The organism is Schumannella luteola (genome assembly GCF_013408685.1).
Lineage (GTDB): Bacteria > Actinomycetota > Actinomycetes > Actinomycetales > Microbacteriaceae > Schumannella > Schumannella luteola.
The window spans coordinates 2,668,695-2,783,325 of the sequence record NZ_JACBZY010000001.1 but is presented as its reverse complement, the minus strand read 5'-3'; the positions used below and the strand labels follow the sequence as shown (position 1 = coordinate 2,783,325).

The 114,631-nt window shown below is 71.2% G+C and carries 99 protein-coding genes, 3 tRNA genes, 1 other RNA gene and 1 pseudogene (2 of these 104 only partly in view); 32 read left to right on the top strand and 72 right to left on the bottom strand.

From position 1 onward, the window contains the following. Positions 1-601, bottom strand: partial view of a carboxylesterase/lipase family protein gene (locus tag BJ979_RS12590; protein WP_218853490.1) — the 5' end (the start) only. The gene continues 962 nt to the left of window position 1, outside the view; only the first 601 of its 1,563 coding nucleotides appear in the window; it begins with the start codon at positions 599-601; its stop codon lies off the left edge, out of view. A 73-nt stretch (positions 602-674) separates the two neighbouring features. After that, on the bottom strand, positions 675-2,750 hold the full coding sequence (locus BJ979_RS12585; RefSeq protein WP_179568340.1) for a DNA gyrase/topoisomerase IV subunit B: 2,076 nt from the start codon (positions 2,748-2,750) through the stop codon (positions 675-677). Between the two features lie 240 nt (positions 2,751-2,990). On the opposite strand from BJ979_RS12585, the gene BJ979_RS12580 reads away from it, so the two are divergent. Next, a complete protein-coding gene (locus BJ979_RS12580) occupies positions 2,991-3,200 on the top strand; it encodes a DUF7455 domain-containing protein (RefSeq protein ID WP_141163528.1) in 210 nt (69 codons plus the stop codon). 156 nt (positions 3,201-3,356) lie between these two features. Beyond that, positions 3,357-4,358: a sugar-transfer associated ATP-grasp domain-containing protein gene (locus BJ979_RS12575; RefSeq protein ID WP_343046695.1), complete on the top strand. Its 1,002-nt coding sequence runs from the start codon at positions 3,357-3,359 to the stop codon at positions 4,356-4,358. A gap of 7 nt (positions 4,359-4,365) precedes the next feature. On the opposite strand, the gene BJ979_RS12570 is transcribed toward BJ979_RS12575, so the two are convergent. The 5 genes and pseudogenes from BJ979_RS12570 to BJ979_RS12550 all read right to left on the bottom strand — a co-directional run bounded on the left by BJ979_RS12570 (position 4,366) and on the right by BJ979_RS12550 (position 10,307). Next, a complete protein-coding gene (locus tag BJ979_RS12570; protein ID WP_179568338.1) occupies positions 4,366-5,118 on the bottom strand; it encodes a hypothetical protein in 753 nt (250 codons plus the stop codon). Beyond that, positions 5,115-6,485 carry a MurT ligase domain-containing protein gene (locus BJ979_RS12565; RefSeq protein ID WP_179568336.1) on the bottom strand — a complete coding sequence of 457 codons (1,371 nt, stop codon included), beginning with the start codon at positions 6,483-6,485 and terminating at the stop codon, positions 5,115-5,117. Before BJ979_RS12565 ends, BJ979_RS12570 begins: the two co-directional genes overlap by 4 nt. A 13-nt stretch (positions 6,486-6,498) precedes the next feature. After that, positions 6,499-7,836 (bottom strand): annotated as a pseudogene (locus tag BJ979_RS12560) (RNA polymerase sigma factor); the annotation flags it as partial. A gap of 175 nt (positions 7,837-8,011) precedes the next feature. Further along, entirely contained in the window at positions 8,012-9,328 is a 1,317-nt protein-coding gene (locus BJ979_RS12555) for an MFS transporter (protein ID WP_179568332.1), read from the bottom strand. Between the two features lie 67 nt (positions 9,329-9,395). Beyond that, the gene (locus tag BJ979_RS12550) at positions 9,396-10,307 is read right to left on the bottom strand and encodes a proteasome assembly chaperone family protein (RefSeq protein ID WP_179568330.1); all 912 of its coding nucleotides are present in this window, start codon (positions 10,305-10,307) and stop codon (positions 9,396-9,398) included. 102 nt (positions 10,308-10,409) lie between these two features. On the opposite strand from BJ979_RS12550, the gene BJ979_RS12545 reads away from it, so the two are divergent. The 3 genes from BJ979_RS12545 (at position 10,410) to sucB (ending at position 15,020) form a co-directional block, all read left to right on the top strand. Further along, the gene (locus BJ979_RS12545; protein WP_179568328.1) at positions 10,410-11,882 is read left to right on the top strand and encodes a leucyl aminopeptidase; all 1,473 of its coding nucleotides are present in this window, start codon (positions 10,410-10,412) and stop codon (positions 11,880-11,882) included. 147 nt (positions 11,883-12,029) lie between these two features. Further along, positions 12,030-13,403 carry a dihydrolipoyl dehydrogenase gene (lpdA, locus tag BJ979_RS12540; protein ID WP_179568326.1) on the top strand — a complete coding sequence of 458 codons (1,374 nt, stop codon included), beginning with the start codon at positions 12,030-12,032 and terminating at the stop codon, positions 13,401-13,403. 60 nt (positions 13,404-13,463) lie between these two features. Beyond that, on the top strand, positions 13,464-15,020 hold the full coding sequence (gene sucB, locus BJ979_RS12535; RefSeq protein WP_179568324.1) for a 2-oxoglutarate dehydrogenase, E2 component, dihydrolipoamide succinyltransferase: 1,557 nt from the start codon (positions 13,464-13,466) through the stop codon (positions 15,018-15,020). Position 15,021: 1 nt separating this feature from the next. On the opposite strand, the gene BJ979_RS12530 is transcribed toward sucB, so the two are convergent. Further along, positions 15,022-16,770, bottom strand: coding sequence for a protein kinase domain-containing protein (locus tag BJ979_RS12530; RefSeq protein WP_179568322.1), 1,749 nt, complete (start codon positions 16,768-16,770; stop codon positions 15,022-15,024). 176 nt (positions 16,771-16,946) lie between these two features. On the opposite strand from BJ979_RS12530, the gene lipB reads away from it, so the two are divergent. The 4 genes from lipB (at position 16,947) to glnA (ending at position 21,028) form a co-directional block, all read left to right on the top strand. After that, positions 16,947-17,669, top strand: a complete 723-nt coding sequence (gene lipB, locus BJ979_RS12525) for a lipoyl(octanoyl) transferase LipB (RefSeq protein WP_179568320.1) — start codon at positions 16,947-16,949, stop codon at positions 17,667-17,669. Beyond that, a complete protein-coding gene (lipA, locus tag BJ979_RS12520) occupies positions 17,666-18,658 on the top strand; it encodes a lipoyl synthase (RefSeq protein WP_179568318.1) in 993 nt (330 codons plus the stop codon). Before lipB ends, lipA begins: the two co-directional genes overlap by 4 nt. A gap of 80 nt (positions 18,659-18,738) precedes the next feature. Then, positions 18,739-19,446, top strand: coding sequence for a DUF4191 domain-containing protein (locus tag BJ979_RS12515; protein ID WP_179568316.1), 708 nt, complete (start codon positions 18,739-18,741; stop codon positions 19,444-19,446). Between the two features lie 157 nt (positions 19,447-19,603). Further along, on the top strand, positions 19,604-21,028 hold the full coding sequence (gene glnA / locus BJ979_RS12510; RefSeq protein WP_179570313.1) for a type I glutamate--ammonia ligase: 1,425 nt from the start codon (positions 19,604-19,606) through the stop codon (positions 21,026-21,028). A gap of 89 nt (positions 21,029-21,117) precedes the next feature. Here the strand turns inward: glnA and BJ979_RS12505 are convergent, their stop codons facing one another. The 7 genes from BJ979_RS12505 to BJ979_RS12475 all read right to left on the bottom strand — a co-directional run bounded on the left by BJ979_RS12505 (position 21,118) and on the right by BJ979_RS12475 (position 32,071). Beyond that, entirely contained in the window at positions 21,118-21,768 is a 651-nt protein-coding gene (locus BJ979_RS12505; protein WP_179568314.1) for a DUF1345 domain-containing protein, read from the bottom strand. A 188-nt stretch (positions 21,769-21,956) separates the two neighbouring features. After that, entirely contained in the window at positions 21,957-22,376 is a 420-nt protein-coding gene (locus tag BJ979_RS12500) for a nitroreductase family deazaflavin-dependent oxidoreductase (protein ID WP_179568312.1), read from the bottom strand. A 200-nt stretch (positions 22,377-22,576) separates the two neighbouring features. Continuing rightward, a complete protein-coding gene (locus tag BJ979_RS12495) occupies positions 22,577-24,028 on the bottom strand; it encodes a UDP-glucose dehydrogenase family protein (protein WP_179568310.1) in 1,452 nt (483 codons plus the stop codon). A 104-nt stretch (positions 24,029-24,132) separates the two neighbouring features. After that, positions 24,133-25,587, bottom strand: coding sequence for a glycosyl hydrolase (locus BJ979_RS12490; RefSeq protein WP_218853489.1), 1,455 nt, complete (start codon positions 25,585-25,587; stop codon positions 24,133-24,135). Further along, on the bottom strand, positions 25,580-27,229 hold the full coding sequence (locus BJ979_RS12485) for a glycosyltransferase family 2 protein (RefSeq protein ID WP_179568308.1): 1,650 nt from the start codon (positions 27,227-27,229) through the stop codon (positions 25,580-25,582). The genes BJ979_RS12490 and BJ979_RS12485 overlap by 8 nt, the downstream gene beginning before the upstream one ends. 494 nt (positions 27,230-27,723) lie before the next feature. Continuing rightward, positions 27,724-30,675 carry a bifunctional [glutamine synthetase] adenylyltransferase/[glutamine synthetase]-adenylyl-L-tyrosine phosphorylase gene (locus BJ979_RS12480; RefSeq protein ID WP_179568306.1) on the bottom strand — a complete coding sequence of 984 codons (2,952 nt, stop codon included), beginning with the start codon at positions 30,673-30,675 and terminating at the stop codon, positions 27,724-27,726. 58 nt (positions 30,676-30,733) lie between these two features. Continuing rightward, positions 30,734-32,071 carry a glutamine synthetase family protein gene (locus BJ979_RS12475; RefSeq protein WP_179568304.1) on the bottom strand — a complete coding sequence of 446 codons (1,338 nt, stop codon included), beginning with the start codon at positions 32,069-32,071 and terminating at the stop codon, positions 30,734-30,736. A 35-nt stretch (positions 32,072-32,106) separates the two neighbouring features. On the opposite strand from BJ979_RS12475, the gene BJ979_RS12470 reads away from it, so the two are divergent. From BJ979_RS12470 to BJ979_RS12455, 4 genes are all read left to right on the top strand, one after another. Next, positions 32,107-33,840, top strand: coding sequence for an NAD+ synthase (locus BJ979_RS12470; protein ID WP_179568302.1), 1,734 nt, complete (start codon positions 32,107-32,109; stop codon positions 33,838-33,840). Between the two features lie 100 nt (positions 33,841-33,940). Next, a complete protein-coding gene (locus BJ979_RS12465) occupies positions 33,941-34,627 on the top strand; it encodes a lysoplasmalogenase family protein (protein WP_179568300.1) in 687 nt (228 codons plus the stop codon). A gap of 36 nt (positions 34,628-34,663) precedes the next feature. Beyond that, complete coding sequence (gene panB, locus BJ979_RS12460; protein WP_179568298.1) at positions 34,664-35,479, top strand: 3-methyl-2-oxobutanoate hydroxymethyltransferase; 816 nt, start codon at positions 34,664-34,666, stop codon at positions 35,477-35,479. A 2-nt stretch (positions 35,480-35,481) separates the two neighbouring features. After that, positions 35,482-35,688: a hypothetical protein gene (locus BJ979_RS12455; RefSeq protein ID WP_179568296.1), complete on the top strand. Its 207-nt coding sequence runs from the start codon at positions 35,482-35,484 to the stop codon at positions 35,686-35,688. Between the two features lie 27 nt (positions 35,689-35,715). Here BJ979_RS12455 and BJ979_RS12450 read toward each other — a convergent pair whose 3' ends face one another. Next, positions 35,716-35,889, bottom strand: a complete 174-nt coding sequence (locus tag BJ979_RS12450) for a methionine aminopeptidase (RefSeq protein ID WP_179568294.1) — start codon at positions 35,887-35,889, stop codon at positions 35,716-35,718. 56 nt (positions 35,890-35,945) lie between these two features. Between BJ979_RS12450 and map the strand changes: the two genes are divergently transcribed. Then, positions 35,946-36,812 (top strand): type I methionyl aminopeptidase, encoded by an 867-nt coding sequence (gene map / locus BJ979_RS12445; protein ID WP_179568292.1) that lies wholly within the window; start codon positions 35,946-35,948, stop codon positions 36,810-36,812. Positions 36,813-36,885: 73 nt separating this feature from the next. Further along, positions 36,886-37,692 (top strand): polyphosphate--glucose phosphotransferase, encoded by an 807-nt coding sequence (gene ppgK, locus BJ979_RS12440; RefSeq protein WP_179568290.1) that lies wholly within the window; start codon positions 36,886-36,888, stop codon positions 37,690-37,692. Between the two features lie 46 nt (positions 37,693-37,738). On the opposite strand, the gene rnpB is transcribed toward ppgK, so the two are convergent. The 6 genes from rnpB to BJ979_RS12410 all read right to left on the bottom strand — a co-directional run bounded on the left by rnpB (position 37,739) and on the right by BJ979_RS12410 (position 44,089). After that, positions 37,739-38,117: RNase P RNA component class A (gene rnpB, locus BJ979_RS12435), an RNA gene on the bottom strand. Positions 38,118-38,142: 25 nt separating this feature from the next. Further along, on the bottom strand, positions 38,143-39,378 hold the full coding sequence (locus BJ979_RS12430; protein ID WP_179568288.1) for an NAD(P)/FAD-dependent oxidoreductase: 1,236 nt from the start codon (positions 39,376-39,378) through the stop codon (positions 38,143-38,145). Positions 39,379-39,423: 45 nt separating this feature from the next. After that, positions 39,424-40,158: a zinc ribbon domain-containing protein gene (locus tag BJ979_RS12425; protein ID WP_179568286.1), complete on the bottom strand. Its 735-nt coding sequence runs from the start codon at positions 40,156-40,158 to the stop codon at positions 39,424-39,426. Positions 40,159-40,219: 61 nt separating this feature from the next. Then, the gene (locus tag BJ979_RS12420) at positions 40,220-41,032 is read right to left on the bottom strand and encodes a Nif3-like dinuclear metal center hexameric protein (RefSeq protein WP_179568284.1); all 813 of its coding nucleotides are present in this window, start codon (positions 41,030-41,032) and stop codon (positions 40,220-40,222) included. Positions 41,033-41,041: 9 nt separating this feature from the next. After that, positions 41,042-43,954, bottom strand: coding sequence for a cytosine permease (locus BJ979_RS12415; RefSeq protein ID WP_179568282.1), 2,913 nt, complete (start codon positions 43,952-43,954; stop codon positions 41,042-41,044). A 59-nt stretch (positions 43,955-44,013) separates the two neighbouring features. Next, positions 44,014-44,089: transfer RNA gene (locus BJ979_RS12410), tRNA-Val, on the bottom strand. Between the two features lie 114 nt (positions 44,090-44,203). Here BJ979_RS12410 and BJ979_RS12405 point away from each other — a divergent pair. Then, positions 44,204-44,911, top strand: coding sequence for a DUF1345 domain-containing protein (locus tag BJ979_RS12405; RefSeq protein ID WP_179568280.1), 708 nt, complete (start codon positions 44,204-44,206; stop codon positions 44,909-44,911). Positions 44,912-44,938: 27 nt separating this feature from the next. Here the strand turns inward: BJ979_RS12405 and BJ979_RS12400 are convergent, their stop codons facing one another. Next, entirely contained in the window at positions 44,939-45,415 is a 477-nt protein-coding gene (locus tag BJ979_RS12400) for a peroxiredoxin (protein ID WP_179568278.1), read from the bottom strand. A gap of 270 nt (positions 45,416-45,685) precedes the next feature. On the opposite strand from BJ979_RS12400, the gene aceE reads away from it, so the two are divergent. The 3 genes from aceE to BJ979_RS12385 all read left to right on the top strand — a co-directional run bounded on the left by aceE (position 45,686) and on the right by BJ979_RS12385 (position 50,734). After that, entirely contained in the window at positions 45,686-48,412 is a 2,727-nt protein-coding gene (aceE, locus tag BJ979_RS12395) for a pyruvate dehydrogenase (acetyl-transferring), homodimeric type (protein ID WP_179568276.1), read from the top strand. A 116-nt stretch (positions 48,413-48,528) separates the two neighbouring features. Beyond that, positions 48,529-49,599, top strand: coding sequence for a PucR family transcriptional regulator (locus tag BJ979_RS12390; RefSeq protein ID WP_246286776.1), 1,071 nt, complete (start codon positions 48,529-48,531; stop codon positions 49,597-49,599). Between the two features lie 133 nt (positions 49,600-49,732). Beyond that, positions 49,733-50,734, top strand: a complete 1,002-nt coding sequence (locus BJ979_RS12385; protein ID WP_179568275.1) for a chitinase — start codon at positions 49,733-49,735, stop codon at positions 50,732-50,734. Positions 50,735-50,797: 63 nt separating this feature from the next. On the opposite strand, the gene BJ979_RS12380 is transcribed toward BJ979_RS12385, so the two are convergent. Next, positions 50,798-51,691 carry an alpha/beta fold hydrolase gene (locus tag BJ979_RS12380; protein WP_179568273.1) on the bottom strand — a complete coding sequence of 298 codons (894 nt, stop codon included), beginning with the start codon at positions 51,689-51,691 and terminating at the stop codon, positions 50,798-50,800. A 102-nt stretch (positions 51,692-51,793) separates the two neighbouring features. Here BJ979_RS12380 and BJ979_RS12375 point away from each other — a divergent pair, with 102 nt between their 5' ends. The 4 genes from BJ979_RS12375 to BJ979_RS12360 all read left to right on the top strand — a co-directional run bounded on the left by BJ979_RS12375 (position 51,794) and on the right by BJ979_RS12360 (position 55,339). Further along, on the top strand, positions 51,794-52,717 hold the full coding sequence (locus BJ979_RS12375; protein ID WP_179568271.1) for an ACP S-malonyltransferase: 924 nt from the start codon (positions 51,794-51,796) through the stop codon (positions 52,715-52,717). Then, a complete protein-coding gene (locus BJ979_RS12370; RefSeq protein ID WP_179568269.1) occupies positions 52,714-53,712 on the top strand; it encodes a beta-ketoacyl-ACP synthase III in 999 nt (332 codons plus the stop codon). The genes BJ979_RS12375 and BJ979_RS12370 overlap by 4 nt, the downstream gene beginning before the upstream one ends. A 40-nt stretch (positions 53,713-53,752) precedes the next feature. After that, complete coding sequence (locus tag BJ979_RS12365; protein WP_141145614.1) at positions 53,753-54,001, top strand: acyl carrier protein; 249 nt, start codon at positions 53,753-53,755, stop codon at positions 53,999-54,001. 102 nt (positions 54,002-54,103) lie between these two features. Beyond that, a complete protein-coding gene (locus BJ979_RS12360) occupies positions 54,104-55,339 on the top strand; it encodes a beta-ketoacyl-[acyl-carrier-protein] synthase family protein (protein ID WP_179568267.1) in 1,236 nt (411 codons plus the stop codon). Positions 55,340-55,570: 231 nt separating this feature from the next. Here BJ979_RS12360 and BJ979_RS12355 read toward each other — a convergent pair whose 3' ends face one another. Then, on the bottom strand, positions 55,571-56,050 hold the full coding sequence (locus tag BJ979_RS12355; protein ID WP_343046694.1) for a DUF3145 domain-containing protein: 480 nt from the start codon (positions 56,048-56,050) through the stop codon (positions 55,571-55,573). Positions 56,051-56,408: 358 nt separating this feature from the next. Here BJ979_RS12355 and BJ979_RS12350 point away from each other — a divergent pair, with 358 nt between their 5' ends. Next, positions 56,409-57,035 (top strand): Ig-like domain-containing protein, encoded by a 627-nt coding sequence (locus tag BJ979_RS12350; RefSeq protein ID WP_179568263.1) that lies wholly within the window; start codon positions 56,409-56,411, stop codon positions 57,033-57,035. A 73-nt stretch (positions 57,036-57,108) separates the two neighbouring features. Here the strand turns inward: BJ979_RS12350 and BJ979_RS12345 are convergent, their stop codons facing one another. The 5 genes from BJ979_RS12345 to BJ979_RS12325 all read right to left on the bottom strand — a co-directional run bounded on the left by BJ979_RS12345 (position 57,109) and on the right by BJ979_RS12325 (position 63,567). Further along, on the bottom strand, positions 57,109-58,767 hold the full coding sequence (locus BJ979_RS12345; RefSeq protein ID WP_179568260.1) for a bifunctional 3'-5' exonuclease/DNA polymerase: 1,659 nt from the start codon (positions 58,765-58,767) through the stop codon (positions 57,109-57,111). Positions 58,768-58,872: 105 nt separating this feature from the next. After that, a complete protein-coding gene (locus tag BJ979_RS12340) occupies positions 58,873-59,289 on the bottom strand; it encodes a DUF779 domain-containing protein (RefSeq protein WP_179568258.1) in 417 nt (138 codons plus the stop codon). Between the two features lie 210 nt (positions 59,290-59,499). Further along, positions 59,500-61,023, bottom strand: a complete 1,524-nt coding sequence (gene exaC / locus BJ979_RS12335; RefSeq protein WP_179568256.1) for an acetaldehyde dehydrogenase ExaC — start codon at positions 61,021-61,023, stop codon at positions 59,500-59,502. A 140-nt stretch (positions 61,024-61,163) separates the two neighbouring features. Beyond that, a complete protein-coding gene (locus tag BJ979_RS12330; RefSeq protein ID WP_179568254.1) occupies positions 61,164-62,450 on the bottom strand; it encodes a GAF domain-containing protein in 1,287 nt (428 codons plus the stop codon). An 82-nt stretch (positions 62,451-62,532) separates the two neighbouring features. Next, positions 62,533-63,567, bottom strand: a complete 1,035-nt coding sequence (locus BJ979_RS12325) for an LLM class flavin-dependent oxidoreductase (protein WP_179568252.1) — start codon at positions 63,565-63,567, stop codon at positions 62,533-62,535. 162 nt (positions 63,568-63,729) lie between these two features. Here BJ979_RS12325 and BJ979_RS12320 point away from each other — a divergent pair, with 162 nt between their 5' ends. Beyond that, positions 63,730-65,175 carry a P-loop ATPase, Sll1717 family gene (locus BJ979_RS12320; RefSeq protein ID WP_179568250.1) on the top strand — a complete coding sequence of 482 codons (1,446 nt, stop codon included), beginning with the start codon at positions 63,730-63,732 and terminating at the stop codon, positions 65,173-65,175. A gap of 28 nt (positions 65,176-65,203) precedes the next feature. Here BJ979_RS12320 and BJ979_RS12315 read toward each other — a convergent pair whose 3' ends face one another. The 7 genes from BJ979_RS12315 to BJ979_RS12285 form a co-directional block, all read right to left on the bottom strand. Then, positions 65,204-66,037, bottom strand: coding sequence for a DUF1684 domain-containing protein (locus BJ979_RS12315; protein WP_179568248.1), 834 nt, complete (start codon positions 66,035-66,037; stop codon positions 65,204-65,206). A 146-nt stretch (positions 66,038-66,183) separates the two neighbouring features. Beyond that, positions 66,184-66,867, bottom strand: a complete 684-nt coding sequence (locus BJ979_RS12310) for a hypothetical protein (protein WP_179568246.1) — start codon at positions 66,865-66,867, stop codon at positions 66,184-66,186. Positions 66,868-66,871: 4 nt separating this feature from the next. Continuing rightward, on the bottom strand, positions 66,872-67,693 hold the full coding sequence (locus BJ979_RS12305; RefSeq protein ID WP_179568244.1) for a putative protein N(5)-glutamine methyltransferase: 822 nt from the start codon (positions 67,691-67,693) through the stop codon (positions 66,872-66,874). After that, on the bottom strand, positions 67,690-68,136 hold the full coding sequence (locus tag BJ979_RS12300; RefSeq protein ID WP_179568242.1) for an ester cyclase: 447 nt from the start codon (positions 68,134-68,136) through the stop codon (positions 67,690-67,692). Before BJ979_RS12300 ends, BJ979_RS12305 begins: the two co-directional genes overlap by 4 nt. A gap of 129 nt (positions 68,137-68,265) precedes the next feature. Further along, positions 68,266-68,340, bottom strand: a tRNA-Ile gene (locus BJ979_RS12295). An 80-nt stretch (positions 68,341-68,420) separates the two neighbouring features. Then, positions 68,421-69,680 carry a glycosyltransferase gene (locus BJ979_RS12290; RefSeq protein ID WP_343046693.1) on the bottom strand — a complete coding sequence of 420 codons (1,260 nt, stop codon included), beginning with the start codon at positions 69,678-69,680 and terminating at the stop codon, positions 68,421-68,423. A 44-nt stretch (positions 69,681-69,724) separates the two neighbouring features. Further along, positions 69,725-70,921 (bottom strand): DMT family transporter, encoded by a 1,197-nt coding sequence (locus BJ979_RS12285; RefSeq protein ID WP_179568240.1) that lies wholly within the window; start codon positions 70,919-70,921, stop codon positions 69,725-69,727. Positions 70,922-70,963: 42 nt separating this feature from the next. Here BJ979_RS12285 and def point away from each other — a divergent pair, with 42 nt between their 5' ends. Further along, positions 70,964-71,530, top strand: coding sequence for a peptide deformylase (gene def, locus BJ979_RS12280; RefSeq protein ID WP_179568238.1), 567 nt, complete (start codon positions 70,964-70,966; stop codon positions 71,528-71,530). A 247-nt stretch (positions 71,531-71,777) separates the two neighbouring features. On the opposite strand, the gene BJ979_RS12275 is transcribed toward def, so the two are convergent. The 14 genes from BJ979_RS12275 to dusB all read right to left on the bottom strand — a co-directional run bounded on the left by BJ979_RS12275 (position 71,778) and on the right by dusB (position 88,646). After that, the gene (locus BJ979_RS12275; protein ID WP_179568236.1) at positions 71,778-72,683 is read right to left on the bottom strand and encodes a sensor histidine kinase; all 906 of its coding nucleotides are present in this window, start codon (positions 72,681-72,683) and stop codon (positions 71,778-71,780) included. Positions 72,684-72,799: 116 nt separating this feature from the next. Further along, positions 72,800-73,129, bottom strand: a complete 330-nt coding sequence (locus BJ979_RS12270) for an SHOCT domain-containing protein (RefSeq protein WP_179568234.1) — start codon at positions 73,127-73,129, stop codon at positions 72,800-72,802. Positions 73,130-73,489: 360 nt separating this feature from the next. Then, positions 73,490-74,155: a response regulator transcription factor gene (locus BJ979_RS12265; protein WP_179568232.1), complete on the bottom strand. Its 666-nt coding sequence runs from the start codon at positions 74,153-74,155 to the stop codon at positions 73,490-73,492. After that, entirely contained in the window at positions 74,152-75,474 is a 1,323-nt protein-coding gene (locus tag BJ979_RS12260) for a sensor histidine kinase (RefSeq protein WP_179568230.1), read from the bottom strand. The genes BJ979_RS12265 and BJ979_RS12260 overlap by 4 nt, the downstream gene beginning before the upstream one ends. 357 nt (positions 75,475-75,831) lie before the next feature. Next, positions 75,832-75,907, bottom strand: a tRNA-Asn gene (locus tag BJ979_RS12255). A 63-nt stretch (positions 75,908-75,970) separates the two neighbouring features. After that, entirely contained in the window at positions 75,971-77,059 is a 1,089-nt protein-coding gene (locus BJ979_RS12250) for a lactonase family protein (protein ID WP_179568228.1), read from the bottom strand. A 67-nt stretch (positions 77,060-77,126) separates the two neighbouring features. Next, a complete protein-coding gene (locus BJ979_RS12245) occupies positions 77,127-77,948 on the bottom strand; it encodes an ATP-binding cassette domain-containing protein (protein WP_343046692.1) in 822 nt (273 codons plus the stop codon). Between the two features lie 222 nt (positions 77,949-78,170). After that, on the bottom strand, positions 78,171-79,841 hold the full coding sequence (locus BJ979_RS12240) for a dipeptide ABC transporter ATP-binding protein (RefSeq protein ID WP_179568226.1): 1,671 nt from the start codon (positions 79,839-79,841) through the stop codon (positions 78,171-78,173). Next, positions 79,838-80,935: an ABC transporter permease gene (locus BJ979_RS12235; RefSeq protein WP_179568224.1), complete on the bottom strand. Its 1,098-nt coding sequence runs from the start codon at positions 80,933-80,935 to the stop codon at positions 79,838-79,840. Before BJ979_RS12235 ends, BJ979_RS12240 begins: the two co-directional genes overlap by 4 nt. Continuing rightward, positions 80,935-82,026: an ABC transporter permease gene (locus tag BJ979_RS12230; RefSeq protein ID WP_179568222.1), complete on the bottom strand. Its 1,092-nt coding sequence runs from the start codon at positions 82,024-82,026 to the stop codon at positions 80,935-80,937. Before BJ979_RS12230 ends, BJ979_RS12235 begins: the two co-directional genes overlap by 1 nt. Before the next feature lie 114 nt (positions 82,027-82,140). Then, complete coding sequence (locus BJ979_RS12225) at positions 82,141-83,784, bottom strand: ABC transporter substrate-binding protein (protein ID WP_179568220.1); 1,644 nt, start codon at positions 83,782-83,784, stop codon at positions 82,141-82,143. Between the two features lie 171 nt (positions 83,785-83,955). Continuing rightward, the gene (gene dnaG / locus BJ979_RS12220) at positions 83,956-85,935 is read right to left on the bottom strand and encodes a DNA primase (protein WP_179568218.1); all 1,980 of its coding nucleotides are present in this window, start codon (positions 85,933-85,935) and stop codon (positions 83,956-83,958) included. Between the two features lie 283 nt (positions 85,936-86,218). Next, positions 86,219-87,499 carry a deoxyguanosinetriphosphate triphosphohydrolase gene (locus tag BJ979_RS12215; RefSeq protein ID WP_343046691.1) on the bottom strand — a complete coding sequence of 427 codons (1,281 nt, stop codon included), beginning with the start codon at positions 87,497-87,499 and terminating at the stop codon, positions 86,219-86,221. Continuing rightward, entirely contained in the window at positions 87,492-88,646 is a 1,155-nt protein-coding gene (gene dusB / locus BJ979_RS12210; RefSeq protein ID WP_343046690.1) for a tRNA dihydrouridine synthase DusB, read from the bottom strand. The genes BJ979_RS12215 and dusB overlap by 8 nt, the downstream gene beginning before the upstream one ends. Before the next feature lie 115 nt (positions 88,647-88,761). Here dusB and BJ979_RS12205 point away from each other — a divergent pair, with 115 nt between their 5' ends. Beyond that, a complete protein-coding gene (locus BJ979_RS12205) occupies positions 88,762-89,334 on the top strand; it encodes an aminoacyl-tRNA deacylase (protein ID WP_179568214.1) in 573 nt (190 codons plus the stop codon). 69 nt (positions 89,335-89,403) lie between these two features. On the opposite strand, the gene BJ979_RS12200 is transcribed toward BJ979_RS12205, so the two are convergent. The 5 genes from BJ979_RS12200 to BJ979_RS12180 all read right to left on the bottom strand — a co-directional run bounded on the left by BJ979_RS12200 (position 89,404) and on the right by BJ979_RS12180 (position 94,237). Then, complete coding sequence (locus BJ979_RS12200) at positions 89,404-89,544, bottom strand: hypothetical protein (protein ID WP_179568212.1); 141 nt, start codon at positions 89,542-89,544, stop codon at positions 89,404-89,406. Next, a complete protein-coding gene (locus tag BJ979_RS12195; RefSeq protein ID WP_179568210.1) occupies positions 89,541-90,242 on the bottom strand; it encodes a DsbA family oxidoreductase in 702 nt (233 codons plus the stop codon). The genes BJ979_RS12200 and BJ979_RS12195 overlap by 4 nt, the downstream gene beginning before the upstream one ends. A 58-nt stretch (positions 90,243-90,300) precedes the next feature. Then, entirely contained in the window at positions 90,301-91,278 is a 978-nt protein-coding gene (locus tag BJ979_RS12190; RefSeq protein ID WP_179568208.1) for a hypothetical protein, read from the bottom strand. A 430-nt stretch (positions 91,279-91,708) separates the two neighbouring features. Beyond that, on the bottom strand, positions 91,709-93,094 hold the full coding sequence (locus BJ979_RS12185) for a glycine--tRNA ligase (RefSeq protein ID WP_179568207.1): 1,386 nt from the start codon (positions 93,092-93,094) through the stop codon (positions 91,709-91,711). Between the two features lie 63 nt (positions 93,095-93,157). Next, positions 93,158-94,237 (bottom strand): aminotransferase class V-fold PLP-dependent enzyme, encoded by a 1,080-nt coding sequence (locus tag BJ979_RS12180; RefSeq protein WP_179568206.1) that lies wholly within the window; start codon positions 94,235-94,237, stop codon positions 93,158-93,160. A 76-nt stretch (positions 94,238-94,313) separates the two neighbouring features. Between BJ979_RS12180 and BJ979_RS12175 the strand changes: the two genes are divergently transcribed. Beyond that, entirely contained in the window at positions 94,314-95,258 is a 945-nt protein-coding gene (locus BJ979_RS12175) for a LysR family transcriptional regulator (RefSeq protein WP_179568205.1), read from the top strand. Between the two features lie 281 nt (positions 95,259-95,539). Here BJ979_RS12175 and BJ979_RS12170 read toward each other — a convergent pair whose 3' ends face one another. From BJ979_RS12170 to BJ979_RS12150, 5 genes are read right to left on the bottom strand one after another with little or no spacing between them, the layout of a single operon-like run. Next, on the bottom strand, positions 95,540-96,796 hold the full coding sequence (locus tag BJ979_RS12170; protein ID WP_179568204.1) for a cysteine desulfurase family protein: 1,257 nt from the start codon (positions 96,794-96,796) through the stop codon (positions 95,540-95,542). A gap of 9 nt (positions 96,797-96,805) precedes the next feature. Continuing rightward, the gene (gene nadC / locus BJ979_RS12165; RefSeq protein ID WP_179568203.1) at positions 96,806-97,654 is read right to left on the bottom strand and encodes a carboxylating nicotinate-nucleotide diphosphorylase; all 849 of its coding nucleotides are present in this window, start codon (positions 97,652-97,654) and stop codon (positions 96,806-96,808) included. Further along, positions 97,651-99,399: an L-aspartate oxidase gene (gene nadB / locus BJ979_RS12160; protein WP_343046689.1), complete on the bottom strand. Its 1,749-nt coding sequence runs from the start codon at positions 99,397-99,399 to the stop codon at positions 97,651-97,653. The genes nadC and nadB overlap by 4 nt, the downstream gene beginning before the upstream one ends. A 1-nt stretch (position 99,400) precedes the next feature. Next, positions 99,401-100,834 carry a quinolinate synthase NadA gene (gene nadA / locus BJ979_RS12155; protein WP_179568201.1) on the bottom strand — a complete coding sequence of 478 codons (1,434 nt, stop codon included), beginning with the start codon at positions 100,832-100,834 and terminating at the stop codon, positions 99,401-99,403. Positions 100,835-100,843: 9 nt separating this feature from the next. Beyond that, positions 100,844-101,521, bottom strand: a complete 678-nt coding sequence (locus BJ979_RS12150) for an NUDIX hydrolase (RefSeq protein ID WP_179568199.1) — start codon at positions 101,519-101,521, stop codon at positions 100,844-100,846. Positions 101,522-101,776: 255 nt separating this feature from the next. On the opposite strand from BJ979_RS12150, the gene BJ979_RS12145 reads away from it, so the two are divergent. Further along, positions 101,777-102,343, top strand: coding sequence for a P-loop NTPase family protein (locus tag BJ979_RS12145; protein WP_179568197.1), 567 nt, complete (start codon positions 101,777-101,779; stop codon positions 102,341-102,343). Between the two features lie 30 nt (positions 102,344-102,373). On the opposite strand, the gene BJ979_RS12140 is transcribed toward BJ979_RS12145, so the two are convergent. The 3 genes from BJ979_RS12140 to recO all read right to left on the bottom strand — a co-directional run bounded on the left by BJ979_RS12140 (position 102,374) and on the right by recO (position 104,653). Further along, complete coding sequence (locus BJ979_RS12140; protein WP_179568195.1) at positions 102,374-102,754, bottom strand: hypothetical protein; 381 nt, start codon at positions 102,752-102,754, stop codon at positions 102,374-102,376. A 122-nt stretch (positions 102,755-102,876) separates the two neighbouring features. Next, positions 102,877-103,698: an isoprenyl transferase gene (locus BJ979_RS12135; protein WP_179568193.1), complete on the bottom strand. Its 822-nt coding sequence runs from the start codon at positions 103,696-103,698 to the stop codon at positions 102,877-102,879. Between the two features lie 184 nt (positions 103,699-103,882). Next, complete coding sequence (recO, locus tag BJ979_RS12130; RefSeq protein ID WP_179568191.1) at positions 103,883-104,653, bottom strand: DNA repair protein RecO; 771 nt, start codon at positions 104,651-104,653, stop codon at positions 103,883-103,885. A gap of 118 nt (positions 104,654-104,771) precedes the next feature. Here recO and BJ979_RS12125 point away from each other — a divergent pair, with 118 nt between their 5' ends. Continuing rightward, the gene (locus tag BJ979_RS12125; protein WP_179568189.1) at positions 104,772-105,236 is read left to right on the top strand and encodes a phage tail protein; all 465 of its coding nucleotides are present in this window, start codon (positions 104,772-104,774) and stop codon (positions 105,234-105,236) included. Between the two features lie 66 nt (positions 105,237-105,302). Here BJ979_RS12125 and BJ979_RS12120 read toward each other — a convergent pair whose 3' ends face one another. After that, positions 105,303-106,037 carry a ribonuclease H family protein gene (locus BJ979_RS12120; RefSeq protein ID WP_179568187.1) on the bottom strand — a complete coding sequence of 245 codons (735 nt, stop codon included), beginning with the start codon at positions 106,035-106,037 and terminating at the stop codon, positions 105,303-105,305. 66 nt (positions 106,038-106,103) lie between these two features. Between BJ979_RS12120 and BJ979_RS12115 the strand changes: the two genes are divergently transcribed. Next, positions 106,104-106,832 carry a trimeric intracellular cation channel family protein gene (locus tag BJ979_RS12115; RefSeq protein WP_179568185.1) on the top strand — a complete coding sequence of 243 codons (729 nt, stop codon included), beginning with the start codon at positions 106,104-106,106 and terminating at the stop codon, positions 106,830-106,832. 224 nt (positions 106,833-107,056) lie between these two features. On the opposite strand, the gene leuA is transcribed toward BJ979_RS12115, so the two are convergent. The 5 genes from leuA to BJ979_RS18185 form a co-directional block, all read right to left on the bottom strand. Then, positions 107,057-108,817, bottom strand: coding sequence for a 2-isopropylmalate synthase (leuA, locus tag BJ979_RS12110; RefSeq protein ID WP_179568183.1), 1,761 nt, complete (start codon positions 108,815-108,817; stop codon positions 107,057-107,059). A gap of 345 nt (positions 108,818-109,162) precedes the next feature. Further along, on the bottom strand, positions 109,163-110,584 hold the full coding sequence (locus BJ979_RS12105; RefSeq protein ID WP_179568181.1) for an ABC transporter permease: 1,422 nt from the start codon (positions 110,582-110,584) through the stop codon (positions 109,163-109,165). Further along, complete coding sequence (locus tag BJ979_RS12100) at positions 110,581-111,342, bottom strand: ABC transporter ATP-binding protein (protein ID WP_179568179.1); 762 nt, start codon at positions 111,340-111,342, stop codon at positions 110,581-110,583. The genes BJ979_RS12105 and BJ979_RS12100 overlap by 4 nt, the downstream gene beginning before the upstream one ends. A 176-nt stretch (positions 111,343-111,518) precedes the next feature. Beyond that, positions 111,519-112,184, bottom strand: a complete 666-nt coding sequence (locus BJ979_RS12095) for a response regulator (protein ID WP_179568177.1) — start codon at positions 112,182-112,184, stop codon at positions 111,519-111,521. Further along, positions 112,181-113,449, bottom strand: coding sequence for a sensor histidine kinase (locus BJ979_RS18185; protein ID WP_179568175.1), 1,269 nt, complete (start codon positions 113,447-113,449; stop codon positions 112,181-112,183). Before BJ979_RS18185 ends, BJ979_RS12095 begins: the two co-directional genes overlap by 4 nt. 134 nt (positions 113,450-113,583) lie before the next feature. Between BJ979_RS18185 and BJ979_RS12085 the strand changes: the two genes are divergently transcribed. Beyond that, entirely contained in the window at positions 113,584-113,973 is a 390-nt protein-coding gene (locus BJ979_RS12085) for a thioredoxin family protein (protein WP_179568173.1), read from the top strand. A gap of 79 nt (positions 113,974-114,052) precedes the next feature. On the opposite strand, the gene BJ979_RS12080 is transcribed toward BJ979_RS12085, so the two are convergent. Together BJ979_RS12080 and BJ979_RS12075 are read right to left on the bottom strand one after the other, a co-directional pair. Beyond that, positions 114,053-114,499, bottom strand: coding sequence for a hypothetical protein (locus BJ979_RS12080; protein ID WP_179568171.1), 447 nt, complete (start codon positions 114,497-114,499; stop codon positions 114,053-114,055). After that, positions 114,493-114,631 carry the 3' portion of an NADP-dependent oxidoreductase gene (locus tag BJ979_RS12075; RefSeq protein WP_179568169.1) on the bottom strand. The gene runs 827 nt beyond the window's last position, so the window shows 139 of its 966 coding nt (coding positions 828-966); the start codon falls outside the window, past its right edge — the gene reads right to left on this strand; the stop codon is at positions 114,493-114,495. The genes BJ979_RS12080 and BJ979_RS12075 overlap by 7 nt, the downstream gene beginning before the upstream one ends.

The window sequence follows — 114,631 nt, the reverse complement described above, 5'->3', positions numbered from 1 at the left end:
CGAACAGCGTCACGTTGTCGGGGTCGCCGCCGAAGGCCGCGATGTTGTCGCGGATCCACTCCAGAGCGGCGACGACGTCGCGCAGGCCCAGGTTCGAGTCGATCGGACGATCAGGTGTGCCGTAGCGGGAGAAGTCGAGCCAGCCGAGCCCGGCGAGTCGGTAGTTGAGGTTCACGAAGACGACGCCCCCGTCGTGCACGAGGCCCTCGCCCTGCTCGGGCATCTCGCGCGAGGAGCCGACCGAGAAGGCGCCGCCGTGCACGAACACCATGACGGGACGCAGCTTCGCGGTCGTCGGCCGGGGTGCGATCACGTTGAGCGTCAGGCAGTCCTCGTCCTGATCGCTCGGCAGCGTCGGGATCGCGACCGGCCCGCGCGGATCCTGTGGGGCGATGGGGCCGAACTCCACCGCCGGGCGGACCCCTGACCAGGGCGCGGGCGGCTCGGGCGCCCGCAGTCGCCGCGGTCCGATCGGCGCGGCGGCGTAGGGGATTCCACGCCACATCCGCAGACCGCGGCGCACGACCCCCTCGACCACGCCGGCGGTCGTCGACACCGTCAGGGTGCCTTCGAGCTGCACGTCGCCTGCCGTTCCGGTCACGCTCCGGATGCTAGGACGCGAGGTGCGCGGTGCGCTGGGAACACGATCCGTGCTCACTCCCCGACTGCCCCGATCAGGCGTCGATGCGGGCCCGGTTGAGGCCCTGCCCGGCGATGATGAAGTCCTTGCGCGGCGCGACGTCGTTGCCCATGAGCAGCTCGAACACGTTCGCGGCCGCCTCAGCGTCGGTGACCTGCACGCGGCGCAGGGTGCGGTGCGAGCGGCTCATCGTCGTCTCGGCCAGCTGATCGGCGTCCATCTCGCCGAGTCCCTTGTAGCGCTGGATCGGCTCCTGGTACCGGCGCCCCGACTTCTTCAGACCGGCGAGCACCGAGTGCAGCTCCTGCTCGGAGTACGTGTAGATCACGTCGTTCGGCTTCGACCCGTTGTTGATCGCTACGACGCGATGCAGCGGCGGCACCGCCGCGTAGACGCGGCCGTCTTCGATCATCGGCCGCATGTAGCGGAAGAACAGCGTCAGCAGCAGGGTGCGGATGTGCGCGCCGTCGACATCCGCGTCGCTCATGATGATGACCTTGCCGTAGCGCGCCTGCTCGAGGTCGAAGGTGCGGCCGGATCCGGCGCCGACGACCTGGATGATCGACGCGCACTCGGCGTTCGAGAGCATGTCGGAGACGGAGGCCTTCTGGGTGTTGAGGATCTTGCCGCGGATGGGCAGCAGCGCCTGGAACTCGCTGTCGCGGGCGAGCTTCGCCGTGCCGAGCGCCGAATCGCCCTCGACGATGAACAACTCGCTCTCGGCGACGTCGTTCGAACGGCAGTCGACGAGCTTGGCCGGCAGCGACGACGACTCGAGCGCGTTCTTGCGGCGCTGCGTCTCCTTGTGCGCGCGGGCCGCGATGCGGCTCTTCATCTCGGCGACGACCTTGTCGAGCACGCTGGCGGCCTGCGCCTTGTCTTCGCGCCTGGTCGAGGCGAAGCGCTCGGCGAGTGCCGAGTTCACGACGTTCGCGACGATCGCGCGCACGGCCGGCGTGCCCAGCACCTCCTTCGTCTGACCCTCGAACTGCGGCTCGGGCAGGCGCACCGTCAGCACGGCGGTGAGACCGGCGAGGATGTCGTCCTTCTCGAGCTTGTCGCTGCCCATCTTCAGCTTGCGGGCGTTGCGCTCGGTCTCGGCGCGGAAGAACTTCATCAGGCCCTGCTCGAAGCCGGTCTGGTGCGAGCCGCCCTTCGGCGTGGCGATGATGTTGACGAAGCTGCGGAACACGGTCTCGTAGCCGGTGCCCCAGCGCAGCGCCAGCTCGACCTCGCACTCGCGGTCGAGCTCGGTCGGCTCCATGTGCCCGTTCGGCTGCAGCACCGGCACGGTCTCCTTGTAGCTGCCGGTTCCGGTGATGCGCCAGACGTCGGTGACGCCCGCATCCGGCGCGAGGAAGTCGACGAACTCGGTGATGCCGCCGTCGAACTGGAACTTCTCCCGCACCGTCTCCTGGCCGCGCTCGTCGACGAGCTCGATCCCGAGACCCGGCACGAGGAAGGCGGTCTGGCGCGCGCGGCCGATCAGGTCGAGCAGCTGGAACTCCGCGTCGCGGCCGAAGATCTGGCGGTCGGCCCAGTAGCGGATGCGGGTGCCGGTCACCCCCTTGGCCGTCTTGCCGATGACGCGCAGCTCGCTGCCCGAGACGAAGGGGGTGAACGGCGCATCCGGAGTCTTCTCGCCGCTGTCGGCGAAGGTGCCGGGCTCGCCACGGCGGAAGGACATGGCGTAGGTCTTGCCGCCGCGGTCGACCTCGACATCGAGGCGCTCCGAGAGCGCGTTGACGACCGAAGCGCCGACGCCGTGCAGGCCGCCCGAGGCCCCGTAGGAGCCGCCGCCGAACTTGCCGCCGGCGTGCAGTTTCGTGAAGACCACTTCGACGCCGGTGAGACCGGTCTTGGGCTCGACATCCACCGGGATGCCGCGCGCCTTGTCGCGCACCTCGACGCTCGCGTCGCCGTGCAGCAGCACCTCGATGCTCGAGCCGTGACCGGCGAGCGCCTCGTCGACCGAGTTGTCGATGATCTCCCACAGGCAGTGCATCAGACCGCGCGAGTCGGTCGAGCCGATGTACATGCCCGGGCGCTTGCGCACCGCCTCGAGGCCCTCGAGAACCGAGAGATGACGGGCGGAGTAGTCGTCGGCCACGGGAGTCCTTCCTGGGGCCGTCGCGTGGGGGTGCGGCGGACCGCAGACCAGGATAGGCGCGGCGCGGGCTCTCCCGCCGTCGCCACACGGCGCAGGGATCGGATGCGGCGACGCGCCCGCACAGACTGCTCCGCCGTGAGCGAAACGAACCGTTCGTGCCGGTGTTCCGAAGCACTCCTGTGGTCGAATGTAGGCATTCGCAACACCAGGTCGCCGACCCGACGCGAGAAGGAGCACCCCATGACGCAGATGACTGACAGCGCCATCGACGCCACCCTCACCGCCCTCGACCGCTGCGACTCCTGCGGAGCCCAGGCGTACATCCGTGTGACGCTCGCCTCGGGTGAGCTGCTCTTCTGCGCCCACCACGGCGCGAAGTTCAAGGAGAAGCTGTCCGGTCAGGCCATCGAGTGGCACGACGAGACGGCGCGTCTCCAGGAGACCCGCTGACACAGACTCGGGGCTGAGAACAGCCCGACCGACGGCGCGCACCGCATCCCGCGGGGCGCGCCGTTCGTCGTCTCCGACCCTCATCGGATGCCGGGAGGCGAGGTCGGGCTTCGTCGATCGCCCGGGCGGTCAGCGCGACGCCGATAGGCTCGCCGGGTGCTGCTGCGCCTCCGCTACCTCCTCAACCGCGCCCGTCGACTCAGCCCCGCGAATCTGCTCGGCTTCGCCGGTCGCATCGCCGCCGGCAGCTCCCGGTCGCGGCTGGGCATCCTCATCGACATGCTCTGGTGCTCGGTGCGCTACGAGACCGCCTTCCAGGACTACGCCGACTGGGACTTCCACCTGCTGACGCGGGCCGAGCGCGCGACCTACATGACGCACCCGAAGTCGAATCACCTCGTCGAGCGCTACAACGCGAAAGAGTTCCGGCACACCTTCCGCGACAAGATCGAGTTCAACACCGCGTTCGCGCCGTTCATCGGGCGCGACTGGCTGGATGTGCGCGTCGCCAGCCCCGAGCAGATCGCCGACTTCGCTGCGCGGCACGGCCGCATCATGGCGAAGGTGCCCGACAGCCTCTCCGGGCTCGGCATCAAGTCCTACCGCGCGGCCGAGATCGAGGACTGGACGGCCTTCCGCGAGAAGCTGCTCGCCGGACGGCAGTTCCTGCTCGAGGAGTTCATCACCCAGCACTCCGACATGGCGGCGCTCTACCCCGACAGCGTCAACTCGCTGCGGGTCATCACCTTCGCCGAGCACGGGAAGGTCAGTGTGCTCGCCTCCGTGCTGAAGGTCGGCAACGGCGGCGACATCGACAACTTCTCGGGCGGCGGCATGTACACGATGCTCGACGAGCACGGCGTCGCGCACCATCCGGCCTTCGACGCCGCCGGCGGCACCTTCGCGGCGCACCCGATCAGCGGCACCTCGATCGTCGGCTTCCGCGTGCCGCTCTTCGCCGAGACGCTGGAACTGCTGGACGACGTCGCCGTGCGCATCCCCGAGATGCCCTACATCGGCTGGGACGTCGCGATCGGCACGACCGCGCCGATGCTGATCGAGGGAAACCCCAACTCGGGCGTCTACCAGCTCAAGCCCTCGCTCTCGGGCGTGCGCACCGGGCTGCTTCCCCGCTACCGCGAGGTCATGCACTTCTGAGACGGAACTACGGGCGCACCGTCTCGAAGGGATGCCAGCGGCGCTCGTCGCGGAAGTCGGCGAGTCGCTGGTCGTAGGCGGCGAGAGCCAGCGACTCGTGGGCGAGCGTCGGCTCGGTGTGCGGGTCGAGCTTCCCGAGCAGCGCCCGGGTGAAGTGCGGGTTGTTGACGAGCACGGGGCCGATCAGCGAGGTGCCGAGCAGCCCGCCGCGACGCACGCCCTCGACGGCCGTGTGCGTGTTGCGGCCGATGCCGCGCTCGGCGGTGAGGAACCCCGGCAGCGAGTCGGCCGCGGTCACCATCGAGAACTGCGACTTGTAGCCGACGAGCGGATGCTCGGAGCCCGCCTCCGGCACGACGCCCATCACCTTGCCGCTGTAGCGGCCGAGCATCGAGAGCGTCGACTCCAGTTCGAGCACGCCGAGACCCGCCTCGTCATAGCCCATCTCGTCGTTGCGGATGCGCGTGCCGAGCACCTCGAGCGCGTTGTGGGTGAAGAGCACGGGGGTGCCGGCGTCGATCAACTCGACGAGGCGCTCGACGTGCGGACGCAGGTGCTGGATCGCGAGCAGCTGCCCGCGCTCGGTCAGCGGGCCCAGATAGAGCAGGTCGACCGGGCCGTCGACGAACGCCGGGCGGTCGGTCAGCCCCGTGCGCACGACGCGGGCGTCGGGCCGGCATTGCGCGAGGTAGTCGATGTTCGCGTTGTCACCGTGCAGATTCGCGATCTCGGGGAACAGCATCTCGATCGTCAGGCTCACGAGGCGCTCCCGCCGAGTCGACTGCGAAGACGGCTCTGCACGGGGGTGCCGGTGATGACGGCGTTGTGCACGCTGTGCAGGTTGGCGACGGCCGCCATCCCCTCGACATCCACGAGGTCGGCGCCCGAGATCTCGTCGGCGACGGTCACGATGCGCGCAGGGTCGACCCCCGCGATCGCCAGCCGCAGCGCCTGGTCGTAACGCCGCACTCCCCCGACGACGACCTGCTCGATCTCGTCGGACGCGAGGTAGTCGTAGTCGGCGTCGTAGGTCCAGGCGGTGTTCTCGACGTCGGTGGTGCGCTCGCTGACCTCGTCGATGTTGAGCACGACCGACTTGCGTCCGGGGAACGCGGCGACGTACTGGAAGGCGCGCGAGCACGCCACGCCCACCAGGCCCTTAGTCAGCTGGCGCACGATCGTGGTGCCGCCGACCTGTTCGGAGGCGAAGCGCGTCGTCGGCGGGGCGATCCGCTCGAAGGCGGCGACGATGCGGTCGCGCGGCACGGCCAGCTGGTCGAGCGTCGCGGCGACGGCGATCTCGTTGTAGACGTTGACGATGTTGTCGTTGATGAGGTGCGCGCGGCGCCCCTCGCCGTCGAGGTCGAGCGTGAGCTGACGGGCCGCCGCGTCCACGTCCCGGGCGCGATAGGCGGCCTCAGGGGCGCGGAAGCCGCAGTTGGGGCAGAACGCCTTGCCGATGTGGTTGAAGCGCCAGTACTCCCAGCTCAGCGGGTGATCGCAGACCGGGCAGATCGCGACATCCACGGCCGCGCCCGAGGGCGTCGTGCCGTCGCCCGGCTGGCGGTCGACCGCGAAGAAGGTGCGACGGTTCTCGTCGCCGCCGATCGAGGCCGCGATGAGATCGTCGGCGTTGAGCACCAGGTGCGTCGACGGCGCGACCGCCGACGAGACCAGCCAGGCGATGTAGGCCGGATGCGCGTTGCGCTTGATGGAATCGCGCGTCAGGTTCGTGCAGGCGAGGACGTCGGGCTTCAGGCCCGGCAGGATCAGCCGAGCCGAGCGCTCATCCATCTCGATGATCGCGACATCGGCGCGCGAGCGGCCCGTCCAGCTCACCGCGTCGATCAGGGTCATCGCGACGCCGGCGGCGAGGTTCGACCCGATCCGGTTGCTCGCGACACGCAGGCCCTCAGCCTCCAGTGCTTCGGCGAGCAGGTTCGACACCGTCGTCTTGCCGTTCGTGCCGGTCACCGCCACGACCCGCGCGGGATGACGCACCGCGCCGATGATGCCCGGGTGGAGCCGCCGCGCGATCCGGCCCGGGACGTGCGTTCCCGCACGTCCCGTCAGCCGGAGAGCCAGCGCCGCGAGCTTCGCCGCCCAGATGGTGAGCAGCGTCCGCACGCTCGCGTGCCCCTTACTCGAGGTAGTCGCGCAGCGACTGCGAGCGCGACGGGTGGCGCAGCTTCGCCATCGTCTTCGACTCGATCTGGCGGATGCGCTCACGGGTGACGCCGAAGGTGTCACCGATCTGGTCGAGCGTCTTCGGCATGCCGTCGCCGAGGCCGAAGCGCATGCGGATCACGCCCGCCTCGCGCTCGCTCAGCGAGTCCAGCAGCGACTCGAGCTGCTTCTGCAGCATCGTGAAGCCCACCGCGTCGGCCGGCACGACCGCCTCGGTGTCCTCGATCAGGTCACCGAACTCGCTGTCGCCGTCCTCGCCGAGCGGGGTGTGCAGCGAGATCGGCTCGCGGCCGTACTTCTGCACCTCGATGACCTTCTCCGGGGTCATGTCGAGCTCGCGGCTCAGCTCCTCGGGCGTGGGCTCGCGGCCCAGGTCCTGCAGCATCTGACGCTGAACGCGGGCCAGCTTGTTGATGACCTCGACCATGTGCACCGGGATGCGGATCGTGCGCGCCTGGTCGGCCATGGCGCGGGTGATCGCCTGACGGATCCACCAGGTGGCGTAGGTCGAGAACTTGAAGCCCTTGGTGTAGTCGAACTTCTCGACCGCGCGGATCAGACCGAGGTTGCCCTCCTGGATCAGGTCCAGGAACTGCATGCCGCGGCCGGTGTAGCGCTTCGCGAGCGAGACCACGAGGCGCAGGTTCGCGCCGAGCAGGTGGCTCTTCGCGCGCTGGCCGTCGCGGGCCACCCAGGTGAGCTCGCGGCCTAGCTGGGAGCGGTGCTCGCTGGCATCCATGTGCGACAGCTTCTCCTCGGCGAAGAGACCCGCCTCGATGCGCATCGCCAGCTCGACCTCTTCGGCCGCGTTGAGCAGAGCGACCTTTCCGATCTGCTTCAGGTAGTCCTTGACCGGGTCGGCGGTGGCGCCGGTGATCGCGGCCGAGTAGATCGGGGCCTCGTCCTCATCGGCGTCCGAGAGGCGCAGGGCGCCCGTCGGCAGCGGCTCGTCGACGGAGGTCGACTTGGTGTCGGCCTTGTCGTCGCCGTCCGAGTCGCCCTCGCTGTCGTCCGAGCTCTCGCTGTCGGCGGAATCGGCCGACTCGTCGCCGTCGGCGGGCTCGCCGTCCTCCTGGTCGTCGACGTCCTCGTCGGCGGCCTTGCTGCCGCGCTTGGCGGCGGGCTTCTTGGCGGCAGGCTTCGCCGCGGCCTTCTTCTTCGGAGCCGCCTTCGTGGTGCTGGCGGCCGCAGCCGCCGACGACACGACGGTCTCGGTCTCGCTCGACTCGACGACGGTCTCCGTGACCTCGGCGGTCGCTGCCTTGCTTCGGGTGGCCATGCGCTCCCCTTCCCGGGCGTTCTGGGCAGTACTAAGACCCTTGTCAAGCCCCCGAGCGACGAAAGCCGCGCGTGAAGGGGGTAGACAGGGTCTCTAGCTACCGATTATCGCACAGTCCTGCGACGATGCGTGACGCCGTCGTCGGATTCCCCGACGGATGCTCTCCGATGGGGATTCGAGAACCGGGTCACTCGGCGGGGCGCCCCGGTCGCCAGCGTCGGAACAGTGCAACCCACAGGGGCGCCACCTCTATTCCCGACTCCGCGTACATGAGGGCCCTCGTGCGGCGGCGGGCGACGATCAGGCCGACGATCCCTCCGGCCACGATGACGCCCGGGATGATCAGCGCGATCCGGAAGCCGTCATAGGCGTACAGCGTGCTCGTGACACCGGCCCCGTGCAGCGCGTCGAGCACGACCCCGACGAGCAGCATGCTGACGAAGCCGCCCGTGAAGCCGCCGACGTTGACGATGCCCGAGGCGGAGCCGAAGGCATGGCTGGGGTTGAAGCTGCGGGCGACATCGAAGCCGATCAGCGACCCCGGCCCGCCGATCGCGACGACGAGGAAGAAGACGACCACGAGCGCCACGGGCGGCACGCCCGGCCACAGGAGCATGAGCGCCCAGACCACCGCGATCACGGAGACGACCGCGAGGATGAGCGAGCTGCGGCGCAGCGGGAATCGCGCGATGAGGTAGCCGATCAGCGGGCCGAAGACGATGCCGCCGACCACGAGCAGCGACATGATCCCCGCGGCGAGGCCGGTCGAGTAGCCGAGGCCCGCGGTCAGCAGCGGATAGCCCCACAGGATCGCGATGACGTTGGTCGGGGTGCCGCCGATGAGGTGCACCCAGAATCCGAGCTGGGTGCCCGGTCGGCGGGCCGCCGTGACGAGCCGGGCGCCGAAGCCACCGGTCGGCAGCGGCCCGGTGAGCGGTTGCGGCTCGCCGCGCTTCACGGCGACCAGCACGATCAGCAGCGCCACGAGCGAGAGCGCGCCGAGCACCGAGAAGGCCGGGGTCCACCCGGCCTGCTGAAGAAGCAGTGCGAAAGGGAAGGCCGAGAGGATCTGCCCGAGCTGGCCGATCGTGCCCACCCATTGCGAGAGCTGGGAGACGACGCGACCGCTGAACCAGAACGGCAGCAGGCGGATCACCGAGATGAAGGTGAGCGCGTCGCCGGCGCCGACGAGCATCCGTGCGACGACGAGCGGAGCGAAGCCCGGAGAGAAGGCCAGCAGCAGCTGCCCGCCGCCCATGAGCGCGGCGCCGATCAGCAGCAGTCCCTTCGAGCCCAGACGGTCGACCAGTGCTCCGACGGGGATCTGCATGGCCGCGTAGACGACCACCTGCACGACGGCGACGGTCGAGATCGCCGAGGCGGAGACGTCGAAGCGGTCGGTGGCCGGCACTCCCGCGACGCCGAACGACGTGCGCTGCGTGACCGAGACGAGGTAGGCGAAGACCGCGCCCCCGAAGACGATCCAGGAGCGCAGCGAGTTCACCCTCGAACGCTACCGGTCGGGTCGGTCGCGACGCCGCATCCGGGGCGCCGTCGGCAGCGCGTCGGGGTCAGTCGTCGTCGGTGCGACGGGAGGCGAGGAAGCGCTCGAGTTCGGCGGCGATGGAGTCGGCCGAGGGCACGGTGCCGTCCTCCGTCACCAGCGGGGACGGCAGCGGGTTGTCCTCCATGTAGCTGTCATGGCGCGTCTCGAGCGTCGCGACGAGCTGCTGCAGCTCCTCGTTGCCGGCGACCTGCTCCTCGACCTTGGTGAGGAAGTCGCGGTTCTCCTCGCGCAGACGATCCGTCGGGAAGATCAGTCCCGTCGCGGCGCTGATGCTCTCGAGCCCGGCGATCGCGGCGGCCGGATACTCGGTGTCGGCGAGGTAATGCGGGATGAGCAGCACGAACCCGGCCGTCGGCAGCTCCGTGTTGTGCAGGTGGTGCTCGAGCACGTGCAGCACGTTCGAGGGCACCTGCGTGCGCGGACGCCAGACCGACATCGACTCGATGAGGTCGGCGCGATTGCCGCTCACCGTCACGCCGATCGGGCGCGTGTGCGGCACCGGCATGGGGATCGCGTGCACCCAGGTCGCGTTCGCGACGGCGTAGCGCTCGACGAGCTGCTGGATCGCGGTGACGAAGCTCTCCCAGCGGAAGTCGGGCTCGTATCCGCTGAGCAGGAGGAAGGGGCGCCCCAGCTCGTCCTCGACGAGGGCCAGCGTGAGGGTCGCGGGCGTGATCTCGGAGATGTGGTCCTGGTCGAAGAAGGCGACCGGGCGACGTGCGCGGTAGTCGAGCAGGATGTCGTTGTCGAAGACGACGACATCCTTCGACTCGAGCGTCTCGCGGAAGAAGCCGGTCAGCTGGCTGACGGCGCTGCCGGAGTCGGCGAAGCCGGTCAGCACGGCGACCAGCGGGAGGCCGCGCGGGACATCGGCGTCATCGAGGCGGACGTCGTAGAGAGCGCGGGGATCCTGCATCCCTCGATTCTACGGAGGCCGTCGGGAGCCCCGCCGGACGCGACGGCCCGCGACGAACGCCCACAGCGAACAGCGCCGCGACGCGCTCGTTAGGCTGACGACATGACCCTCCCGCGCCTCTCCGTCAGCTCCGGATCCCTCGTCGACAGCAGCGCGGAGGTGATCGTGATCGGCGTCCGGGCCGGCGCCGACGGACCCGAGGCGGTCGGTCTCCCGGAGGGCGTCGAGCTCGCGACCGCGACCCTCAAGTCGATCGGCGTGAGCGGCTCGGCCGACGAGCTCGTGCGCATCCCCGCTCCGGCCGGGCTCCCCTCCGCCGTGGCGCTCGCCGGCATCGGACCGGTCGTCGACGCGGATGCGCTGCGCTATGCCGCCGGATCCGCCGCCCGGCAGCTGGCCGGGGTCGAGAGCATCGCCCTCGCGCTCCCCGCGGATTCGCCCGAGGCGACTGCCGCCATCCTCGAGGGCGCCGCCACCGGCGCCTACGTCTTCGCGGCGCAGCGCCAGTCGCCCGTGCGGCAGGCCGTGCAGGAGATCACGGTGCACGGCGCCGAGTCGGCAGACGCGGTGGCGCGGGCCGAAGCACTCGCCGAGGCGGTGCACACGGTGCGCGACCTGGTGACGACTCCCCCGAACGAGCTGTTCCCGGCGAGCTTCGCCGACCGCGCCCGCGAGCTGATCGGCGACCTGCCGATCGAGATCGAGGTCCTCGACGAGGCGGCGCTGGCCGAGGGCGGCTACGGCGGCATCCTCGGCGTCGGCCAGGGGTCGAGCCGCGGTCCGCGACTGGTCGTGCTGCGCTATGCACCGGCCGGAGCCGAACGTCACCTCGCGCTCGTCGGCAAGGGCATCACCTTCGACTCGGGCGGTCTCTCGCTCAAGCCCGCCGGCTCGATGGTCGGCATGAAGTACGACATGACCGGAGCAGCATCGGTGCTCGCGGCGACGATCGCCGCCGCGCGCCTCGCGCTGCCGGTGCGGATCACCACGCGGCTGTGCCTGGCCGAGAACCTGCCCTCGGGCACGGCCATCCGCCCCAACGACGTGCTGACGATCCGCGGTGGCCGCACCGTCGAGGTGCTCAACACCGACGCGGAGGGGCGCCTCGTGCTCGCCGACGGCCTCGTCGCGGCGAGCGAGGACCAGCCCGACGCGATCGTCGACATCGCCACCCTGACCGGCGCCGCCAAGGTCGCGCTGGGCGAGCGCGTCGTCCCGATCATGGGCGATGAGGAGCTGGGTCAGAAGGTCGTCGCCGCCGGCGCCGCGTCCGGTGAGCCCTTCTGGCCGATGCCGCTGCCGAACGAGCTGCGCGCCGCGCTCGAGACCGACGTCGCCGACATCGCGAACGCGCGCATCGGCAACACCGCCGGAGGAATGCTGCTCGCGGGCGTCTTCCTGCGCAGCTTCATCGGCCGTCGCGATGGCGAGGACGGCGCGACGATCCCGTGGGCGCACCTCGACATCGCCGGTGCCGCGAACCACGTCGGGCGCGGCTTCGGCTGGACGACCAAGGGGTCGACCGGCATCGGCGTGCGCACGCTCGTGCGCCTCGCCGAGGACTTCGCGGGCTGAGGTCCGCCGTCGCGGGCGTGCCCGGCATCCGCACGCCCGCGGCGTACTAAGGTTGAACACCGGCAGGGAAGCCCCTGCGAACCAGGTCGCGCAGCCGAGAACACCCCCTTCGGGCGCGGCCGAATCGACGCACGAGGGAGACACTGAGTGTCCGAGCAGAACTTCGACCTTGTCGTGCTGGGAGCCGGAAGCGGTGGATACGCCGCGGCTCTGCGCGCCTCCGAGCTGGGCCAGAGCGTGGCCCTCATCGAGAAGGGCAAGGTCGGCGGCACCTGCCTGCACGTCGGGTGCATCCCGACGAAGGCGCTGCTGCACAGCGCGGAGATCGCCGACAACGCCCGCGAGTCGGCCAGGTTCGGCGTGAAGGCCGAGTTCCAGGGCATCGACATCTCGGCTGTCAAGGAGTACCGCGAGGGCATCATCGCCTCGAAGTGGAAGGGTCTGCAGGGCCTGCTCAAGGCGCGCAAGATCACCACGATCGAGGGCCAGGGCCGCCTCACCTCCCCGACCACCGTGCAGGTCGGCGACCAGACCATCACCGGCAAGAACGTCATCCTCGCCACCGGCTCCTACTCGCGCACGCTGCCCGGTCTCGAGATCGGCGGCCGGGTCATCACCTCCGAGCAGGCCCTCCAGCTCGACTTCGTGCCGAAGAAGGTCGCCGTGCTCGGCGGCGGCGTCATCGGCGTCGAGTTCTCGAGCGTCTGGAAGAGCTGGGGCGCCGACGTCACGATCATCGAGGCGCTCCCCCACCTCGTGCCGAACGAGGACGAGTCGGTCAGCAAGCAGTTCGAGCGCGCGTTCCGCAAGCGCGGCATCGATTTCAAGATCGGCACCCGCTTCCAGAGCGTGACGCAGAACGAGAACGGCGTCGTCGTGACGCTCGAGGACGGCTCGACCGTCGAGGCCGAGCTGCTGCTCGTCGCTGTGGGCCGCGGTCCGGCGACCGCCAGCAACGGCTTCGAGGAGGTCGGCGTGACCATGGACCGCGGCTTCGTCATCACCGACGAGCGCCTGCGCACCAACATCCCCGGCGTCTACGCCGTCGGCGACATCGTCCCCGGCCTGCAGCTCGCGCACCGCGGCTTCCAGCAGGGCATCTTCGTGGCCGAGGAGATCGCGGGCCTCAACCCGATCGTCGTCTCGGACAGCGACATCCCCAAGGTCACCTACTCCGACCCCGAGGTCGCCTCGATCGGTCTCAGCACCGCCAAGGCCGTCGAGAAGTACGGCGAGGAGTCGGTGCAGAGCTACGACTACAACCTCGCCGGCAACGGCAAGAGCCACATCCTCGAGACCTCCGGCTCGATCAAGGTCGTGCGCGTGAAGGACGGCCCCGTGGTCGGCGTGCACATGATCGGCGCCCGCGTCGGCGAGCTCATCGGCGAGGCGCAGCTGGCCGTCAACTGGGAGGCGTACCCCGAGGACGTCGCCCCCTTCATCCACGCTCACCCGACTCAGAACGAGGCTCTGGGTGAGGCGTTCCTGGCGATCGCCGGCAAGCCGCTTCACGCGATCTGACCGTCCGCCGGAACACCGAACTAAACTTGAACTCGAACGTTCACTAAGGAGCATCAACCGATGAGCGAATCCGTCAGCCTGCCGGCACTCGGCGAGAGCGTCACCGAGGGGACGGTGACCCGGTGGCTGAAGCAGGTGGGTGACCGTGTCGAGGTCGACGAGCCCCTGCTCGAGGTCTCGACAGACAAGGTCGACACCGAGATCCCCTCCCCCGTCGCCGGCGTCATCGAGGAGATCCTCGTCGCCGAGGACGAGACCGTGGAGGTCGGCACCGACCTCGTTCGCATCGGCGACGGCTCGGGTGGCGGCGACGCCGCTCCGGCCGAGCAGCCGGCTGCCGAGGCCCCGGCCGAGGCGCCTGCCGCCGAGCAGCCCGCCGCCCCGGTCGAGGCTCCGGCTGAGCAGCCCGCTCCCGCCGAGCAGGCCCCGGCTCCGGCCGAGCAGGCGGCGCCCGTCGCCGAGCAGCCGGTCCCGGCCGCGCCCTCGACCGAGCAGCCTGCCGGCGCCGAGGCGACCGCCCCGGCCGCCGAGCAGCAGGCGGCCCCGGCCGCCGCTCCGGCTCCGGTCGAGCAGCCTGCCGCGGCCGCTCCGGCCGCGCCGGAGCAGCCTGTCGCTCAGCCCGCCGCCCCGGCTGCGGCTCCCCAGCCCGTCGCCGCTCCCGCGGCGCAGGGCGCGGCCGTCGCCGCTCAGGACGGCTCGCGCGCCGGTTACGTCACCCCGATCGTCCGCAAGCTCGCGAACGAGAAGGGCATCGACCTCGAGGGCCTCGCCGGCACCGGCGTCGGCGGACGCATCCGCAAGCAGGACGTGCTCGACGCCGCCGACGCGGTCGCGGCTCCCGCCGCGGAGGCGCCTGCCGCCGTCGCCGCTCCGGCTGCTGCGCCCGTCGTCGAGGTGTCGCCGCTGCGCGGCACCACGGTGCCGATGTCGCGCCTGCGCAAGGTCGTCGCCCAGCGCGCCGTCGTGTCGCTGCAGAGCACGGCGCAGCTCACGACCGTCGTGGAGGTCGACGTCACCAAGGTGGCGCAGCTGCGCGACAAGGTGAAGGCCGAGTTCCTGGAGAAGACCGGAACGAAGCTGTCGTTCCTCCCGTTCTTCACCCTCGCCGCCGCCGAGGCGCTCAAGGCGTTCCCGGTGATCAACGCGACGGTCGACGGCGAGAGCATCGTCTATCCCGACCACGAGAACATCTCGATCGCGGTCGACACCGAGCGCGGTCTGCTGACTCCGGTCGTGCGCGACGCCGGCGAGAAGAACCTCGCCCAGCTCTCGCAGGACATCGCCGACCTCGCCGGTCGCACCCGCGACAACAAGCTGCTGCCGGACGAGATGTCGGGCGGCACCTTCACGGTGACCAACACGGGTTCGCGTGGCGCGCTGTTCGACACCCCGCTGGTGTTCCTGCCGCAGGTCGCCATCCTCGGCACCGGCATCGTGGTCAAGAAGCCGGTCGTCATCAGCCAGGACGGCAGCGACGCGATCGCGATCCGCTCGACCGTGTACCTCGCCCTGTCGTACGACCACCGCATCGTCGACGGCGCGGACGCGGCGCGCTTCCTCACGACGGTCAAGGCCCGCCTCGAGGGCGGCGACTTCGCGGGATCCCTCGGCATCTGAGTCACCCTGCCGCGCTCGAATAGGCGCGGATCCGCCATCCGGCCTCCCCTCTGATGATCAGAAGGGAGGCCGGATCGCTGTCCGGGCTCAGTCTGATGACGACCGCATCGCCGAGCTGCTCGCCGACCTCGGCCGCCGACAGTTCGACACGTGCGCGGTCCGCCGCGGTCGCGGTGCCCGCGTCGAGGCGCTCGAGCAGCGCGCGGTCGTCCGCCGCCGCGGTCGACCCGGCGTCGACGACCCGGGCCAGTCCCGCCTGATCGAGCTCGCGGAGGCTGTCGCGTCGCGTCGCCAGCAGCGTGCGCGCCGCCGCGAGCGGATCGTCGCCGCGGACGGCGTCGAGTTCATCCGCATCCGCCGAATCCTCGACCCGCTCCGAGTCGGCGTCGCTCGTCGGGAGCGGCGCAGCGTCGCCCCTGCTCCTACCGGCGCCGGCGTCGTCGGGCGGGTGCGTGCTCTGCTGCGACTCGCGGCTGCCGGCGCCCTGGTGCACGCCGGCCCGTTCTGTGGACGACGCGGATCCGCGTGTCTCCGCGGCCGACGGTCCCGGGACGAGCAGGAATGCCAGCAACGCGGCCGCGGCGGCGCTCCCCACCGCGGCCAGAGTCTTGCGTCGGCCCGCGCTCTTGCTCGCCACCGCCTGCACGGCTCGTGCCCGCGCGGCCGCGAACGGAGCTCCGTCGAGCAGCGTCAGCATCGCGTCCCGCCACGAGCGGCCGGGATGACGCGGCGACCCGCGCCCGGCGCGACGGGGCGCCGCGGCCTCACCGCGCCGATCGATGTCGCGCCCGTGCTCGACCCCGCGACGCCCCGAGGCTCCCGATGCCGCCGCGCGCTCGGCGCGCTCGGGGCGACGGGCCCGCCGCTGTGAGGACACCGCCGACACCGACGCTGGGATCGCCTCATGCCTCGAGCGCGGCCGCGGCCGCCCGATCGTCGACGTTCGAGCGAGCGCCTGAGCGACGGTGGTCGAGGAGATGTCCGGGGTCGCCGAGTCGGCGAGGCCATCGATGCTCTCTCCGACCGGGAAGCGCACAGGAGAGCCCGGCGAGAACGCGAACAGCTCCTCACTCAGCCGGCCGAGTGGATCGTCGCGGTCGTCGGCCGCGCGCTCGACAGCCTCGAGCGCGCGCCGCCCCGCACCGCCGGTGACACGCTCGGCGAGGGCGCGCGTCAGCGCCGACACGGCATCCCGGTCTCGGCGCACGCCGTCGACGCGCTCCAGATGCGCCGGCGGCAGCTCCGGCTCGAACAGCTCGGCGCCGCCGAAGCCGCTCAGCTGCGGCGCGCCGCTGCCGTCGAAGAGCAGCCGCTGTGCCGACAGCCGACCGTGGGCGACGCCCGCGCGATGCATCCTGGCGACGGTCGTCGCGAGCGGCGCCGCGATCGTGACCAGCTCTCCGGGCGAGAAGCTCGTGCGCTCGCGCAGCAGTCGTGCGAGATCGCCCCGTTCGGCGCGTTCGAGCAGGGCGGCGATGCCGTCGCCTTCATCGCCCACGTCGAGCAGCCGCACGACGTGAGCTCCCCGCGCGCGGTCGAGCGCGCGCAGCTCGCGGTCGGCGTCAGGATCGTGACGGAGCCAGTGCTTGACCACCTGCGGCATCCCGCGTTCGTCGTGCACGACCAGGATGCGCCGCCGCTCGGTGCTGTGCAGCACCCGCAGCACGCGGATGCCGATCACCCGCTCGTCGAGCGCGAGGACGGGAGCCTCTGCCGCTGGTGCCGTGGGGCGGATCGGAGGGGAGGTCATGCGTCGAGCATCGCCGCGCTCGACGACGCTCGGGCCGGCACGGGGAAGATCTCGGGACAGATCGCGGCGGTGTCCGCTGTGGAGGACAGATCACGGGCGACGTCGCCCCGCCGGTCTTGCGACATGCCGCGGCAGCACCCCGGCATCCTCCCCGCACCTCTGCCTAGACTGCCCGTGTGGTCGACTATGTCGTCACGGGGCTAAGCGCCAACTCCGTGTCGTATTCGACGGCCCTCCAGCAGCAGCGTGAGCTTCACGCCGCTGTCGTGGAGCGCCGGGCGCCAGAAACCGTCATCCTGCTCGAGCACCCCTCGGTCTACACCGCCGGGAGACGCACGCAGCCCGAGGATCTTCCCGACGACGGCACTCCCGTCGTCGAGGTCGATCGGGGCGGCCGCATCACCTGGCACGGTCCGGGGCAGCTCGTCGGCTATCCGATCCTGCGGCTGCCCGAGCCGATCGACGTCGTCGCTTACGTGCGCCGGCTCGAGGCGATACTCATCGCCGTGCTCGCCGACCTCGGCGTCACCGCCGGCCGCGTCGACGGTCGCAGCGGAGTGTGGATGCGCGGCACCGACAAGATCGCCGCGATCGGCATCCGCGTGGCCGAGGGGGTGACGATGCACGGCTTCGCGCTCAACTGCAGCAACGGATTCGACGCCTACGAGCACATCGTCGCCTGCGGCCTCAGCGACGCCGGGGTCACGAGCGTCAGCCGCGAACTCGGCCGCACCGTCACGCCGGAGGAGGTCACGCCCCTGGTGCAGAAGCACTTCGGGATCGTGACCGGCTTCGTGGAGGCGACCGCCGCATCCACGACCTCCGCCGCGGCCGCACAGCACGCCGCACCGCACGCGGCACCCAACGCCGCACCGCAGTTCGCTGGAGCAGGCGCATGAGCGCCCCCGTCGAGGGCCGCAAGCTGCTGCGGCTCGAGGTGCGCAACGCGCAGACTCCGATCGAGAAGAAGCCCGAGTGGATCAAGACCCGCGCCCACATGGGCCCGGAGTACACCGAGCTGATCGGCCTCGTGAAGAGCGAAGACCTGCACACTGTGTGCCAGGAGGCCGGCTGCCCGAACATCTACGAGTGCTGGGAAGACCGCGAGGCGACGTTCCTCATCGGCGGCAGCCAGTGCACGCGTCGCTGCGACTTCTGCCAGATCGACACCGGCAAGCCCGCCGACTACGACACCGACGAGCCGCGCCGGGTCGCCGAGTCGGTCGAGCGGATGGGACTGCGCTACGCGACCGTCACCGGCGTCGCCCGTGACGATCTGCCCGACGAGGGCGCGTGGCTGCACGCGGAGACGGTGCGGGCCATCCACCGTCGCAACCCGGGCACCGGCGTCGAGATCCTCGCGACCGACTTCTCGGGGAACCCCGACCACCTCGCCGAGGTGTTCTCGAGCCGGCCCGAGGTCTTCGCGCACAACGTGGAGACGGTGCCGAGGCTGTTCAAGACCATCCGGCCGGCGTTCCGCTACGAGCGCTCGCTCGGTGTCATCACGGCGGCGCGGGATGCGGGACTCATCACGAAGTCGAACCTCATCCTCGGCATGGGCGAGGAGCGTCAGGAGATCTCGCAGGCCCTGCAGGACCTGCACGACGCCGGCACCGACATCATCACGGTGACGCAGTACCTGCGTCCCTCCCCGCGGCACCACCCCGTCAACCGCTGGGTTCGCCCGGAGGAGTTCCTCGAGATCAAGGCCGAGGCGGAGGAGATCGGGTTCCTCGGTGTGCTCGCCGGACCGCTCGTGCGCTCCAGCTACCGCGCCGGACGCCTGTGGGCGCAGTCGATGCTCGCCCGTGGTCGCGAGATCCCCGCCGAGCTGCACCACCTCGCCGAGGCCGCGCAGAAGGGATTCGCGCAGGCGGTGTCCTGACCGGGTCCGTCCCCTGCCGGAGCGCTCCTTCGGGACGCTCTGGCAGGGACCGGCCCCGCACAGGCTCTATCCTCGTAACCATGGCGCGCACCACCACCCCCGCGAAGGAACCCGGCCGCATCCGTCAGATGTGGAACGTGTTCAAGATGACCCGCCGGTACGACCCGCTGGTCGTGTGGTACCTGCTGATCGCCTTCATCGTCCCGGTCGCCGCGGGCATCGTGATCGCGCTGCTGATCTCGCGCGACCAGATCCTCGGTCTCGTGCTGTACATCCTCGCCGGCGTGCTGCTGGGCGTGCTGCTCGCGATGATCGTGCTCGGCCGTCGCGCCGAGAAGGCCGCCTACTCGCAGATCGCCGGGCAGCCCGGCGCCGTCGGCTCGGTCATCAAGAGCGGCCTCCGCCGCGGCTGGACCGGCACCGAGATGCCCGTCAACATCAGCCCGCGCACCCAGGATGCCGTCTACCGCGTCGTCGGACGCGGCGGCATCGTCCTCATCGGCGAGGGCCCCCAGAACCGCACCCAGCGCATGCTCGAAGAAGAGCGCAAGAAGGTGCAGCGCATCGTCCCCAACGTCGAGGTGCACTTCGTCTACGTCGGCCCCGACGCCGACTCCGTTCCCCTCCACCGGCTCGCGTCGAAGCTGACCCGGTTCAAGAGGGCCCTGACCACCGCCGAGATCTCCGCCGTCTCCAACCGCCTGGCGTCGCTCGCGCGCACGCCCGGCGGCATCGGCATCCCCAAGGGCATGGACCCCACGAAGGTCCGCGCACCGCGACCTCGGTGAGTGCCGGCGCTCAACAGCGCCGCTCGTAACATCCCCGAAACAGTCATGTCACTGCAGGGAAACCGTGGATCCCTACCCTCGGGGACAGCGCCCCGGGTCTCGACCCGGCGCGATCCGCATCCACGGCTATTTGGAGCAGCACCCTATGTCCACCCCCCTGTTCAGCGACTCGTCTGAAGTCCTCGCCTTCATCAAGGACACGGACGTCAAGTTCCTCGACATCCGCTTCACCGACCTGCCCGGTGTGCAGCAGCACTTCAACATCCCGGCGTCGACGGTCGACGAGGACTTCTTCGCTGTCGGTCAGCTGTTCGACGGCTCGTCGATCCGCGGCTTCCAGTCGATCCACGAGTCGGACCTGCAGCTGATCCCGGACATCTCGACGGCCTACGTCGACCCCTTCCGCACCGAGCGCACGCTCGTCATCATCTTCGACATCTACAACCCGCGTAACGGCGAGATCTACGGCCGCGACCCGCGCCAGGTCGCCAAGAAGGCGGAGAAGTACCTCGCCTCGACCGGCATCGCCGACACCGCGTTCTTCGCGTCGGAGGCCGAGTTCTACATCTTCGACGACGTGCGCTACGAGGTGAAGCAGAACAAGAGCTTCTACGAGGTCGACTCCTCGGAGGCCGCGTGGAACTCGGGCCGCGTCGAAGAGGGCGGCAACCTCGCCAACAAGACCCCCTACAAGGGCGGCTACTTCCCCGTCTCCCCCGTCGACCAGCACGCCGACCTGCGCGACGACATCGTGCTGAAGCTGCAGGAGGTCGGCCTCGAGGTCGAGCGCTCGCACCACGAGGTGGGCACCGCCGGCCAGGGCGAGATCAACTACAAGTTCGACACCCTCGTGCACGCGGGCGACGACATCCTCAAGTTCAAGTACGTCGTCAAGAACACCGCCGACGAGTGGGGCAAGGTCGCGACCTTCATGCCGAAGCCGCTCATGGGCGACAACGGCTCGGGCATGCACACGCACCAGTCGCTCTGGAGCGAGGGCAAGCCGCTGTTCTACGACGAGCAGGGCTACGGCGGGCTCTCCGACATCGCGCGCTGGTACATCGGCGGCATCCTCAAGCACGCTGCCTCGCTCGCCGCGTTCACGAACCCGACGGTCAACTCGTACCACCGCCTGATCCCGGGCTTCGAGGCCCCGGTCAACCTGGTCTACTCGGCCGGAAACCGCTCGGCGTCGATCCGCATCCCGATCACGGGCACGAACCCCAAGGCCAAGCGCATCGAGTACCGCGCCCCCGACGCCTCGGGCAACCCCTACCTCGCTTTCGCGGCGCAGATGATGGCCGGCCTCGACGGCATCAAGAACAAGATCGAGCCACACGAGCCGGTCGACAAGGACCTCTACGAGCTCCCGCCGGAGGAGGCCAAGGGCATCCCGCAGCTTCCGGGCTCGCTCGACGCGGCGCTCAACGCGCTCGAGGCCGACCACGACTACCTGCTCGAGGGCGGCGTGTTCACCGAGGACCTCATCGGCGCGTGGCTCGACTACAAGCGCGAGAAGGAGCTGCTGCCCTTCGCCCAGCGCCCGCACCCCTTCGAGTACGAGCTGTACTTCGGGGTCTGATCCCGCGATCCGCACGACGGCCGTCCGCCCCTCGGGGTGGGCGGCCGTTGCCGTTTCCGGGCACGCCGCCGCGGCTCAGGGCGCTGCGCTCAGGAGGCGAGGCCGACGATCACGTTGATCGTCGACGCGAGCACGAGCGTGCCGAAGGCGTAGGAGAGCAGTGTGTGACCGAGCACGACACCGCGCAGCTGCGAGGTGCGGAGTGACGTGTCGCTGATCTGGTACGTCATGCCGAGGTCGAACGAGACGTAGGCGAAGTCGATGTAGCGCGGCTTCTCGTCGTCGTTGAAGTCGATGCCGCCGACCGGCGCGGAGTAGTAGATGCGGGCGTAGCGCAGCGTGTAGAGCGTGTGGATGAGCGTCCACGACAGCGCGACGCTCGCGAAGCCGAGGCCCGCCGCGAGCAGCTTGTCGCTGCCCGTGCGAGTCTCGAGGATGAGCAGCACGACCGCGACGACGGAGGCGACGGCGGCGAGCAGCACGAGGATCTCGCCCGGCACGATGCCGGGGTCTTCGCGGGTCGCGTGCGTCTCGGTCGCGTCGGCGTCGAAGCGCAGCACGGCGGTCCAGACCCAGACGACGAAGAGCAGGGCCGCGGCGATCCAGCCGGCCACCGGAGCGTAGGTCCAGTCGGCCGTCAGCCCGACGACCAGGGCCACGGCCACGCCGACCACCGCCATCACGACGAGCCGCACCACGGCGACCGGGATCAGCAGGCGACTCGCGCGCGACGTGGGCATGCCCTCATTGTCGTGCCGTGGTGTCGGAAACTCAGGCAGGGCGGCATCCGTCGACGTGTTCGCGTCACATCCGGGCTCGCCTGCCTGAGTTTCCGACGGCGCGACCGTGGGGTTCGGCAGGCGCGCGGTTGCCGGCGAGGCGCTATCGGACTCGGCGAGCCGAACGGATGTCGGCGCTGCGGACCGGCTCAGTCGGTCTCGTCGTCGGCGCTCGGCTCGGCCGGTGCGACGCGGAGCAGCAGGAAGTCGTGCCGCCGCAGCAAGCGCAGGATCCAGGAGCGTGGCGGGCCGTACGCCCGGAGACCGCTCTCCGCGCCGAGCGGCTCGGTCGAGCGGATGCGCCAGGTGCCCACGCCGCGGACGAGCTCGCAGCTGCCGCCGGCCGCCTGGATGTTGCGGTACCACTGCACGCGTGGCCCGTAGGTGAGCTCGGCTACGAAGTCGGCGCCGGAGCGCGCGACGATGATCGGGGTCTCGTGGATCGTCCCGGACACACGGCCGCGGTGTCGCACGATCGTGAACGGACCGCGACCTCGGCGCGCGGCCGACAGCGTGATCGGGTTGAGGCGCCGACCGAGGAAGCGCAGCCAGCGGTTGCGGATGCCCATGCCCGCGACGCTATGCCCTCCCGCACGAGCGGTCACGCGCGCTGTCGGAGACTCAGGCAGAGACCGCCGCGCGAGGTCGGCACCAGCCCTAGCGGGTGGCGGTCGTGAAGCTCTGCCTGAGTTTCCGACGTGGACCCCGGCCGCACCGACCGCGCCAGCCGCACCGGGCGGCCGGGACGGCGGGCGGGCGGGGCGGCGGGTCAGGCCACGGCGAAGACCGGAGCCGACGACGGGAACGCCAGGCTCGGGGCGTCGCCGACTCCGAGACCGATCACCGTCCAGCCGGCCGCCTCCCAGGCGGCGCGGTCGAGGCAGTTGCGGGCGTCGATCACGGTGCGGTGGTGCACCAGTCCGGCGAGCTCCGCCGGGTCCGCGTCCGAGAACGCGTCCCACTCGGTGAGCACGAGGAGCACGTCCGACGACTGGGCTGCCGCGGCGACGCCGTCGACGAAGCTCAGCGTGGGGAACATCCGTCGGCCCGTCTCCCCCGCCGCGGGGTCGAACACGCCGACCTGCGCGCCGCGCAGGTGCAGCGCGGCGGCGACATTGAGCGCCGGGGAGTCGCGCACGTCGTCGGTCAACGGCTTGAACGCCGCGCCGAGCACCCCGATGCGGCGATTGAGCACCGACCCGCCCGCGGCCTGCAGGGTGAGGTCGATGACCTTCTGCCGCTGCCCCATGTTGATCTCGTCCACCTGCTGCAGCAGACCGACGGCCTGCAGCGCACCGAGCTCGCCCGAGCGGTGCATGAGCGCGCGGATGTCCTTCGGCAGGCAGCCGCCTCCGAAGCCGAGGCCGGCGTCGAGGAAGGCGCGGCCGATGCGCGGGTCGTATCCGATCGCATCCGCGAGCACGCGCACGTCGGCTCCCGCGGCGGTGCAGATCTCGGCGATCGCGTTGATGAACGAGATCTTGGTCGCGAGGAAGGCGTTGGCGCTGACCTTGACCAGCTCGGCGGTCGGCAGGTCGCAGGTGACGAAGGCGGCGCCCTCGGCGATCGGGCGCGCATACAGCTCCCGCAGCAGCGACTCGGTGCGCTCGCTCGCTCCGCCGACCACGACGCGGTCGGGGTGCAGCGTGTCGCCGACCGCCTTGCCCTCGCGCAGGAACTCCGGATTCCACACGAGTTCGACGTCGATCCCCGCGGGCGCGAGTGCGGTGGCGAGCTCGCGCATCCGCTCGGCGGTGCCGACCGGCACCGTCGACTTGCCGACGATGACGCCGTCGTGGGTGAGCGACCGGGCGACTTCGGCCACCGCGGCCTCGACGTAGTCGAGGTTGGCGGCGTGACTGGTGGCCCGCTGCGGCGTGCCGACGCAGACGAAGTGGATGTCGGCAGCGGCGACGGCGTCGGCGGTGTCGGTGGTGAAGCGCAGGCGCCCGCTGTCGAGGTGCCGGGCGATCAGCTCGTCGAGCCCGGGCTCGTAGAACGGCACGACGCCCGCCTGGAACGCGGCGATCTTCGCGGCGTCGGGATCGGCGGCGACCACCTCGAAGCCGAGCTCGGCCATCGCCGCGGCGTGGGTCGCGCCGAGGTAGCCGCTGCCGATCACGCTGATGCGCGGCGCCGGGCCGCGATCATCGGCGGAGTCGGCGGCCGGCTGGGCGGCGTCGGTGCTGGTGACCTCGTTCGTGCTGTCGTCGGTGCTCATCGTGCTGCTCCCCTCGTGCGGATCGTGCTAGTCGGTGTCGGTGTCGATGTCGGTGGTGTCGATGTGGGTGGATTCGGCGTCGTCGCGCTTGCGCTGCATCCCGCTCATCCCCCGCTCGTGAATCGGCCGCCGGGTGCGTGCAGCCCGGCCTGGAAGGCCTCGACCGAGGCGGCGGTCGAATCGACGCGCCAGTCGTTGGTCGCGAGCACGCCGTCGACCTTGCTGCTCACCGTGAGGCTGAACCAGGAGAAGCCGACGATGTCGGTGTTCGCTGGGTCGTTCAGCCCCCGGAAGAACGAGGCGAGCCAGTCGGGCTTGTGCCCTTCGACCTCCGAGGCGCCGACCTCGGCGAGCAGGATGCGCTTGCCCGGCGCCACCTGCCGCAGATGGCTGAGCGTCGCGCCGAAGGTCTGGTCGAAGCCGATCTCCTGGCCCGACTTGAACGGCGGTCGCAGGTAGCCCGACATCCCCACCCAGTCGACGTAGTCGTCGCCGGGGTAGAGCGATCGGAGGTAGTCGACGGTCTTGCGGTCGGCGGCGAGCTTGTCGATGCGGTTCGGCGCCCAGGTCCAGATCGCGAAGCGGTTGGCGCCTTCGCGTTCGAAGATGTCGTGCACGTGCCGCCAGGCCTGAACGTACTGGCCCTGCGTGTTCGTGTTGACGCCCTCGGCCCAGGGGTACCAGTCGCCGTTCATCTCGTGGTCGAAGCGCAGCACGAACGGCAGCCCGGTCGCGACGGCATCCTGCGCGAACTTCGTCACGTAGGCGTCGTGCGTTCCGTCGATGATCGAGGCCAGCGTGTAGTCGGGCTCGTCCTTCTGATCGTTGGCGGATCCGATCGGACGCGATTCCCAGGTGACCAGCGGCAGTGCGCCGTGCTTCCAGGCGCGGGTGACGCCGCTGGCGCGGAAGTCCTCATCCCATCCGGAGAAGAACCCGGCGAGGTTCGGCGTCGCACCGACCTTGGCCGAGGTGGCGTCGTACTCGGCCCAGTTGAAGGGCGACTGCGCCGTGTAGAGGCCGAAGTAGGGCGACGCCGGCTGGATGAGCTGCTCGCGGGTCGGCGTGACGAGCGGCGCGGGCGCGCTCGGTGCCGTCGACCCCGAGTACGGCGCCTTGGCTCCGCCCGAGCCGGCGCCCGCTCCGGATCCGGGACGTCCGGCCCCGGATCCGCCCGTCGACGCCCTGACGTCGGCGAGCTCGGCACGGGCCGACTGCACCTGCCCCTTCAAGGCGGCGATCTGCGCCCGCAGCGCCTCCTCGCGAGACGCAGCCCTGTCGACCTTCCCGTTCGCGGCATCGAGCTTCTTGCGTGTGCTGACCGCGTCGCTCAGCAGCCGGTTCCGTTCGGCGGTGACCCGCTGCACGCCGGTGAGGTCGGCGACGACCCGGTCGATCTTCTGCGTCGGCGAGCCCGGGGAGACCCAGATGACACCGGTCACCAGGGCCAGCGCCGCGACGAGCGCGATCGCGCCGATGACGGCTCCGCGTGCGCTGCGCCGGCTCGAGGCCCACCACTGCGCGGCGGGGGCGAGGGCGTTCGTGATCGCTCTAGACAAGGAAGATCGCCTCCAGGGTGAAGATGCCGGCCGCGACCAGATACGGGATCGCGGCGTAGGGGTTGAGCCGCCGGCGGCGGCGTGCGGTCGCCGGGGCGGACGCGGATGTGCGCGCCGCGGTGGGGGCGACCGTCTCGTCGGGCCGCGCGGCCGGCCGCGTCGCGTCGGCGGCGCTGAGCGGCCGGATCGCCGTGATCGGGCGCAGTGCGGTCGCGGTCCGCGGCGTGGTGAGTGTCGATGTCGGTGCGCCCCGGTGGTCGCGGGCTGCGACCGGTCCGGTCTCCGGCGACGCGGTCACCGGGTGCACGACGCGGTCCACCGGCGCCGGGTCGAGCTTCGCTGCGGCCTCCGCCGCTTCCACGGTCACCGCGCCGCTCGGGGCCGCGTCGTCCGCACCGCCGGAGTACGCCCCGGCGCGCGTCCCCCACCCGCTCGCGTGCGCCATCCGCACGAAGCCGAGCAGGCGCACCGGCATGAGGAACAGCGTCGACACGATGATGAACAGCGGCAGCCGGAAGAAGTCGCTCGGCTTCTCGGCGAGGTGGCGCAGCTGACGGATGCCCATGCTGAGCACCGACGACACGACCATCAGCCCGAGCACCCAGACGAGGCCGGTCGAGAGACCGTACTCGTCGAGGATCGCGCGGTAGAAGTCGTAGCCCTGGCCCGTGATCGACCGGTAGATCCAGCCGAGGATCACGCCGTAGAGCAGGAAGGGCAGGATGATGTCCATCACGAAGAACAGGGCCAGCACCGGAGCGTGACCGAGCATCCACGGCAGCATCCGCAGGGTGTTGTACTGGCTGCCGCGCGCCCACCGCAGCTGCTGCTTGAACAGCTTCTTCAGCTGCAGCGGTGCATCCGTGTAGACGAGGCTCGTGTACTGGTAGACCGTCCGGTAGCCGGCCTTCAAGGTGAGGTTCGTGAGCGTGCGGTCGTCGCTGACCTCGAGGAACACGCCCATGAACTTCTGGGTCATGAAGTCGTGCATGACCTGGTCGAGGATGCGTCGGCGGAACGCGATCGTGCGCCCGGGCAGGCAGCCGACCTGGCCGAGCACGCTCTGCGCCGGCATCGAGTAGAGCGCGCGGCTGTTCTCGAGCCAGTCGGCCCAGCGGGTGATCCAGCTGCGCTGCGGTTCGAGGATGCGCTGGCGTGTGGTGACGCCCCCGACGCGGTCGTCGGCGAAGGGCTTGACGAGCTCGGAGAGCGTGTTCTCGGTCCAGACGGTGTCGGAGTCGACCAGCACGGTGATGTCGCCACGGGAGAGCTCCGTGCCGATCTTGACTGCGTTGCGCTTGCCCGGGATCGGCGTGTGCACCCAGCGCACGAGCGGCGCGAACTCCTCGCAGACCTCGACGAGTCCGGGGTTCTCGGCGCCGTTGATCACGACGATGATCTCGCCGGGCTTCTGCTCGACCATGCGGCCGATGACGTCGCGGAAGAGGTCGAGCGGCTCGTCGACGACGGGGACGACGACGCTCGTCGTGCCGGCGTAGGTGCCCGTGAACGGGCGATAGCGGGCGGAGAGGACGGTCTTGATGAGCCACAGCAGCCAGATGAGCGCCGAGTAGACGGCGAACAGGTAGATGGCCGGGTGGCCTTCGATCAGGTGCCGGAGCTGCAGGATGAAGATGAACACGAGACCCCGCTTTCGCGAGCTGAGGTGGGTGTCCGCGACGTCGAGGACCTGGACGGTGCTGCAGGTGCGCCCATCCTGAGCACCCGGTGGGTGAGGCCGCAAGACCACCCCTGACTCACCCCCGGTTCGCGCCCGACGCGCGCGCGGATGATCGTTCTACCCCGGTGGGGCGAATGGCCGACGCGCGATGGCTTGTCCGCACTTCTGCCGTCGGCACTTCTGCGGAGGGCGGGGAAAGGGCCGGTCAGGGCCGACGTCGATCACGCGATCACGTGTGCGCCCGCACCGGCGGCGGAGGCCGCGGCGGCGCGCCGACCGTCACGCGGGGTACGGCGGGCCCTCGTTCGGGGGACAGCATCGAGTGCGGTCGAAATCGCGAAAGAAAGTTCTGCTCACGCGTGTTCTCGTGACATCTCGGGCGTGTCGCCGGGAACGGGTGACCTCGGGGCGGGCCGCCTCGTCGCGGCCGCCGAGTCGGGGCAGGCGAGCGCGGATCAGCGCTGGGTCGACGAGAGGCGCGGGCCGTAGAACAGCGTCTCGAACACCTGCCGGGCGACGCGGGTCGTGCGCAGGTAGTCCTCCTCGAGCGCGTTCGCTCCGCCGGCCGGGTACGCGAGCAGTCGCGCAACGCCCTCCAGGGCCTGCCGATCGGTCGGCAGCACATCGCCGGTCTTCGCGGTCCACAGGGTGAGCGCCGAGCGGGCGCGCGAGGCGATGAGCCAGGCGTCGCGCAGGCGATCGGCGTCGGGGGCCGCGACGAGTCCCGCGTCGACCGCGGCGGCCAGCGCGTCGAGAGTCGAGGTCGTGCGCAGGGCGGGCACCGCGGCGGCGTGCTGCAGCTGCAGCAGCTGCACGAGCCACTCGACGTCGCTGAGCGAGCCCCGTCCGAGCTTGAGGTGTCGGGCGGGGTCGGCGCCGCGGGGCAGACGCTCCGACTCGACGCGCGCCTTGATGCGCTTCACCTCGCGCACGTCGGCCTCGGGGATCGACGCCGGGTAGCGGATGTCGTCGGCCATGTGCAGGAAGTCGAGCGCGAGGCCGCGATCGCCGGCCGCGGCGTCGGCGCGCAGCAGCGCCTGCGCCTCCCAGGTGAGCGACCAGCGCGCGTAGTACGCGCGGTAGGAGTCGAGCGAGCGCACCAGCGGGCCGTTCTTGCCCTCCGGGCGCAGGCCGGCATCCAGCTCGAGCGGCAGGCGCAGATCCTCGCTGAGCCGGACGAGCTCCTTCACGATCTTCTCGGCCTGCTTCTGCGAGTCCTCGGGCGAGGCGGTCGTCGGCCGGTGCACGTAGAGGATGTCGGCGTCGCTGCCGAAGCCGAGCTCGCCCCCGCCGAAGCGCCCCATCGCGATCACCGCGAACTCGAGGCCCTCGGTGTCGCGGCGGGCGAGGGTGAGGATGCCGTCGATCAGCGCTGCGGTGATGTCGCTGAGACTGCGGCCGAGCTCCTCGACGGTGATCACGCCGACGATGCCGGCGAGGGCGAGCCGGAGAACCTCCCGGCGTCGTGCGGTGCGCAGGGCGAGGGCGGCCGCATCCACGTCGCCGCGGTGGCGGGCGAGGGTGGCGGCGGTCTCCTCGGCGAGCAGCGCGGCGGAACGGGGGCGCAGCTCGCTGTCGTTCTCGAGCCAGGCGGCCGCCTCGGGGAACCGCTCGAAGAGCACGCCGACGAAGCGGGAGCTCGACAGCACATCGGTCAGTCGCCGGGCGCCGCCGGCGGAGTCGCGCAGCATGCGCAGGAACCAGTACGCCTCGCCGAGATCGTCGCTGAGCCGGCGGAACGCGAGCAGCCCGTAGTCGGGATCGGGTCCGTCGGAGAGCCACGACAGCATGACCGGCAGCAGCGTGCGCTGGATCGCGGCGCGGCGCGAGACGCCGGAGGTGAGGGCCGCGATGTGGTGCAACGCGCTGCGCGGGTCGAGGAAGCCGGCCGCCGACAGGCGCGCCTCGGCCTGCTCGCTGGTGAGCTGGAAGTCCTCGTCGGGCAGCCCGGCGACCGCCGAGAGCAGCGGCCGGTAGAACAGCCGCTCGTGCAGACCGCGCACCTCGACCTTGATGCGCTGCCAGGCCTCGACGAGCGCCTCGCCCGAGCCGGCGAGTGCGCTCGATCGCGCGAGGGCGCGCAGCGCGTCGGGGTCGCGCGGCATGAGGTGGGTGCGGCGCATGCGGCTGAGCTGGATGCGGTGCTCGAGCACACGCAGGGTGCGGTAGTCCCGCGAGAACTCGGCGGCCTCGGCCCGGCCGACGTAGCCGCTGCCGGCGAGGGCCTCGAGCGCGTCGAGGGTCGAGCGGCGCCGCACGCTCTCGTCGTGCTGGCCGTGCACGAGCTGCAGCAGCTGGATCGTGAACTCGACGTCGCGCAGTCCGCCCGGCCCGAGCTTGATCTGCACGTCGACCTCGTCGGCGGGGATGTTGTCGGTCACCCGCTCGCGCATCCCCTGCACCGACTCGACGAAGCCGTCACGGCCCGCGCTGGTCCAGACGAGCGGCCAGATGCGCTCGAGGTACTCGTCGCCGAGGTCGGCATCGCCGGCGACCGGGCGTGCCTTGAGCAGCGCCTGGAACTCCCAGTTCTTCGCCCAGCGGTCGTAGTAGGCGCGGTGCGAGTCGAGGGTGCGCACGAGCGCGCCGTCCTTGCCCTCGGGGCGGAGGTTCGCGTCCACCTCCCACAGCGCCGGCTCGACGGCGAGCTCGCTGACGACGCGCTGCGTGTCGATCGCGAGCCGGGTGGCGATCTCGACGGCCCGGTCGTCGCCGATCAGCGGCTCGCCGGCGTCGTCGCGGCGGGCGTCGCCGACGTAGATCACGTCGATGTCGCTGAGGTAGTTGAGCTCGCGCGCGCCGGTCTTGCCCATCGCGATGATCGAGAAGCGCGTCGCTGCGACCTGCTCGGCAGGAAAGCGGCTCGCGCGCCGGGCGATCTCGATCGCGACGTCGAGGGTCGCGCTCGCCAGGTCGGCGAGACCGGCGGCGACCGTGTCGAGAACGGCCACGGCGTCGGCGCTCGACAGATCCCATGAGGCGAGCCGGGTCAGCTCGCGACGGTAGGCGACGCGCAGGCGCACCCACGCCGCCTCATCCGCTCCCCCGTCGACGGCGGCGGCGAGCACAGCGCGCGCGCCGTCGTGGTCGAGCGGCGTGACGAGAGGATGCTCGAGCGCGTCGAGCGCCTCGGGTCGCCGCAGCAGGAAGTCGGCGAGTCCCTCCGAAGCCCCGATGAGGCGCACCAGACGCTCGGCGGCCTCGGGGTCCGCGAGCACGCGGTCGACGTCGGCGACCGAGCGCTCGCGCAGCCGGATCAGGAGCCGCAGCGCCGCATCCGGATCCGCCGCTCCCGCGAACAGCGGCAGCGTCGACTCGGGCACCTCGCCGACGAGCCGCCCCGCCTCGCTGAGCTCGGAGAACCCGAGCCGGGCGAGTTCCGACAGCTTCGGCGCGGGGCGGCTCATGCGACTCGATTCGGCGTGCGGACCCGGCGGGCGGGTCGGGGTTCAGACGGGTCGGCGCTCAGAGGATCTCGAGGTTGCTCGCGAGCTCGTAGGGCGTGACCTGGGCGCGGTACTCGGCGACATCGCGGCGCTTGTTGGCCAGCACGTAGTTGAAGACGTGCTCGCCGAGCGTCTCGGCGACGAGCTCGCTCTCCTCCATGAGGCGCAGTGCGCGGTCGAGGCTCGCGGGCAGCGGGGCGTAGCCGAGCGCGCGACGCTCGCCGTCGCTCATGTTCCAGACGTCGCCGTCGGCCTCCGCCGGCAGTTCGTAGCCCTCCTCGATGCCCTTGAGGCCCGCGGCGAGCAGCAGCGAATAGGCGAGGTAGGGGTTCGCCGCCGAGTCGAGGGCGCGGTACTCGACGCGCGCGCTCTGGCCTTTGCCGGGCTTGTAGATCGGCACCCGCACCAGCGCCGAGCGGTTGTTGTGACCCCAGGTGATGTAGCTGGGCGCCTCGTCACCGCCCCAGAGCCGCTTGTAGGAGTTGATGAACTGATTCGTGATCGCCGTGATCTCGGGCGCGTGCTGCAGCACGCCGGCGACGAACTGACGGCCGATGCGCGAGAGTTGGTACTCCCCCGAGGCGTCGTAGAAGGCGTTGCTGTCGCCCTCGAAGAGCGAGACGTGGGTGTGCATGCCCGAGCCCGGCTGACCGGAGAACGGCTTCGGCATGAAGGTCGCATAGCTCCCCTGCTCGATCGCCACCTCCTTCACCACGGTGCGGAAGGTCATGATGTTGTCGGCGGTGGTGAGCGCGTCGGCGTAGCGCAGATCGATCTCGTTCTGGCCGGGACCGGCCTCGTGATGGCTGAACTCCACCGAGATGCCGAGGTCTTCGAGCATCCGCACGCTGCGGCGGCGGAAGTCGTGCGCGGTGCCGCCGGGCACGTTGTCGAAGTAGCCGGCGCGGTCGACCGGAACGGGCTGGCCGTTCTTCAGCTGCGACGACTTCAGCAGGTAGAACTCGATCTCGGGATGCGTGTAGAACGTGAATCCACGGTCGGCGGCCTTCGCGAGGGTGCGCTTGAGCACGTTGCGCGGGTCGGCCATCGCCGGCTGACCGTCGGGCGTCGTGATATCGCAGAACATGCGGGCGGTCGGGTCGACGTCGCCGCGCCAGGGCAGGATCTGGAACGTGGTCGGATCGGGGATCGCGAGCACGTCGGCCTCGGAGGTGCGGGTCAGACCCTCGATCGCCGAGCCGTCGAAGCCGACGCCCTCGGTGAAGGCGCCCTCGACCTCGGCGGGAGCCAGGGCGACCGACTTGAGGGTGCCCACCACATCGGTGAACCACAGCCTCACGAACTTCACTCCGCGCTCCTCGATGGTGCGGAGAACGAAGTCACGCTGCTTGTCCATGCAGGCCCTTTCTGCTCGGTCATTAGGCTAGCGGCATGCCCCGCCTCCGACTGGCACTCGCTCAGACCGACCCGGTGGTGGGAGACCTCGCCGGCAACGCCGAGCAGCTCCTCGCCGCCGCCCGTGACGCCGCCGCCGCCGGCGCCGACATCCTCGCCGCCGGGGAGATGGCCCTCTCCGGCTACCCGATCGAAGACCTCGCGGCGCAGCCCGGCTTCCTCCGCGCGAGCGGCGAGGCCGTGACGAAACTCGCGGCCCGACTCGACGAGGCCGGTCTCGGCGAGCTCGTGGTCGTGGTCGGTCACCCCGACGGCCCGCACTCGCCGCGGCTCATCGGCACCTCGAACGCGCCGACGGCGATCGCCCAGAACTGCGCCAGCGTGCTGCACCGCGGCCGCGTCGTCGCCCGCTACGCCAAGCACCACCTGCCCAACTACTCGGTGTTCGACGAGTACCGCGTGTTCATCCCCGGCGACGAGCTGCTGGTGCTGCGCATCAAGGGCGTGGATGTCGCGCTCATCGTCTGCGAGGACCTCTGGCGCGACGGCGGTCCGGTCGGCCGTGTGCTCAGCGCCGACGCCGGCCTGCTGCTCGTGGTCAACGCGAGCCCCTTCGAGCGCGACAAGGACGAGGTGCGCCTGCCGCTCGTCACCCGCCGCGCGGTCGAGACCGACACGATCGTCGGATACGTCAACATCGTCGGCGGGCAGGACGACCTCGTCTTCGACGGCGACAGCGTGGTGGTCGACGGCGCCGGGGAGATCCTCGCCCGGGCGCCGCAGTTCCGCGAGCACCTGCTCGTCGTCGACGTCGAGCCCGAGTCCGCGACCGACACGCCCCTGCCGGATGCGGTGCGCCGCGTCGAGATCGACACGGTCTCCCCCGTCGGGCAGCCGGAGCTCGTGCGCGACGTCGCCGAGCTGCCCGACGATCGCGAGCAGATCTGGAACGCCCTCGTGCTGGGGCTGCGCGACTACGTCGAGAAGAACCGCTTCCCGAGCGTCGTGCTCGGGCTCTCCGGAGGCATCGACTCGAGCGTCGTCGCCGCGATCGCCGCCGACGCGATCGGTGCCGACCGGGTCTACGGCATCTCGATGCCCAGCCGTTACAGCTCCGACGGATCGAAAGACGATGCTCGCGAGCTCGCCGAGCGCATCGGGCTGCACTACTCGGTCGAGCCGATCGCCGACCTCGTGACCCCGATCGAGGAGCAGCTGCACCTCACCGGGGTCGCCGCCGAGAACCTGCAGGCGCGCATCCGCGGCATGATCTGGATGGCGGCGTCGAACAGCGACGGCCACCTCGCCCTCACCAACGGCAACAAGACCGAGGTCTCGGTCGGCTACTCGACCATCTACGGGGATGCGGCGGGCGGCTTCGCGCCGATCAAGGACGTTCCGAAGACCCTGGTCTGGGAGCTGGCCCGCTGGCGCAACGCGCACGCGCTCTCCCGCGGCGAGGTGGAGCCCATCCCGGCCGCCTCGATCGAGAAGCCGCCGAGTGCCGAGCTGCGTCCCGACCAGACCGACCAGGACACGCTGCCGCCCTATGAACTGCTCGACGAGATGCTCGAGCGCTACGTGACGCAGCGTCAGGGCCGTGAAGAGCTCGTCGAGGCCGGCTACGACCCCGAGACGGTCGACTTCGTGACGAAGCTCGTCGATCGCTCGGAGTGGAAGCGCCGGCAGGGCGCGATCGGTCCGAAGATCTCGGGCATGGCGTTCGGCCGCGATCGGCGCCTGCCGATCACCTACCGACCGACGCGCTGAGCGGTTCCGCTCCCGCCGCCGTGTCCGGGCAGGCACTGACGCTCGCCCGGACACGCCCCGGGTGGACCGATCGTTCCCTTCGACGCGATATCTTCTCGGGATGACCGACCGGCCGAGCTCGCGCATGGCCGTGCTGTCGTTCCTGCCGTTCACGGTGATCGCTGTCGTCCACCTGATCAGCAAGCTGCCGGATCTCGCGGTGATCGACTCGGCGACCAAGCCGCTGCTCATGCCGATGCTCGCGCTGCCGATCATCGTCATCGGCCGGCGCGGCCGCATCCTGCCGCTCGTGCTCCTGCTGGTCGGCGTGCTCTTCTCCTGGATCGGCGACGTCACGATCGGGAACCTGCCGGTCGGCCTCACGTTCTTCCTGCTCGCCCACGTCGCCTACCTCGGCATGATGTTCGCTGCCTACCGTCACCGGCTCTCCTGGTGGGCGCTCGCCTACCCGGTCTGGTGGGTGGCTCTGCTCGTGCTGCTGTTCCCCTACCTCGGCGGCATGCTCGTGCCGCTCGCGATCTACGGGCTCGCGCTCGGCGGGATGGCCGCCGTCGCGACCCGGGGCTCGGTCGCCCTGGCCCTCGGCGGGGCCTTCTTCGTCGCGTCGGATTCGCTGCTGGCGGCGCGTCTCTTCGTACCCGGTCTGTTCAAGGACGCGCTCTCCGACGCCACGATCATGGCGCTGTACCTCGTCGCGCAGGCGCTGCTCGTCGCCGCCTCGCTGCGACACGAGGCGCGGCACGGAGCCCGCAGCGGCCTCCGCCACCTCGAGGCCGAGACCGTCTGACCGAGCGCTCGGATGCGCGGGTCTAGGCTCGAACGCATGGCAGACGAGGTGGTCAAGCGGGTTCGCACCCGCCATTTCCAGAACGCGAAGCAGCAGGGTCTCAAGATCACCGGGCTGACGAGCTACGACCAGCTCACGGCCGGCATCTTCGACCGCGCCGGCATCGACTTCCTGCTCGTCGGCGACTCGGCCGGCAACAACGTGCTCGGCTACGACACCACGCTCCCGATCACGGTCGACGAGCTGATCCCGCTCGCCCGCTCGGTCTCGAACGCGGTCAAGCGCGCGCTGGTCGTCGCCGATCTGCCCTTCGGCTCCTACGAGACGGGCACCGACGACGCGCTGCACACCGCCTTCCGCTTCATGAAGGAGACCCGCGCGCACGCGGTCAAGCTCGAGGGCGGCGTGCGCAGCGCCGAGCAGATCCGCCGCATCGTCGAGGCCGGCATCCCCGTCATGGGCCACATCGGCTACACCCCGCAGAGCGAGCACGGCCTCGGCGGCCACGTCGTGCAGGGCCGCGGCGCCGGCGTCGAGCAGCTGCTCGCCGACGCGCACGCGGTGCAGGACGCGGGTGCTTTCGCGGTCGTGCTCGAGATGGTGCCCGCCGCCGCGGCGAAGCGCGTCACCGAAGAACTCAGCATCCCGACCATCGGCATCGGCGCCGGCCCCGACACCGACGGCCAGATCCTGGTCTGGACCGACTGGGCCGGCATGACGACGGGCCGCCTGCCGCGATTCGTGAAGCAGTACGCCCAGTTGGCGCAGACCCTCGAGGATGCGGCGCGCGCGTATGCGGCGGATGTCACCGGCGGGGTGTTCCCCGCCGCCGAGCACAGCTTCGAGGACTGACCGTGAACGATCCGGGCCGGATGGCGAAGCGCGTGATCGTCACGCAGAGCCTGTCGCTGGCGATCGCGATCGCCGTGCTCGTCTGGGGCACTCTCAGCGGCAAGACCGCGTTGCTCGTGCTCGGCTTCGTGCTGCTGGTCGCCGCGGCGGCGATGCTGGGCGTCGGAGTGTGGCTGCTGCGCCGATCCCGGCCGGCGCCGCGCGGCTGACGCCGTCACGCCGGCCGGTCGGCGGTCTCAGTCGCCTTCCGCTGCCTCGTCGGCGGCCCACTTCCTGGCGCGCTCCTCGGCGATCTGCGGGGCCCGAGCGGCCTCCTCGCGCGAGGTGAAGGGCCCGTCGCGATCCGACCCGAGCGACTGCGCGCCCTCCTCGACCTCGCCCGTCTTGTGGTTGTACCACCATTCAGTCATGGCGCCAGCGTAGGGGCGGTTCGAGCGCACGGCACCCCGGCTCTAGGCTGACCCTCATGCCTTTCGACGCCTCCGGTCATCTGATCCCCGGGTCCGTCGGCGCCGAGCGTGTCGTTCCGCGCCACATCCCCCGACCGGAATACGTCGGTCGTCCCGGGCCGCGCCGCTCCGATCGCGGCGACGTCTACGACTTCGGCGAGATCGCCCGCATCCGCGAATCGAGTCGCATCGCGGCCCGCGCGGTCGAGGCCGTCGGCGCCGCGATCGCGCCCGGCGTCACGACCGACGAGCTCGACCGGGTCGCGCACGAGTTCCTCGTCGAGCACGACGCGTACCCGTCGACGCTGGGCTACCGGGGCTACCCGAAGTCGAGCTGCACGAGCGTCAACGAGGTCATCTGCCACGGCATCCCCGACGACACCGTGCTGCGCGACGGCGACCTGGTGAACATCGACATCACCGCCTATGTCGACGGCATGCACGGCGACCTCAACTCGACCTTCCTGGTCGGGGATGCGGCCGCCGCGACGGTCGACCTCGTCGAGCGCACCCGCGAGGCGCTGAACCGCGGGATCAAGGCGGTCGCGCCCGGGCGCCAGATCAACGTCATCGGCCGGGCGATCCAGAGCTACGCCGCGCGCTTCGGCTACGGCGTCGTGCGCGACTACACCGGGCACGGCGTCGGCGCGACTTTCCATTCCGGCCTCGTCATCCCGCACTGGGACGACCCGAGCGCGACGACCGTCATGGAGCCGGGGATGGTGTTCACGATCGAGCCGATGCTCACGATCTCGGGCGAGGAGCGCTGGGATCTCTGGGCCGACGACTGGACCGTCGTCACGCGCGATCGCAGCCTCACGGCGCAGTTCGAGCACACGCTCGTCGTGACCGAGCGCGGCGCCGAGGTGCTCACGCTTCCCTGAGCGTGCGACGCCGCGGGAGTCGCCGGGACCTTCCGCGCGACCGACCGCATCCACCCGCCGTTAGGCTGGTCGGGTGAGTTCACGGGCGATCGGCATCGACATCGGCGGCACCGGGATCAAGGGAGCGCTGGTCGATCTCGACAGCGGCGAGCTGCTGAGCGATCGGCTGAAGAAGCCCACCCCCGAAGGCGGTGAGCCGGATGCGATCGTCGCGGTCGTCAAGCAGCTCGTCGACGAGCTGGCGGGCGAGACCCTGAACGGCGACGCCGTGCCGGTGGGCGTCTGCTTCCCCGCCGTCGTGATCGACGGCCACACCATGTCGGCCGCGAACGTGTCGAAGAAGTGGATCGGCCTCGCCGCCGAGGAGCTCTTCGAGAAGGCGCTCGGCCGCGACATCCACTTCGTCAACGACGCGGACGCCGCCGGCGTCGCCGAGCTGCGCTACGGCGCCGCGAAGGGCGAGCGCGGCGTCGTGCTGCTGACCACGCTGGGCACCGGCATCGGCACCGCGCTGATCAACGACGGCGTGCTCGTTCCGAACACCGAGCTCGGCCACCTCGAGATCGACGGCCACGACGCCGAGACCAAGGCCTCCTACGCCGCGAAGGAGCGGCACGAATGGGACTGGGACAAGTGGGCGAAGAAGCTGCAGCGCTACTACGAGACGATCGAGGCGCTCTTCTCCCCTGCCCTGATCATCGTCGGCGGCGGGGTGTCGAAGCACCACGAGGAGTTCCTGCCGCGGCTGGTGCTGCGGGCGAAGATCGTGCCGGCGAAGCTGCGCAACAACGCCGGCATCCTCGGCGCCGCCGCGCTGACGTCGATGGGGCACGTGGCGGGGCACGGCGGAGGGCCGCTGCACAGCACGACGGCGTCCTGACGCGGGCGCCCGAGCGCTCAGTGCTCACGGCGCTCGCGGCGAGCTGAGGAACGGGCCGGCGATACGCCGGGTTCTGTACGGACGAATCCGTGACGGCCATCTATCTCGGGGATGCGTTGCCGCAGCCCTCCAGCGGTCTACCCGACACCTCGGCGAGCAGCTTCAATCGGTGTCTGTCTGACCTTGCTCCGGGCGAGGTTTACCCAGCGAGCCCGATCACTCGGGCCCCTGGTGGTCTCTTACACCACCGTTTCACCCTTACCCCGACCGCTCCGCCCGAAGGCGGTGCGACCGTGGCGGTCTGCTCTCTGTTGCACTTTCTCGCGGGTCACCCCGGGTGGGTGTTGCCCACCGCCCTGCTCTGTGGAGCCCGGACGTTCCTCGGCGCCCTCCGAAGAGGACGACGCGACCGTCTGCCGGCCCGTTCACCTCGAGTCTACCGGCGCGAGATCACCGGGGATCCGCATCCGCGCCGTGGTCCCGACGACCGCGCAGGTCGTGGCTGTGGCTGGCGCCCGAGGACGCCGCTCGGTCGGCGTGCTGGCCGATGCGCGTGGCCTCGCTGAAGTCGTGCTGCGCGGCCGCGGGGCCGAAGCGGCGGATGCCGTAGGCGAGCACGTCGTCGTCCTGCGGCAGTCCGTCGACGAAGTCCGCCAGCACGAGGCCCATCAGCGCCGAGTACTTGAAGCCCTCGCCGACGTCGCCGCAGCCGATCACGATGCCGTCGCCGACCGCATCCAGCACGAAGTCGCCGTCGGGCGTGTCGGTCCACGAGCAGACCTGGGCGTCGAGCGGCTCGGGCACGAGCGCACCGAAGTCGCGGGCGACCCGGGCGCGCAGCAGCTCGGTGCGCTCGGCCGAGGGCGTGCGGTCGGTGTCGTCGTGGGAGTGCGCGCGCAGTGGGCCGTCGAGTCCGATCTTGTAGCCGACGCCGAGGCTGGGCATCGCATAGATGCCGGGCTCCTCGCCGCGCGGACCGTCGAAGAGCACGGGCAGGGCATCGCCATCGACCTCGGGTGCGGTCGGGAAGTGGACGACCTGCTCGAGGTGCGTGTGCAGCGGCGCGGGCAGGTCGAGCGACTCGAGCAGCTGCTTCGCTCCCGGGCCCGCGGCGATGACGATCGCGTCGGCGTCGTCGTGCGTGCCGTCGGCGAAGCGGATGCGAGGGCTGGTCGGGCGACGCTCCACGCTCAGGGCGTATCGCCCGGTCGACAGCCGCCCGCCCGCAGCGCGGAAGCGCGCGAGCTGGGTCTCGAGAACACGATCGGCGACGAGCGTGCCGGCGTCGGGCAGCAGCACGGCGTCGCGGCCGTCGTCGCGGAGGCCGGGGAAGATCCCGGGAACCCGCTCCGCCGCCACGAGCTCGAAGTCGAGGGCCTCTGCTCGCGCCGAGCGCACGAGCTGCGCGGCCGACTCGGGATGCCGCCACAGCATCCCCTGACGACGGAACAGCGGGGCGTCGGCGAAGCCCTGCAGCCGTTCGAGCGCGGCGATTCCGCGGCGCCCGAGCCGCACGCGCCGCGGATCGGGGTCGCCGATCCGCCAGATCCGGCTCGGCCCCGATGACGAGGCGAGCGCGTTGCCGATGCCGTAGCGGTCGACCAGGTGCACGGAGTGCCCGCGCGATGCCAGCTCGGCCGCGGTCGGCAGACCCCAGGCGCCGCCGCCGATGACGACGACCTTCATCGCGTGGCCCTCAGATCCTGTCGTGGCTCGCCGCCGTGGTGAGGCTCAGAGACCGGAGTCGTCGGTGCGCACCAGGATCGCCTGCGACTCCGGGCAGAGAAGCACGTCGTCGGGGGCGGCGGCGCGCACGACGGTCAGGTCGCTCGCGTTGAGCGCCACGCCGGCGGCGACGGACACGCCGCGCTGCAGCAGCGAGGCGCCGATCCCGTAGCGGGCGCGCTGCTTCTCGTAGAGCGCGAGCAGGTCGGCGGGGATGCGCGGAAGCAATCCCCCGCGGGCGGTCTCGGCGGCGACGCCGTCGCTGCTCAGCTTGTCCTGCGCGGCGCTGAGCCGGGACTGCGCATCGGCGGCGCGCTGCTCGAGATCGGCGAGCCCGGCGCGCGTCTTCTCGACCTCGGCGGTGCGCTCCTCGATCGTCTCCATGACGGCGAGCTCGATGTCCTCGAGATCGCTCTTGCGCTTCTGCAGGGCTGCGAGCTCCTGCTCGAGGCCCTGGATGTCCTTCACCGAGGTGCTGGCCTGCAGACGGTCGCCGTCGCGGGCGATGCGCGCATCCACCACCGCGACGTCGGCCTCGGTGCGCTTCAGCTCGGTCTGCGCGTCTTCGAGTGAGCCGTTCTTCTGCGCGAGCTCCTGCCGCAGCACGTCGCGGCCCTCGGCGATCGCGCGCAGCTCCTCCTGCTCGGGCAGCTTCGCGAGCTGGATGCTGACGCGGTGGATGCGCGTGTCGAGCTCCTGCAGTTCGAGCAGCAGGGCCTGGTCGGCGGGTGCGGCCTTCATTCGATGTCTCTCGTCTCGTGGTGGCGGTTCGGGTGCGGCGCGATCGGCGGCGGGGCCGGGATCAGTCGACGCGGAAGGTCCAGGGATCGGTGCTGAGGGCGCTGACCGTGGTCTCGACGCCCGGCAGCTCGCGCCGCAGCTCGGCGGCGGCGGTGTCGAGCCAGAGCGACTCGGCGGCCCAGTGCGCGATGTCGACGAGCGCGGGTCCGCCCGCGACGCCGGCGTTCTCGATGGCCTCGGAGGCGGGATGGTGCCGCAGGTCGCTCGTCAGGTACACGTCGGCGGCGAGCACGGCCGGGTGCGTGAGCAGCGAGTCGCCGGCTCCGGCGCAGAGCGCGACCGTGCGGACCAGGCGCTCGGGATCCCCTGCGACGCGGACGCCGCCGACCGTCGCGGGGATCGCGTCGCCGACCCGCTGAGCGAACCGGCGCAGCGTCTCGGGTGCGTCGAGCTCGCCCACGCGGCCGAGGCCGTATCCGGCGCTCTCGCCGGCGACCAGCGGGGTCGAGCCTCGCAGCCCGATCCGGTCGGCCAGCACCGCCGAGGTGCCGGTCGGCACGACGTCGGCGTTCGTGTGCGCGGCGAGCAGGGCGCATCCCCCGCGCAGCAGGGTGCCGATCACGGCGCCCTTGTAGCGATCCTCCGCCACGCTCGTCACGCCGCGCAGCAGCAGCGGGTGGTGCACGAGCAGCAGCTCGGCGCCGAGATCGACCGCCTCGCGGGCCGTGGCGACGGTCGCGTCGAGGGCGAGGTGGATGCGCGTGATCGGCGCCGTCGGCACCCCGGCGAGCAGGCCCGGCGCATCCCACGACTCCGTGCCCGCGGCGGGCCAGAGCCGCTCGGCGACCGCGGTGACGTCGGCGAGGGTCGGCATCCGCCCAGTCTAGGAGTCGGCGGGCCCCGGCTCGACGACCGAGCGCTCCTGTCGCCGCACCGTGCCAAGGCCCAGCAGGAGGCCGGCGAGCAGCCCGCCGACGAGGGCGGCGAGAACACCGGGTCGAGCCGCGGCGGCGTCAGGGCCCAGCAGGGGCAGCAGCCCGCCCTGCCAGGCGAGACCCGGCAGCGAGGAGTCGACCAGAAGCCAGCCGAGTGCCGTGAGCACGACGAGCAGCGCGATCGCGACGGGTCGCACATCGGGGTAGATGCCGCCGCGCCGCAGCAGCGAGGGGGTGTGCAGGCGTCGCGTGCGCAGCAGCAGGTCGCCGCCGACGAGACCGGCCCAGGCGGCGACCGGCACCGCGAGGGTCACGGCTGCATCGCGCAGCAGCGCGGACGCGTCGACCTTCGCGCCGAGCAGCACCACCGCCACGAGCGCGGCGACCAGCGCGGCCGGGACCGTGACGAGCGGTCGCGGCGCGCGCACCCCAGCCGCCGTGATCGCGAGGCCGCCGGAGTAGGTCGCGACTGCGGCGCCGGCGACACCGCTCAGCGCCACGGCGACCAGCAGGGGGATGGCGGCCGCCGCGGGCAGCAGGCCGGTCAGCGTGGCGATCGGCGTGGTCGTCAGCTCGAGGCCCAGATCACGGTCCGACGCGGCGAGCAGCGCTCCCCATCCGACCAGGATCACGGTCGGGAGGGTCGCGCCGGCCACCGCCGCGGCGCTGTGCGCCGACGCGGCGCCGGTCGAGCGCTGGTAACGGGCGAGGTCGCCGATCGACTGCACCAGCGCGAGTCCGCCCACGGCGACGACCAGGGCGGCGCCTCCGACGACGAGGGACCAGCTGCCGTCGGGCACCGCGAGGGCCGCGGAGAGGTCGAGGCGCGGCAGGGTCAGCGCGACGATCGCGACCACGGCGGTCGCGCCGACGACCGTCGCAGCGGCCTGCACCCCGCTGAGCAGGCCGTATCCGAACACGGCGATCGACCCGGCGAGCAGGATGCCGGCCACCAGCGCGACGACCCGGATCAGGCCGGCGTCGCCCAGCCCGGCCGCCGCGGCGACACCGCCCGCCGCATCCGCCGTCAGCCAGAGGAGGGCGCCGGCCCATCCGACGCGGGTGAGCACGGCGAGCAGAGCGGGCACCGCGTTGCCGACGACGCCGAACACCGCCCGCGAGGTGACGAGGGCGGGCTGACCGCTCCATCGGCCGGCGAGCACCGCGAGCGAGATGGGGAGAGCCGACACCGCGGCGCCGACGATCACGGCGACGACGGCCTGGCGCAGGCTGGCGCCTCCGGCGACGAGTCCGGCTCCGATCCCCAGCAGCAGCACCGAGGCGGTCGGCGCGAACGCCAGCCAGAACAGGCGGGGGGCGCGCCCGGCGCGCTGCTCGGCGGGGGCGGGCTCAGTCGTGCCGAACTCGATGCCGAAGGTGCGCGGAAGGCGGGCCGCGATGGCGACGGCGGTCGTCGCCTCGGCGGCCGCTGCCGGCAGCTCCGGCTCGGCATCGGGTCCTGCGTCGCTCGCGAGCTCGACCTCGGCGTTCCAGCTGGGGACGGGGGCGTCGTCGGGGTGCAGCGCCCGCGCTGCGGTGGCCGCGCTCGTCGGCCCCCAGCTGCCGACGACTCGATCCTCGGGATCGACGGAGCCGTCATCGTCGTCGGAGTAGCCGGAGTCGCTGGTCGCGGCGGCGCTCAGCCGAGGGTCGACCAGCGATCGCCGATCTGGCGTCGGTGACAGGCTGAGCGGCCGATCGGCGTCGGCGAGTTCGGCGAGCCACGCCTCGGGCGGGAGGGTGATCACGCCCGACGGCGGTCCGTCGGGGGCCGCGAAGGCGGAGAGATCGACGGCGTCCTGCACCGGGGCCGGAGCGCTCGGAGCCGCGCCCGACTCGGACTCGGCTGAGGTCGGTTCGGGAGACGCCTCGGGTTCGAGCCGCGGATCCGACTCGTCGGCCGCGGCGGGTTCCCGGGATGGCTCCGTGGCATCCGGCGCAGCCTGCCCCGCTCCGGCGCCAGCGGAGTCGGCGGCGTCAGCGGCGAATCCGGCGGCCCAGGTCGGCGGCTCGACCAACGGCGGCGGTGCGAAGGCCGGCGGGGGCGCCGCCGACCAGTCGCGGGACATCGAGTCGCTGGCGTCGACCGCTCCGGCGACCTCGTCGGATACTGCTGGTTCGAACAGCGCCGCGGACGGGGACGGGGCCTCTCCCGTGAGCGGAGCCGCCGACCCGGACGGCGGCGCGGGTGCCGCGTGCGACGGCACGGCCGCGGCCGGATCGGGCGGTGCGAGATCGCGCAGACGCGCGGCGAGCGTGGTCTCGAGGTCGTCGTCCCCTGCGGCGAATCCGCCGAGCAGACCCGTGCCCGCCGGCTTCTCGGCCGCGGGTGAGGCGGGAGGCAGCGGACCCGTCGCGACCGCCAGCGCCGGTTCGGATGTGGTCGGAGCCGAGAGCAGCTGGTCGAGCAGCTCGGCGGGCGGCAGGGGGAGCTGTGCCGTGGCCGTGAAGGACGCCGCCGGTGCCGGGGCACCCGACCACGGACCGGCATCCACCGCCGTGGAAGCGGGCGCCTCCGTCGGCGAGGAGTCGGGCTGAGCGGCAGCGGCCTGGGCGTCATCGACGGCGAGCGGGATCACGGGAGCGGGCGTCAGCGGCGCCAGCGGGCCGAGGTGGTCATCGAGTTCGGCGGACGCCACGGGCGATGCCGACTCGTCGTCGGCTCGCCCGCCGTCGGGCTGCTCGACATCGGATCGCCCGCCGTCGGCGTGCCCCGCGTCAGACTGCTCGAGATCGTCGTCCGCGTCGTCGACGAGGTCGGGAACCGGAGTGATGACCGGGATCGCCGACGTGAAGCTGGCCAGGATGGCGTCGGCGAGGGCGTCGTCGTCCGCGCGAGCGGAGTCGGGTTCGCCGGTCATGCCCGGATTCTAGGGGTGATCCTCAGCTCTGCGGCGCGTGCGCGAGGTGCGGCGGAACGTGGTGGGCCCTGAGGGACTCGAACCCCCGACATCCTCGGTGTAAACGAGGCGCTCTACCAGCTGAGCTAAGAGCCCGGATGGCGGATGCGCACGCCGGGACGCGACGATGCTACCGGTCGCGGCCCGGCCGTCTGATCCGCGGCTGGCAACGCGGGCCGGCGGCGACCACGGCGGCCTAACGTGGCGCCTGTGCCGACATCCGCGAGCCCGCAGTCCGAGGACTTCCGTGCCGAGGCCGAGCACCGCTGGCCGGTCGCCCTGGGCATCCTCGTCGCGCTCGCGCTCTACCTCCTGCTGCCGAGCGACTTCGATCCGCGGGTGCGTGCCGCCGTCGCCGGTATCGCGCTGCTGATGTTCGTGCCGCTGGTGATCCTGAACCCGCGTCGGCTCGCACGGGAGCAGCGCTGGTCGCGCCGCCTGTCGATCGCGGTGAGCCTCGTGCTCCTGGTCGCCAATCAGGTGGCGCTGGTGCAGCTGATCGTCGAGATGGTCACGGCGTCGCGGGGCGACGGGCCTGCGGTGCTGCTGGCCGCCGTGCAGGTGTGGGCGACCAACATCGCGATCTACGCGGCTGTCTACTGGGAGATGGATCGCGGCGGACCGGTGGCCCGCCGCCGAGATGCGCGTGCGGACCTCCCCGCCGCCGACTTCCGGTTCCCGCAGGACGAAGACCACGACGCGATCGACGAGGTCGCGAGCGGCTCATCCCAGAAGGCCGACTGGATACCCGCCTACTTCGACTACGTCTACTTCTCGGCGAGCAACTCGATGGCGTTCAGCGCGACCGACACCATGCCGCTCTCGCATCGCGCGAAGGCGCTCATGATGCTGCAGTCGCTCAGCGGTTTCGTGCTGCTTTCGCTGGTGATCGCGCGGTCGGTCAGCCTGCTCGGCTGACCGTCGACCAGATCAGTCGATCCGCGATCAGCCGACCGGAGCCGGCAGCACCTCGGCGAGGGCCTCGCGGTACTCGTCGATCGAACGGGCCTCGCCCGGCGCGGTGATGAACGAGGCGCGGATGATGCCGCGGGCGTCGATCACGAAGGTGGCGCGGTTCGCGAATCCCTTGTGCTCGAGGAACACGCCGTACTCCTTCGCGACGTCGCCGTGAGGCCAGAAGTCGGCGAGCAGGGTGAAGTCGTAGCCCTCCTGCTCGGCCCACGCGCGCAGCGTGGCCTTCGAGTCGACGGAGATGCCGACCAGCTCGACGCCCTTCTCCTTGAACATCGCCAGGTTGTCGCGCAGGGCGCAGAGCTCGCCCGTGCAGGTGCTCGAGAACGCGAGCGGGAAGAAGACCAGCGCGACCGGGCGCACCCCGCGGAAGTCGCTGAGGCGGATGTGCTCGCCGTACTGGTTCGGCAGCTCGAAATCGGGTGCCTGGGTGTCGTTCTCCAGAGCCATGGACGTGCGTTCCTTTCCGGCCGGCCCCCGATGGGATCCGGCAGACACAGCGCGTGATACTACGCCTGTTCCGACGCGATGACCGGTTCGCCTCCCTGCGCGGCGGCGCACTCAGCGCATGCTCGGCTGCGGCTCGCGCGCTCGGGTCCGCCGTGCGCAATAGAGTGGTCGAGCACCACGCTCCTTCCCACGACCCCGGGACGATCGCGCGTGCGTGCCTGCAGCGTGGTCCACCGGCCACGCCGAGCGACACACAGGAAGAGGTCGAGGGTGACGGTCAACGATCAGGACCCCTACTCGTCGGAGCACATCGACAGCGATCCCGAAGAGACGTCGGAGTGGCAGGAATCCCTCGACGCGCTCGTCGAGGCGCAGGGCCGCGGTCGCGGCCGCGACGTCATGCTGAGCCTGCTCAAGCGCTCCAAGGAGCTGCAGCTGGGCGTGCCGATGGTGCCCACCACCGACTACATCAACACGATCGCGCCCGAGAACGAGCCCGCCTTCCCCGGCGACGAGGAGCTCGAGCGCCGCTACCGCCGCTGGATACGCTGGAACGCGGCCATCACGGTGCACCGCGCGCAGCGCCCCGGCATCGGCGTCGGCGGCCACATCTCGACCTACGCCTCCTCCGCGGCGCTCTACGAGACCGGCCACAACTGGTTCTTCCGCGGCGCCGACGCCGCCGGCGGCGGCGACCAGGTGTTCTACCAGGGCCACGCCTCCCCCGGCATGTACGCCCGCGCCTTCCTCGAGGGCCGGCTCAGCACCGACCAGCTCGACGGCTTCCGCCAGGAGCGCTCGCACGCGCCCAACGGCCTCTCGTCGTACCCGCACCCGCGGCTCATGCCCGACTTCTGGCAGTTCCCGACCGTGTCGATGGGCCTCGGACCGATCAACGCGATCTACCAGGCGCAGTCGAACAAGTACCTGACCAACCGCGGCATCGCCGACCGGTCGGCCAGCCAGGTCTGGGCCTTCCTCGGCGACGGCGAGATGGATGAGGTCGAGAGCCGCGGCGCCCTGCAGTGGGCGGCCAACGAGGGCCTCGACAACCTCAACTTCGTGATCAACTGCAACCTGCAGCGTCTCGACGGCCCGGTGCGCGGCAACGGCAAGATCATCCAGGAGCTCGAGAGCTTCTTCCGCGGAGCCGGCTGGAACGTCATCAAGGTCGTCTGGGGCCGCGAGTGGGATGACCTGCTCGCCCGCGACACCGAGGGCGCCCTGGTCAACCTCATGAACCAGACGCCCGACGGCGACTACCAGACCTACAAGGCCGAGAACGGCGCCTACGTGCGCGAGAACTTCTTCGGCCGCGACCCCCGCACGCTCGAGCTGGTTAAGGACTTCACCGACGAGCAGGTCTGGAACCTCAAGCGCGGCGGACACGACTACCGCAAGGTCTACGCCGCGTTCAAGGCCGCGACCGAGCACAAGGGCCAGCCGACCGTCATCCTCGCGAAGACCGTCAAGGGCTACGGCCTCGGGCCGCACTTCGAGGGCCGCAACGCGACCCACCAGATGAAGAAGCTCACGCTCGACGACCTCAAGCAGTTCCGCGACGAGATGCGCATCCCGATCACGGACGCGCAGCTCGAGGAGAACCCGTACCTGCCGCCGTACTACCACCCCGGTCAGGACGACGAGGCGATCCAGTACCTGCACGAGCGTCGTCGCGAGCTGGGCGGCTACCTTCCCGAGCGCCGCCACACCCACGTGCCGGTCACGCTCCCCGAGGAGTCGGCCTACTCGGTCGTCAAGAAGGGCTCCGGCAAGCAGGAGATCGCCACGACGATGGCCTTCGCCCGCCTGCTGAAGGATCTGCTGCGCGACAAGCAGTTCGGCAACCGCATCGTCCCGATCATCCCGGACGAGGCGCGCACCTTCGGCATGGACGCCTACTTCCCGACGGCGAAGATCTACAACCCCAACGGGCAGCACTACACCTCCGTCGACCGCGAGCTGCTGCTCGCGTACAAGGAGAGCCCGCAGGGTCAGATCGTGCACGTCGGCATCAACGAGGCGGGCGCCTTCGCGGCGTTCACCGCGGCCGGCACCTCGTACGCGACCCACGGCGAGCCGCTCATCCCGGTCTACGTCTTCTACTCGATGTTCGGGTTCCAGCGCACCGGCGACGCCATGTGGGCCGCCGGCGACCAGATGGCGCGCGGGTTCATCATCGGCGCCACCGCCGGCCGCACCACCCTCACGGGTGAGGGCCTGCAGCACGCCGACGGCCACTCGCACCTGCTCTCGGCCACCAACCCGGCCGTGGTCAGCTACGACCCCGCCTACGGCTACGAGCTCGGTCACATCGTGCGCGCCGGTCTCGAGCGCATGTACGGCGGAACCCACGCGGATCCCGACGTCATGTACTACCTGACGGTCTACAACGAGCCGATGGTCCAGCCGGCCGAGCCGGAGGATGCGGATGTCGACGGCATCCTGCGCGGCATCCACCTGATCAGCAAGAACGAGCACCCGGGTGTCAAGGTGCAGCTGCTCGCCTCGGGCGTCGGCGTGCCGTGGGCGCTCGAGGCGCAGGAGCTGCTGCAGAAGGACTGGAACGTCTCGGCCGACGTCTGGAGCGTCACCTCGTGGACGGAGCTGCGCCGCGACGGCCTCGCCGCTGACGAGCACAACTTCCTGTTCCCGAACGAGACCCCCGTGGTCCCGTACGTCACGCAGAAGCTCGCTGACGCCGAGGGCCCGAAGATCGCGGTCTCGGACTACATGCACGCCGTGCAGGACCAGATCCGTCCCTTCGTGCCGGGCGACTACTACACGCTCGGCGCCGACGGCTTCGGCTTCAGCGACACGCGTGCCGCCGCTCGCCGCGACTTCAAGATCGATGGCCCGTCGATGGTGGTGCGCGCGCTGCAGGCGCTCGTGCGCCGCGGTCAGGGCGACCCGTCGATCGTGCAGCAGGCGATCGACCGCTACCGTCTGCACGACGTGTCGGCCGGCACCTCGGGTTCCGCCGGCGGCGAGAGCTAGGCCGGGCCACGGAACGCACGAAGGCGCAGACGCTCACCCGTCTTCGCTCTCTCTCGGGAGAGCTCGCCACCAGCACGCTGAAGCGGCTGGATGACGAGCTCTCCTGGTACCGCGACATGCCGCCGGGCCGACGCAGCGCCGTCGGCCTGGTGGCGCAGGCGGGCATCACCTCGTTCATCTCCTGGTTCGAGGATCCGACCACCACCGCATGGATCGCCGCCGACGTCTTCGGCGCCGCGCCGCGCGAGCTGCTGCGGTCGGTGAGCCTGCAGCAGACGCTGCAGCTGATCCGCATCACGGTCGAGGTCGTCGAGCACCGCGTCGGCGACGACCCGATGCTGCGCGAGGCGATCCTGCTCTACTCGCGCGAGATCGCGTTCGCCTCGGCTGACGTCTACGCGCGCGCCGCCGAAGCGCGCGGCCTCTGGGACGCGCGGCTCGAGGCGCTCGTCGTCGATTCGATCCTCACCGGCGAGTACGACTCCGAGCTGCCGAGCCGCATCGCCGCTCTGGGCTGGAACGGCCACGGCGCCGTGAGCGTGCTGGTCGGCACGGCGCCGCGCATGCTCGACGTCGATCAGCTGCGCCGCACCGCACGTCATCTGGATGCCGACGTGCTCATCGGCGTGCAGGGCAGCCGCCTCGTGCTCGTGATCGGACGCACCGATCCGCCCGAGGAGAGCGAGGCGGACGCGCAGCGCTCCTTCCTCGAGATCGCGAAGGAGCTCGAGCCGGGCTTCGGCAGCGGTCACCTGGTGCTCGGTCACGAGGTGCCGACGCTGCTGGATGCGGCGAAGAGCGCCCGCGCGGCCCTGGCCGGGTTCGCGGTGGCGCGCTCGTGGCGCAACGCCCCGCGGCCGACGCTCTCCGACGATCTGCTGCCCGAGCGCGCCTTCGCCGGCGACTCGCTCGCTCGCGGCACGCTCATCAACCGCATCTACAAGCCGCTGCAGGCGCACTCGAAGGAGCTGCTGACCACGCTGTGGTGCTACCTCGACAACGGCCGCTCGCTGGAGGCGACGGCCCGCGAGCTGTTCGTGCACCCCAACACGGTGCGCTATCGGCTCAAGCGCATCAGCGAGGTCATCGGCTACGACGCGACCGGCGCCCGGGAGGCGCTCGTGCTGCAGTCGGCGCTGATCGTCGGCTCGATCGCCGAGGCGCCGGAGCGCGGCCAGCGCGGCTGAGCGTCTGCGCCCCGCGCGCCCGCGCACCTCGTTCCTGAGAACCACCGCAGAGCCCGCGGCGGCTCATCGACGCGCCCTTAGCCTGGCCTGACCCGAGTATGTAACCGAACCTTACAAAATCGGAAGGTCAGCAATGAAGCTCACTCGCCCTCGCGGCATCCTCTTCGCGGCGCTCACCGCAGCCGCCGCCCTCACCGTCGGCACCGCCAGTGCGCTCACCTCGGCAGGCCCCGCCCAGGCCGCGGATGTTCGCACGCACACGCTCACCGGCTACTGGCAGAACTTCGACAACGGCGCCGACGTCATGCGGCTCGGCGACGTGCCGGACGCCTACGGCATCGTCGCGGTCGCCTTCGCCGACGCCGTGCCGGCGACGCCCGGCGCGATCTCGTTCACGCTCGACTCCGGCGTGGCCGGCAAGCTCGGCTACGACACGGCGGCATTCAAGTCCGACATCGCCAAGCTGCACTCCGAGGGCCGCAAGGTCGTGCTCTCGGTCGGCGGCCAGAACGGCGCCATCTCGCTGCCGGATGCGGCGGCGGCCGACGCCTTCGCCTCCAGCTCGCTCGCCCTGATGGACGAGTACGGCTTCGACGGCGTCGACATCGACCTCGAGAACGCCCCCAACCTCGAGAACATGACGAGCGCGCTGCGTCAGATCGCCGCCGCCAAGGGCAGCGACTTCGTGCTGACCATGGCGCCCGAGACGATCTACGTGCAGCCCGGCGGCAGCTACCTGGCGCTCATCGACCAGGTCAAGGACCTGATCACGGTCGTGAACACGCAGTACTACAACTCGGGCAGCATGCTCGGGCGCGACGGCAAGGCCTACAGCGCCGGCACCGTCGACTTCCAGACGGCCCTGGCCGACATCCTGCTCGACGGCCACCTGCGCGCCGACCAGGTCGGGCTCGGTCTGCCCGCGACCGCTCAGGCGGCCGGCAGCGGTTACGTCGACCCCTCGGTCGTCAACAACGCGATCGACTGCCTGCGCACCGGGCAGAACTGCGGCAGCTACGTTCCCGCCGCCACCTATCCCGAGCTGCGCGGCGCGATGACGTGGTCGATCAACTGGGACTCGACCTCGGGCTACGCCTTCGCGAACACCGTGGGCGGGCACCTCGCCTCGCTCTGATCGCCGATCACCGCTCACTGAGATGACACCGACGCGTCGGCTCCGGCCGACGAGGACGCGCCCCTAGAGCAGGAGGCGTCGGACAGCCGAGACCACGGCGTCCGGTGCCTCCTGCGGCACGTTGTGGCCCACGCCCGACAGCTCGATCACCTCGACGAGGTCGGTGAAGTGGGCGGGATCCGCGTCGGGTTCGCCGGGGATCCCGGCATCCAGGCCGTCGGCCAGCGGGCTGAGCACGATCGTCGGCACGGTGATCGGCGGCTGCGTGGCGATCGCCCGGGTCAGGTCCGCATAGCGCGGGTCGCCCGGCACGAGCGCGTGCCGCACCCGGTACGAATGCGTGACGACGTCGACGAAGTCGGGATTCCGCAGGCTCGCGGCGGAGGCGGTGAACGCGCGCTCGGCATCCGCCCACTCGGGAGACCAGTCGCGCCACAGCAGTCGGCAGAAGCCATCGCGGTCGGTCTCGAGGGCGCGGCGGCCGCGTTCGGTCTGCAGGAAGTACTGGTACCAGAACGGCTTCTCGGCGGCGGCGGGCGCCGGTTCGCCGGCGACGGCCAGGTCGTGCACGTTGTAGCCGTCCACCGTCACCAGCGCGGTGACGCGCTCGGGACGCAGTGCGGCGACGACGCAGGCCGCCCGACCGCCCCAGTCGTAGCCGACGAGCGCGGCGCGCGCGATCCCGAGCGCGTCGAGCAGGTCGAGCAGATCCTGCGCGAGCGCGCCCTGCTCCCCCGATCGGAGCGTCATCGGCGAGCGGAACCGCGTCGGACCGTAACCGCGCAGCCACGGCACGATGACGCGCAGGCCCGACTCCGCCAGGGCGGGCGCGACCTCGTCATAGGCGCGCACGTCGTAAGGGAAGCCGTGCAGCAGCACGACCACCGGTCCGTCGGCCGGACCGTGCTCCAGGTAGGCGATGTCGAGCACGGGAGTGGATGCGATGCGGTGCTCCATCGGCCCATCCTCGCGCCGATCTGTAGAGATCCCACAGGGTCTCGGCCGATTCTTCGTGGCGCAGAGTGCGCCGAACCTCGCCGAGCCTGGCAAGGTAGACCCGTGAGTGTCGTCATCGTCGCGCCCGGTCAGGGCTCGCAGACCCCCGGATTCCTCGAACCGTGGCTCGCCGAACCCCGGTTCGCCGAGCATCTCGCCGCCCTCTCCGAGGCGGCCGGGGTCGATCTGGCGGCGCACGGCACCACCTCCGACGCCGACACGATCCGCGACACCGCGGTGGCTCAGCCGCTCATCGTCGGCGCGAGCCTGCTCTCGCTCGCGGCTCTGCTCGAGCGCGTCGACCGCTCCCGCCTCGCCGGCATCGCCGGCCACTCCGTCGGCGAGCTCGCCGCCGCCGCGGGGGCGGGCATCATCACCGAGGCCGACGCGCTGCGCCTCGTCGCCGTCCGCGGTCGCGCGATGGCCGCCGCGGCCGCCGAGGCCGAGACCGGCATGAGCGCCGTGATCGGCGCCGACGTCGACGAGCTCACCGCCAAGCTCGACGAGCTGGGTCTCAGTCCCGCCAACTTCAACGGCGGCGGTCAGATCGTCGTCGCGGGTGCGCTTCCGGCGCTCGCCACGCTCAAGGACGCTCCCCCGGCCGGAGCCCGCGTCATCCCGCTGCAGGTCGCCGGCGCCTTCCACACCGCGTACATGGCGAGTGCGGTGGATGCGCTGCGCGAGGCCGCGCAGGGCGTCGAGATCTCCGACCCCACCCTGCCGATCTGGACCAACCGCGACGGCGCTCCGATCACGAGCGGACCGGTCTTCGTCGACCTGCTCGTCGGCCAGGTCGCCTCCCCCGTGCGCTGGGACCTCACCATGGAGGCCTTCGCCGCCGCCGGCGTGACCGGCCTCGTCGAGCTCGCGCCCGCCGGAGCCCTCGTCGGCCTCGCCAAGCGCGGGCTCAAGGGCCTGCCGACGGTCGCCGTGAAGACCCCCGCCGACCTCGATGCCGCCGCCGACCTGATCGCGAGTGCCGAATGACCGAGCTGAAGCAGGGCGTCGGCCCGCAGTACACGCGCATCGTCTCCCTGGGCGCCGCCCGCGGTGACCTGGTCGTGCCCAACGCCGACCTGATCGAGCCGATCGACTCCAGCGACGAGTGGATCCGCCAGCGCACCGGCATCATCGAGCGTCGCCGCGCCAGTAAGGGCATCGACGCCGTCGACCTCGCGGAGACCGCAGCGCGCGAGGCCATCGAGAAGGCCGGAATCGCCCCCGAGAAGATCGGCGCCGTGCTGGTCTCGACGATCAGCAACGTCGCCGTGACCCCGTCGATGGCGGCACTGCTCGCCGATCGCATCGGCGTGAGCCCGGCCCCCGCCTACGACATCAGCGCCGCCTGCGCCGGGTACACCTACGGCATCGCCCAGGCGGATGCGCTCATCCGCGCCGGAGCCGCCGAGTACGTGCTCGTCGTCGGGGCCGAGAAGCTCTCGCAGTACGTCATCCCCACCGATCGCTCGATCTCGTTCCTGCTCGGCGACGGCGCCGGCGCGGCCGTGATCGGCCCCGCCGACGAGCCGGGCATCTCGGCCTCCGTCTGGGGCTCCGACGGCTCCAAGTGGGGCGCTGTCGGCATGAGCGCGACCTTCGAGCAGTTCCTCGACGGCGACTCGGAGTGGCCCTACATGCGTCAGGACGGCCAGACCGTCTTCCGCTGGGCCGTCTGGGAGATGGCCAAAGTCGCGCAGCAGGCGCTCGAAGCCGCCGGCGTCACCGCCGACGAGCTCGTCGCCTTCGTGCCGCACCAGGCCAACATGCGCATCATCGACGAGCTCGCCAAGCAGCTGAAGCTGCCCGAGCACGTCGCGATCGGCCGCGACATCGCCACCACCGGCAACACGTCGGCGGCCTCGATCCCCCTCGCCACCCACCGTCTCCTGGAGGAGCAGCCCGAACTCAGCGGCGGCCTCTCCCTGCAGATCGGTTTCGGCGCCGGCCTGGTCTTCGGGGCCCAGGTCGTGCGGCTCCCCTAAGCTTGCCCCTGGTCAATCGACACCCCCTAGGAGATACGTAATGGCACTGTCCAACGACGAGGTTCTGGCCGGCCTGGCCGAGCTCATCAACGACGAGACCGGCATCGCGACTGACACGGTCGAGCTGGACAAGTCGTTTACCGACGACCTCGACATCGACTCGATCTCGATGATGACCATCGTGGTCAACGCCGAGGAGAAGTTCGACGTGAAGATCCCCGACGAAGAGGTCAAGAACCTCAAGACCGTCGGCGACGCCGTCACCTACATCGTCAACGCGCAGGCCTGACCGCCGCGCGACGACATCACGGAGGCGGGGGCGCCGCTCGGGGCCCCCGCCTTTTCCGACCGCGGCCAGAAGCCATCCGGTCGGCTGCCTAGGAGAGTGAGAATGACCAAGAAGATCGTCATCACCGGCATCGGGGCGTCCTCGCCCCTCGGCGGCAACGTCGCCGACACCTGGAAGGCCCTCAACGCCGGGGAATCGGGTGCGCGCACGCTGCCGCACGAGTGGGTCGAGAAGTACGAGCTGCCGGTGAAGTTCGCGGCCGAGGCCAAGGTGCGCCCCACCGAGGTCATGGAGCGCGTCGAGACCAAGCGCCTCGACCCGGTGAGCCAGTTCGCCGTCATCGCCTCGCGCGAGGCCTGGGAGGATGCGGGCTCGCCCGACGTCGAGCCCGAGCGTCTCGGCGTGGACTACGCGACCGGCATCGGCGGCCTCTGGTCGCTGCTGGACGCCTGGGACGTGCTGCGCGAGAAGGGCCCGCGCCGGGTCCTGCCGATGACCGTCCCCATGCTCATGCCGAACGCCGCCTCGGCCGCCGTCTCGATGCGCTTCGAGGCCCGCGCGTTCGCGCGCACCGTCGCCTCCGCCTGCGCCTCCAGCACCGAGTCGCTCGTCAACGCCTACGAGCACCTGCAGGCGGGACTCGCCGACGTCATCATCGCGGGCGGCTCGGAGTCGGCCATCCACCCGATCACGATGGCGTCCTTCGCCTCGATGCAGGCGCTGTCGAAGCGCAACGACTCCCCCGAGACCGCATCGCGCCCCTACAGCGTCGACCGCGACGGCTTCGTCATGGGCGAGGGTGCGGCCAGCCTGGTGCTCGAGACCGAGGAGCACGCCAAGGCGCGCGGCGCCAAGATCTACGCCGAGCTCGCGGGCGGCGGCGTGACCGCCGACTCGTACCACATCACCGCTAACGACCCCGAGGGTCGCGGTGCCTCGCGCGCCGTCGCTCTGGCCCTCGCGGCAGCGGGCGCCTCTCCCGACGACGTCACCCACATCAACGCGCACGCCACGAGCACCCCGGTCGGCGACATCGCCGAGTACGCGGCGCTCAAGGTCGCGTTCGGCGACCGCGTCGACGGCATCCCGGTCTCGGCGACGAAGGGCGCCACCGGTCACCTGCTCGGCGGCACCGGCGCCCTCGAGGCGATCTTCACGATCCTCGCGATCCAGAGCCGCCAGGCGCCGCCGACGATCAACCTCTCGGAGCAGGACCCCGAGATCCCGCTGACGATCAGCGGCAGCCCGCTCGACCTGGGCGCCGGCGACCAGCTCGCGATCTCGAACTCCTTCGGCTTCGGCGGACACAACGCGGTGGCGGCCTTCCGCAGCGTCTGAGTCCCCGCACGAGACGTCCGGGTCACGAGCCCGGACAGACGACGAGCCCCCGCCTACCGGCAGGGGCTCGTCTCGTCTCGGCGTCACGACGCCGAGGAACCTGAGGATGCGGGATCAGACGCCCACGCGCGACCGTCCGAACTCGGCGCGGTGCTGCTCGCGTCGAGCGAGCCAGACGCGGCCGACGGTGCTGCGTCGCCGACGCAGACGGGAGAGGATGCGGCTCACGCGTCAGCCCACCTTGTGCAGCCAGACGACCGAGGAGTCGTCGGATGCGGTGCGGAAGGGCTCGAGCTCGTCGTCCCAGGCCTGGCCGAGGGCCAGCCGCAGCTCGCGGTGCAGCTCGAGCGCATTGGAGCCGGCGGTCTCCATCGCCGAGCGCAGACGGTCTTCGGAGATGACCATGTTGCCGGCGGTGTCGGTCTGCGCATAGAACACGCCGAGGTCGGGCGTGTGCATCCAGCGCCCGCCGTCGCCGCCGAGACCGGCATCCTCGGTCACCTCGTAGCGGAGGTGCTCCCAGCCGCGCAGGGCCGAGGCGATGACGGCGCCGGTGCCACGCGGGCCCTGCCAGGAGAACTCGGCGCGCTGGGCGCCACGGAGAACGGGCTGCTCACGCCACTCGACGGTGACGGCATGCCCGAGAGCGCGACCGGCCGCCCATTCGACATGGGGGCAGAGCGCGCGAGGAGCGGAGTGGACGTAGACCACTCCGCGCGACGGTGTTGCGACCACTTTCTTCTCCGATCGTCAGGTGCGACTTCCCCATCGACCTGTGAGCAGAGAACAGCGTGTCCGCTAGCGCGATTATGCCTGACCAGAGTGCGGGATGACAAGCAGGTGATTCGGCGATCCGGATGACGGCGAGCGGGCCATCCGCGGTCGCGTCGTGGTGCCGCTGAGCGGGCGCGCCCTGTGGAGCGGCGCCCGGGATCCCGCCCCGCGTGGCTCTAGCGCCGTACCCGCGGATCGCTCTACTATGAGCTGTCCCCCAAACGGCCGACATGTCCCCGCATCGACGCCACCCCTCGCAGTCCCCCTGCTGCGCCTACCCGAATGGTCTCCCCCGATGGCCGCTTTCCTCCGTCCCCGCCTGCGCGCCCTTCCGGGCGCCCTCGTCCTCGGCGCCGCTCTCGCGATCGCCGGTCCGGCACTCGCCTCGACCGCCGACGCCTCGACGCCCGTCGCTCTGCCCAGCTCGGCCTCGACGGCCGCCGGCACGAGCACCAGCATCCCGCTGCGCGGAACCAGCCCGACCGGCGCGGCCCTGCAGTACCGGCTCTCCCTGTTCGCCAGCTATGGCCAGGTGAGCATCTCCGGCAGCACAGCCACCTACACGCCGCAGGCCGGCTTCTCGGGCAGCGACCACTTCGCCTTCCTGGTGAGCGACGGCGCCTCCGCCTCCGACCCGGTCGACGTGACGGTGACCGTCTCCGCGCCCGTCGTCGTCACCCCGCCGGCGCCTGCTCCGGCCGCGCCCGTGACGAACGCGGCGCCCGCCCGTCCGAGCGTGCCGGCGACCACGTCGACGCCGGCGACCACCGAGGCGCCCGCTGCTGAGACTCCGGTCGCTGAGACGGGCCCCACGGCGTCGTCGACCTCGACCGACACCGCGTCGAGCGAGCGTCCCGAGGTGGCCGCCGCACTGCGCGCGCTCAGCAAGGGACTCGCCGCCGCCGCCAAGTCGCTCGGCTGAGGCCACCGCCGCATCCTGCAGTCCGACAGCCCCGGCCCGCCGCATCGGCGCACCGGGGCTGTCGGCGTCAGCGCTACTTCGCGCGGTCGTAGCTGTCGACCTGCGCCACGGTGAGGGCGAACTCCACCGGCGCGGAGGGAAACAGCATGCGCCCGGCGTCGGCTGCGGCGGCGCGCACCTCGTGCTCGACCTGGTCGGCGAACTCGGCCGGCGTGTGCACCATGACCTCGTCATGCAGGAAGAACGCCAGGTGAGGTCGGCGCGCGAAGGGATGCCGTGCGGCACCGGGCTCGCCCTCGCCGAGATCCCAGAGCCGACGACGCAGCGACCCCATCCAGCACATCGCCCATTCGGCGGCGGTGCCCTGCACGACGAAGTTGCGGGTGAAGCGGCCCCAGGAGCGGGCATCGGAGCGCGCGCGGTCGCGGGCCTCGGGGCTCAGGGTCTCGTCGTAGCCCTCGCCGCCGCGGGACGGCGAGGTGCGGCCCAGCCAGGTGCGCACCCGCTCGCCGCGCTCTCCGGCCCGTGCCGCCTCCTCGACGAGGTGCATCGCGTCGGGGAAGGCGCGGCGCATCCGCGGCAGCACGCGGCCGCTCACTCCGGTCGTGCCGCCGTAGATCGCGCCGAGCATGCCGTACTTGGCCTCGTTGCGGTCGGCGACGGCGCCGCTCTGCACGATGCCCTCGTAGAGGTCGTGGGCGCGACCCGCGCGGGCCATCGCGGCATCGCCGGACATCGCCGCGAGCACGCGCGGCTCGAGCTGGGCGGCGTCGGCGACCACGAGCTTCCAGCCCGGGTCGGCGACGACGGCTCCACGCACCTGATGGGGCAGCTGCAGCGCTCCCCCGCCGTCGGAGGCCCAGCGTCCTGTCACGACGCCGCCGACCACGTACACCGGACGGAAGCGCCCGTCGTGCACCCAGCTGTCGACCCAGTTCCAGCCGTTGGCGGTGAGAACCCGCGCGAGCTTCTTGTACTCCAGCAGCGGGGCGATGACCGGATGCTGGAGCTCCTTCAGCTCCCAGGAGCGCGTCGAGCGTGCGGGCAGCCCCGCGTTCTGCAGCGCCCGCAGCAGACGCTCCGGGGAATCGGGATCGAGGTCGGGCGCGTCGAGCAGCTGACGCAGGCGCACGACGAGGGCCTCCATGCGAGCGGGACGGCCGGCCACGGGCCGCGCACCCAGCAGCTCGGTCAGGATCTCGTCGTGGCGAGCCGCGCTCCACGGCAGGCCCGCGTGCGACATCTCGGCGGCGGTGAGCGCGCCGACGCTCTCCGCCGCGAGCAGCAGCGCGAGCACGCCCGGCTCGCTGCTGAGGGCGACCGCCTCCGCCTGCCGCAGGTGCTCCTCGAGCGCGGAATCCCGTTCGACGCGCTCCGTCAGGTCGAACAGCGCCGCCCCGACGTCGTGCACCGGCGCTGACGGCGCGGCATCCCAGCCGTCGCGTGGACGCGTCGTGAGCGGCGTCCCCGCGGTCGCCGCGGCGCCGCGCAGGATCCGCCGGCAGAGACGGAGGTCGGCGGCGCGTTCGAGGCGCACGCCGGCGAGCAGCAGACGCGGATACCACTCGGTCGTGTCCGACCAGATCCAGCGCGGATGCTCGGCCGCCTCGCGCTCGGCGGCGTAGGCCGGGAAGTCGTCGACGACGACATCCGTGCGCGCGGTCTCCGACCCGGCATCGTCGAGATCGCGGACGACCACCCGGTCGCCTTCGCGATCCAGCACGACGGGCACGACTCGATTCTGCCGCGCACCGGCGACACTCCCCGCATCGACGCGAGCGCGGGCGTGGTGTGGGCGCCGCGCAGGCGATTCCGGCGATCGCGCCGAGCCCTCAGCTCAGGCGAACGGCTCCGCGCTGTCCATCAGCCGTGAGCGCAGCAGGAAGCGAACGCCCTCGGGCGCCTCGACCGAGAACCCCGAGCCGCGCCCCTTCACGACGTCGACCGTGAGATGGGTGTGGCTCCAGTAGGCGAACTGCTCCTGCGACATCCAGAACTCGATCGTCTGCGGCTCCCCGCCGTCGGGCGCGATGTCGAAGACGCCGAGCAGCACGTCGGCGGGCCCGGTCATGAAGTCGCCGGCCGGGAAGCACATCGGCGAGCTGCCGTCGCAGCATCCGCCCGACTGGTGGAACATCAGCGGACCGTGGATCTCCCAGAGCCGACGCAGCAGCTCGACGGAGGTGTCGGTGAGCGCGACGCGGGAGACGGTCTCTCCTTCGATCGCGACGGTGGAATCGAGAAGTGCGGGCATGGTGGCCTCCTGGGCACAGGGTACGCGCGTGCTTCGGCGGACGACGGGGATCCAGGCATCCCGCCGCCCGCCGAGCTGAGACGGTCGGATGCGCGCCACCCGACAGGCGCGCATCCGACCCGGTGACCGGCGCGAGGGAGCGGCCGTCACCGCGGTGGGGGCCGAGCCGGGGGACGTCGGTCTCGAGCGCGCCCCGGCTCAGGGATGAGCTCAGAAGAAGCCGAGCTTGTTCTCGCTGTACGAGACCAGGAGGTTCTTCGTCTGCTGGTAGTGGTCGAGAGCCAGCGCGTTGTTCTCGCGGCCGATGCCCGAGCTCTTGTAGCCGCCGAACGCCGCCCCGGCCGGGTACGCGTGGTAGTTGTTCACCCAGACACGGCCGGCCTGGATGTCGCGCCCGGCGCGGTAGGCGACGTTGCCGTTGCGCGACCACACGCCGGCGCCGAGACCGTAGAGCGTGTCGTTGGCGATCGAGATGGCGTCGTCGTAGTCGTCGAAGCTCGTCACGGCGACGACGGGTCCGAAGATCTCCTCCTGGAAGAGGCGCATCTTGTTGTGGCCCTCGAAGATCGTCGGCTGCACGTAGTAGCCGTCGGTCAGGTCGCCGCCGAGGTCGACCCGCTCGCCGCCGAGCGCGAGCTTCGCGCCCTCCTGCTTGCCGATGTCGATGTAGCTGAGGATCTTCTCCAGCTGGTCGTTCGACGCCTGCGCGCCGACCTGCGTGTCGGTGTCGAGGGGGTTGCCCTGCTTGGCGAGCTTCGTCCGCTCGATCGCGTCGCCGAGGAAGCTGTCGTAGATCGGCTTGTGCAGCAGCGCGCGGCTCGGGCAGGTGCAGACCTCGCCCTGGTTGAAGGCGAAGAGCACGAAGCCCTCCTGCGCCTTGTCGTAGTAGCTGTCGTTGTGCGCCGCGACATCCTCGAAGAAGATGTTGGGGCTCTTGCCGCCCAGCTCGAGCGTCGCCGGGATGATGTTGGCCGAGGCGTACTGCAGGATCAGCCGGCCGGTGGTCGTCTCGCCGGTGAAGGCGATCTTGCGGATGCGCGGGCTCGACGCGAGGGGCTTGCCGGCTTCGGCGCCGAAGCCGTTGACGACGTTGAGCACGCCCGGGGGCAGGATGTCGCCGATCAGCTCGACGAGCACGAGGATCGAGACGGGCGTCTGCTCGGCCGGCTTGAGCACGATCGCGTTGCCGGCCGCCAGTGCGGGGGCGAGCTTCCACACGGCCATGAGGATCGGGAAGTTCCACGGGATGATCTGCCCGACGACGCCCAGCGGCTCCTTGTAGTGATACGCGACCGTGTCGCCGTCGAGAGGGGTCGACTCGTCGACCTGCGCGCGGATGACGGAGGCGAAGTAGCGGAAGTGGTCGGCGGCCAGCGGGAGGTCGGCGTTGAGCGGCTCGCGGATCGGCTTGCCGTTGTCCCAGGTCTCCGCGACGGCGAGCAGCTCGAGATTCGCCTCGATGACGTCGGCGATCCTGTTGAGCACGGCGGCGCGCTCGGTGGTGGAGGTCGTGCCCCAGGCCGGGGCGGCCTTGTGCGCCGCGTCGAGGGCGGCGTCGATGTCCTCGGCGGTTCCGCGGGCGACCTCGGCGAAGGGCTTGCCGTTGACCGGCGAGATGTCCTCGAAGTACTGGCCCTTGACGGGCTTGACCCACTCACCTCCGATCCAGTGCTCGTAGCGCGGCTTGAAGGTCACCTTCGCGTCGGGCGTGCCGGGTGCGGCGTAGACGGTCATCTCTGTCTCCAACTCCATCGTCGGGTGCGGGCGGGGTGGCCCGGTGCGCCCACGGTAGGACGGCGGAGGTTGCAGAGAGTTGCGCGGGTGGCGACGGCGGCGCCGCATCGCGCAGACCGGCGCGGATCTCCGGGCGCCGGTCAGCCGAGCTCGGCCTGGATGCGCTCGATGCGCGTGACCACGCCGGCGCGCTTCGGTGACCGGGCCGGCAGCATCCGCAGCACCTGCTGCCACACCTCGACGTCCCAGGCGGCGTCGTCGGTGCGGGCGTAGTCGAGCAGAGTGTCGACGGCGGCGTCGGACATCAGCGTCTCGCGCAGCACGGCCGCGAGCTCGGTGCGGATCTCGACGATGCCGGGCGCGGTGGAGCGCGGCAGCAGGGGCCCCCGATAGGCGCCGAGGGCGACCTTGTGGGCGCCGCGTTCGAGGAAGCCGAGCAGACGCTGCGCATCCAGCTCGACCGGCTCGGGCAGACGGTACGGCTTCGACAGCGGGGCGAAGCGCTCGGGCAGTGCCTTGCGCAGCCGCACCATCTCGGCCCGCAGCGTGACGAGCGCGTCGTCACGGCCGTAGAGCAGCTCGGCGAGCCGCTCGGCCGTCAGCCCGCCGCGATGCCAGGCGAGCAGGGTCAGCATCTCGGCGTGGCGCAGGCTGAGCTCGTGCCGATCGATGCCCCAGGCGAGCTCGCCGTCGTCGCGCCCGAGCACGTGCAGCTCGGGGGTCGCGGGTCGCGTGCTCGTCGGCGAGCTCGAACGTCGGCGCGGAGCCACCGCGTCGTCGAGACGCTGCAGGCGCAGCTCGGCCTCGACGGCGGCGACGGCTGCCTCCATCAGCGGAAGGGTCGCGGGTGCGACGGCCTCGTCGCCCCCGGTGATGTCGATGACGCCGAGCACGGCGCCGGTCGCGGGGTCGTGCACGGGGACGGCCGTGCAGCTCCAGGGATGAACGAGGCGGGTGAAGTGCTCGGGGCCGGAGATCTGGATGCCGTGGTCGAGCTGCAGCGCCGTGCCCGGCGCGCTCGTGCCGACCACCGACTCCGACCAGTCGGCGCCCTCGACGAACAGCATCCCTTCGGCGCGGCGGCGCAGCTCGCGATCGCCGTCGATCCAGAGCAGCCGGCCGGCTTCGTCGCCGATCGCGATGATGAGACCGGCGTCGAAGGTGTGCCGGATCAGCAGGCGGTGCAGGGTCGGCAGCGCGTGGCGCAGCGGATGCTGCTCGCGGTAGTCGCGCAGGTCGGAATCCCCGAGCGGCAGCCGCGCGACGGCCTTATCGGGGTCGATCTCGTGCGCGAGCGAGCGGCGCCACGACTCCTCGACGAGCAGCCGGATGCCGGGGCTCTCGACACGGTCGCCGACGACGCGGTCATGCGCCACGCGCAGGGTCGCGCGGGTGTCGGCGGGCGCCGCCGTCCAAGGGCTGGACATGCCGTCTCCGATCGTCATCGCTCGAGAGTGGCTACAGGGTAGCGCCTGCTGACGCGCAGGCCGATCCGGGACGTCGTGCGCCTCAGTCGCCGAGACCCGGCTTGATGTCGCGCACGATCGACTCCAGCATGCGCGCGTTGAGGTCGACGCCGAGCTGGTTCGGCACGGTGACGAGGATCGTGTCGGCCGCCTGCACGGCGGGATCCTGTGCGAGCTCCTCGACGATGCGGTCGGGCTCGCCGATGTAGCTGCGGCCGAAGCGGGCGATCGTGGTGGCGTCGAGGTGCCCGACCTGATCCTGCGAGTCGGCCTGCGCGCGCAGGCCGAACCACTGCCGGGTCTCGTCGTCGATGATCGGCAGGATGCTGCGGCTGATCGAGACCCGCGGGGTGCGCTCGTGTCCCGCGGCCGCCCAGGCGTCGCGGAACATCTGGATCTGCTCGGCCTGCAGCTCGCCGAGCGGCACGCCGGTGTCTTCCGTCAGGAGCGTGCTGCTCATCAGGTTCATGCCCTGCTCGGCCGCCCAGACGGCAGTGGCGCGGCTGCCGGCGCCCCACCAGATGCGGTCGCGCAGACCCTCGGAGCGGGGCTCGATCGGCACCGGACGCGACTGACCCGTCATCGCCGGGTTCGAGGTCGCGACGCCGGCGCCCTCGAGCGCGGCGAGGAGCAACTCCGTCTTGTCGCGGGCGAGGCCGGCCTCATCGGAGCCCTCGCCGGGCGCGTAGCCGAAGGAGCGCCATCCGTCGAGTGCCGTCTCGGGCGAGCCGCGGCTGATGCCGAGCTGCAACCGACCCTGTCGGCCGCTGCCGGCGCTGATGAGGTCCGCGGCCGCAGCCTCCTCGGCGAAGTAGAGCGGGTTCTCGTAGCGCATGTCGATCACGCCGGTGCCGATCTCGATGCGGCTCGTGCGCGCCGCGACCGCCGCGAGCAGCGGGAACGGCGCAGCGAGCTGCCGCGCGAAGTGGTGCACGCGGAAGAAGGCGCCGTCGACCCCGACCTCCTCGGCCGCGACCGCGAGGTCGATCGACTGGATCAAGGCGTCCTGCGCGGTGCGCACGAGCGAGCCGGGAACGGCCTGGTGGTGACCGAAGGAGAGGAATCCGATGCGCTTCACGGTCGATGTGAACGCATGGATCGGCTCATCTGTTCCCGAACGCTCGATCAGTGCAGCGGCGCGCCCGACTTCAATAGGCACTGCGCAGTGAATGGACCTTCACTCATCTAGGGTGATCTCAGCGATCGAGATGGGAGCGCAGCGTTGGCTACACAAACCGAGGTGTTGCAGAAGCTGGATTTTGGGAAGGTCGACTCCGAGTCGGAGACAGACCTCGACAGGCGGTTCGTGAGAACGGTCGATTTCGATGACTTCCTGCAAGACCACGTATGGCTCGCGCTTGGCGCCAAGGGGACGGGCAAGAGCGCGCTATTCGAACTATTCACGAAGTTCGAACCGACGGCGCGGCAACTGGCGGGATCAAAACTCAACGGAGTTCGGATCGGGGCCGGGACCGGATTTGGTGACCTGAGCGAGGTGGCGACCGGCGACATCCAGACGCTTAGAGACGGCCAGGCTTCGTTCGACCACGATAAGCTCTGGCGTTTGTACATCGCTGTCAAGGCAGGGCTTTCTCTCGATCCTTCCTGGAGCATTCCGCGCGGACCGCTCAAGGATCTGCTTTCGGCGCTCGGCGAACGACGGGATTTTCGTGTCGGCCCGCTGCTCAAGGAACTTTGGGAACTTGCGGTCGGCAACGCTCCCGATCAGGTGACGGTCTCCGCGCAGGGAGCGACGGTGGAAATTCGTGGAGGGCGACGCTCTCTCGACGTTGTCACCCTGCTCGAGGACGTCAACTCGGCGTTGACGAGTGCGGGGAATAAACTCTGGCTGCTATTCGACAAAATTGATGAGATCTGGCCAGCCGACCGTGCAGAGCGCCAACGTGCACTCGAGGGATTGCTCACAGCCTCGATGAGTATTCGCCGCACATTTCCGGCGATTCAACCAAAGATCCTCCTCCGCAGTGACCTATGGGCTGAACTCGATTTCACCAATAAGGATCATCTCACTGACAAGAAGATCGAGCTCGCTTGGTCGTCTGATCAGATCGCGACTTTGCTCTTGAAGCGAGCGATGTCCACTCAGGAAGTTCGTGACTACTGCGAGCAACGGGTGAGTGCACTGTACGGGAAAACTGTCGAGGACGTCGGTCCCGCAGATCGAGAAGCGGGTCTGTTGACGATCTTCCCGCCCACGGCCTACCCCGGCCAAAATGAAGCGCGATCTATGGACTGGCTCGTTGCACGCGTAACGGACGGACGAAAAACAGTGCTCCCGCGGGACGCTATTGTGCTGGCGAGCGCGGCCCGAAAGATACAACTCGAGCAGGGCGAAGCCGATTTGGAGACTCTAATCTCCAGAACCTCTTTGCGCGAAGCATTTACTACAACATCGGTCACTAAATTCGAGGCTTACCTGGCCGAATTTCCAGATCTCCGAGAGCATTTCCGTAGGTTTTCTGGCCAAACCACTGCCGAATTCAGCAGAACTGAACTGATCCAGCTAATGGATGGATTGACTCCAAACTCTGACGAGATGCTTGAGCGGTTCTTTGAGATTGGCCTTCTCACACCGAACACAGGTCGGGTACTTACTGCTTCGAGTTTCGAAGTGCCCCGGCTTTTTCGTTCCGGGCTTGGTCTGGTGATCCGCGGACGGCTGTAGAGCTAAGCCTCGAATCAGGCCTGTCCAATCAATGCAGCGGCGCGCCCGACTTCGCGAGCACGTTCTTCTCCCCCGCCTCGATCGGCACCGTGAAGCGGTTCTGCTTCGGCGGCATCGGGCAGTTGAAGGCGTAGCTGAACGCACACGGCGGCAGCACGGCCTGGTTGAAGTCGAGCGTGATCGTGCCGTCGGGGCGCGGCGCCACGAAGAGGAATCGGCCGACGCTGTAGGTCGACTCACCGCTCGTCGCGTCGGCGAAGACGATCTGCAGCGCGCGACCCGACTTGAAGGCGGCGAGGTCGTAGTCGACGCCGTCCTTCGTGAAGGTGATCGATCCGGGGATGACCTCCTCGCGGGTCTGCCCGTCGTCCTTGAGGTGCTCGAAGCCGAGCGTCGTGCCCTCGGGGTTCGGCGTGAAGTCGGCCTGCACGATCCACTCGGGGTTGAAGCCGAAGCTGTCGATCGAGCCGAACTCCTGGATCGCATCCGACTGCGCATCCCAGACGCGCAGCGCGTAGCTGCCGCCATGCTGGGCGATCACGAAGCCGCTGACCGTGTCGCTGAAGACGACCTCGCTGGGCGATTCGTCATCCTTGCCGCGCACGATCACCGTGCCGTCGACGAGCTCGCCGTCGACGCGGATGCCGTCAGCCGCCGTCGCCGTGACGGTGAGACCCGAGCCGCCGTCGGCGCGCGGCGCCCAGGTGCCGGGAACTCCCCAGATCGTCTGCTCGGCATCCACCTGCTGCGTCTGCGTGAGGGCGAGCGAGCCGCGCGGCTGCACGACCGATTCCTCGCGGCGACGGTGGAAGCGGTCGAGCGCCTCCTGCGGCGTGGCGGGGGCGGCCTGAGCGTCGGTCATGGTGTCTCCTCAGCGGGGTCGTGCGGTGCGGGTTCCGATCCTGTCACCCTGCCCGATGCAACCGGCATCGACACGTCGACCATTCCCGGCCGGTTCGGCGCGGGCGCGTCGCGAACCCGACGGCGATGCTCTCGGGCTGCGCCGACTCAGCAGTCGCGGGCGTAGAAGACCGGCGAGCCGATGCTGGCGAGCTTGCCCGAGCTGATCAGCGCGAGTGCGCCGTAGTAGGTGCCGGGATCGCCGGAGGCCGAGCCGCTCGCGACGTCGTAGTGCACCTCGGTGCCGTCGGCCGACTCGAACCGCGGGGCCTTGAGATTCGCCTCGATCACGTCGTCGCCGGCATCGCCGACGGCCTGCCCGCTGGGCAGCTCGATGCGGACTCCGCCGGCGGTCTTCGCGGCGTCGGCGGTCACGTAGAACTGCGCGTTGAGCGGGCGGGTGAGCCCGTCGGGCGAGCTGTAGATGTGCAGTCCGCCGAAGCTCTGCTCGTCGAGCATCGGATAGCAGGCGTCGTCGGTGACGGTCGCGCTCACGGGGGTCTCGTCGAGCGCGCTTCCGAGGCGGGAGGACGCCGTGGCGGCATCGGCCGTGAACGGCACGGAGGCTGCGGTGCCGCCCGAGGCGTCCAGCACCGTGACGCTGTCGGCATCGATCACGACGGTGACCTCGCCCGCGGGCTTCGCGGAGGGCGACGGGGCGGCGGCGGTTCGCGTGGCGGACGGCTTCGGGGCGGGCTTCGCCGGGGTCGCCGCGCACCCGGACAGCACGAGCAGTGCGGCCGAGGCGAGGACGACGAGCGGGATCGCGGCGAGACGGGGGACGCGCGGCATGACCTCAGCCTAGATCAGCGGCCTGCGACGCCCCGAGTCGCCCGAGAACGACGGTGCCGTCGACCTCCTCATCCCGACGGATCTCGGCACGGAACCCCGCGGCCTCGAACAGGGACAGATCGGTCTCGGCCTGCCGCCGACTCGTCTCGATGATCAGGGCGCCGCCCGGTCGGAGCCACGCGGGCGCCTCGGCGAGGATCCGGCGGTGCAGTGCGAGCCCATCCGCGCCGCCGTCCAGCGCCGCCGGCGCCTCGTGGTCGCGCGCCTCAGTCGGCATGAGCGCGATCTCGTCCGTGGGCACGTACGGGGCGTTGGCGACGATCGCGTCGACGCGACCGCGCACCGCGGCCGGCACGGCGTCGAACAGGTCGCCGGTACGAGCGCGGTCCGGATCGATACCGACGCGGGCGAGCGCCTCCCGGGCGCAGGACACCGCGGCAGGGTCGATGTCGCCGAGGTGCAGCTGCAGGGACAGCTCAGGATGCTCGTGCGCGAGCGCCGCGGACACCGCACCGGCGCCGCAGCACAGCTCGACGACCGCATCGCCCGCGTGCAGCAGCGGGGCGAGCACATCGACGAGAGCGCCCGTACGCCGACGCGGCACGAAGACGCCCGGGGCGACAGGGATGCGCAGCCCGCGGAACTCGGCCCAGCCGACCAGCTGCTCGAGCGGCTCCCCCGCGGCACGTCGTGCGACGACCCGGTCGCGGCGCTCGGGAGACACCTCGGCGGCGATCAGCTCGGCCTCGTCCTCCGCGAAGACGCATCCGGCGGCGCGGAGCGCCGCGACGGCCTGCGCGATCCAGGTGGAGTCGGATGCGGTCACGTGTCCATCGTGGTGGATCGCAGCTGCGCCAGCATCCGCGGTGCATCGCCGGAGCCCCAGTGCTCCACGATCATCCCACCCTGACAGCGGAAGAAGCCGAACTCGGTGACGTCCAGCCGCAGGCCCGGGGCCACCCGACCGAGCCAGGCCGACTCCTGCGTCCCCGTGAAGCGCATCCGCGCGGCGACGCGGCGCCCGTTCGCCAGCGATTCGACGACTTCCCACCGGCAGTCGGGGAACGCCCGCCAGAGCGCGATGAGGCGCCCGACCATGCGGTTGCGGCCGATCTGCTGGCCGTCGACGACGATGTCAGCCGAGAGCAGGGCGGCGACCGCATCGGCATCGTGGGCATTGCACGCGGCGATGAGGCGGGCGAACAGCAGCCGCGGCTCGGTGACACCGAACGGCGACCCGGGTCCGCCCTGTCCGGTTTCGGGTCGCATCACACCGGACTACCGGTGCGAAGCGGCGAGCGCGAGCGCTTTCGGCGGATTCCCACTTTGCCACGCGGCAACGACGCGAGCGTCAGGCTCGCGCCGGCCCGCGCCGGGGGATGCGCGGACCTCAGTCCGTAGGGCGGGTGGGACTTGAACCCACGAATCGTTCGGTTATGAGCCGAGTGCCTTAACCAGCTTGGCTACCGCCCCGTGGCAGCGGACGCGCCGCGGCCAGGTTCACGATAGCGGGCACGGCGGACGCGGCCACGCATCCACCGTTCCTGACCTGTTCAGGCCGTGCGGGGCTCCGGCGCCGGCGGCAGGGGCTCGCCGCGGTACAGCGCCTCGAAGATGTCGAGGGTGTGCTCGACATCGTGCACGGCCACGAGACGCAGCGAGGCCTCGCGCATCGCGCGCAGCTTCTCTTCGGGCGCGGTCAGCACATCCGTCAGACGCTGGGCGAAGCCGTCGATGTCGCCCGGCTCGAAGAGGTAGCCGTTGACGCCCTCCTCGACCAGGTGCGGCAGCGCCATCGCGTTCGCGGCGACGATCGGCTGGCCCGACGCCATCGCCTCGAGGGTCGTGATGCTCTGCAGCTCGGCGACCGACGGCATCGCGAACACCTTGGCGCGCGTGAGGGTCTGGCGCAGCTCGTCGTAGCTGACCTTGCCCGCGAGGCGCACGCGATCCTGCAGCCCGAGTTCCTGGATGAGGTGCTCGAGCTTCGTCTTCTGGTCGCCGTGGCCCATGATCACGACCTTCGCTTCGAGCGCCGGGTCGAGGCGAGCGGCGGCCCTCACGAGCTCGTCGATGTTCTTCTCGTCGTCGAGACGGCCGAGGAAGACGATGAGGTTCTCGTCGCGCGGCCCCAGATCGGCGGTGTACTTCTCGAGCGAGATGCCGTTCGAGATCGCGATCGTGTTCTTCAGCCCGGTGTTCTTGTCGAAGTAGTCGGCGCTGCGCTGCGTCGGCGCCGTCACCGCATCCGCCATGCCGAACCACTTCGCGGCGGAGGCCCACTGCTGCTTCACGAGCCAGCGCAGGGCCGGCGGAGGCAGGATCTGCACGTGCTGCGTGATGTTCTCGGGCATCGTGTGGTTCGTGCCGACGAGGCGGATGCCGCGCTCCTTCGCCGCCGGGGCCAGGCCCTGACCGACGACGATGTGCGACTGGAAGTGCACGACATCCGGGTGGAACTGGGCGATGATGCGGCGCGCATTGGCCTTGATGCGCCACGGCAGCGCGAAGCGCAGCCACGGGTGCGGAAGCCAGCGCCAGCTCAGCAGACGGTGCACGCGCAGGGTGACGCCGCCGTGCTCCTCGCGTCGCACTCCCCAGCGGTTGTCGGGCGACGGGGCCACGACCTCCACGTCATGTCCTCGCCCGGCGAGGCCGGCGGCGAGCTGGCGCGCGAAGGTCGCCGAGCCGTTGATGTCCGGCGGGAAGGTGTCGGCGCCGATGAGGATGCGCAGCGGGCGTCGAGCGGCCGACGCGGCACTGCTGCCGTCGGCAGGGTTCTCGTCGGAGTGGGCGGTGGTCCCGTCGGTCACGGCGTGGTGGTCCCTCGGTCGGCGAACATCCCCGTCACGCTACCTCAGCGCGGATCGGCGCCCGGGTGCTGACGCGGCGAGGCGTCATTCCGCGGACGGGGATGCGCGTCGGCCGGCGCCGCGGAGCCACCCGGCTCGGTGCGCCGCTCGACGTGCACCGCCTCGGGCTCGGCCGTGCGTTCGGTCTCGGCGCGCGGCGCTGTCGCGGATGCCGCATCGGGGTCGGCGGGTCGCTGATCGCCGGACGGTGCCGCCGGGCCCGACGCAGCGTCGATGGCGCGACGGTCCGATCCCTCGACGGGGCGCGGCAGCGGCTCGATCTCCCCGGTGTCGCGCTGGTGGGTCTGCGGGTGGTGCTTGGCGAGCTGGAACACGCCGAACACCGCCACGGCTCCCGCGACGATCCACAGCACGATGATCGGCAGGCCGACCTGCTTCGCCTCGCCCAGCACGATGATCGCGATCGCCACCGCGACCATCGGGTCGACGACGGTGAGCCCGGCGACCACCAGATCGGGCGAGCCCACCGAGTAGGCGGTCTGCACGAAGTAGGCGCCGAGGGCCGCGGCGCCGATCAGCGCGGCGATCGAGAGGATGCTCAGCCAGTCGAAGTCGCCGAAGCGGATGCGCGTGATGACCACCTTCGCGAGCGTCGCCACGAAGCCGTAGAGCACGCCGGCGGCGATGATGTAGAAGATCGCAGGCAGGCGCTGGCGCAGCAGGGCGAAGATCGTCGCCAGGATCGCGACCACGATCGCCAGGATGATGACGACCGTCAGCAGCTGCGTCTCGTTGATCTTGGTCTCGACCGCGGCGATCGCCGCCGTGATCACGAAGGCGCCGACGCCGATGACGCAGAGCGCGATCGCGCGGATCGTCGGGCGGTCGAGCTTCACCTTCGAGATGCGCGAGTTGAGGATCGAGGTGATCACCAGACCGACGACGCCGAGGGGCTGAACCACGATCAGCGGTGCGAATCCGAGACTCGTCAGCTGGAAGACGATCGCGAGCCCGAGCAGGATCGTGCCGAAGAGCCACGACGGCCGCAGCAGCAGGCGCACCAGCTGACCGGGATTCAGTCCGGCCTTCTCGCCGCTGCCATGCGACGCCTCGACTTTCGAGACGCCGCGGTGCTGCAGCTGGGTGCCCAGAGACAGGAACACCGCCCCGACCAGCGCGATCACGATGCCGATGAGTGTGTTCCACCCGTTCGTGTCGAGCGTGTCGAGGGCGTCATTCACGCGTGCGACCCTACCCGCGCATCCCCCGATAACCTGGACGGCATGGCCGTTCTCCCCATCTCCATCACGGGAGAACCCGTGCTCCACACCCGGGCCGAGGAGGTCGGCGCGATCGACGACCGCATCCGCACCCTTGTCGCCGACATGTACGACACCATGACCGCCGCCCCCGGCGTCGGACTCGCGGGGCCTCAGGTCGGGGTTCCGCTGCGGCTCTTCGTCTACGACTGGACGGACGAGGAAGGCCACCGTCACCGGGGCACTGCCATCAACCCGACGCTGTTCATCTCGCCCGGGCCGACGGGCGAGCCCGATGAGGACGGGGACGCCGAGGGATGCCTCTCGGTGCCGGGCGAGCGCTTCCCGCTGCTGCGCTCGCAGCGCGCGCTGCTGCGGGCGACGGATGTCGGCGGCAACGACTACGAGATCGAGGCGACCGGCTGGCTCGCCCGCATCTTCCAGCACGAGTACGACCACCTCGACGGGGTGCTCTACGTCGATCGGCTTCAGCTGCCGTTCTCGCGCCGCGCCCAGAAGGCGATCCGCAAGCAGGGCTGGGGCGCTGCCGGCGAGTCGTGGCTGCCGGGCGTCGACGAGCTCGACGCCTGACTCGCGGCCTCGCCCGCCGCATCCGGGGCGCGCCCGCCCGACTGCCGGCCGGCCGGCGTCGGCGCACCCGCGTCGGCGCGCTGGTCAGCGGCACTCGCTGACGCGGGTTCGCTGTCGGAAACTCAGGCGGAGCCGGCTGATCGGCCGCCGAGGTCACGCCGTGGCGCCGGGCCCGCACGGAGCTGCCTGAGTTTCCGACACGCGCCGCGGGCCGCGGCATGAACGGTCTCCGTCGAGGCGGGAGCGTCTAGAGCGGGACGCCGTGGACGCCGTTGTGGTGGCGCAGATCGGGGAAGGCCGCCGACACAGTGAATCCGACGCCCGGCGTACGCTGGGCCGTGAAGACGCCGCCGAACAGCTCGCTGCGCTCGCGCATCTCGGTGATGCCCCGGCCCCAGGGGGTGTCGGTCAGCGCCGCACGATCGTCGTCGGCCGTGTAGTCGGCCGGAGCGTGCGGATCGCGTCCGTCGCGCAGAGCTGCAGCGCGTTCGCCGTCGTCATCGATCTGGAGCTGCAGCCCATCGGCCGACCAGCGCACGGTCACCGTCGCGGTCGTTCCGGCCCCGCCGTGCGTCGCCGCGTTCTCGAGCGCCTGCTGCACGATGCGCAGCAGCGCGAGGTCGGCCGCCGGTGTGAGTGAGAAGGGCTCGCCCGTCGAGGCGAGGGTCGCGGTCAGCCCGCTGCCCGCCAACGCCTCCACCAGGCGATCGAGATCCGCCAGGCCGGGGGTCGCTCCGAGCTCGGCGGCGTCGGCGGCACCGTCGCGGGCGAGTGTCGAGCCGCGGCGGAGATCCGCGAGGGCACGCCGCGCGGAGTCGACCAGCGCATCCGCCGCTCTCACCGTCGAACCCGTGTCGGTTCCCGCGATGCGCCGGATCCGGTCGGCCGCAGCGATCACGTCGGTCAGCGCGGCCGCGGCGAGGTCGTCCAGTTCGCCGGCGATGCGCAGCCGGTCGGTCTGCTCGGCGAGCGTCAGCTCGAACTCCACACGATCGGCGCGCGCCCGCTGCGCCTCGAGGCGGTGACGACGCGCCGCGGTGCGGGCGACGAGCCAGAGCACGAGCAGCACGACGACCGCGACCGCGAGGGCGATCAGCACGACCGCCAGCACGGGCGAGACCGTCGAGGGGCCGAACTGTACGGACACGAGCACGGTCTGAGGGTAGCGGTCGGCGCGGTCGGCGGGAACGAGGGGTGCTCACGACGATGCCCGAGGCTCCGCCTGACGAGAGACGAGGCCCCGGGCTCAGGTACCGGGATGATGCCGGATCAGCCGCGCGGCGGCATCGGCGGCTGCTGGTTCGCCCGCAGCACCTCGAGGCGCGCGCGGTACTCCTGCTCCTCGATGTCGCCGTTCGCGAAGCGGTCGGCGAGAACGGCCTCGGCGCTGCGCGCACCGTCGGCGTTCACCGCCCAGTAGGCGTGCGGGCCGTACCCACCCGCCCAGCGGGCCCGGCGCCAGCGGCGTCCGACGAGCGCGAAGATCAGCGCGAAGACGCCGATCCAGAAGAGCGGGATGAGGAAGAACAGCCACGGCGCGCCCCCGCCGACCCAGTGCGGGTGGGCGGCGACGGCGGTGAGAGCTGCTGCGGTGATCATGGTGTCCCCTTGTCGTGAGGCCCGGTTCTCCGGGGTGACTCCACTCTCCTGATCGCGCGTCCTCAGGGAATCCGCCGCGGGGAGCGCGTCACTACTCCCCCGAGAGCAAGCTCGCCCCGGCGCCGTGCTCCTGCTGAAGCGCCGCCGCACGCGCGACGCCCGTCCTCCCTGCTCCGGCACCGCGACAACGGCCCGGAGCCTGTCGGAAACTCAGGCAGCGCAGGTCTCCGCCGCGGTCGAGCGCTGCATCGAAGTGGCTCCGCCTGAGTTTCCGACAGGCGGACCCGCCGCGCGGCTATGAGCGGAAGCGTGCGGTTTCGAAGGATCGTCGGCGAGGAGGCGAGCGGCGAGGAGGGATACTCAGTCGGGGCGACCGGCGCGCACGAGGCCGGTCTCGTAGGCGATCACCACGAGCTGCACCCGGTCGCGGGCGAGCAGCTTCGACATGATGCGCGAGACGTGCGTCTTCGCGGTCAGCGGGCTGAGGAACAGGGCGCGCCCGATCTCCTCGTTGGTCAGCCCCTGTCCGACCAGTCCGAGCACCTCGCGCTCGCGGTCGGTCAGCGGAGCGAGACGCGCGTCGTCGAGGGGGCCGCCGAGTGCGTCGGCGACCTGCTCGAGAAGGCGGCGGGTGACGCGCGGGCTCAGCAGCGCATCCCCCTCGGCGACGACGTGCACGGCGCGGATGAGCTCGACCGGCTCGGTGTCCTTGACGAGGAACCCCGAGGCGCCGGCCTTGATCGCCCGCGCGACGTACTCGTCGAGCTCGAAGGTGGTGACGATGACGATGCGGGTACCCGCGAGCTCGGGACGTGCCACGAGCTGCTCGGTGGCCCAGAGCCCGTCCCCGTCGGGCATGCGGATGTCCATGAGCACGACGTCGGGGCGGGTGCGCGCGACGACATCGACGGCGTCACGGCCCGTCGCCGCCTCGCCGACCACCTCGAGGTCGGGCTCGGCGTCGAGCAGGCTGCGGAAGCCGGCGCGGATGAGGTGCTGGTCGTCGGCGAGGACGATGCGGATCATGGTTCCTCCGTCGGGGCGAAGAGCGGGCCGGCCCCGGCAGCGCGGCCCTCGCCGGACGCCGGTGGGGCGCCCGCCGTCTCCACGGTCTGCGGAAGCGGGATGCGGGCCTCGATGTGGAAGCCGGGGTCGCCGTCCCGGGTGCGCAGCTCGCCGCCGAGCAGCTCAGCACGTTCGCGCATGCCGAGGATCCCCCGACCTTCGGGGGCGCCCCCGCGCCCGCGCCCGTCGTCGGCGACCGTGAGCACGACCGCGTGCAGCGCGCTATCCGCCGACGCCGCGTCCGGCCCCGATGCAGTCGTCGTGCCCGCCGGAGCGGCGTCACCCTGACCCGGCGCGGTGACGGCGAGCTCGATCCGCACGTGCGCAGCGCCCGAGTGCCGACGCACGTTCGTCAGGGCCTCCTGGGCGATGCGGTAGATCGCCGCCTGGGTCGACTGCGGGATGGCCGCGAGCTCCGCGGCCCCGGGCGCGCGCAGCGCGACCTCGAGTCCGCCGCGCCGGGCGTCGTCGACGAGCGCGTCGAGGCGGGTGAGATCCGCAGTGGGCACGAGCGGGGCATCCCCGCCGTCGTCCGAGCGCAGGACGCCGAGCACCGCACGCACCTCGTCGAGCGCCTGCTTGCTCGTCTCCTTGATCGCGAGCAGTGACGACTCCGCCTGCTCGGGCCGGCTCTTCAGCAGGTGCAGGCCGACTCCCGCCTGCACGTTGATCGAGCTGAGCGAGTGCGCGAGCACGTCGTGCAGCTCGCGGGCGATGCGCACGCGCTCCGCCTGCAGTGCGTCGTGCTGCAGCTGGCGGCGACGGCTGCGGATGGCGCGGAACCGTTCGCGTCGGCCGCGCATCGCCTCGCCCACGCCGACGACGATGAGGATGCCGATCGTGACCGCGGCGATGCGCGCGGGCTCCCAGCGATAGCCGACGACGATGCTCAGCGTGATGGTCGCGACCCAGCAGACCGCGATCGAGACGAAGGCCCAGATGCGGGCACCGCGCACGAGCGCGCTGAGCAGCGCGAAGGCGAGCGAGACGTACGGCGGGCCGAAGCGCACGTCGGTGAACAGATCGGCGGCCGCGGCGACCGAGACGATCGCGACGACCGGGCCGGGGAATCGACGCGCGAAGATCAGCGCGAGGGGGCCGACGAGGGCCAGGCCGATCGTCGCGAGCGTGAGCAACGGCGACAGCTGGAGGTAGCGGCTGATCCCGATCGACGCGGGAACCTGCGCGATGAAGCTGATGACCACGGGCGCCCAGAGCGTGAACCGGCGGGACATCCGCCACTGCGGGCCGTCGACGTCCCAGTGCTCCCCGCGCGGCATGGCTCGATGCTACGCGGGCGCCGACCGGCCGCCGTCGGCGTGCGGGAGACCGCGGCTACTCCCCCGGGAGTAGGTCTCGCCGGCGCGGCCCCTGTCGGAAACTCAGGCAGGCGCGCCGCGGCCGCGCGCCGGAGGCCCGGATCCGGAGGCTCCCCGTCGATCCGCAGCGCCCGTCGCCTGAGTTTCCGACAGATCGGGTCGGCGGTTCTGGACTGGCGGCGGTCACGGTGCGGGAGCGCCCGCGGCTGGTCGCCGGTGAGGAGAGGATCGCGGGCGAAGCCCGGATGAGGCGAGCGCGATGCGCGCCGAGGGCGGCCCCGCAGACGACGAAGGCCCGGCGTGAACCGGGCCTTCGGATGGCTCCCCCATCTGGACTCGAACCAGAAACCTATCGGTTAACAGCCGATTGCTCTGCCAATTGAGCTATGGAGGATCGCTGCCTTGACAGCCGGATCAGCCTACCAGGATTTCGAGGCGCCTCTGACCGCGCGCGGGCTCACCGGCGCGTCGCGACGGAGGCCCACGGCGTGTCGTCGACGCGCACCAGATGCGTCGGCGACGGCACCGCCACGGACCCGAGCGGATGCGGTGCGGCGACGCCCGCGGGATCGAGTCGATACGCGCTCACCGCGTTCGAGAGCTGCTCCGCGACGAGCAGCACATCATCGACCACGAGGACGTGACGCGGCCAGCTGCCGACGCCGTCGACCGCATCGCGGGCGGTGAGCCGGGCGGCGCTCGGAACGCTCGCGGGCGCGAGGTGAACCCGGGCGATCCGGTCGCTGCCCCGCAGCCCGATGTGCACGATCCCGCTCGGCTCGTGCAGTGCCAGGGCAGCGGCGTGGTCTCCGTCGACAGCGCCGGGGAGCGCGACGCTCTCGAGCAGCTCGAGCTCGAGGTCGGACGAGACCCGCAGTCGGTGCACGGTGCTGTCGAGCTCCCCCAGCACGAGGACGGTGTCGTCATCGAGCCGCAGCAGATCGCGCGGACCCGTGCCGGGCGGGAACTCGAGCGAGGTCCACTCCTCGGTCTCGTCGGGTCGGATCAGCACGACGCGGTCGGAGCCGAGGTCGGCGACGAGGATGACCGAGTCGCTCCAGACGAGCGTGCAGTGAGCGTGCGGTGCGTCCTGCTCCGGACGGGGCCGCCCGCCGACGGACTGCAGCACGAGTTCGAGGTCGAGATGCGCGGCGACGCCGTCGCGAAGCCGGTGGCGGGACACCGATCCACTGGCGTAGCCGCTCGTGTACGCGACGCCGGAACCCAGCGCGACGTGGCAGACGGCTTCGCCCGCGGTCTCGGCGCGTTCGACCTCGACGATCCCCGCGCCGACCTCGACCTGCTGGTCCCAGCCGCTCAGCCGGGCGGCGTCGGCGGCGAGGGCGAGAGTCGACAGCTCGGCATCTCCTTCGAGGGCGGCGTAGAGCCGCTCGCCGTCGACGGCGAGCCAGGAGGGCGACGGGAGGGCGGCGACGAGCCCGTCGGATTCCAGCGATCCCTCGTCATCGAGACGGAGCCGGATGATCCCCTCACCCGTGCCGTCCATGTCGGGGCCGTATCCGCCGACCAGGATCGTCGCGCTCACAGCAGAAGCACCTCCGGTGCGGTCGGGATGTGTCGGGTCGAGCGGGTGCACAGGCCCGCGTCGCGGGTCAGAGCCGCGCGTGACGCGGGTAGAGCGAGGCGAGCGCCTCGACGTAGTCGTGAGTCGGCTCGGCGAGAACCTGCTCCATCTGGCCGATGCCGACGATCGCGCCGGCGTGCATGACGGCGACGCGGTCGGTGATCGAGCGCAGCTCGCGCAGGTCGTGGCCGATGACCACGGCTGAGAACGCGCGCTCGCGCTGCAGATCGGCGAGCACGCCGAGGATGTGCCCACGCACGAGCACGTCGACGCCCATCGTCGGCTCGTCGGCGACGAGCAGCCGCGGCTCGAGCACGAGGGCCTTCGCGAGGGCGACGCGCTGTCGCTGGCCGCGACTGAGCTCATGCGGGAAGCGCTCCATGACGGTGAGCGGCAGTCGCACGGCGTCGATGAGCGCGGCGACGTGGCCGCCGGCCTCGAGCCGGTCGAAGCGGCGATCGCGGTCGTAGATCGGCTCGGCGACGTTCTCGGCGATCGTCAGATGCGCCGTCAGCGACGACTCGGCATCCTGCGGCAGATAGCCGACCTCGAGCGCCATGACCTCGCGGACGCGGCGTCCGTGGTCGCGCACCTGGTGGCCGAGCACCGTCAGCGAGCCTCCGACGATGACCGGGCCGGGTCCAGTGCCGCGACGCAGGCGTCCGGCGATCGCGGCCGCGAGCGTGCTCTTGCCCGAGCCCGCCTCGCCGACCACACCGAGGATGCCGCCGGCGGGCACCTGCAGAGTCACCCCGTCGACGGCGGGCGTCGCTCCGGGGCGTGTCGTGTAGGCGACCGTCAGATCGTCGGCGACCACGACCGGTCCGGTGTGGTCGATGGTGGTGCGCACGCCGATCCCCTTCCGGACGCCGGATGCCGTCGGCGCCGTCGCACTCATGCTGTCACGCTCCGACCGGGAGCGGCATCCGGGTTCGCCCCGGCGCACCGAGACCCGACGACGCCAGACACTGCCTCGCGGGCCTCTCCCTCGGTGAATTCGACGGCGGTGGATGCGGCGCGCACGCGACGCACCGCACTCACCGACAGCATCGAGATCGGGGTGGGAACCGGGTCAGGCATCCGCGGCCCGGCGACGCTCCTCGCGCCGCTCGGCCTGACGAACGGGATCCGGCACCGGCAGGGAGGCCAGCAGGCGCCGCGTGTACGGATCCTGCGGTGCGCCGAGCACCTCGGCCGCACGCCCCTGCTCGGCGACCTGGCCGCGGTGCAGCACGACGACGCGGTGCGCGAGCTGGTCGACGACGGCGAGGTCGTGCGTGATGAACAGCGACGCGAAGCCGAAGCGCTCCTGCAGCTCGGCGAAGAGCTCGAGCACGCGCGCCTGCACCGAGACGTCGAGCGCGCTCGTCGGCTCGTCGGCGATGAGCAGCTTCGGGTCGAGCGCGAGCGCTCGCGCGAGCGAGGCGCGCTGGCGCTGGCCGCCCGAGAGCTCGTGCGGGAAGCGGTCGCCGAAGGCGCGGGGCAGCTGCACCGCCTCGAGCAGCTCGTCGACGCGTCCGCGCGCGGCGGAGGCGTCGCGCGCGACGCCGTGCACGATGAGCGGCTCGGCGACGCACTGCGCGATCGTCAGCAGCGGGTTGAAGCTCGTCGCCGGGTCCTGGAAGACGAAGCCGATCTCGCGACGACGCGGACGGAAGTCGCGCTCCCGCATCCCGTTCATCTCGACGCCGAGCACATCGAGCGAGCCGCCGGTGACCTTGGTGAGGCCGGCGATCGCGCGCCCGATCGTCGTCTTGCCCGACCCGCTCTCGCCGACCAGTCCGAGCACCTCGCCCGGGCCGAGGTCGAACGAGACGCCGCCGACCGCGGTGAAGCCGGGCCGGCCGAGCCGACCGGGGTACTGGATGACGAGGTCGCGTGCTGTGACGAGCGGCGCCGCCGGCTCGGGCTGGGCCCGGTCGACGATCTCCAGCTTCGGCACGGCGGCGAGCAGCGCCTTCGTGTAGTCGGCCTGCGGGTTCGCGAACAGCTCGCCCACCGGGGCGGTCTCGACCGTCTCGCCGCGGTACATGACCATGACGCGGTCCGCCAGGTCGGCGACGACGCCCATGTTGTGGGTGATGAGCACGATCGCCGTGCCGAACTCGTCGCGGCAGCGGCGCAGCAGGTCGAGGATCTCGGCCTGCACGGTCACGTCGAGCGCCGTGGTGGGCTCGTCGGCGACGATCACGGCCGGGTCGAGCACGAGCGCCATCGCGATGACGACGCGCTGCTTCTGCCCGCCCGAGAACTGGTGCGGGTAGTAGTCGACGCGCTCCTCGGGCTCGGGGATGCCGACCCGGCGCAGGATGTCGATCGCCTTCGCCCGCGCCGCGGCCTTGCTGAGCTTGGCGTGGGCGCGCAGGCCCTCCGCGATCTGCCAGCCGACCGTGTACACCGGGTTGAGCGCCGTCGAGGGCTCCTGGAACACCATCGCCGCATCGGCGCCGCGCAGCTGCTGCAGGCGGGCCGGGGATGCCGTGACGACATCCGTGCCGCGCAGCAGCACCGCGCCGGTCGCCGTCGCGGTCTCCGGCAGCAGCCCGAGGATCGTGCGGGCGGTCACGGTCTTGCCGCTGCCCGACTCCCCCACGATCGCCAGCACCTCGCCGGGCTGCACCCGCAGCGAGACGTGGTCGACGGCGTGCACGTCGCCGCCGTCGGTCGTGAACACGACATCCAGGTCGCGGATGTCGACGGCCGCGTCGGTCGACGCCGCGCCGGTGGTCTGCGTGGCGCTCATCGGCCCGCCTCCTGGTCGTCGCTGCCGGTCGTCGCGGTCGAGGATGCCGGCGCCGTCTCGACGGCGCTCGTCACGCCCACCGCATCGGTCGCGGCCGCCGGCGAGCCGAGCGGCGCGGATGCCGCCGCATCCGCCGCGGTCGCGCCGCGACGTCGACGCCGGGCACGCAGGCGCGGGTCGGCGAGGTCGTTGAGGCTCTCGCCGATCAGCGTGATGCCGAGCACGACGAGCACGATCGCCAGACCCGGGAAGACGCTCGTCCACCAGATGCCGGCCGTCACATCCGACAGCGACTTGTTGAGGTCGTAGCCCCACTCCGCCGCCTTCGTCGGCTCGATGCCGAAGCCGAGGAAGCCGAGACCGGCGAGGGTCAGGATCGCCTCGGAGCTGTTCAGCGTGAAGATCAGCGGCAGCGTGCGGGTCGAGTTGCGCAGCACGTGGCGGAACATGACGCGCGGCGCCTTCGCCCCGATCACCTTGGCGCTCTCGACGAAGGCCTCCGACTTCACCCGCACCGCCTCGGCGCGGATCACCCGGAAGTACTGCGGGATGAACACCACCGTGATCGAGATCGCCGCCGCCAGGATGCCGCCCAGCAGGTCGGACTCGCCGCCCGTGATGACGATCGCCGTGACGATCGCGAGCAGCAGCGTCGGGAAGGCGTAGACCGCATCCGCGATCACGACCAGCACGCGGTCGACCCAGCCGCCGAGGTAGCCGGAGACGAGGCCGAGCAGGATGCCGGCGAAGATCGACAGCAGCACGGCGAACACGATCACCAGGAACGCGGTCTGCGAGCCCCAGATCACGCGCGACAGCACGTCGTAGCCGCCGACGGTGGTGCCGAGCAGGTGGGCGGGGCCCGGGGGCTGTTGCGGCGCGAAACGGCCGGAGTCGTCGCGCAGCTGGCCGTAGCCGTAGGGCGCGAGCAGCGGCGCGAAGATCGCGACGAGCACGAAGATGCCCGTGATGACCAGGCCGGTGATGAGCATGCCGCGCTGCAGGCCGACGCTCTGCCGCAGCTGGTGGATGACGGGCAGACGCCGCCAGATCGCCCGCAGCGAGCGGGGGTTCTCGGTGGAGTTCGCAGACATCAGAACCTCACTCGGGGGTCGACGATCGCCGCGATGACATCGACGATGAAGTTGGTCACGGCGACGATCACGGCGAGCAGCGCGACGATGCCTTGCACGGCGACGAAGTCGCGCGCCTGCAGGTAGTGCGCCACCTGGAAGCCGAGGCCCTCCCACTCGAAGGTCGTCTCGGTGAGCACCGCGCCGCCGAGCAGCATCGCGATCTGCAGCCCCATGACGGTGATGATCGGCACGAGGGCCGGACGCAGCGCGTGCTTGCGCACCAGGCGCGACTCGCTCACGCCGCGCGAGCGCGCCGCATCCACGTAGGGCATCGAGAAGGTGCCGATGACGTTCGTGCGCACGAGGCGCAGGAAGATGCCCGCGGTCAGCAGGCCGAGCGCGACGCCCGGCAGCACGGCGTGCGAGAGCACGTCGCCGATGATGTTCGGATTGCCGGTGCGGATCGCGTCGATCAGGTAGATGCCCGTCGGGTCGTCGATGCTCGTGATCTGCAGCTCGGTGCGGGCCGAGGCGCGGCCGGCGACCGGCAGCACATCCAGCCAGACCGAGAAGACGAGCTTGAGCAGCAGACCCGCGAAGAACACCGGGGTCGCGTAGCAGAGGATCGCGAAGATGCGCAGCACCGCGTCGGGCCAGCGGTCGCGCAGATACGCGGCCAGCATGCCGAGCGGGATGCCGACGATGAGCGCGACGATCAGCGAGTAGAACGCGAGCTCGAGCGTCGCGCCGCCGTACTGGAACAGGATCTGCGTCACCGGCTGGTGGTCGGTGAGGCTCGTGCCGAAGTCGCCGCGGGCGATCTGGCCCAGGTACTCGAAGTACTGCACGAGGATCGGACGGTCGTAGCCGGCCTCGTGGATGCGCTCCTGCAGCTGGGCGGGGCTGAGGCGTCCGCCCTGCGCCGCCGTGATCGGGTCGCCGGTGACCCGCATGAACAGGAACACCATCGTCACGAGGATGAAGACGGTGGGGAAGATCAGAAGGAATCGCACCAGCAGGTAGCGGGCGAGGCCGCCCCCGCCGGACTTCGACCGCGCCGGCTTGGCGGCGGTCGGGGGTGAGGCCGGAGCCTCCGTGGTGGTGGTCATGAAGAGCCTGTCGGGTCGTTCGGCGAGTTCGAGGGTCGGGAGCTCGTTCGTGCGGAAGGGAGGGGACGGTGGTGCCGTCCCCTCCCCCGTGTCACAGCTGCGTCAGCGCCGCGGTCACTTCTCCAGCGGGGCGAAGCGGAACTTGAACGAGGCGTCGAGGGTGACGCCCTTGATGTCCTTGCTCGTCACCACGACCTGCTTGCCGGTCAGCAGCGGCAGGATCGAGATGTCCTCGGCCTCGATCTTCTGAGCCTCCTCGATCAGGGCGGTGCGCTTGGCCTTGTCCTGCTCGGTCTGCTCGCCCTGGATCGCCTTGGTGATGGCGTCGTTCTCGTAGCCGTTCTGCAGGAAGCCGCCGCCGACCGGGTTGCCGTCAGCGTCCTTGCCCGGGAGGAAGAACACGCTGAGGTAGTTGTCCGCGTCGGAGAAGTCGGGGAACCATCCCATCTGGAAGACGGGGTAGCTGTTCACGCGCTCCTTCGAGTAGGTCACCCACTCGGTCGACTTGAGGTTGACCGTGAAGAGCTTGGTCTCCTCGAGCTGGCTCTTGATCGCCGCGTACTCATCCGCCGAGCTCTCGCCGTAGTGGTCGGGGTTGTACTGCAGGTCGATCTGCACCGGGGCCTGGACGCCGGCGTCGGAGAGGAACTTCGCCGCCTGCGTCACGTCCGGCTTGCCGTCCTTGCCGTAGAGGTCCTTGAACGGCGTGGATGCGCCGGTCAGGCCCTCGGGAACGGCCGAGTAGGCGGGGGTGTAGGTGTCCTTGTAGACATCCTTCGCGAGCGCCTCGCGGTCGACCGAGGCGGCGAACGCCTGGCGAACGGCGAGCGCCTTGGCCGGGTCGGCCTCGGGCGTCTCGGTGCCGAAGGGCTGCGTGCGGAAGTTGAAGGTGATGTAGCGCGACTCGCCACCGGGGCCGTCCCAGACCTTCAGCTTGGAGTCCTTGCGCAGGTCGGCGACGTCGGTCGGGGTCAGGCTGCGCGTGGCCGCGTCGATCTCGCCCTTCTGCACCTCGAGCTTCATGTTCGACGACTGGGCGTAGTAGTTCAGCAGGATGCCGGCGTTCTTCGGCTTGCCGAGCAGACCGTCGTAGTCCTTGTTCGGCAGGAAGCTGATCTGCTTGTTGAGGGAGAACTTCTCGATGCGGTACTGGCCCGCGAAGCCCTCGCCCTTCACGACATCGGCGTCGGGGGTGACCTTGTCGGCCGAGAAGGTGTCCTCGTCGACGATCGGGCCGGCGGGGCTCGAGAGCACCTGCGGGAAGGTCTGGTCGGCGCTCTTGAGCTTGAAGACGACCGTGGTGTCGTCGGGCGTCGAGATGCTGTCGAGGTTCGCCAGCAGCGACGAGGGGCCGTTGGGGTCGTTGATCTTGATGATGCGCTCGAAGCTGAACTTCACGTCGGAGCTCGTCAGAGCGTTGCCGTTCGCGAACTTCAGATCCTTCTTGAGCTTGACCGTGTACTCGCTCGGCGCCGTGAACTCGGCCGAGGTCGAGATGTCGGGCTCGACATCCGGGCTGCCGTAGGCGGTGTTCACGAGGAAGGGGAAGACCTGGGTCTGCACGTTGTACGAGCCGTTGTCGTACGAGCCGGCCGGGTCGAGCGTCGTGAGCTTGTCGGTCGTGCCGACGACGAGCAGGTCTCCGTCGCTGGAGCCTCCTCCTCCGCCGGCGCAGCCGGCCAGGACGACGGCGAGGGTCGCGGTGCCCGCGGCCGCGGCGAGGATGCGCGCGCGTCGTGAGCTGAAAGCGGAACTCATGGTGATGGTCCTCATTTCTGTGCAGGGGGACGAGCCGTGGCGCGATGCCAGGACGGAGTCGTGACAGCGGTGTCGTGCGACGGCGCCCCACAGTCTTAGCACGGGCCGACGCCGGAGCGGGATTCAGTGACCTTTCGGGACGGGATCGTCACCTGCGTGAAACACGCGAGGTCATTCGCCCGTGAGCCGCCGGCGCTGCGTCTCGATCGCGAGCAGCTCGCGGCTCAGCTCGGCCGCGCGTGTGCCGTCTCCCCCGGACTGCGCGCGCATGAGCGCTCCCTGCAGATCGGCCTTGCGCCGCACCAGCTCGCGCTCGACGACGTTGACGACCACCCGCTGCGCATAGGCGTCGACCTGGGTGCTGCGCGCGGGCAGCGGGGCCACGCCCATCTGCGACACCAGGCTCGCGTACATGCTCGGCACCTCGGCGGCGACGATCGTCATCCACGCGGGATCGTCGACGCGGTCGAGCGCGGCGCCGATGCCGTCGCGCACGACCGAGAGCGTCTCGTTCGAGAAGCGCGAGCGCACGGCCTCGCTGATCAGCTCGGCGCCGATCGCGCCGGGGCGCTGCAGGATCGCCATGAGCGCGTCGCGCTCCAGTCGCGAGCCGACGTCGGTGGGGAGCATCGTCAGGTCGACGCGGATCTCGGGCGGGGTCTCGATGGAGGGATCGGCACCTGCTGACGCGGGTGCACCGCCGGCTCCCGCTCCCGCGCTGGTCGCGCGGTCGTCGTAGCCGCTCGTCGTCGCGGATCCGTGCTGCGGGCGTCGGTCGCCGCCGCGCTCGCTGCGTTCTCCCCCGTCAGCGGCGTGGGCCAGGCGGGTGCGTGCGGCGTTGACCGCGCGGCCGACCTCGTTCGGGTCCATGCCGAGCCAGCCCGCGAGGTTGCGCACGTAGCCGGCGTTGAGCGCGCGGTCGCGGATGCCGGCGACGACGGGCGCTGCCGACCGCAACGCGGCGACGCGGCCCTCGACGGTCTCGAGGTCGTGCGCGGCGAGCTGACGCCGCACCATGAACTCGAACATCGGCTTGCGGTCGTCGATGAGCTGACGCACGGCGCCGTCGCCGCGGTTGAGGCGCAGATCGCAGGGGTCGAGGCCTGCCGGAGCGACGGCCACGAAGGTCTGCGCGGCGAACCGCTGCTCTTCGGCGAAGGCGCGCGTCGCGGCCTTCTGGCCCGCCTCATCCGGGTCGAAGGTGAAGATGACCTCGCCCGTCGTGTCGGTGTCGCCGAGAACTCGGCGCACGACCTTGATGTGGTCCACGCCGAAGCTCGTGCCGCAGGTCGCGACCGCGGTCGTGACACCGGCGAGGTGGCAGGCCATGACATCCGTGTAGCCCTCGACCACCACGACCTGCTTGCCGCGGGCGATGTCGCGGCGGGCCAGATCGAGCCCGTAGAGCACCTGGCTCTTGTGGTAGATCGGCGTCTCGGGGGTGTTGAGGTACTTCGGACCCTTGTCCTGGTCGTCGGGCAGGAGCTTGCGGGCGCCGAAGCCGATCGTGGCGCCCGTCACATCGCGGATCGGCCAGATCAGACGGCCGCGGAAGCGGTCGTAGGCGTTACCGCGGTCGTTCGTGGAGAGGAGCCCGGCGGTGATGAGCTCCTCCTGCGAGAAACCCTGAGCCTTGAGCGCGGTGCCGAGCGCGTCGAAGGACTTCGGCGCGAAGCCGACCGCGAAGTGATCGGCGGCGGTCTGATCGAATCCGCGGCCGCCGAGGAAGTCGCGGGCGAGCTGGGCCTCGGGCGTCGCGAGCTGCTCGCGGAAGAACGCCTCAGCCGCGGTGTTCGCCGCGATCAGGCGGGCGCGGCTGCCGTAGTCGCTCCTCGCCTCGCCGCCGTCCTCGTAGTGCAGCTCGAAGCCGATGCGGCCGGCCAGACGCTCGACGGCCTCGCGGAAGCTGACGTGATCCATCCGCTGCAGGAAGGTGTAGACGTTGCCGCCCTCGCCGCAGCCGAAGCAGTGGTAGAAGCCGACTTGCGGGCGCACGTGGAAGCTCGGGCTGCGCTCGTCGTGGAAGGGGCAGAGGCCCTTCATCGACCCGACGCCCGCGCTCTTGAGCGTCACGTACTCGCCGATGATGTCGGCGATGTTCGTGCGCGCCCTCACCTCGTCGATGTCGCTCTGTCGGATGAGGCCGGGCATGGGTGAATCCTACGGATCCGGCGTCGCCTTCGCCGTCCGCTCTCCCCAGCGCTCCGCCCGCCGCTCACCGCGCCCGCCCGGCGCTGGTGCCACGCCCGTCGTGCTCTGTCGGAAACTCAGGCTGACGCAGCTGAGTCCTCCCGAGAAGGCGCGTGCGCAGTCACTGAGCCGGTCCACTGCCTGAGTTTCCGACACGGCTCCAGGGCGCGGACGGGATGCGCGTCGTCCGTCGTGAGAGGCCGGTGCCCGCGCGGTCGCGGCGGGTCGAGCGGCGGGTCGAGCGTCAGCCGACGAGGCGCTCGTGACGGGACATCGCCGACTGGTCGGTCAGCGAGGCGACCTGGTCGACGATCACACGTCGGCGCGCGGTGTCGTCGACGGCTTCGGCCCAGTCGGCGGCGAAGCCCGCATCCAGGTGCTCGGGTCCAGTCGCCCAGAGCTGGTCGGCGAGCTCGGTGAGGATGCCGCGCTGCGCCGCGTAGAGCGGCTGGCGCGCGTTGGTCGACATCACATTGGCGGCGACGATCCCCTTGAGCACCGCGATCTCGGTGCGGGTCTCGGCCGGCACGACGACCGAGCCGCCGAATCGGGCGAGGGAGCCCGAGAAAGCATGCCGCGTCGCGTGCACGGCCTCGTGGGCGAAGCGTCCGATGAGCTGGCTCGTCAGGTTCTTGAGCCGGGCGAGGTCGGCGCGGCTGCCGTCCCAGCGATCGATCCAGAACGGCAGACCGTCGAGGCGGTCGAAGGCGGCCATCAGCTCGTCTCTGCCGATCTCACCGCCGATCCAGTCGAACATCGAGTCCACGAGGTCGGCGTGGTCGACGCGGGCGCTGAGCGCGCTCACGTCGAGGAAGCCGCCGACGATCGCATCCTCGAAATCGTGCACCGAGTAGGCGATGTCGTCGCTGAGATCCATGACCTCGGCCTCGATGCAGCGCACCCGCTCGGGAGCGCCGGCGCGCAGCCACTCGAAGACCGGGAAATCGTCGGCGTAGAAGCCGAACTTGCTGCGACCGGACGGGTCGGGGATGCCGTGCTGCTCGGGCCACGGGTACTTGCAGCTCGCATCGAGGCTGGCCCGCGTCAAATTCAGGCCGACGCTGGTCGCCGAGCCGTCCGGCTCGCGGCGGAACACCTTCGGTTCGAGACGCGTCAGCAGCCGCAGCGTCTGCGCGTTGCCCTCGAAGCCGCCGATCTCGAGCGACCACTCGTTGAGCGCGCGCTCGCCGTTGTGTCCGAACGGCGGATGCCCCAGGTCGTGCGAGAGACAGGCGGTGTCGACGACATCCGGGTCGAGCCCGAGGCTCGCCGCGAGCTCACGCCCGACCTGCGCGACCTCGAGCGAGTGAGTGAGCCGGTTGCGGGCGAAGTCGAGCCCGGCGGTCGGGCTCAGCACCTGCGTCTTCGCTGCGAGCCGGCGCAGCGCGCTCGAGTGCAGCACGCGGGCGCGGTCGCGGGCGAAGTCGCTGCGGCGGGTGGAGTGGCGCTCGTGCAGCCAGCGCTCGGCATCGACGTCGTCGTAGCCGGGGGTGATCTGCCCGTGCGAGCCGTGCGGCTCAGCCACCGCTGTGGTGCAGTTCGGCGGCGGTGAGCTCGGCGCGGAACGACTCCGGCAGCTCGCGGCTGTCGAGCCAGTTCTCGGGAAGGCTCGGCACCTTCGGGGTGCCGGCGCGCCCGCGCTGGCCCTCGGCGTCCGCACCCGGATACGGCTGGTCGTGGTCGAGGCGCGCGAGCAGCTCGTCGATCTCGTCGAGGCTGCTCGACGCCGCCAGCGCGGCACGCAGCTCGCCGCCGACGGCGTAGCCCTTGAAGTACCAGGCGACGTGCTTGCGGATGTCGCGGCAGGCCCGGTTCTCGTCATCGAAGAAGTCGACGAGCAGTTCGGCGTGGCGGCGGAACGCGATGGCCACCTCCCCCAGTGACGGCTCGGCCTTCAGCTCCTCGCCGCGGAACGCCGCCGCCAGGTCGCCGAACAGCCACGGCCGGCCGAGGCAGCCGCGGCCGACGACGACGCCGTCGCAGCCGGTCTGCTCGACCATGCGCACCGCATCCGCCGCACTCCAGATGTCGCCGTTGCCGAGCACCGGGGTGTCGGTGATCGTCTCCTTGAGCTTCGTGATCGCCGACCAGTCGGCGGTGCCGGAGTAGAACTCGGCGGCCGTGCGGGCGTGGAGCGCGATGCTCGCGACGCCGGCGCCCTGCGCAGCCCGCGCGGCCTCGAGGTAGGTGAGGTGGTCGGCGTCGATGCCCTTGCGCATCTTGACGGTGAGCGGGATGTCGCCGGCGGCCTTGACGGCGCCCTCGACGATCGCGCGGAACAGGTCGAGCTTCCACGGCAGCGCCGCACCCCCGCCCTTGCGCGTGACCTTGGGCACCGGGCAGCCGAAGTTGAGGTCGATGTGGTCGGCGCGGTCCTCGGCGACCAACATCGTGACGGCCTCGCTGACCGTCTTCGGGTCGACGCCGTAGAGCTGGATCGAGCGGGTCGTCTCCGACTCGTGATGCTGGATGAGGCGCATGCTCTCGGGCGTGCGCTCGACGAGCGCGCGGCTCGTGATCATCTCGCTGACGTAGAGGCCGGCGCCGTACTCACGGCAGAGCCGGCGGAAGGCGGTGTTGGTGATTCCCGCCATGGGCGCGAGCACGACCGGGACGTCGAGTGTCAGCGGCCCGATCGAGAGCGGCGCGGCGGGCGCGAGAACGGTGGACACCGGATCATTCTCCCAGACGCGGCGGGGCGCTCGCTCCGTTCGCCGGGCCCGCATCCGGGTGGCCCTCGCCGGGCGCGCCCGGCGAGGCGAGGCGCGCGGCTGGGATGATCGGCGCATGAGCGCACCGCAGGAGCCCGCCGCATCCGTCGACGCCGTCGCAGAGGTGCCGGCGTCAGAGAACGCGGCCGCCGCAGCGACTGCGAGCACGGAGAGCGGCGACGTGGATCGGGTCGCCGACGACGCGGCCGCCCGCGGGATCGCGATCGAGTTCCAGACGACCGAGAGCGCCGGCTCGCTCGACGAGGCCGCCGCGCTGCGCGGCATCTCGCCGGCCGACATCGTCAAGACGCTCGTGGTGAAACGCCACGACGGCGACTACCTGCTCGCCCTGGTTCCGGGCGACCGTCAGATCGCCTGGCCCAAGCTGCGGGCGCTCGTCGGCGTCAACAGACTGCGACTGCCGGATCCGGACGCGGCGTTCGCCGCCACCGGCTACGTGCGCGGCACGATCACGCCGTTCGGCTCGACGACCGCGTGGCCCGTGTACGCCGACGAGCGCATCCGCGGTCGCCGGGTGTCGATGGGCGCAGGCCGCCCTGGACGCACGCTCTACGTGGATGCGGACGCGCTGATCGCCGGGTTCGACGCCACCGTCGCCGACATCACGAACCCGCGCGAAGCGGGCTGAGGACGAGCGGTCAGCGCGCTGGCTGCCGCTCTCCTCGCTCCGGCTCCGGCTCCGACGCCCAGCGAGGGCCTACGCCGGATCGACCGACGAGGCGCCGGCGTCCGAGACCGCGCCCGGGATCTCGCAGACTCCGTCGACGCAGACCGGGGCATCCGCTCCGACCATCGTGAAAGCCGGCGTCGACGCCGCGCTGCCGCTCTCCTCGCTCACGCGTGCACCCCATCCGCCTCGTCGGCCGGGGACGCCGTGCGCTCGGCGGCGATCGTCTCCAGCACCTGCTGGAACGTCGCCGACTCCTGCGCGCCCGAGACGCCGTACTTGCCGTCGATGACGAAGAACGGCACGCCGTTGATGCCGTAGGCGGCCGCCTGGGCGACGTCGGCCTTCACATCAGCGAGGTGCCGGTGGTCGGTGAGCGCGGCGAGGGCCTCGTCACGGTCGAGCCCGATCTCGGCGGCGAGGTCGGCGAGCTCCTCGGCGCGGCCGACGTGGCGTCCGTCGACGAAGTAGGCCTTGAGCAGGCGCTCCTTCAGGTCGAGCTGTCGGCCCTGCGCCTTCGCCCAGTGCAGCAGCTCGTGCGCGAGCACCGTGTTCGTCTGGTGGATGTCGTCGTAGTGGTACTCGAGTCCGACGCTCTCGGCGATGCCGGTGACCCGCTGGATCATCTGTCCGGCCTGCTCGCGCGAGACGCCCTTGCGGTCGCTCAGATAGTCCACCGGGGTGCCCTCGTAGTCGACGGGCGTGTCGGGGGCGAGCTCGAAGGAGTGGTACTCGACCTCGACGTCACCCCCGAAGGCCTCGGCGGCCGTCTCGAAGCGGCGCTTGCCGATGTAGCACCACGGGCACTGAACGTCGGACCAGATGTCGACCTTGATGGGGGCGTTGCTCACGCCGAGTGCAACGCGCATCCACCGCTGCTATTCCCCGCGACCGCACGAGTCGGAGTCCCTGGCGGCGCTCCGCGCCTCACCGTTCGGCCCTCGTCGGAAACTCAGGCGGAGCTGCGCCCGATCCCCTTCTTGTCCGCGCTGTCAGGCGCTTTCGCCTCCGCCTGCCTGAGTTTCCGACCCGAGGGGTGCCGCCGTGGTGGTGGATCAGGGCGGCATCGAGCGCCTCGAGGAACAGCGGCCACGAGTCGCGGATGTGGTCGGCCCCGAGACGCAGCGGGGTCATGCCCTGCGTGAGGATGAGCAGGTCCTTCTGCCGGTCGCGGCCGAAGCGATCTTCGTGGAAGCGACGGCCATCGCACTCGACCGCGACCCGACCGTCGACGAGCAGATCGATATCGCCCCCGCCGATCAGCGACGCCTGGGCTCTGATCCGATGACCGCGCCGGAGCAGGCGGATCCGCACGACGCTCTCGAGCACGCTCTGCGAGCGAGGGTCGGCGAGGGCGGCGACGCGGCGCCCGGCGAGCCCTGAGTTCGTGAGGATGGACTCGAAGTCCAGACGGTCGATGCGGCCTTCGCGGCACGCCCAGTCGAGAGCTATCGCCGCGACTTCCGGCGGCTCATCTCTCACCGCGCGCGCCAGCGCATCGAGGAGGGGTTCGGCTGTGACTGCTCCGACGCCACGTCGCGGGAGCTCGGGATCCCAGCGCACCCGCAGTCGCCGGTCGTGACGGTCGCGAGGGCGGCGCCGGCCGGTCGGCGCCCGGAGCCGCGAGTCGCCGTGACGGACGACGACGCGCAGCACGCGATCGGGCGTCCATTCCCACACGCCATGAACACGCAGCGCCGAGAGGCCCGCGAGAATCCCACCGACCCGGGCCGCCTGGAATTCAGGATCATCGGCGGCGCGCGTCGAGTACCAGCCGTTCCGTGCCCGTCGGAGCCGGCCTGTGCGCACCGCTGAGGTCAGCATCCGCTCGGTCGCGCCGACGGAGAGCAGCTCCCGTGTGCGCGCGAATCCGCCAGCGCCCTCGACCCACTCCTCCACCCGCATGCCCCGAGCCTCGCCGTCGGGAACAGCGCTCTGATCCGCACCGACCGGATCGGTGCAGAACCCGCCGAATCTCCCCCTGTGACGGAATCCGCTCGCGGCCCGGTCGGAAACTCAGGCGGGGCGCACTCGCGGAGTCGCTTGCGGCGCCGATCGTGGGCGATGCCGACGGCTCAGCCTGAGTTTCCGACAGTGCACCCGGCGGGTCCGGGAGGGGTCGGGTGCGGGGCGGCGCAGCGGAAGGATGACGGCGCGGGCGCCTCCCAGTGCGGAGAAGGTGGGCGCCGTGCGGCGCGACGATGCAGCGCTCCGCGGGGACAGCGCAGTGACGGGACAGCGCTCCGCGGGGACACCGGCTCGATGCGACAGCGCCCCGTCGGCGGAGGCCGACGGGGCGCTGCGTGATCGATGTCCGACCGGATGACGCTGACGATCAGGCGCCGCGGAGACGCTCCGCGAGGTAGCCCTCGAGTCGATCGAGCGAGACGCGCTCCTGCGACATCGTGTCGCGCTCGCGCACCGTCACCGCCTTGTCCTCGAGGGTGTCGAAGTCGACCGTGACCGCGAAGGGGGTGCCGATCTCGTCCTGACGGCGGTAGCGGCGTCCGATCGCTCCGGCGTCGTCGAAGTCGATCGCCCACAGCTCGCGCAGGTTCGCGGCGAGCTCCTTGGCGACCGGCGTGAGCGCCTCGTTGCGCGACAGCGGCAGTACGGCCGCCTTGATCGGCGCGAGGCGACGGTCGAGACGCAGCACGGTGCGCTTGTCGACGCCGCCCTTCGTGTTGGGCGCCTCGTCCTCCGAGTAGGCGTCGACGAGGAACGCCATGAGCGCGCGCGTCAGACCGAAGGCCGGCTCGATGACGTAGGGCGTCCAGCGCTCGTTCTTGGTCTGGTCGAAGTAGGACAGGTCGACGCCCGACTCCTTCGAGTGGGTCGCGAGGTCGTAGTCGGTGCGGTTCGCGACACCCATGAGCTCGCCCCACTCGCCGCCGGTGAAGCCGAAGCGGTACTCGAGGTCGACGGTGCGCTTCGAGTAGTGGGAGAGCTTCTCCTTCGGGTGCTCGTACTGGCGCAGGTTGTCGGCGTTGAGGCCGAGCCCGAGGAACCAGCTCTCGCACTGGTCGATCCAGTACTGGTGCCAGGTCTCGTCGGTGCCCGGCTCGACGAAGTATTCCATCTCCATCTGCTCGAACTCGCGCGTGCGGAAGATGAAGTTGCCGGGCGTGATCTCGTTGCGGAAGCTCTTGCCGACCTGGGCGATGCCGAACGGCGGCTTCATGCGCGCGCTCGAGACGACGTTCGCGAAGTTCGTGAAGATGCCCTGCGCGGTCTCCGGACGCAGGTAGTGCAGGCCGGCCTCGTCATCCACCGGTCCGAGGTAGGTCTTGAGCAGTCCGCTGAACGCGCGGGGCTCGGTCCAGTTGCCGCGCTGACCGGTCTCGGGGTCGGGCACCTCATCCCAGCTCTCCGGCTCACGGCCGTGCTTCGCCTCGAAGGCCTCCCACAGGTGGTCGGCGCGGTAGCGCTTGTGCGTGACGGTCGACTCGACGAGCGGGTCGGTGAACACCTCGACGTGGCCGGACGCCTCCCACACGCGCTTCGGCAGGATGACACTGGAGTCGATGCCGACGATGTCGTCGCGCGTCTGCACCATGAACTTCCACCACTGGCGCTTGATGTTCTCCTTCAGCGCCGTGCCGAGGGGCCCGTAGTCCCACGCGGAGCGCGAACCGCCGTAGATCTCGCCCGCCTGGTAGACGAACCCGCGGCGCTTCGCGAGAGAGATGATCGAGTCGAGGGCGGACGGCTGCTTGGCCACGAAGTGCTGCTCCTGGAGGTTCTGCCGGGCTGGATGCGCGGCGAGGGCGTTGGGGCATCCAGCCTAGCGGCGAGCGGTGACGGCGAGGTGTGACCGCAGCGGCGCGAGGGCATCGGCGGCACGCGCCACATCTTCTGCCGTGTTCCAGAGGTGGAAGGCGAGGCGCACTCGGCCGGCGCGGCCCGAGGCGCGCAGTCCGGCCGCGCTCAGAGCCGTGAGCGCGGCGCCCTCGGGATCGGGCCAGGTCACGATCGCCTGACGCTGCGGGGTGCAGCCGAGCGTCGTCGCCAGCAGGTCGCCGAGTCCACTCGCGTGCTGCCACACCTCGGCCATGTCGAGCTCGGCGAACATCCCGATCGACTGCTCGGCGCCGACCCACGCCTCCCACGCCGGGGAGACGTCGAAGCGGCGCGCGTCGGCGGCGAGGTGGATCTCGGGCCCGTAGCAGCTCGCCCACACGTCGTCGCCCGCGTACCAGCCGGCCTGCTTCGGCGTGACGAGCTCGGCGAACTCGGCCGAGATGGTGAGGAACGCGACTCCCCGCGGAGCGCAGAGCCACTTGTAGGCGTGGCCCACGGTGGCGTCGAAGAGCGCTGCGTCGACGGGATGGATGCCGGCCGCCTGGGTGAGATCGGCGAGAGTCCGGCTGCCGCTGCGGTGCGCGGCGGCGACGATGTCGGCTACCGGGGCCACCTCGCCGGTAGCGGACTGGATGAGTGAGAACGCGGTGAGCCAGGTGTCGGCGGTCATGGCGGCGGGCAGATCGGCCAGCGGGACGACACGCGTGCGCGCATCCGCCCGTACGAGGAAGGGATACATGAGCGACGCGAAGTCGCCGTCGGCGAGCAGCACCTCGGCGCCGGCCGGCGCGGCGTCGGCGATCAGCGCCACGAGCGCAGAGGTCTGCGACCCGATCGCGACGCGGTCGACCGGCATCTGCACGAGCCGCGCATAGGAGTCGCGCGTGGCCGCGACCACATCGTCGTAGCCCTTGGCGTCGCGGCGACCGGTCGCCCAGGCGTCGAGGTCGGCGCGCAGGGCGCGCACGGTCCGGCGCGGCGGGAGTCCGGAGGTCGCGGCGGCGAGGTAGCCGCGGGCGCCGTCGAACTCGGCGGCGGCGTCGGCGAGGGTCAGCGCGGTCATGCTTCCACGGTCGCGCGCGACGTAACATTGCACAACACGATGTTCCAAGTGGATGACCGTGCCTAGTGTTATGCATATGGATCCCGAGATCGACCTCCACTCGCTTCGCATCGTGCGCGCGATCGCCGAGCACGGCAGCATCTCGGCCGCCGCCCGCGCCCTCGGCTACAGCCAGCCCGCGATCAGCCAGCACCTCCAGCGTGCCGAGAGCCGCATCGGAATGCCGCTCGTGCAGCGTGTCGGCCGCGCATCCCAGCTGACCGAAGCCGGCGAAGCGCTCGCCCGGCACGCCGTGCAGATCGGCTCGGCGGTCGAGGCGGCGGCAGGCGAGCTCGCGGGACTCGCCGGCCTCGAACACGGACGCGTGCGCCTCGCCGCGTTCCCGACCGCCTCGTCGACGCTCGTTCCCGGCCTGCTCGGCGCCCTGCGCGCGGCGCACCCCGGCCTCGCCGTGAGCTACGTCGAGGCCGAGCCGCCGGAAGCCCTCGGGATGCTGCGCGACGGCCTCGTCGACCTCGCGATCACCTTCGCCTATCCCGGCGACCGCGCCGATCCGCACCGCGACGAGAACCTGGAGGTCGTGGAGCTGTTCGCCGACCCCGTCGCCGTGGTGCTGCCGCGCTCGCACGCCGAGGCGGGTGCCGACGAGGTCGAGCTCACCGCTCTCGCCGACGAGCGCTGGATCGCGGGGTGTCCGCTCTGCCGCGGGCACCTGCTGGCGGCCTGCGAGTCGGTCGGCGTCGAACCGGACATCGGACTCGAGACGGACAACTCGACGGCGGTGCTGCACCTGGTCGGCGAGGGGCTCGGGGTGGCTCTGCTCCCCCGGCTGGCGCTGCGGACGGCGGCGGTGCCCGACAGCGTGGTGGTACGTCCGACCTCGCCGACGAGCGATCGCGCCGTGCGGATCGTCGGGCGTGTCGGGGGACGCCGGGTCCCGGCGATCGGCGCCACTCTCGCGATCGCCGAGCGGCGCTGGGTCGCGCAGCGCGTGGACGGTCCGAGCCTCGCGGTCGTCTGACACCGGCGCCGAAGTCCAGGCCGCCGGAGGCGCGCCGGCGCGTCCTGTCGGAAACTCAGGCGGGAGGGCGCTGACCGCACGAGCAACGCGCGATCGCGGCACGTCAGCCTGAGTTTCCGACACGGGCCGAGGGCGGCCGATCCGGTGGTGACGGTGACGGCGGCGGCGGGGCGGGCGAGGCAAGGGCTCCTGGAGCGCGGAGTCCGCAGCGCGCGGCCCTAAGTCCAGCGGACGCAGCGCAGGCGGGACTGAGGCGTTGGATCTCGACGGCGGCGGGCGGCTCAGGGGGCGAGCGAGCGCACCTGGTCCACGGCCGACGCGAGCGCCTCCGCGACGCTGCGCGCAGCATCCGGCGTGAAATCCGACGCGAGGGTGAAGCGGATCGCGGTGCGCGCGATGTCCTCGTCGTAGCCGAGCGCGAGCAGAACGTGCGAGGCCTCGTCGCGGCCGGCGGCGCACGCCGAGCCGCTCGAGCCGATCATTCCGAGCTGCTCCAGTTCGAGCAGCACGGCCTCGCCGCTGATGCCGGGCAGCACGAAGGATGCCGTTCCGGGCAGGCGACCTCCCGCATCCGCCGCGCCGCGTGCTGACTTCGCTCCCGATTGGCCCGCCGATCCTGACGCTGACGCTGACGCTGACGCGCTCGTGCCGCCGTTCGACTCGGCGCGCGACGATCGGGGATCCGCTCCGGTCAGCTCGGCGAGCGGCACCCGGAGGGCGACCTCGTCGATGAGCAGGTCGCGCGCCGCGGCGACCGCGAGCGCGCTCTCCTCGGTCTCCGCACGCGTCGATTCGAGAGCTACCGCTAGGGCGACCGCGCCGGCGACGTTCTCGGTTCCGGAGCGCCGGCCGCGTTCCTGGCCGCCGCCCGCGATCACCGGTTCGAGCGGGATGCCGGCGCGTACGGCGAGAGCGCCGACGCCCTTGGGAGCGCCGAGCTTGTGCCCCGAGATCGTGAGGGCGTCGACCCCGAGCTGACCGAGCCCGACGGGGAACCACGCAGCGGACTGCACGGCGTCGGTGTGGAATGGGACCCCGCGCGCATGAGAGATCTCGGCGAACCGGGCGATCGCCTGCACGGTGCCGACCTCGTTGTTGGCATGCTGGATGCTCACCAGCGCCGTGTCGTCGCGCAGCGCGGCGCGCAGATCGTCGGGGTCGACGCGACCCGCGCGATCCACCGGCAGGATCGTCGCGGTCGCGCCGTGAAGGCGTCGCAGCTGATCCACTGCCGCGAGCACGGCCTCGTGCTCGATCGCGGTCGTGACGATGTGACGCCCGCGTGTCGAGGCGAGCACGATCCCCTTGACCGCGAGGTTGTCGGCCTCGGTGCCGCCAGAGGTCAGCACCACCTCCGAGGCCCGGCATCCGAGCTGCGCTGCGATGCGGCGGTGCGCATCCGCGAGGCCGTGGGCGGCACGGCGTCCGAGGTCGTGCGTGCTCGACGGATTGCCGAACTCCCCCGTCAGCCAGGGCCACATCGCCTCGAGCACCTCGCGGCGCACCGGCGAGGTCGCGGCGTGATCGAGATAGAGCATCGGGTGCGCCTAGCCGACGCGGATGTCGAGACCGAGGTCGAGCGAGCGCACGCTGTGCGTGAGCGCGCCGACCGAGATCACGTCGACGCCGGTCGCGGCGATCGCGGCGACGGTCTCGAGCGAGACTCCCCCGCTCGCCTCGACCAGAGCCCGTCCGGCGACCAGCGCGACGCCCTCGACCAGCTGCTCGGGCGTGAAGTTGTCGAGCATGATCGTGTCGACGCCGGCGTCGACGACCTCCTCGATCTGGTCGATCCGATCGACTTCGACCTCGAGATGGGTCGTGTGTCCGATGCGCGCCCGCACGGACCGGATCGCGTCGCCGAGTCCGATGCCCTGCGCCTGCAGCACGGCGAGGTGGTTGTCTTTCGCGAGCACGGCGTCGCTGAGCGAGAAGCGATGGTTGTGTCCGCCGCCGCTACGAACGGCGTGACGCTCGAGCACGCGCAGCCCCGGGGTCGTCTTGCGCGTGTCGACGATGCGCGTCCGGGTGCCGGCGACGGCCTCGACGTAGCGGGCCGTCTGAGTGGCGATCCCCGACATCCGCTGGGCGAGGTTCAGGGCGACGCGCTCGGCCCGCAGCACGGCGCGGGCGCTGCCGCGCACCACGGCGAGCTCGTCGCCGGGAGCGAACCGGTCGCCATCGGCTGCGCGCAGCTCGACGACGGCGCGCGGCTCGACGAGTGTGAAGGTGCGGGCGAAGACCTCGATGCCGCTCAGTAGGCCGGGCTCGCGGGCCGCGAGAACGGCCTTGGCCGGGGCGTCGGCGGGCAGGAACGCCTCCGAGGTCACGTCACCCCACGGGGCGTCCTCGGCCAGTGCGCGGTGAAGGATGTCGTCGATCTGCTCGGGGGTCATGCCAGGGTCGCTCTCGTGCTCGGGATGCTCGTCGCGGTCACGTCGTCGGTGAGCGCTGTGCCGCGGGCTTCGGTCGGAAACTCAGGCGGAGCCGATCGCGCCCGTGTCGACGGTGTCGGAAACTCAGGCGGAGTGCGCGTCGACGGGGCGGCGATCCTCCAGCTCACTCGGCGCAGCCAGCCGTCGTGCGCCTCAGGGTGATCTCGGCGGAAATGCGCGCCGCGCGACTCGGTGCGATGCTGCGCGGCAGCCACGATGAGCGCGGCGAGTTGACCGAGATTCCGGGCCTCGAGCGCTGCGATCGAGTCGCACGACGTCGCTGCCGTAGGCAGCTCGGCGAGGAGATCGGCGGCGCGTCCGAGCCCCTCCGCGGTGCGTTCGAGGCCGGCGAGATCCCACATGATCTGCCGAATGCGGGCGACCTGGGCTGCCTGAGTTTTCGGCACGGCGGGGCCGGCTGAGGAGGCCGCTGCCTGAGTTTCCGACGGGGCCGAGACCGCGAGCGGGTCCACTGCCTGAGTTTCCGACGGGGCTGGGGGCGCCGTCACGAGGCGCAGCTCGCCCAGCGGGGGAAGGGTGCGCCAGGGAGCTTCGAGGGCCGCGGCGGCGCGCTCGGCGAAGACGAGCGATTCGAGCAGCGAGTTCGAGGCGAGGCGGTTGGCGCCGTGCACGCCCGTGCAGGCTGCCTCGCCGACGCAGAACAGACCCGGGATGCTGGTGCGCCCGTCGACGTCGGTGCGCACCCCGCCCATCCAGTAGTGCGCCGCCGGCGTGACCGGGATCGGCTCGCGGGCCCAATCGAAGCCGTGCGCTCGCGTGGTGGCCGTGAGTCCGGGGAAGCGGCGCTCGAGGTACTCGGCCCCGAGCGCGGTCGCGTCGAGCAGCACGGGTCGACCGCCCTGGCGCGCCATCGCGGCGGCGATGCCGCGGGCCACGACGTCGCGCGGGGCGAGTTCGCCATCGGGGTGGACATCGAACATGAACCGGCGCCCGTCTTCGTCGAGCAGCACGCCTCCGTCGCCGCGCACCGCCTCCGAGATGAGCGGCGTGCCCGCGACCGCCAGCGCCGTCGGGTGGAACTGGTAGAACTCGACGTCGGTCAGCTCGGCGCCGGCCCGCCACGCCGCGGCGACCCCGTCGCCGGTCGTCACGGCGGGGTTGGTCGTGTGGGCGAAGAGCCGTCCCGCTCCCCCGGTCGCGATGATCACCGCATCGGCCGGCTCGACGACCAGGCCCGAGGGTCCGAGCAGCTCGGCGCCGACGACGCGCCCATCGCGCAGGATCAGCTCGGCCAGCGCCGTGTCCTCGTGCAGCGCGACCGCGGAGGCCCGCACCGCGGCGAGCAGCGCCCGCTCGATCTCGCGACCGGTCGCATCCCCGCCGGCGTGCACGACGCGGCGCGCCGAGTGCGCGGCCTCGTGTCCGCGAGCGAGGTCGCCCGAGGCTCCGTCCCGGTCGAAGGCGACCCCGAGCGCGATGAGCTCGCGCACCCGGGTCGGCCCCTCCGAGGTGAGGATGCGCACGGCCTCCGGGTCGGCGAGTCCGTCGGCGGCGCGCAGTGTGTCGGCCGCGTGCGACTCGGCGCTGTCGTCGGGGAAGAGTGCGGCGGCGATGCCGCCCTGCGCGTAGGCGGTGTTCGCCTCGCCGGCGGAGGCCTTGGTCACGAGCACGACGTCATGCCGTGCACTCGCCCGATACGCGGCGATCAGCCCGGCGATGCCCGAGCCGACGACGAGGACGCGCACGTCAGACCTCGACGTTCGGGGCGGCTGCAGTCGAACCGGCAACCGAGTCGGAAGCCGCAGCCGAGCCGACCGGCCCGCCCGACGCGACCACCGCATCCGCCACACCCTCGCGCGACCGCGGAGCCGGTGCGTGGGCTGTGCTGGCGGGGGCGGGATCGCCCGGCATCGGCTTCGGGCGCAGCGCGAGCATGCGCTCGAGCGCGAGCCGCGCATCCGCCGCCGTGACCTCGTCGACCTCGATGACGTTCGGGCTGCGGCCCGCGACGAGCTCCTCGAGCACCCAGGCCAGGTAGCCGGGGTGGATGCGGTACATCGTCGAGCACGGGCAGACGACCGGGTCGAGGCAGAAGATCGTGTGCTGCGGGAACTCCGCCGCGAGCCGGTTCACCATGTTGATCTCGGTGCCGATCGCGAAGGTCGTCGGCTCGGTCGCGGCGGCGACGGCCTTGCGGATGTAGTCGGTCGAGCCGGCCTCGTCGGCCGCATCCACGACCTCCATCGGGCACTCGGGGTGCACGATCACGCGCACGCCGGGGAACTCGGCGCGGGCGGCCTCGATCTGGCCGACGTTGAAGCGCTTGTGCACCGAGCAGAAGCCGTGCCAGAGGATGACGCGGGCGTCCTGCAGCTGCTCCGACGTCGAGCCGCCGAGCGGCTTGCGCGGGTTCCACATCGGCATCTGCTCGAGCGCGACGCCCATCTTCTTGGCGGTGTTGCGCCCCAGGTGCTGGTCGGGGAAGAACAGCACGCGCTGGCCGCGGGCGAACGCGTCCTCGAGCACCGTCTCGGCGTTCGACGAGGTGCACACGATGCCGCCGTGGCGGCCGCAGAAGCCCTTCAGCGCGGCGCTGGAGTTCATGTAGGTGACTGGGATGACGGGCACGCGGCCGTCGGCATCCGGCTCGGCTCCGTAGATCTCCTCGAGCTGCGCCCAGCACTCCTCGACCGAGTCGAGGTCGGCCATGTCGGCCATCGAGCAGCCCGCGGCGAGGTTCGGCAGGATCACGTTCTGCGTCGGCTTGGCGAGGATGTCGGCGGTCTCGGCCATGAAGTGCACGCCGCAGAAGACGATCGTCTCGGCCTCGGGCACCGTCTGCGCGGCGTTCGCGAGCTGGAAGGAGTCGCCGAGGAAGTCGGCGTGCTGCACGACCTCGTCGCGCTGGTAGAAGTGCCCGAGGATGACGACGCGGCTGCCGAGCGTCTCCTTGGCAGCACGGATGCGCGCGTGCAGCTCGTCGTTCGCGGCGAGCCGGTACTGCTCGGGCAGCGCTCCCTGACGGGGCGCGCCGACGGGGATCACGTCGCCCATCGACGATCCCGGACCGTAGCCGGTGACGCGGTCGAACTCCCAGGGCCCCTTGGCGAGGTCGGGGGTGCAGCTCGCACCCGCGCCGGTGGTGCGGATGGTCTGGATGAGGGTGTCGACGGAAGGCACGAGGTTCTCCTAGCTGCGTGCGCTGAGCGGGCCGTTGTCGACCAGCTCGATGTCGGCGTCGTAGCGGTAGAGCCGCGGCGGACGATGACGACCCCCGGTCACGTGCTGCTCGGTGCGCACGATCGCGGGGCTGGATTCCACCTGACGGCGGAAGTTGGCGGGGTCGAGCGGTTTGCCGAGCACGGCTTCGTGCACCTGGCGCAGCTCGCTGAGGGTGAAGGTCTCGCCGAGGAAGGCGTGGGCGATGCGCGAGTACTCCATCTTGGTGCGCAGACGCCAGAGGGCGTAGTCGACGATGAGGTTGTGGTCGAAGGCGAGCTCGGGCAGGGCGTCGGCCTCGAACCAGCGCACGTTGTCGTCGACGGTGGATGCCTCGGCCTGCTCCGCGCGCACGAGGGCCCAGTAGACGATCGAGACGACGCGGCCGGTCGGCGAGCGGTCGGGCTTGCCGAAGGCGTAGAGCTGCTCGAGGTACGCCGGCTGCAGCGCGGTCGTCTCGAACAGCTTGCGCGCGGCGGTCGCGCTGAGGCTCTCGTCGACGTCGGCGACGCCGCCCGGCAGGGCCCAGCTCTCGGCGAAGGGGTCGCGGGTGCGACGCACGAGCGGCAGCCAGACCCGCGCCGCGCCGTCGGCGCACGGGCGCAAGGCGAAGATCACGGTCGAGACGGCGAGATCGATGCCGGGCATCTGCGTCTCCGTTCTCGTGATGGGGCTGCGCTCGTCGGGCGACGAGAGTAAAGGTCTGTCTGACTTGAACAGAGGATAGCACTTAGGGTGGATGCGACACTAACCGAGCGGACGCTCGCACGGCCGGGTCGGCGAGGGACTGCCCGCGCCACCCCTCGCGGACGCGGCGCCGCGGGTCTAGCGTGAGCGCATGAGCGCCTGTCGATTCTCTGCGTCGTCAGCATCCCGCGGCCTGCGACCTGCTGGGCTGTGATCGTGCTCTCCGCCGATCAGCCGCTGCCGCACCGCCCCCACCGTGTTCTCGTCTGCGGGGTCTCGGGCAGCGGCAAGACGACCCTCGCAGCGCGGCTCGGGGGCATCCTCGGGCTCCCCCACACCGACATCGACTCGCTGCACTGGGGCCCCGATTGGACGCCGCGCCCGCAGTTCTCCGACGACGTGGATGCGCTGATCGCCGGCGACGAGTGGATCACCGAGTGGTCGTATCGCCTGGTGCGCGAGCGCCTCCTCGACCGCGCCGACCTGCTCGTGTGGATCGATCATCCGTTCCGCGTGACCCTGCAGCGGGCGGCGCGCAGAGCCATCCGGCGGCGGGTGCGCCGCGAGGTGCTCTGGTCCGGCAACGTGGAGCCGCCGTTGCACACCTTCTTCACCCGACCCGACGACAACATCCTGCGCTGGACCATCGCGACGCGCGACAAGTACCGTCGCCGTGTTCCCGAGGTCGCCGCCGAGCGCCCCGAGCTGCCGATCGTCCGGCTGGCGAGCCCGGCGGAGGCGGCCGGCTTCGCGCACCGGCTGATCACCGATCCGCCGCGCTGACGCTGTCGCCCTCGGCTTGTCCGCGCGGGGTCAGGCTGCGGCGGCGAGCTGGCGCGCGAAGAGCACCCGCCCGTGCACGTCCGCCGCCGCACCCGGCTGGCTCACCGGGAGGTTCACGACGTGGAGGAACCCGGGCCCCTGCACCGTGACCTGCACATGCCCGACGACACGCTGCTCCTTCGCCAGCAGGAACAGCAGGCTGAACAGGGTGATCACGAAGAATCCGACGATCGCGACGACGATCGCCCAGGTGGGGATCCGCTGCTCGACCCGCGAGAAGTCGACGGCGGTGATGTTCGCCCCGCTGACCGGGATCGTGCCGCTCGGCGTCACGATCCAGTGCTGAGTGACCTGGATGTCGCCCACCGCGACCAGCACGGGATCATGAGGGGCGGGGGCGAGCTGCGACACGATGACTCCTCGGTTTCGTCATCGAAGCCTAGCGGGAGAGTCAGCCGGCGAGGGCGGAGAGGAGGAGCCGGGGATCACGCCGGGCCGGGGCCGAAGGCGGTCACCGCGTCCTAGCCCGCTGGTCACCGCGGAGGCGCGCCGGGCGCATCCACCGCTCCCCCGAAACGGCGAGCCCGCTGCGCGAACAGACCGACCGCGTGCCACAGATCGGTGCGCGAGAAGTCGGGCCAGAGCGTGTCGAGGAACACCATCTCGGCGTAGGCCGACTGCCAGAGCTGGAAATTGCTCGTGCGCTGCTCCCCCGAGCTGCGCACGAAGAGATCGACGTCCGGCAGGTCGGGCGTGTACAGGTGCTTCTGGATGGTCTTCTCGCTGATCTTCGCCGGGTTCAGCCGACCGGCCGCCACCTCGCTGCCGATCGCGCGCACCGCATCCGCGATCTCCGTGCGCCCGCCGTAGTTCACGCACATGGTCAGCGTCATCGTGCTGTTGCCGGCGGTCAGGCGCTCGGCGAACTGCAGCTCGTCGATGACGGAGCGCCACAGCTTCGGCTTGCGTCCGGCCCAGCGCACCCGTACGCCCCAGGCGTTGAGCTGGTCGCGACGTCGGTGCAGCACATCCCGGTTGAAGCCCATGAGGAAGCGCACCTCGTCGGGACTGCGCTTCCAGTTCTCGGTCGAGAAGGCGTAGACGCTGAGGTGCTTGACGCCGATCTGGATCGCTCCGGCGACGACGTCGAGCAGCGCCGCCTCGCCGGCCTGATGGCCCTGCGTGCGCGTCAGCCCCTGACGGTTGGCCCAGCGGCCGTTGCCGTCCATGACGATCGCGACGTGCTCGGGCACCGCGCTCGCCGGGATCGCCGGCGGGTACAGGCCGGTCCAGTCGACGGGCTTGAAGTCGACGGCGTCGCGGTGGGTGCGCACGAAGCGCGAAGGATCGGTCATCGCGTCGATCGTGCCATGCGCGCCCGCCGCCGTCCGGTCGCGACGCTCGCCAGGCCGTCGGAAACTCAGGCAGCCGTGTCCTGGGCGGGCCGGTCGAGGCCCATCGGGGCCGACTCAGGAGCCCGTTGCCTGAGTTTCCGACAGCGCGAGCAGGAAGCGCGCGAGCGGCTCAGCGGGAGAGACGTCAGGTGGCGGGGATGCTCGGAGCCGACGGGGGTCGGTCGAGCGCCGCGCTGCGGTCCACGTGCGTGAGCGAGCGGAGGCCGCGCTCCAGGTGGTACTGCACGTAGGCGGCGACGACACCCGAAGCCTGACCGCGCGAACGCTCGTCGCTGTCTTCGGCCGCATCCCAGTCGCCGGCGAGCAGGGCGCCCAGCAGGCTCAGCGTCGACACGTCGAGACGGGGCGTCCCCGGCGGTGCCACCGCATCCGCGACGACACCGCCGAGCTGCGGCGAGAAGGCCGTATGCGGGCCGGATGCGCCGGTGACAGCGCAGTCGACGAAGGTCGGCGCCCAGCCGGCGATCGACAGCGCGCGAAGCAGGTAGGAGTCGAGGGTCAGTCCCGGCGTGTGCTCCCCGCGCGCGAGGGAGCGCAGCGCGCCGACGATCAGGAGGTAGTGCTGGAGTCCGGCGTCGTGATCGGTCAGCCGATCCGCCGTCTCGACCATCGCCGTCGCCGCCGTGTAGCGGGCGTAGTCGCCCACGATGTCGGCGCCGTACGCCCCGATCGACTCGGCCTGCTGCACGATGTCGAGACTGCGGCCCTCATAGCACTGCACGTCGGCGACCATGAAGGGCTCGAGGCGCGAGCCGAAGCGCGACGCCGTGCGCCGCACGCCCTTCGCGACGGCGCGGATCTTGCCGTGGCGTCGGCTGAGCATCGTGACGATGCGGTCCGCCTCACCCAGCTTGTGGGTGCGCAGGACCACGACGTCGTCACGGTAGGTCGGCACCGGGACATTCTGCCTCCGACCGCCGACTCCCGCCGGGAGCCCACTCCCGCCGTGCCCGACCGCGCAGCACTACGCTCAGCCGAGGACGGGTCGCCAGGCCCGCCGGGAGGAGCATCCGATGTCGTACGCCGTGGACTTCACCGAGGTGTCGACCGTCGGCCTGGAGTCGTCGCCGGTCGCCGAGGCGCTGGCCGGACTGCGCGCGAACGAGGCCCGCTACTTCAAGAACAAGTACGACCACGTGTTCACGACCGAGCCCGCCGCGGACGCGCAGGCGACGATCGACTGGGTGCACGGCATCCTCGCCGACGAGCGCGACCTCGCGATCGCGTCGACGCCGCTCGAGGCCACGGAGTTCGAGGTCGAGGGCATCAGGATCGCCTACGTCTTCTACCAGAGCGGACTCTCGATCAACGTCATGTACACGCTCGCCGACTCGGGCAAGCGCGCGGTCGGCTTCAAGCTCTCCGACGGGATGGAGGTGCCGGCCGAGCTGGCGGACAAGTTCAAGTTCGCGCGTCAGAAGTCGAAGCTCGCCGGCACGATCCGCGGATCGTTCTTCGTCATCAAGAAGGAGCACTGAGCTTCTGGGCGCCCTCGGACGCCAGAGGGTCGACACTCGACACTCGGCGCCCGGCACTCGAACGGCTCAGATGAGCGAGCGCAGCAGCTGCTCCGGCGACACGCCCTCGTCCTGAGCCCGCGCCAGCAGCCGGCGATGACCGTCGGCGTCGAGCCGCACGACGATCTCGATCTCCGTCGGGTCGTCGAAGTCGAACAGCGTCGCCTCGGCCGGGATCTCGCGGTCGGAGAGACCGTCGTCCGCGGCGGACGAGGAACCGGGGCGCTCGGCCGCGTCGGACGCCGGAGCCGCCGCAGCCGCCGCAGCGGCTGCCGGTGCCGAGGCCGGTGACGGCACCGACTCGCCGAAGCCCGGGCCCGCATCCACGTCGCGTCCGCGCTGGTACGCCTCGGCGGCGGCGCGCGCCCGCACGTCCGCCGCCTCGTTGAGCCCGTGGCCGGCGTGGCCCTTGACCCACTCGAAGCGGTAACGGCGGCCCTTGATCGCCTCGTCGAGCTGCTGCAGCAGGTCGACGTTGAGCACCGGGGCGCCGTCGCGCTTGCGCCAGCCCTTCGACTTCCAGCCCGGCATCCACTTGGTGACGCAGTTGATGACGTACTGGCTGTCGCACAGCACGAGCAGGTCGTCGTCGAGATGCGCGGTCGCGCGGAAGAACTCGAGCACCGCCTGCAGCTCGCCGCGGTTGTTCGTCGCGTGCGGCCAGCCCCCGGCCGCCCAGTTCTGCTCGTCGACGAACCACGCCCATCCGGCCGGCCCGGGATTGCCGAGTGCGGATCCGTCGGCGGCGGCGGTGATCGTCATGGGGCTCCCTCCGCGCGCCGTCCGGCGCGCCGCGTCCAACCCTAGGGCGCGCCGACGACGTGCCGGATGCGCACGGCGCGCGCCGCAGGACGGCACACTGGAGCCGTGACGAGCGCCGCCTTCACGATCCCGCTGTGGGCCGACCTGCTGTCGATCGGCATCGGCAGCCTGCAGGGGGCGATGTTCGCCGCCGGCTTCCGCGATCGCCGCCTCGATCTGCTCGGCGTCGCGATCATCGGCATCGCGACCGGCTTCGGCGGCGGAATCCTGCGCGACGTGCTGCTGTCGCAGGTGCCCGCGGCCTTGCAGACGAACTGGCACCTGATCGTCGCGACCGGGGCGGCGCTGCTCGGCATGCTGCTCGAGCGCATCTTCCACCGGCTGCGGCACCTCATCACGGTGCTGGATGCGCTCACGCTCGGACTGTTCGGCGCCATCGGCACCACGAAGGCGCTCTCGCTCGGGCTGCCGGTCGTGCCGGCGATCTTCCTCGGCGCGATCTCGGCGGTCGGCGGGTCGATCCTGCGCGATCTGCTGCTGAACCTGCCGATCGCGCTCATGCACGTCAGCTCGCTCTACGCGGTGGCGGCGATCGCCGGGGCGACGAGCCTCGTCGGACTCGTCGCCCTCGGCGCGCCGATCGCGACCGCGGCGACAGTGTGCGTCGCCCTCACGGTCGTGATCCGGGTGCTCGCGGTGCTGTTCTCGTGGACGCTGCCGGAGCAGAGAGCGCTCGCCTGGCGGTTCACCTGGCGTCGCTCGGTTCGTGAGGCGGAGCAGCCGGGTTCCGACTGACCGCCCGCTGTCGGAGACTCAGGCGGAGGGCGCTCCGCGCGACCGGTCGGAAACTCAGGCGGCAGTGTCCGGAACGACTGGCTCCGAACCGGAACGACGGGGCCGGCCACCGATGAATCGCACGGACTGCCTGAGTTTCCGACAGAGCGCTCGGCGGGCGCCTGCCTGAGTTTCCGACGGCGCGGAGATGGTGCGGCCGGGCGCCGGCTCGGGAACTCGAGGGGTCAGACGGCGGCGAGCTCCGGGGCGTCGTCGCGCACACGCACCGCGCGGTTGACAGCCGAGACGACGGCCTTGAGCGACGCGGTCGAGATGTCGGCGTCGATGCCGACGCCCCACAGACGCTGGTCGCCGACCTGCAGCTCGACGTAGGCGGCCGCCTGCGCGTCACCCGAGGCCGAGAGCGCGTGCTCGACGTAGTCGTAGAGACGCACCTCGTGACCCTGCTCGGCGAGGATGCCCAGGAACGCCGCGATCGGCCCGTTGCCGACGCCCGTGGTCTGGCTCACGTCCTCCCCCACGCGCCAGCGGATGTCGAGCTCGATCGAGCCGGTCATCTCGCTCGCCGTGCGGGTCGACAGGATCTCGTAGCGGCCCCACTTGTCGTCGGCCGCGGCCGCCGGCAGGTACTCGTCCTGGAACACCGTCCAGATCTGGTCGCTCGTGACCTCTCCGCCCTCGGTGTCGGTCTTCGACTGCACGACCTGGCTGAACTCGATCTGCAGGCGACGCGGCAGGTCGAGCGAGTGGTCGGCCTTGAGCAGGTAGGCGACGCCGCCCTTGCCCGACTGCGAGTTGACGCGGACGACGGCCTCGTAGCCGCGACCCAGATCCTTCGGGTCGACGGGCAGGTAGGGAACGGCCCACTCGAGGTCGGCGACCGGGGTCCCGGTCTCGACCGAGCGGCGCTCCATCGCCTCGAAGCCCTTCTTGATCGCATCCTGGTGGCTGCCGCTGAACGCGGTGTAGACCAGGTCGCCCGCCCAGGGGCTGCGCTCGGGGACGCGCAGCTGGTTGCAGTACTCGGCCGTGCGGCGGATCTCGTCGAGGTCGCTGAAGTCGATCTGCGGGTCGACGCCCTGCGTGAAGAGGTTGATGCCCAGCGCGACCAGGTCGACGTTGCCGGTGCGCTCGCCGTTGCCGAAGAGGCAGCCCTCGATGCGGTCGGCGCCAGCCTGGTAGCCGAGCTCGGCCGCCGCGATCGCGGTGCCGCGGTCGTTGTGCGGGTGCAGGCTCAGGATGACGTTCTCGCGGTGGTTCAGGTTGCGCGACATCCACTCGATCGAGTCGGCGTAGACGTTCGGCGTCGCCATCTCGACCGTCGAGGGCAGGTTGATGATGACCTTGCGCTCGGGCGTCGGCTCGAGCACCTCGAGCACCTGGTTGCAGATGTCGCGGGCGAACTCGAGCTCGGTGCCGGTGTAGCTCTCGGGCGAGTACTCGTAGTACACGGTCGTCTCGGGGATCGTCTTCTCGTACTCGCGGCAGAGGCGCGCGCCCTCGAGGGCGATGTCGATGATGCCCTGCTGGTCGGTGCGGAAGACGACATCCCGCTGCAGGATGCTCGTCGAGTTGTAGAGGTGCACGATCGCCTGCTTGGCGCCGCGCAGCGACTCGTAGGTGCGGGCGATGAGGTGCTCGCGCGCCTGGGTGAGCACCTGGATGGTGACGTCATCCGGGATCGCGCCGTCGTCGATGAGGTTGCGCACGAAGTCGAAGTCGGTCTGGCTGGCCGACGGGAAGCCGACCTCGATCTGCTTGTAGCCCATCTTCACGAGCAGGTCGAACATGATGCGCTTGCGCTCGGGGCTCATGGGGTCGATGAGCGCCTGGTTGCCATCGCGCAGGTCGACCGCGCACCAGAGCGGCGCGGTGTCGATGACCTTGGCTGGCCAGGTGCGGTCGGGCAGGTCGGTGCGGAACTGCTCGCTGTAGGAGCGGTAGCGGTGCACCGGCATCGGGCTGGGCTTCTGGGTGTTCTGCATGATCGAGCTGGTCTCTCCGGACGAAGGGGAAGTCAACAGCCGTCGACAGACTCCGCGACGAGGGAGGCCGTCAGATCGAGACCTCGTCGCGGCAGCTAAGAAGGAGCTGGCCGAAGCGCACGTCAGCAGGCTAGCACCGTCGGCGCGGCGCCCGCCCCGCGGCCCTGTCGGAAACTCAGGCAGCGCGAGACGAGACGGGCGCCGCGCACCCGGATCACGAGGATCGGGATGCACGGCGCCTGAGTTTCCGACATGCGCTCGGACCGGGTGGATGCGCGCGGCGTCGGCCCGGGGAGCGCGAGGCCGAACAGGCGGCCCGGCAGGCAGCCGGGCGGGTGGCCGGGGTCAGTCGACGGCGAGAGCCGTGACCGGGGCGACACGGGTCGCGCGCCGGGCCGGGGCGAGCGACGCGACCCAGGTGAGCAGCGCGGCCGCCACCACGATCACCGCGAGCAGCACCCACGGCACACCGGGGAGCACGAGCCCGGGCGAGCCGTTGATGCTGCCGAGCAGCGACTGCGCGCCGCACCAGCCGTAGAAGGCGCCCAGCACGAGGCCGACGAGCACCGCCGTGCCGGTGAGCTGCGCGCTCTCGACGGTGATCATGGTGCGCAGCTGCCGCACGCTGAAGCCGAGCGCCCGCAGCAGGCCGAGCTCGCGGGTGCGCTGCACGACGCTGAGCGAGAGGTTGTTGACGAGGCCGACCGCCGCGATGAGCGCGCTGAAGCCGACGAGCACCGAGAATACCGCCTGGATGGCCGTCAGGATCGTGTCGGTTCCGGCGTAGGTCTCCGGCTGGTCGGCCTGCGCCGCGTGGATCATGTCGCTGAAGCTCGCGATCGCGACGCCGAACATCGTGATCAGCGTGACGCCGATGACGACGCCGATCGTCGTGCGGGAGCTGCGCTCGGGGTACCGCAGCGCGTTCTCCGAGGCGAGGCGCGCGGTCGGCGCGCTGCCGAAGAGCCGCCCGACCAGGCGCAGCGCGGGCGGCATGATCAGGTGCGCGCCGGCGATGAGTCCGCTGAAGGACAGGATGCCGCCGACGATCCCGATGAGCACGCCGAAGGGCGACACGAGCCCGACGGCCACTCCGAGCAGCAGCACGAGCGTGCCGAGCGCGAACAGCACGATCGAGATGACCGTGCGCGCGGGGCGGCGCACGAGCTCCTCGCGCCCGGCCTCCTGCGCTCCCCCGATCGCCTGCAGCGGCGTGACGGCGAGCACGCGCCGCGAGCCGATCCACGAGGCGGCCCAGGTGGTGAGAATCACGGCGACCATCGGGATGACGATCACCGGGTTCAGCCAGCCGAGGCCGTACCCGGTGTCGGGGATCGTGTCGGTGACGACGGCGAGCCGGTCGAGCGCGACCGCGAATCCGGTGCCGATGACCGCGCCGAGCAGCGCGCCCAGCACGCCGACCCCGACGCCCTCGCGCGCGATCCCTCGTCGCTGCGCCTGCGCGCTGTCGCCGATGAGCCGCAGCAGCGCGATCGTGCGCGCCCGGCCGGCGACGATCGTCGCGAAGGTGTTGGCGGTGACGATCGCGCCCACGTAGATCGAGATCGCGATGAAGACGAGCGCGAGGATCGAGAGCATGAGCGGCAGGGTCGTCGCACTGCGTCCCGCGGCCGGGTCGGCCTTGACGAGCGCGCCGAGGAAGCCGGTCACCTGCAGCAGCGCGACGCCGAAGGCGGCGCTCAGCGTCGCGACGGTGATGCTCGAGGCGTGGCCGCGCAGGGCGACGCCTCCGCGTGCGCCGCTCACGCGGCACTCTCCATGGCGAGCATGGTGCGCGAGATCTCCTCGGCGCTCTGCCGCGGCCGGTCGTCGACGACGACCCCGTCGGCGAGGAACAGGATGCGGTCGGCGTAGCTGGCCGCGACCGGGTCGTGGGTGACCATCGCGATCGACTGGCCGTAGTCGCGACTCGCGGTCGACAGCAGCGACAGCACCTCACGGCCGGTGCGCGAGTCGAGGTTGCCGGTCGGCTCGTCGGCGAAGACGAGCTCGGGCCGGGTGGCGAGGGCGCGGGCGATGGCGACGCGCTGCTGCTGCCCCCCCGAGAGCTCGTGCGGGCGGTGCCGCAGGCGCGGGCCGAGGCCGAGCGCGGCGATCAGCTGGTCGATCCACGCCTTCTCCTGCTGGTCGGGGCGTCGCCCGTCGAGTTCGAAGGGAAGCAGGATGTTGCCGGCGACGTCGAGCGTCGGAACCAGGTTGAACGACTGGAAGACGAAGCCGACGCGGCGGCGCCGCAGCAGGGTGAGCTGGGTGTCGCCCATCCCGCCGATCTCGGCGTCGCCGAGCCAGACGCGGCCGCCGGTCGGCGAGTCGAGGCCGGCCATGATGTGCATGAGCGTCGACTTGCCCGAGCCGCTCGGGCCCATGATCGCGGTGAACTCGCCGCGGCGGATGCCGAGGGTCACGTCCCGCAGCGCGGTCACCTCGCCGGCGGCGCGGCCGTAGCTCTTGGTCAGGTTCTGCACCCGGGCGACGAGGCCCATGTCGGTGGTCGTGATCTCCATGTCTCCGACGCTACGGAGCGGCATCCTGCCGGTCGTCCCGCTGCGGGAGGTGCGGTGTCATCCGCCGGGATGATCCGCCGCTCCGACCCGCGTCGCATGCCGGTCGCCCACGACGTCCCGCGACGCACGATTCCGCACGACGGCACTGCGCGGCGTCGAGCACCTGCGCGGTCAGGTCAGTCGGTGAGCCGGTTCTCGTAGGCGTAGACGACGAGCTGCACGCGGTCGCGCAACCCGAGCTTGGCGAGGATGCGGCTGATGTGCGTCTTCACGGTCGCCTCGCTCACGTACTCCTGCGCCGCGATCTCGCTGTTGCTGCGCCCCGCGGCCGCCAGGAGGAAGATCTCGCGCTCGCGCTGCGTCAGCTCGCCGAACTCGGGCGGCGGTGCGGTGGCCGAGCTGCGGGAGCCGAACTGCTGGAACAGCTCCTTCGTGGCCGAGGCGGCGATCACGGAGGTGCCGGCGTGCACGGTGCGGATCGCGGCGAGCAGGAACTCCGGGTCGGCGTCCTTCAGCACGAAGCCGCTCGCCCCGGCGCGGATCGCGCGGGCCGCGGCTTCGTCGAGGTCGAAGGTCGTGAGCACGAGGATGCGGGGGCTCTCGGCCCCGGCCGTGCGCGCCTGCACGATGCGCGCCGTCGCGTCGATTCCGTCGAGCACCGGCATGCGGATGTCCATGAGGATGACGTCGGGCTTCGCCGAGGCGGCGAGCGAGATGCCCTCGACGCCGTCACCGGCCTCGCCGACGAACTCGAGGTCGGGCTGCGAGCTCACGAGCATGCGGATGCCGGTGCGGAACAGGGCCTGGTCGTCGACCAGGGCGACGCGGATGCGGTCGGTCACGGAGCGGGGTGCCTCTCGTCGGCGGTGGCCGGCGCCGAGGGCGCCGGGTCGATGGTCGTGGGGGTCGCGCGCGGCCCGACGCCGAGCGCGGGCTGCTGCGCCGCCGTGGCGACCTCGGCGGGGAGCCAGGTGCGCACGACGAAGCGGGCGCCCTCGCTGCCGGCGCCGAGCGTGCCGCCGACGAGGTTGGCGCGCTCGGTCATGCCGGCGAGCCCGTGGCCGGGGTGCGCGTTCGGCACCGCGTTGGGGCGCAGTGCGCTCGCGATCGAGAGGTGCAGACCGCCGGGGGCCCAGTCGAAGCGCAGCTGCACGGGCTCTCCCGCGTCGCCGTGGCGCAGCGCGTTCGTGAGCGACTCCTGCACGATCCGGTAGATCGCGAGCTGCGTGGGCGTGGGGAACGGCAGCGCGACGCCGGACCCGCCGACCTCGATCGCCAGACCGGAGGCGCGCATCTGCTCGTAGAGGCGCTCGAGGTCGGCGATCGCCGGCTGCGGGGCGTCGCCCTGCTTGTGGCGCAGCTGCGCGAGCAGCACGCGCACATCGGCCAGGGCCTCACGCGAGGTCGAGGCGATCGTGGTGAGCGCCTCATCCACCGCCTCGGGGTCGGTCTTGCGCAGGTAGCGCGCGCCGTCGGCCTGGGCGATCACGACAGCGAGCGAGTGCGCGACGACATCGTGCATGTCGCGGGCGATGCGGGTGCGCTCCTGCTCGGCGATGACCTCGTAGGACGCGGCGGCGGCCTGCGCGCGGCTCACGCGGGCGCGGAGGCCGATCGTCATGAGCAGACCGGCCGTCCACGACAGCAGGAAGCCCGCGAGGGCGGCGCCGAAGAGGAATCCGCCGACGAGCAGGAAGCGGGCCGCGTCACCAGGCCCGGGCAGGCCCTCCGACAGCATCGGCACGATCTGGATGTAGAAGGCGACGCAGAAGGCGCCGAGGAACGACGAGGCGAACCCCAGCCAGCGCACGAGACGCGTGCCGTGCGCGGCTGTCGCGAAGAGCACACCGAGGATCAGCAGGTTCGAGGGTCCGGGGCTCGGGATGCGCGCGAGCATCTCGAGGATCGCCACGACCCAGGTGATGCCGAGCGCCAGGCCCGGAGCGAGCCGGCGGAAGACGAGCGCGACAGCGAAGCCGATGAGCGCCAGCGGCTCGGCCGGCATCGTGCTGCTGATCAGCAGCGCCGGCCAGATGAACACGACCACGATGCCCGCGGGCACGGCGATATCGACCGTGAGCTGGGTGCGGGTGAGCGGACGGAACACGTCTCCACGGTAGGCCAGACGCACGACCGCCCCGTCGCGTGAGGCCGGATATCCCTCGGACGGCGGCCGCAGATCATCCTGCGGTCGTACGCGCCCGCCAGCGCGGGCGTCGTGGCCCGCCTAGGCTGAGACCCATGGCCACGGTGGATCTGACCGAGCAGGACTTCGAATCGACGATCCTCGAGGGCGGCATCGTCCTCGTGGACTTCTGGGCCGACTGGTGCGGCCCGTGCAAGGCGTTCGCGCCGATCTACGACTCGGCGAGCGGCGACAATGCCGACATCGTCTTCGGCAAGGTCGACACCGAAGATCAGCGCGGTCTCGCCGGCGCCGCCGAGATCCAGGCGATCCCGACGCTCATGGCCTTCCGCGACGGCATCGGCGTGTTCAAGCAGGCCGGCGCGCTTCCCCGCCCCGCGCTCGACGAGCTGATCACGCAGATCCGCGCGCTCGACATGGACGGCATCCGCGCGCAGATCGCGCAGCAGGAGTCGGCCGCCGGCTCGGCTCCCGCGGCGGAGTAGTCCCCGCACCGGCGCTCCCCCGCCTCGACTCGTGAAGCCGGGCACGCCGTGGTCGCCGTGCCCTCGGGTGCTGCCGGACTCAGCGGGTCGCGCCCATGAGCAGCTCGACCCGCAGGCCGCGCCGGGTCTTCACGATCTCGACGGGGATGCGCGCCTTGTCGCCGCGATCCTCGAGCCGGCGCAGCGTCTGATCGACGACGCTCTCGAGACCGCGCGGCACGACCCCGACGACGCCGCTCACGCGGCGCCCGAGGAACAGCCGAACCTCGATCGGCGCGTCCACCCGCTCCTGCTCGATCGTGCGCGCGGCGACGATCGTCTCGAGCTCGACGCCCTCGTCGCGGGCGAGCTGCACGACCGTCGCGATCTCCGCGGCATTCGGATCGGCCGCGGCGAGGCGGATGCGCACCCCCGCCTTGCGCGGCACCAGGTCGTAGTCGTAGTCGTCGAGCGAGCCGCTGCCGCGGTCGGCGGCGAGGAGCGTCGGGTCGCCCACCGGATCACGACTCCAGGGCCAGCTCACCACGTCGTCGCCTCCTGGGCGATCGCCGCGTCGTCGATCAGCCGCAGCAGCACCTTGCCCGAGAGATGGCCGCCGCGCAGGTGCGCGTATGCCGCGGCGAACTGCTCCAGAGGGAACTCGGCGTCGATCGGCACC

Excerpts from the sequence above, each read along its gene's own strand:
- BJ979_RS12420 (WP_179568284.1), bottom strand. The coding sequence starts at position 41,032 with ATGCCGACCCTCGCCGACGTCACCGCGGTCGCCGAGCGGCTCTGGCCC.
- BJ979_RS12085 (WP_179568173.1), top strand. The coding sequence starts at position 113,584 with ATGGCCACGGTGGATCTGACCGAGCAGGACTTCGAATCGACGATCCTC.
- BJ979_RS12340 (WP_179568258.1), bottom strand. The coding sequence starts at position 59,289 with ATGCCCGCACTTCTCGATTCCACCGTCGCGATCGAAGGAGAGACCGTC.
- BJ979_RS12495 (WP_179568310.1), bottom strand. The coding sequence starts at position 24,028 with ATGAGCACCGACGACAGCACGAACGAGGTCACCAGCACCGACGCCGCC.
- BJ979_RS12475 (WP_179568304.1), bottom strand. The coding sequence starts at position 32,071 with ATGGACAAGCAGCGTGACTTCGTTCTCCGCACCATCGAGGAGCGCGGA.
- leuA (WP_179568183.1), bottom strand. The coding sequence starts at position 108,817 with ATGCAGAACACCCAGAAGCCCAGCCCGATGCCGGTGCACCGCTACCGC.
- BJ979_RS12470 (WP_179568302.1), top strand. The coding sequence starts at position 32,107 with ATGCCCCGCCTCCGACTGGCACTCGCTCAGACCGACCCGGTGGTGGGA.
- def (WP_179568238.1), top strand. The coding sequence starts at position 70,964 with ATGGCCGTTCTCCCCATCTCCATCACGGGAGAACCCGTGCTCCACACC.
- lipA (WP_179568318.1), top strand. The coding sequence starts at position 17,666 with ATGAGCGCCCCCGTCGAGGGCCGCAAGCTGCTGCGGCTCGAGGTGCGC.
- BJ979_RS12230 (WP_179568222.1), bottom strand. The coding sequence starts at position 82,026 with ATGACCACCACCACGGAGGCTCCGGCCTCACCCCCGACCGCCGCCAAG.
- BJ979_RS12120 (WP_179568187.1), bottom strand. The coding sequence starts at position 106,037 with ATGACGATCACCGCCGCCGCCGACGGATCCGCACTCGGCAATCCCGGG.
- BJ979_RS12425 (WP_179568286.1), bottom strand. The coding sequence starts at position 40,158 with ATGAAGGCCGCACCCGCCGACCAGGCCCTGCTGCTCGAACTGCAGGAG.
- BJ979_RS12270 (WP_179568234.1), bottom strand. The coding sequence starts at position 73,129 with ATGATCACCGCAGCAGCTCTCACCGCCGTCGCCGCCCACCCGCACTGG.
- BJ979_RS12580 (WP_141163528.1), top strand. The coding sequence starts at position 2,991 with ATGACGCAGATGACTGACAGCGCCATCGACGCCACCCTCACCGCCCTC.
- BJ979_RS12360 (WP_179568267.1), top strand. The coding sequence starts at position 54,104 with ATGACCAAGAAGATCGTCATCACCGGCATCGGGGCGTCCTCGCCCCTC.
- BJ979_RS12265 (WP_179568232.1), bottom strand. The coding sequence starts at position 74,155 with ATGATCCGCATCGTCCTCGCCGACGACCAGCACCTCATCCGCGCCGGC.
- BJ979_RS12330 (WP_179568254.1), bottom strand. The coding sequence starts at position 62,450 with ATGTCCAGCCCTTGGACGGCGGCGCCCGCCGACACCCGCGCGACCCTG.
- BJ979_RS12315 (WP_179568248.1), bottom strand. The coding sequence starts at position 66,037 with ATGACCGACGCTCAGGCCGCCCCCGCCACGCCGCAGGAGGCGCTCGAC.
- BJ979_RS12235 (WP_179568224.1), bottom strand. The coding sequence starts at position 80,935 with ATGTCTGCGAACTCCACCGAGAACCCCCGCTCGCTGCGGGCGATCTGG.
- sucB (WP_179568324.1), top strand. The coding sequence starts at position 13,464 with ATGAGCGAATCCGTCAGCCTGCCGGCACTCGGCGAGAGCGTCACCGAG.
- BJ979_RS12500 (WP_179568312.1), bottom strand. The coding sequence starts at position 22,376 with ATGGGCATCCGCAACCGCTGGCTGCGCTTCCTCGGTCGGCGCCTCAAC.
- BJ979_RS12205 (WP_179568214.1), top strand. The coding sequence starts at position 88,762 with ATGAGCGCACCGCAGGAGCCCGCCGCATCCGTCGACGCCGTCGCAGAG.
- BJ979_RS12190 (WP_179568208.1), bottom strand. The coding sequence starts at position 91,278 with ATGCGGGTGGAGGAGTGGGTCGAGGGCGCTGGCGGATTCGCGCGCACA.
- BJ979_RS12385 (WP_179568275.1), top strand. The coding sequence starts at position 49,733 with ATGAAGCTCACTCGCCCTCGCGGCATCCTCTTCGCGGCGCTCACCGCA.
- BJ979_RS12125 (WP_179568189.1), top strand. The coding sequence starts at position 104,772 with ATGTCGTACGCCGTGGACTTCACCGAGGTGTCGACCGTCGGCCTGGAG.
- BJ979_RS12180 (WP_179568206.1), bottom strand. The coding sequence starts at position 94,237 with ATGACCGCGCTGACCCTCGCCGACGCCGCCGCCGAGTTCGACGGCGCC.
- BJ979_RS12365 (WP_141145614.1), top strand. The coding sequence starts at position 53,753 with ATGGCACTGTCCAACGACGAGGTTCTGGCCGGCCTGGCCGAGCTCATC.
- BJ979_RS12465 (WP_179568300.1), top strand. The coding sequence starts at position 33,941 with ATGACCGACCGGCCGAGCTCGCGCATGGCCGTGCTGTCGTTCCTGCCG.
- BJ979_RS12390 (WP_246286776.1), top strand. The coding sequence starts at position 48,529 with ATGCCGCCGGGCCGACGCAGCGCCGTCGGCCTGGTGGCGCAGGCGGGC.
- BJ979_RS12350 (WP_179568263.1), top strand. The coding sequence starts at position 56,409 with ATGGCCGCTTTCCTCCGTCCCCGCCTGCGCGCCCTTCCGGGCGCCCTC.
- BJ979_RS12450 (WP_179568294.1), bottom strand. The coding sequence starts at position 35,889 with ATGACTGAATGGTGGTACAACCACAAGACGGGCGAGGTCGAGGAGGGC.
- BJ979_RS12135 (WP_179568193.1), bottom strand. The coding sequence starts at position 103,698 with ATGACCGATCCTTCGCGCTTCGTGCGCACCCACCGCGACGCCGTCGAC.
- BJ979_RS12515 (WP_179568316.1), top strand. The coding sequence starts at position 18,739 with ATGGCGCGCACCACCACCCCCGCGAAGGAACCCGGCCGCATCCGTCAG.
- map (WP_179568292.1), top strand. The coding sequence starts at position 35,946 with ATGCCTTTCGACGCCTCCGGTCATCTGATCCCCGGGTCCGTCGGCGCC.
- BJ979_RS12505 (WP_179568314.1), bottom strand. The coding sequence starts at position 21,768 with ATGCCCACGTCGCGCGCGAGTCGCCTGCTGATCCCGGTCGCCGTGGTG.
- BJ979_RS12380 (WP_179568273.1), bottom strand. The coding sequence starts at position 51,691 with ATGGAGCACCGCATCGCATCCACTCCCGTGCTCGACATCGCCTACCTG.
- BJ979_RS12545 (WP_179568328.1), top strand. The coding sequence starts at position 10,410 with ATGACCCTCCCGCGCCTCTCCGTCAGCTCCGGATCCCTCGTCGACAGC.
- BJ979_RS12170 (WP_179568204.1), bottom strand. The coding sequence starts at position 96,796 with ATGCTCTATCTCGATCACGCCGCGACCTCGCCGGTGCGCCGCGAGGTG.
- BJ979_RS12370 (WP_179568269.1), top strand. The coding sequence starts at position 52,714 with ATGACCGAGCTGAAGCAGGGCGTCGGCCCGCAGTACACGCGCATCGTC.
- BJ979_RS12115 (WP_179568185.1), top strand. The coding sequence starts at position 106,104 with ATGCGCACGGCGCGCGCCGCAGGACGGCACACTGGAGCCGTGACGAGC.
- panB (WP_179568298.1), top strand. The coding sequence starts at position 34,664 with ATGGCAGACGAGGTGGTCAAGCGGGTTCGCACCCGCCATTTCCAGAAC.
- BJ979_RS12225 (WP_179568220.1), bottom strand. The coding sequence starts at position 83,784 with ATGAGTTCCGCTTTCAGCTCACGACGCGCGCGCATCCTCGCCGCGGCC.
- BJ979_RS12310 (WP_179568246.1), bottom strand. The coding sequence starts at position 66,867 with ATGCCGCGCGTCCCCCGTCTCGCCGCGATCCCGCTCGTCGTCCTCGCC.
- BJ979_RS12430 (WP_179568288.1), bottom strand. The coding sequence starts at position 39,378 with ATGAAGGTCGTCGTCATCGGCGGCGGCGCCTGGGGTCTGCCGACCGCG.
- BJ979_RS12550 (WP_179568330.1), bottom strand. The coding sequence starts at position 10,307 with ATGCAGGATCCCCGCGCTCTCTACGACGTCCGCCTCGATGACGCCGAT.
- BJ979_RS12195 (WP_179568210.1), bottom strand. The coding sequence starts at position 90,242 with ATGCGCGTTGCACTCGGCGTGAGCAACGCCCCCATCAAGGTCGACATC.
- exaC (WP_179568256.1), bottom strand. The coding sequence starts at position 61,023 with ATGACCGTCTACGCCGCACCCGGCACGCCCGACGCGAAGGTGACCTTC.
- BJ979_RS12415 (WP_179568282.1), bottom strand. The coding sequence starts at position 43,954 with ATGACCGGCGAACCCGACTCCGCTCGCGCGGACGACGACGCCCTCGCC.
- dnaG (WP_179568218.1), bottom strand. The coding sequence starts at position 85,935 with ATGCCCGGCCTCATCCGACAGAGCGACATCGACGAGGTGAGGGCGCGC.
- BJ979_RS12400 (WP_179568278.1), bottom strand. The coding sequence starts at position 45,415 with ATGGCTCTGGAGAACGACACCCAGGCACCCGATTTCGAGCTGCCGAAC.
- BJ979_RS12240 (WP_179568226.1), bottom strand. The coding sequence starts at position 79,841 with ATGAGCGCCACGCAGACCACCGGCGCGGCGTCGACCGACGCGGCCGTC.
- BJ979_RS12175 (WP_179568205.1), top strand. The coding sequence starts at position 94,314 with ATGGATCCCGAGATCGACCTCCACTCGCTTCGCATCGTGCGCGCGATC.
- BJ979_RS12150 (WP_179568199.1), bottom strand. The coding sequence starts at position 101,521 with ATGCCCGGCATCGATCTCGCCGTCTCGACCGTGATCTTCGCCTTGCGC.
- BJ979_RS12260 (WP_179568230.1), bottom strand. The coding sequence starts at position 75,474 with ATGCCGCGCGGGGAGCACTGGGACGTCGACGGCCCGCAGTGGCGGATG.
- BJ979_RS12480 (WP_179568306.1), bottom strand. The coding sequence starts at position 30,675 with ATGAGCCGCCCCGCGCCGAAGCTGTCGGAACTCGCCCGGCTCGGGTTC.
- BJ979_RS12300 (WP_179568242.1), bottom strand. The coding sequence starts at position 68,136 with ATGCGACCCGAAACCGGACAGGGCGGACCCGGGTCGCCGTTCGGTGTC.
- BJ979_RS12100 (WP_179568179.1), bottom strand. The coding sequence starts at position 111,342 with ATGGAGATCACGACCACCGACATGGGCCTCGTCGCCCGGGTGCAGAAC.
- BJ979_RS12530 (WP_179568322.1), bottom strand. The coding sequence starts at position 16,770 with ATGACCTCCCCTCCGATCCGCCCCACGGCACCAGCGGCAGAGGCTCCC.
- nadC (WP_179568203.1), bottom strand. The coding sequence starts at position 97,654 with ATGACCCCCGAGCAGATCGACGACATCCTTCACCGCGCACTGGCCGAG.